This window comes from Bacteroides celer (assembly GCF_002632415.2).
Classification (GTDB): Bacteria; Bacteroidota; Bacteroidia; order Bacteroidales; family Bacteroidaceae; genus Bacteroides.
Genome location: NZ_CP178209.1, coordinates 3,460,290 through 3,575,632, shown reverse-complemented (window position 1 = coordinate 3,575,632; position 115,343 = coordinate 3,460,290). Strand labels below are relative to the sequence as shown.

The following is a 115,343-nucleotide window of genomic DNA, read 5'->3' as shown; positions in this document are numbered from 1 at the left end:
GGTGTCATATCTGCTCATTATTGGTTAGCCTATATAGCTCAGAAAGAACCCAATCTGTTTTATCATTGGCAAGTAGGATATGTACCCTATGCACGTCAAAAGAAATGATTTGAATGCGAAGAGCCGTATGAAGGGAGACTTTCACGTACGGTTCCGAGAGAGGCTGAGGGTGAAATTCCCTTGGTCTACTCGACATGGTAACGAAACCAGTGGCAATACCTCTTCCGATAACGTGCCTGAACAGAACAGCAAACCTTCAAGAAGAAAGGAAACCGCCCCACGTGCAGAAAAGAGCAGGCTGAAGGTGGATAAGGTAGTTGTTCATGAAATAGAAGACTATTACCAACTCCCGGATGGTGCAAGGTTTATGAACCGTAACGGTATGCCTGATGTTTGGGAATACAGGGTCATAGAACATGTAAGGGCTCATAACGTGGAGCATGTTTACAAGGTGGCAAGGGTAAAGCTTACAGACGGCACTTTCACAAGCACCATGGAGCATCCGCTGAAAAATCTTGGAGGTATCTTCTCTCCTGAACTGCTTGCCCGCCTGCTCTGCCTAAAATATGACTTCAGCATGCCAGAAAACAGAGAGATAAGACTGCTTGCAAGAGAGGGCATCCACATAAGCAATACCACGCTGAACAGCTATATACATAACGGAATCGCCAAGCTAAAGGAGTTCATAGAAGATGTATTCAAGGAGTTTGTACAGAGAGCTAAATACCTTATGGTTGATGAGACCACCGAACTCGTAGGAGTGGAGACAAAGGAAGGGAAGGCTTACAGGAGAAAGTACTTATGGGCTTTCTTTGCCAAGCATATTAAGATGGTCTATTATCACTATAATAACGGCAGCAGGTCATCCGATGCGGCAAAGTCATTCCTGGAATATTTTATGGGAACCATATCCACTGACGGATATACGGTTTACAGGATGTACGATGGTGAAGACTCAAAGGTGCTTCATATAGGATGCTGGACGCACTGTAGAAGGTTGTGGGTTGATGCCCTGCCTTCAGACAGAACAGCGATGGACATAATAGATCCTATTGGTGAGATGTTCAGAAATGAAGACCTGTTCCGTATGATGAAACTCAGCGGTGAGCAGATTAAGGAAAGAAGGCTTAAGCTTACAGGACCGATTCTTGAACGTATCCATCATAAGGTGGTCATTATGATGCAGGATGCGAAGATTATGGCTAACGAACTGATGAGAAAGGCCGTGAACTATACGATACACCAGTGGAAATCCTTGAGAAATATCCTCAAGGACGGTTCAGCGGAAATCTCGAACAACCTCTGTGAGCAAAGGATGAAACCTGTAAAGCTGCTGCTCAAGAACTGTATGAACATAGGCAGTGAGGATGCGGCAGAAAACTCAGCATTCATCTTCTCTTTGATAGAGAGTTGTAAGTTAAATGACATAGCCCCTCAGGACTACCTGAAACACTTGTTTGAATGTATTCTTTATGGTAAGGACTGCGACAAGAAGGCGCTTCTGCCATGTTTCTATAAACCGGAATGTTAAAACAAAAATATTTTCTTACGGGCATTTTTATTTTATCGGCTGAAAGACAGCCGATAAAATTGTCGTGGCGGAAAATAGTATGGTTACAGGAGCAAACTGTAGAATAGACAGAGTGCCAATCCTACCAATAAATACTGCAAGGCATGAATACGGGTCTTATTCATAATTTCGGTGAAGAAAATCACTCCGAAAGTCAGTAAGATAATCAGAATTGCATATTTTGCAGAACGCATGGACTGTTGGTACTGTTCCACCGGGATTTTGAAGTTAACACCGAAACTGGAGTTCTCAATGTCCTTGATGTTCGAGTTATTGTAGTCAACCATCACCTGTGAGTAATTCCGGTTCAAATTTAAAACCTGCCATTGTGCAGAGAATTCTTTCTCTGTAATGTTGCGGTTATTGGGCAGATAGTTACCGGTGAAGCTAGGCGTATTCCAGTTGGCTTTCAGATCTACACGGGTTGTTTTACCCAATGGAATAAAGTTGAGTGACTGCGAACCTTTCAGTTTGATTTTTATTTCATAAGGTAGTTTTTTATTCTGTTTCAACTCCGATAAGTTTGCGATTGCATGAACTCCGGTGTTATCTATTCCTCTGTTGTCCATACCCGGTTCGAATATATAAACAGAATCTCCCAAAGTGATGCTAATTTGCTCGCTGATACCCCGCATGTCGGTCAGATTCAGGCAAATAGCCGCCCTGTCAAACTGCAACTGTTCCATATCTATTCTGCTCTTTTTCAATTCTTCCGAACTGAATGATCCTTTCAATGTCAGTTCCGATTGATATACATTGACCTCGTAGATACTTCTTTTCAGAATTTCAGTCTTTAGTTGCCCGCTGACCATAAGCTCATCGGGAAAAAGTATCAGGTCTTTGATAGAAACCTTCTTCTCGCCGTTATTTTCAATGACGACCGGATACTGGAGATTCAGGTAGGGGCCCGTGATGGTCTGTGCCAGACTCCATTTTTCACTAACCTCGTCGATAGCTTCTTCCTGGGTTCGTCCCCGTTCGGAAATAAGATTTTCAATCATGAACATCGGTATCATCAGGAGAAGAATTAATAACCCGATGATGACAACCTTGATTGTTTTGGAGAAACGGTGGAGACATCCCATAGGTTGCTGCGCCTGTTGCTCATTTGAATTTTCATTGAAACCGTCCATAAGCCAGTAGTGTTTTGATGAATTATTTATTTTGATTTTAGAAATTTCTCTAAGGCTTCAATATGAGATTTGAAAGCTTCTCTGCCTTGCGGGGTTGCTTGAAAAACAGTTCGTGGTTTTCGTCCGACAAAACTTTTGTTGCATACGATATATCCCAGTTCTTCTAGGGCACGGGTATGGCTGGCAAGATTGCCGTCTGTCAGAGAGAGCTGCTCTTTCAGAAAATTGAAGTCGGCTTCCTCATTTACCATCAGAATAGCCATGATACCGAGCCGGACCTTGCTTTCGAATGCTTTATTAATATATTGGAATGCTTCTATCATTTATGATCTCTTTCTTTCGTAGTGTAAATAGAACAATATGCCATAAAGAATATGGAAACCGCCGAAACCGATGGTCCAGAACAGCAGTGAATGACCTTCCCAAAAACAATCTACGACTCCCAGGCAAATGAAAGCATATCCTAACCATACGATACTGGAGTAAGTGAACTTGGATACGTTGACCAGTGCCAGTCCGTAAAATAAAAGCATGACGGAAGCCAGGATGTCATAATACTCATGCATCATGATGGAGATGCATAAAACACCTCCGGTCAGCATCGGAAGAGAAAAGTTCCACAATGCCCGGTAGGTGAGGCGGCTGAAAAATTTCTGTCCTGTCTTCTTGGATTTATAATAGGACAGGATGCAGGCGGTGACCGCAGCTGCTACCAATACGAGCGAAGCTATAATAGCCATTAGTTCGAGAGCAACAATTAAATGTGTGCCCGGGGTAATAACTTGTGTGGCGATGTATGCGCCAGCTAATGCGTAAATGCCCGCCATGATTGCAGCGAGACCACTTAGAGAGATAAACTTGGACGACTTTTCCATCAACTCTTTTATCTCATTTACCGATTCTAATGCTTTATCTTTATTCATATAAAAAGTACTTTGTAATGCAAAGTAAAATAAAAGATTTCAGATGAACAAACTTTTTGCCTGAATATTTTAATGGTAAATATTTGAATGGTATGATAAGGTGTTAATATACAGTTGTTTAATGAGTGAATGAACGAATAGTCAGAAATTATGTAAAGAGGGTTTGAAAATGAAATTAGTCAAACGTTTGACTAATTCGGAGGAAATACCTAACTTTGCCGCCGAAACGAAACAGGTAAAAAGAGTATAGAAAATGAGAGAAGGAGCAGAGTTTAGAGAACTCATGTTGCAGATTGTTCGTACCCGTATGGCTTTCCGCCGGTCTATGCAACGGACATTGAGAAAAAATAATGCGGGTATTACGTTTGAGATGCTTCAGGTATTAAGTAGTTTATGGCATGAGCAGGGAATTAGTCAGCAGATATTGGCGGAACGCATTGCAAAAGATAAGGCATGTCTCACCAATTTGATGAATAATCTGGAAAAGAAAGGGTATGTTCACCGGAAAGAAGATCCTGCCGACCGTCGTAATAAACTGGTGTTCCTGACTCCCGAAGGGGAAGAATTTAAAGAACAGATTCGTCCGATTCTCGATCAGGTCTATGTATACGCAGAAAAGATTGTTGGTATAGAGAGCATTGAAACTATGTTGTCTGAATTAAAGAGTGTATACGATGTACTTGAAAATGTATAAGAAGTATGGGGCGGTTTTATCTAGCCTGTTTTTGGCTGCTCAATCCATAAATGCACAAACAGATTCTTTGTTTCTCACTATCGATCAGCTTTTTGAACGGGGAGTACAGCATAGTCTGCAACTTCAGGCGGATGTAATGAAAGAATCTATGGCGCAGGAGCGGATACGGACCGCACGGTCTGCACAGTTACCGGAACTGCAGATCGGACTGAAAGGGGGATTTGTAGGGCAGCCTGTTGTTTGGGAACGGGGATTATCCGATCCTTCATACCCGGAAGCGCCGGACTGGTCACAAAATTATGCGATTGATCTGGCACAGCCTCTCTATCAGGGTGGTAAAATCCGAAGTGCCATTCATAAAGCGGATATAGAAAAGCAAGTTGCCGAACTACAAACGTTGACCGATGAGGCGGAAATAAAGTTACGGTTACTCAATCAGTATATGAACTTGTTTAGTCTGTTTAAGCAACATGAGATCCTGACACGGAATATTGAAGAGTCGGAACTCCGGTTACGCGATATCCGGCGAATGAAAAAAGAGGGGCTGATTACCAATAATGATGTATTGCGGAGCGAAATGCAGCTGACTAATGACCGACTGTCTTTGGAGGAAGCGGAAAATAGCATTGCGCTTGTATCGCAGCAACTCAATATCTTGTTGGGGCAGGATGAGAACTTGTTATTACAACCGGATACAACCATTCTCTATCAGGCAGTTGCTTTGCAGTCCTATGATGACTATATTGTTCAGGCGTATGAAAATGATCCGGCGATGAGGCTGCTTCGCGCACAGACAGAATTGGCAAGGAATGAAATCCGTTCTGCCCAATCCTTATCTCTTCCCAGTGTGTCGCTATATGCATCGAATACATTGGCACGTCCCGTTTCACGTACATTGGCGGATATGTATAACAATAACTGGAATGTGGGAGTATCGGTTTCCTATCCTTTATCTTCACTGTACAAGAACAATCATAAAGTAAAAGAGAGCAAACTGATGGTGTCTTTGCGGAAGAATGAAGAAGAACAGAAAATGCAGGGAATCCGCATGGATGTGCGTTCGGCATTTTTACGCCACAGGGAAGCGTTGCAGAGGGTAGAGGCTCTAAAACTGTCTGTCCGGCAAGCGGAAGAAAATTACCGTATTATGCAGAATCGTTATCTGAATCAACTGGCTATCCTGACTGATTTACTTGATGCGAATTCCGTCCGTTTGAATGTGGAATTGCAGTTGGTCACTGCACGCACTCGTGTGATTTATACTTATTATCAACTTCAGAAGGCTTGTGGACGTCTTTAATAAACAGAACAGATATGGCAATTGAATGGAAAGAAAAACAGAAGAAACTGAAAAAAGTAAGAGTTCGTAATATTGTTTTAAATTTATTATGTGTCTGTTTGGCTGTCTCCGGACTTTGGTGGACTGCTAATTACTTCTGGCGTTATGTGAATTACGAAGTGACTAATGATGCTTTTGTAGATCAATATGTAGCTCCTTTGAATGTCCGGGCTTCGGGTTATATCAAGGAGGTTCGTTTTAAGGAACATCAATATGTCCATCAGGGAGATACTCTGCTGGTGCTTGACAATCGTGAATATCAGATTAAGGTAAAAGAAGCGGAAGCTGCATTGTTGGATGCACATGGCTCGCAGGATGTTCTTCATTCGGGTATTGAAACTTCCCATACGAATATTGCCGTACAGGATGCCAACATCGCTGAAGCGAAAGCGAAACTCTGGCAATTGGAACAGGATTATCATCGTTTTGAACGTTTGTTGAATGAAGAATCTGTTCCGGAACAACAGTATGAGCAAGCGAAAGCTGCTTATGAGGCAGCAAAGGCACGTTATCAGGCATTAGTTGCACAGAAACAGGCGGCATTATCACAATATGCGGAGACAAGTAAGAAAACAACCGGTACGGAGGCTGCCATTTTGCGTAAAGAAGCAGACCTGGATTTGGCTAAGCTGAATCTGTCTTATACGGTTCTCACTGCCCCTTATGATGGATATATGGGTAGGCGTACGCTTGAACCCGGTCAATATGTGCAGACCGGACAGACTATTTCTTATTTGGTGCGTAACAAGGACAAGTGGATTACCGCTAATTATAAAGAAACGCAGATTGCTAATATCTATATTGGCCAGCAGGTGCGTATTAAAGTAGACGCAGTGCCCGGGAAGATTTTCCACGGGGAAGTCACTGCAATTTCCGAAGCAACCGGGTCTAAATATTCCTTGGTTCCTACAGATAATTCTGCCGGCAATTTTGTAAAGGTACAGCAGCGAATCCCTGTGCGTATCGACTTGGAAGATGTTTCTCCGGAAGAAATGGCACAATTGAGAGCCGGGATGATGGTGGAAACAGAAGCTTTACGCAAATGATTACCATGAAGGAATTGGAGGCACCTGTTCGTCAATGGGTGCCCGATTGGCTTGGGCTTATCAGCATTTTCATCGTGATTCTTCCGGTCACTATGCTCAATGGCTCGTATACAGGCAGTATGCTGGAAGTGTCGAACACGCTGGGTACTAATTCGGAAGATATTACGATGGGGTATTACGCTGCTTCGGCGGGTATGGCTATCGCATACCCGATTATTCCTAAGGTGTTGGCAGCCTTTTCCGTGAAATCTCTGTTATTGATTGATTTAGTATTGCAATTCTTCTTGAGTTGGGTTTGTGCGCGTACGCAAAACGCAGATATTTTGATTGTCTGTAGTTTTGCTGTCGGTTTCTTGAAAGGGTTTCTTATGTTGTGGTTTATTCGTTATGCCCAGAAGATTTTCAGTCCGAAGAATGTGCGTAGCGAGTTCTATTCTTATTTTTATCCGTTGGTTTACGGTGGGGGACAAGCTTCAATGCTGGTAACGGCTTTACTGGCGTATCATTATAACTGGAAGTATATGTACTACTTTATGATGGTATTGATCTTGATTTCCATTCTGTTTGTTATCATCTGTTTCCGGCATAACCGTCCCATAAAAGCTGTCGCATGGTCTGAACTGCATATCCGTGAGATGTTTGTTATTTCAGCCGGGTTGCTGATGTTGATGTACGTTATCAATTATGGCAAAGTGCTCGATTGGATGGCTTCCGGCAAGATATGTATTTATATTGTAATAGCACCTATGCTGATTGCACTGTTCATCTGGTATCAGAGCCGTTCGGAGAATCCTTATGTAAGTCTGGCTCCTTTATTCCAACCCAAAGCAATTGTGGGCTATTTTTATATGATGCTCGTGATGTTTTTCAGTACATCAACCACTTTGCTGACTAACTATCTGACTGTTATTCTGAAAGTAGATACTACGCATACCTATTCTCTTTATATTTATTTGCTTCCGGGATATGTAGTCGGCGCCTTTATTTGTTTTTGGTGGTTTCGCTGGCAACGGTGGCGTTTCCGTTTTCTGATAGCGGGAGGAATGAGTTGCTTTGTGATTTTCTTTGCCATTTTGTATTTTGGCATTTCTCCGGATAGTACGTATGAGATGCTCTACCTGCCTATCTTCTTTCGTGGTTTGGGTATGTTGACTTTGATTATTGCTTTTGCCCTGTTTGCCGTGGAAGACTTGAATCCGAAATACTTATTGTCGAATGCTTTCTTCCTGATTATTTTCCGTTCCGTGTTGGCACCTATCATGGCGACTTCTTTTTATAGTAATGTACTGTACCGACTGCAACAAAAATATATGTATTCTTTGTCGGAGACTATAACTGCTGCTGATCCATTGTCGTCAGCACGCTATAGCCAGTCGCTGAACAATGCGATGACACAGGGACATCCGTATGATGAGGCTGCGCAGTTGGCAACCAACTCCTTATATAATACGCTACAACAACAAAGCCTGTTGCTGGCACTGAAAGAGATTCTGGGTTATTTGTTGGTTATATCTGTTGTCATAGCTGTGATTTCTCGTTTTATTCCTTTCCATAAAACAATCCGCGTTACGTTTAAGAAAACAGGCGATGATATGGTATAACAAAAAAAGAGTTGCTATCCTTCACTCAATGATAAGTTGAACGGGATAGCAACTCTATTGTTTTAACAATGTATCTTTTATCTTCGATATATTTGTTGTATCAGATAGCGACCTGTTTACAAGGTTACCCCTGTTTTAAAGATAGCAATTTCGCGATAGCCTTTCTTTTCGTTGTTTACGAATTCACCGCTTGCCACTTTGATGATATAATCAATGAAGCGTTCACAAGTCTTTTCCATCGGTTCGTTTTCTACGATCACACCGGCGTTGAAGTCAATCCATCCCGGTTTGTTTTTAGCCAGGGTTGAATTGGTGGAAATCTTCATGGTCGGAACAAAAGTGCCGAAAGGAGTACCGCGTCCGGTGGTGAAAAGTACCATGTGACATCCACTTGCTGCAAGAGTAGTGGCTGCAACCAGGTCATTGCCCGGAGCAGAAAGCAGGTTGAGTCCTTTTTTCTGTAAACGTTCGCCGTAAGGCATTACGCCGGATACATAACTCTTTCCACATTTCTGGGTACATCCCAGTGCTTTTTCTTCCAGAGTAGAGATACCACCGGCTTTGTTGCCCGGAGAAGGATTTTCACCTACAGGCTCTCCATGTGACAGGAAGTATTCTTTGAAGTCATTAATCAGATGGACAGTCTGTTCAAACAGCTCTTCGTTCTTACAACGGTTCATCAGGATCGTTTCTGCGCCGAACATTTCCGGAACTTCAGTCAATACGCTTGTACCTCCCTGTGCAATCAGGAAATCGGAGAACATGCCCAACAATGGGTTGGCTGTAATGCCGGAGAAACCGTCAGAACCACCGCATTTTAATCCCACACGAAGTTCGGACAAAGGTACATCGGTACGTTCGTCTTTAGAGGCTTTTGCATATAAATCACGCAGGATTTCCATTCCTTCTTCATATTCGTCACCTACCTTTTGGGTAACCATAAATTTGACGCGGTCTTCATCGAACTCGCCCAGGAATTCACGGAATATATCCGGCTGGTTATTCTCACATCCCAAGCCTACTACCAATACAGCACCTGCATTGGGATGGAGCACCATGTCACGAAGAATCTTTTTCGTATTCTCGTGGTCGTCACCAAGTTGCGAGCAACCGTAGTTGTGTGGGAAAGCGACGATGGCGTCCACTCCCTTACCTTCGGTTTCGCGACGCAGTCCCTCGGCCAGTTGTCCGATGATACCGTTTACGCAACCTACAGTCGGGATAATCCATATCTCGTTTCTTACACCTACATCACCGTTTTTGCGACGGTAACCTTTGAAAGTAAGATCTTTATGAGGAATATCTAAAGAAACCTGAATCGGGTTGTACGTGTAGTCCAACAATCCGGCAAGGTTGGTTTTGATGTTCGTTTCGTTCATCCAGTCACCCTGTTTCTTTGCCATTCGTGCATGTCCGATCGGGTAACCGTACTTGATTACATTTTCACCTTCCGCAAAATTCTTTAGTGCGAATTTATGTCCGGCAGGAATATCCTCGTTCAATGTAATCTCAATGCCATCTATAGAAAGATGCTCTCCTGCCGGGAGGTTAACAATGGCAACGGCAACGTTGTCGGCAGGATTAATTTTTAAATACTTTGTTTCCATGTAATGTACTTGTAAAGTTGTACTTTGTTGTTATTTGCTATGGTAATAGTCTATTGTCTCTACTGTTAACAGATCAATGGGCATATAGTTGATACGAGTCACTTCTTTCTTGAAAATAAGATGATCGCATAGAGCTTTGATGCCATTGGCTCCTTGCAGTTCCGGCTGCTGGGCGATGAGGAAGGAGATACTTCCTTCTTTCAGGCAGGTGACATTCCGTTCCAGAAGGTCATAGCCTATCAGATTGAAGTCTTTCTTTCCACGGCTTTGCAGGTACTCGCCAACGATGTAGGCTTTAGAGTTGAAAGTGATTCCGTTCTTAACCATCGGATAAGTGCGGAAGAATTCGTCTAGCATCTCGTTATCTTCGTCGTTGCGTTCGGCATGCAAGTCAAGTTCCAGTATAGTACAAGACGGATGATGTTCTTTCATGTACTGCCTAAAACCGATTTCTCTGTTCTCCTGCTGATTAGATCCTACAATTCCTTCATGTATTTTGCGGAAAATCACAATTTCCTTTTCCTCCCGTGCCAGTAACATCATCATTCGAGCAGCGAAATATCCGCTTTGACGTGAGTTCTGACCAAAGAAGGCGAGGGGAGGAACCTCTTTAATATTGGAGTCTATATATATATAAGGTATATTCAGTGCCTGCAACTGATCGGTGAATCCTTTCGTATATTGCGGAGCGGTAGGAGCTACCATCACTCCGTCCGGCTGCAGGGCCAGGATGGCTTCGCTGGCGTTGACGAATGAATGATAATCGTATGGATCGTAATAGTTGATTTTCACCGAAGTATTGAAATCCGAATAGGTCGCGATAGCTTCATGAATACCGATTTCTACAGCCGTCCAGTATTCGCCTTCCAGATGCTCCGGCAAAAGGCAGATAAACGTATACTTCTTGTTGGAAGCCAGAGCGCTGGCGTACATATTGGGCTGGTAGTCAAGCTGCTTCAGAATTTCTTCTACGCGTTTCTTACTGGCCTCCGATACTCCGCTACGTCCGTGAATAACGCGGTCTACTGTTCCCACTGATACATCTGCTAGACGGGCGATGTCTTTGATTCTGATCCTTTCGGGCAATTTATTCATACGATAACCTTTATTTATATAGGTTTTTGTGCTCGCACACAATAATAATCTTAATATTTTCGATACAAATATATAACAATTTTTGTAATTACGAAAATTGTTGTATCTTTGTGCCCGCACACGAAAGGTATGTGATGTTAGTTATCTTATAGATTAACGGTCATATAATCAATGTGTTAACCCCTAAAATAGGGCTGAAATGATAAATTGAAAGTTCATAATATTAATAACTTAGAATTTAAAACATAAGATTATGGGAAAGAAAGTCGTTACATTAGGCGAAATCATGCTTAGATTATCAACTCCGGGTAATACTCGTTTTGTTCAATCTGATTCTTTTGATGTAGTATATGGTGGTGGTGAAGCTAACGTTGCAGTAAGCTGTGCCAACTACGGACATGACGCTTATTTCGTAACCAAATTACCGAAACACGAAATTGGACAGTCTGCTGTTAACGCATTGCGTAAATATGGCGTAAAGACAGACTTTATTGCTCGTGGTGGCGACCGTGTAGGTATCTACTACTTGGAAACAGGTGCTTCTATGCGTCCTAGCAAGGTTATTTATGACCGTGCTCACTCTGCTATTGCTGAAGCTGACGCTGCTGATTTCGACTTTGATGCAATCATGGAAGGTGCTGACTGGTTCCACTGGTCTGGTATCACTCCGGCTATTTCTGACAAGGCTGCCGAGTTGACTCGTCTGGCTTGTGAAGCTGCAAAACGTCACGGTGTAACTGTTTCTGTTGACTTGAATTTCCGTAAGAAACTGTGGACTAAAGAAAAAGCACAGTCTATTATGAAACCGTTGATGCAGTTTGTAGACGTATGTATCGGTAACGAAGAAGATGCAGAACTTTGTCTGGGCTTCAAACCGGATGCTGACGTTGAAGCTGGTCACACAGATGCTGAAGGTTACAAAGGTATCTTCCAGCAAATGATGAAAGAATTCGGATTCAAATATGTAGTTTCTACTTTGCGCGAATCTTTCTCTGCTACTCACAACGGCTGGAAAGCTATGATCTACAACGGTGAAGAATTCTATACTTCAAAACGTTATGATATCGATCCGATCATCGACCGTGTAGGTGGTGGTGACTCTTTCTCCGGTGGTATTATCCATGGTTTGATGACTAAACCTAATCAGGGTGCTGCCCTTGAATTTGCAGTTGCTGCATCTGCTTTGAAACATACTATCAATGGTGACTTCAACCTTGTTTCTGTAGAAGAAGTAGAAGCATTGGCTGGTGGTGACGCAAGCGGTCGCGTACAGAGATAAATAGGTAATAGAGAGTTGAAAGTTTATAAAGTCAATTCATTTTAAAATAGTAAATAATAAGATGGCAAAATTCGATAAAATAGCCGTATTAAATAAGATCGGCTCTACAGGAATGGTTCCTGTATTCTATCACAAAGATGCAGAAGTTGCAAAGAAAGTAGTAAAGGCTTGTTATGACGGTGGTGTTCGTGCTTTCGAATTCACAAACCGTGGTGACTTTGCACAGGAAGTATTTGCTGAAATCGTTAAGTTCGCAGCAAAAGAATGTCCTGAAATGGCAATTGGTATCGGTTCTATCGTTGATCCGGCTACTGCTGCTATGTACTTGCAACTGGGTGCTAACTTCGTAGTAGGTCCGTTGTTCAACCCTGAAATAGCTAAGGTATGTAATCGTCGTTCGGTTGCTTACACTCCGGGATGCGGTTCTGTATCGGAAGTTGGTTTTGCACAGGAAGTAGGTTGCGATCTTTGCAAAGTATTCCCGGGTGATGTTTACGGAACTAACTTCGTGAAAGGTTTGATGGCTCCGATGCCATGGTCTAAGCTGATGGTAACAGGTGGAGTAGAACCTACTAAAGAAAACCTGACTGCATGGATTAAAGCCGGTGTATTCTGCGTAGGTATGGGCTCTAAACTGTTCCCGAAAGATAAGGTAGCAGCAGAAGACTGGGCTTATGTAACTGCAAAATGTGAAGAAGCTCTCGGCTATATTGCTGAAGCTCGTAAATAAGATTAGAGAGCGAAAGCTATCTATAATAAAAAGAGGTTGATGCGACAGTCTCTTTTAAAATATGCCTCGAGGGTTAGTTAGTTTAGTTAGTATATGAGGCATATTTTCATTTTGTTTAAAGGTGTTTAAAGGGGATAGGCCATCGGAATGAGTGACTCATTTCGGTGGCTTGTTTTTTTATTTCCTTTTTATATGTTGTCGATGTTCGAATATATAAATGGGCAGGAATATTAACAAGAAGCAGAGAATACTGATGAGGAGCAGATAACGGTTGTAGAGATACTCTCCCTCCTGGGGAGGAGCACTTAACAGGCATCTTAAGCAATCGCAGTCCATATCCTGACTGTCGTGCTGGCAAAGCAAAAAGCAGAAAGTAAAGAGGACAATACCTAATAACAGGCAGATGATTAGTAGATTTCTGCGATAATGTGTGTGTCTTTTGTCGGGTTTTGATAAAGAAGAAACCATGTTTTGTTCTGATAGTTATCAATGTAAAATGAAAGAAATAAAGGGCAGACAATGCCTGAATAGGATTGTCCTGCCCGATACTATTGATTATTGGTAGGAAATATACTTTTAATGGTTATTCCGGAACATAAATAATCTCACCGTTATCCAGTTCGTAGGCTATCCCTACTTTTCTTCCTCTTTTCCCTGAATCCTCCTCTTTCTGACCGGAAGGCTTGTAAGTGTTTATTTTCTTTCCTTCCTTGGAGATGATTTCCATATTTTCTTTACCAGGATTCTTCACGATGGTGAAATCTTCCTGTCCGAAAACTTCCGTCATATTCATGTGCATCACCATTGCTACCATCAATGCCACGGCAAATACCATCGCTACGTCGAACAAGTTTACTACTACACTTAGCGGGTCGGTATCCTCTTCTTTGAGGAATTTGCTGACTCTTCTATTTCTTTTCATTATTGGACTCTCCGGTTGTTTCGTTTAATACTCTTGATACATAATCGAGGTTGTTGACATCTTTGGCATACCAACGTTGTTTGAACTGCATGGATATCAGTCCCACAGCACTAATAACCAGACCCACAACGGTCGTTGCAAATACTACCTGCATATTATATGCCATTCCGGATATGTCTCCTGTAGAAAGTCCAACAAGTGCCGGACTCATGGAAATCAATGTTCCTATCAATCCGAGAACCGGACCTATCTTAGCCAACATTTTAGAAAGAGACACATCTTTCTCTGCTTCATTCTCGAATTTTGTTATCAGGAAGTCTGAATAATCTGCACTGGCCGGATGGTAGAGCAGATCGCGGAGATAACCCATATATAGTGAATTGTCTTTGTCGGGTAAAGCTGCTTTCAGATCGTCTATCCGTGCATCTTTAATGAGTTGGTCCAGTGCTTTGTCATTTTTACGTTTGGTCATGTACATGTTGTAGGTGCCTCCGATCAAAATAAGTGAGCGAACGAACAGGCACAGCAAAATAATGATATCGGGTATAAGTAAACTGTTTGCTACCCAGAATAATAATTTAGAAATGAGTTCCATATATATATTTTATTGATTGATTTTACTTCTTTTTTTTAATTCTCTACGTTGTAATAAAGGCCATTTCAGCTTGTTCCAGGCGAATCCGATAAGAAACAGGACAACGAACAGACCGATGGACAAGATAATAGCTTTCCAGTTGAGCGCCTCTTCGGTGGCAGCATAGGTCGTTTTCCCATTGACAGTGGTCAGTAGTCCGAGGATACAGATGAATAAGCTGACAAGGAAATGAACTTCCAACCGGAGATCGTCTTCGGGTACAAGATACTTCATCAGCCGGCTTAATAATGGGATGGCGATAACCACTATCCCTGCAAGTGACCAGGCTGTCACTGAAAAGTCTACGCCAGGTAACCGGAAGATAGCTTCTGTGAGATAGTAGAATAATACGGGGAAGAGCAACAAGCTGGGATACCAGCGAAGTAATTCCGCCCACCATAAATTCTTCTTACCATAAAGTCCGCGCAGGAAAGCCACGCAATAGCCGAAGCAGAGTGCTGACTCAAGCGTTATGATAATAGCCATGTTTTGCAATGCTTCCGTGTTCTGCAGATAATCAGCAATCTGTGTCTTTGACTGGAGAATAGCATACTGCCAGGTGCCGGCCACAAAAAGACCGGCAATCAGGCTGTATATTACGGTTTGCCAAAGTTTCCAGAAACTGAGTTTGAAACTGCAGTTAATCACGATAAACAGCATTAATATGTGAATGATTAACTCCATATTACATTACTTTTTCCGTTTCTTTTTAAGTATTAGCAGCATGACAACAAATGCTACCAGAACAATACCTGCGATAAGGCCTCCATTCAAAGAGTTTTGCTCTTCCTGTGCTCCTTGTACGGCATCGCTCGATTGTTTCTTCAATACCATGCCTCCTTTGGTCGCTTCTCCGTCCAGGGTGGCTTGTTTCATTTGTTTCAGTTCCTTGTTGTAGTTGGCTGCGGTTTGCGCATCTACTTGAGAGGCGATGAACTGCTGTAATTTGGCATTGTCTCCGGTAAATCCGCTGCCCGAAGGACCGAACTGTCTGACAAGGTCTGTATGCAGCTTGGCAATATTGGAGAGTTGCTCCGGAGAGGCTTTCCAATATCCTTTGCGGGCAGTTTCCATCATAACGGCGGTCACTTCCTGTAAAGCTGCGGGATTCTGTTTTTCAAAGAAGTCTTTTACATTCAGTTTGTATTTGTCTTTGACATATACATCATATATGTTATCCCAAAGTTCCTTGTCGATAGCAGTAGGTTTCATCACATTCCAGCCATACGTATTCGTTACAGTCTGGGCAACCTCGCTTGCAGCAGAAGAACCGCCTTTCATTTTCTCTTTGATATAGGTAGGATTCAGAATCGTTGTACGGCTTTCTACACCGACTGCTTCTTTAAGTTCCTGCATTTTCATGTTGTTGCGGTTCCGGTAGTCGCTAAGATAAGCGTCCGGGTCTTTACCGGTAACATTGCGTACGGCAAGATTCATACCTCCCATAAATTCATATACGTGGTCGAGGCTTAATGCTCCCCAAGTGTTGCTTTGGCGGGGCTGAACGACCACATCAGTACTGTTCAATGCTGCTTCAAAAGCAAATTTCTGAAAGACTTCCCAGTGTTTTTCGTCACCGTAGAAGGCTCCCATATTGTTGAGGTAAGTATCTGCAATTTCCGATTCACTTTCCCAGCGGTCGCCGGATTCCACCATTCCCTGAATTCCTGTACCATACATGCCATTAGCACCTCCGAATACTCGGAAAGAAGCCATTTCGCGTGCATCTTTCGGACTGACACCTTTTTCGGTCAACACTCTTTCAGCTTCTACCACACTGGCGGCTACCTGATTTTCAAACTTGTCGTCTTTCGCTGCCGCAGCCATTTCTACTGCACGGTTAATCAGGAAGAGGCGGGAAGCGGCGATATCACGGAGTTGTCCGGAAGTCTGGACTACTACGTCGATACGCGGACGTCCCAGTTCGGCTGAAGGAATCAGTTTTAGATCACTGACACGACCGAATGCGTCACGAACAGGTTCTACTCCCAGCATATACAGTACTTGAGCAATAGTAGCCCCACCGGTTTCTATAAATTCGGAAGACCAGAGAGTATAACTCACTTTACGTGGAATTGAATCATTGTGACGTTGCTTGTAAGTATCAATCGTTTGTTTGGCTAAAGCGATACCTTTTTCCCAAGCGGATTCTGTAGGAGTTGCTTCGGCATTGATAGCATACATATTACGTCCGGTTGGTAAAGCATTCGGATTAGCAATCGGATCACCTCCGGGAGTAGGAGCGGTGTATCCACCTTCCAATGCATTCATCAGACTGCTTAACTCTTTTTCGGGACTTGTCAGAAGTGCGTTCTTGTAGTTGCCTACATTCTTGATTGTACGTTCTACTTCAGCGATGGCAAGTGCCAGCTCGATTTCTTCTTTATTGTATTCTTTCGGAGCTTTTCCCATAGCGGCCATCATGGCAGCCATACCTTGAGGTTTTTCTTTATTAGCTTTCATTCCGGCTTCCATTTTCTTCAATGCTTCCGGACTTGCTCCCATAGACTTAGCCATTTTCATAGCTTTTTCAGGATCCATGTTGGCGCCCATTTTCTTCATAGCCTCTTTCATGCTTTCGGGCATTTGACCATGAGGAGAACCCTCTTTAGAGACAGATGCCGGATGTCCTTTACCAGCTTTCTTTTCATCGGATTGTTCACTCTTTGCCGATGCAGCCATCATCATTGCCATCATACCTTTCGGAGCATTGCGGTCTGCTTCTATTTGACGAGCCTTGGCTAGTTCCTGTGCGGTGATACCGGCAGTACGACAAATCAGTTCATCTGTGGCTAGTGCAGGATTAGCGAGTAACTTTTCTACCAGATGGCGAGCAGGAGTCAAGTACTGTTGTGTAAAGAGGCTGCGGTGCTTGCTAACGGCATCTGTCGCTTTACCACGTTGCTTGTCAAGAGCCAGCAGACTGTATGCGATAGGTTCTGTAGCCATTGCATAGACGGAAGAAGTGATCCGTTCCGCTTCATAAGGAACTCCCATTGTGTAGAGTTGTCCGGTGATTTTCTCGGTAGCCAGTTCTTCTGCGAAGTTTTCTACACGGGCGATTTCATCTTCCGTATATGGTTTGTTGGCAATGCTGTCCAAACCTAAATCACGGTGAATTCCCATTTTCACAGTCAGCGTTTTGACAGCTAATGATTCCTGATCTTTATTCTCTTTGTGAGAGTTATTGTAAATCTTGATTTTTTCCATCAGCTCCCGATAAATACCACGCACACTGCTTTCAAGGAAAGGAGGAGTGAGGTACGACTGTATGGTGGCATACGAACGGCGTTTAGCCATCATTCCTTCACCAACATTACCAATAGAGTAGATATAGAAGTGCGGAACTGCTCCAACCAGGCGATCCGGCCAGTCGTTGCTGCACAATGCCACTTGTTTTCTGGGAGTAAATTCAAGACTTCCATGTGTACCGAAATGGATCAGTGCGTCAGCCTTGAAACCATGTTGCATCCATAGATAGGAAGCAATATAAGTATGAGGAGGAGCCATATTAGTGCCATGAATCACTTGGAAGGAGTTGTCCCCGCTTCCGGCAGCATTTTGTGGCATTAAGACTACATTCCCGAATTGCAGACGGGCAATACCCAATTTACCGTCGTTAGTCGCCATATAGTTGCCGGGGAATTCGCCGAAAGCATCCACCACTTCCTGATATTTTTCAGGGCGGAGTGACTCTTTCACCCAACTTTCATATTGATCTTTGGTGATAAGTTCGGGATGTCCTTTTTGCATAAAGTCATTAAAGGCTCCCTCTGCGTAAGAGTTGAACACAGCGCCTTGAGCCTGTATCATTTTACCCAGTTCTTCAGCATTTGCAGGCAGACCGGATATGTTGTATCCTTCCTGTTTCATGCGGACCAGAAGATTGTATAGGGAAGGAACCACCTCCATACCGGCAGCGGTCAATGCATTTTGCCCCGGACCTTTATAATAGTAGATAGCTACCTTCTTCTCGCTGTTCGGCTTAGTATTCAGATTCAAATAATTATTGATTGTGGATACGAAAGTCTTCAAGCGTTCGGGTACTGCATACGAATGGCGCAATCCTTCTTCATCCTCATATTGTGCAAAGAGAGCGAAAGGACGGATGGCACCGTCGATTTCCGGAGTCACGATACTTTGTGACATAAATCCTCCTGTCATTCCCATCGGATCTTTCTCCCATTCGTCTACCAGACTGTTGATGGTGAGCGGAGCAAACAAGAGGATATTCTTAGCTTTCAGATAATCCACCATTTTGTCTCCCATGCGTCCGTGTGCCATGTTGATGATTGCGTCTGGCTGCACTTCGTCAATAAATGACATGAATTTCGTCATTGACTGAACCGGATAAACATTGTAACCTTCTTTTTCAAGAGCCTCAATAAGTCCGGTGGCATCAGCCATTTGTCCGGTTATCATGATTTTACGTGCTCCTTCTTTATAAAGACGGTTGTCCTTCATGAATTTCTCATAATCTGCCACGGTGAGGAACTCCAGTTCATCATCCGGGTTGGTGAGTCCGGCGTGATAGAGCATGTCACTGGGTCTTTCTGCCGGGTCTTCCACTTCCGGTATGGAAGAGATTTTACCGTCAATAGCTTTACGGATATAATTCAGCATATTCCGGTAGTTGGTTTTTCCTCCGTTGGTCAGATAACCTCGTATCAGATTCTGTTGTACGCTGTCCAGATTACAAATGTTGTTGGCCGGGTTGGTAGCCATGGAAGTATATACAGGAATACCTTTGTCGGCAGCCTGTTGTATCTGTTGACGTTGTTCCTCGACGATACGCAGACCCATTCCGTTGATGAATACCATGTCGTAACCGGTCAGACGGTCGAGGTTGTCGAGCGATACTTCACTGAGTTTGATGGATGAATTGTCGTTGGCTTTCGATATACTTCCCTGCTGTATGGTCTGGAAGTTGATGAAAGCAATCTTTGTAGGACTGAACCAGATATTCCATACGGACATCCCTATCAGAGCTGCAGCAACGGTGCATACACCTAAGATGATTTTACTTTTCTTTTTCATTTCTCTTATTTTTAGCTTTGTATGTAGTTTTATCTTTTCTATTTTCTGAAGAACCTGTCTACGTCTAATGCAAGTCCGATGGAGAAGTTGGTTCCCTGGGTATAAGGAGAGTTTGCGTCATAATAGCTTGGAACATAATTAAATATGTTGTTGACGGCCATATTCAGGCTGACTCCTTTCCAGATCCCTTGTGTCAACGTCAGGTTCCACATCGTATATCCCGGATAAGTCACTCCGGTAGTCCCTTCATCCGGATTATTGCCCACATATTTATTGGTTTCTACTTTGGATAACGCACGTCCGTTCAGGGAAAGATTGAATTGATAATTATCCCATGATTTGCCGTATTCGATACGTGCGGTCGCTGAATGTGGGCGGGTACTGGAGAATTTCATTTGTCCGTCGCACATAAACTCGTGGAGGTATCCGTAAGAAACACGTATTCCCAGACCACAAGGATATTTGGCGGAGGCGTTGATATCCACACCGGCGATGTCTACTTTCTCTGTATTGATATATAGCTGTGCCCATCTTCCGTCAGTGTCGCGGAATGAAGTCAGGTCGATCCGGTCATTGACAAGGTTGTAATATCCTGAAACGGTAAAATTGTAACGGTTCTTGGTATATTCCGCCGAGAGCGAGAAGTTGTGGCTCGTCTCCGATTTCAGGTCGGGATTACCATAAATCATCATGGCATTTGCCATGTCGAAGTTCATATACATTTCTTTGAGGGTAGGAGAGCGGAATCCCTGTGAGTATGAGCCACGGAGAGAGCAGTTGGCTATTTTGTACATCAGTCCGATGTGCGGAGATATATGACGTACGTTAGATTGTGAGAAATAGTCGAAACGTACCCCGCTGATTACGTTGAAATGTTCGGTCGGGTTCCAGTCGAACTGTCCGAATGCATCTGCCGAGTGCATGGTATAACTTCCATTGTTGGTAAATTGATAAGACAATAGATAGTCACGCATATAATCTCCTCCTACGGTCAGAATGTTTTTATCGTTGAAGGTGTAATTGTAGAGTGCGCGTACGCTATGTTGCACATTGCTGTAATCGCGGACATCGTATTTGTATGAGGTCAGATAATCACTTTTATCATATTGGTCGAATGTATAGGCAACTTCCAGATTACTCATGATGTTGAAATCATAGTTGGCTTTCAGACCTCCGCTGAAATCACGATAACGGTCTTTGCTATCGCCGGTCTTATCCCGTTCGCGGAAATAATAACCTCTGCGTGCAGTCAGTTTCAACTGTTCAATCGGTCTGTAAACAAGACGTTCTTTCACATTCCATGTGCGGTTTCCGAAGATGGTTGTCACATCTCCTTCCGGTACGTCGTAAGAATCGGACATTGTATGTTGCACATTCGTCTGGCTGTTGAATTTACCGGCTTTGAAACTGAAAGTTCCGCCATATCGTTGGTCGTTATGTTCACCGAAGCGGCTGTTTACATTTAAATTCCATGGGTCCTCGGAATCACGGGTGATGATGTTGATTACGCCACCTACTGCACTGGAACCATAGAGAGTAGAGGCAGCCCCTTTTACAATTTCTACCCGTTCCACGTTATCGAGGTTCAATCGGTTGTAGTCGACGTTGTTTAAAGTTTCTCCTGCCAGGCGTTCGCCATCTACCAGGAAGAGTACAGAGTTTCCTCCGAATCCCTGCATATTGATAGAAACCTGCTGATCCATTGAATAGGAAAATTCAATGCCCGGCAGTTCCGATTGTAATAATTGTCCTACGTTGGTTGCATCTACCTTCTTAATATCGTCTGCTGTGATTACACGAGTGATGATAGGAGCATCTTTCAGTAATTTGGGAGTACGTGTACCTGTGACAACCACTGTTCCCAGGTCAAACTGATCTTCCGATAAGCGGAAACTTAGTCTTTTCTCTTTCCCTACAGTCAGTCTTTTTTCTTGTGGCTGATAGCCTACATACGAGGCGGTGATGAGGTATGTACCGGTTCCGGGGAGTTGTAATGTATATGTGCCGTCGACGGATGTGACGGCTCCGGTTCCTTTACCTTTGATGGAAATCGTTGCACCAGGGAGAGGTTCCCCTTCTGTATCAGTTACACGTCCGCTGATGTGATAAGTTGAGTGTTGTGCTAATGTGGTGCAAGTTGCTATAAATGAAAAAAGCAATAATGATATTATAAATGTAGGTTTCATTCTTGTTGATTGGTTTCATTGTTGTTGTCCTCGAACTCAAGCGGATACTGGAAATCGAAGTCAATATATCCTTTTAGACCTCTGGCATTCATGTAGTTGGTAAAACGGATCGCTGCGTATGTATTGTCTTTCAAACGTATCAAAAAAACTTGGTTTGACATGGTGTATACCGGAGGCATTGTTGCAGTATTAACGTCCAGCCAACTGGAAAGAACAGCATTACGGTAAGACTCTGTGTAGATAATGTTTCCGTCCATCATGCCCGACATGTCAATGGCTATTTTATCGGTTGTCCATTCATCTTCTACAAAATCTTCCGCTTTAGGCAGTTTACCTGTTGCTTTAAACTCGTCGATACTTGTGTAAGTTGTTTTGTAGGCAGCACCCTCGTTGGTTTTTATATCATAACGATGAATAGCGAAATCCCACTTATCAGGAATTTGACTCTCATATTCCTCTCCGATTTTAACGGTGGTAACCGTACGTTCCGAAAGGTTAATGTAGGCCCATTCTGTATATTCAACAGTCTTGACTTGTGAAAAGCTATTCTCCTTGATTTCCATCTCCGTTTCGATGGGGGCATCATAAATATTTTCAAATATTCCATTACAAGCAGAGAGCGACATTGCCGCTCCCACTACTATAGTATATTTGAAAATAGCGTTCCTGCTTCTTTTCATTGCTTATTTAATCGTTTATTGTGCGCTGTTAGTATTGCTTCCAGTAAAGTCTGTTGTAATATCCCATGGCATACTTCCTGGTTTAAAAACTACAGTAATAGTAGTTGTTCCGTCTGACTTAACTGTACCACTTAAACTCGTACCGGTGATTGCCAGAATTTCTCCTGTAGTCTTTTGGGTGTCTGCTTCAAAGCTACCGATATTGAGTGAGTAACTACCGTCGTTTGCTTTAGTAACATTTACTCCCTTTACGGTGAACTTTTCAAAATAATTCATAGAACCACTTGTGTTATTGAAGCCGCTAATTGTAACATCTACTGTACTGCCTGTTGGATTTTCGATGATAACTTTGCAATCTTCAGTAGATTCAGTGGTATTCCCTTCTGGAGTAGTGACTGAAAGAGATAAATGAGTTTGGTATTTATAAGTATCTTTTATATAATAACCAACAGGTGTTTCTCCCTGTATGAAATCAATCTCCATTTTTCCCATAGGTACAGGAATATCAACATTGGCTTTCAAGCTTAACACTTTAGAACCATCTACACTACCTTCTAATGTGTAGTCGTAGCTACCGCCTGTGCTGCCGCTCATAGACATGGCAACTTCACCGGAACCGCTGAAAGATTTATTAGAAGAAGGTTTTAAATTATTCAGAGTGAAATCTCCAGATCCGGATTTATATACCAAATTGATGGTACCATCTTCGTTGGCAGTGATTGTTGCTGTGGATTCATCACCCAACAAATAATCAGAGAACATATTGCATGCGCCGACTGAATAACCTTTATAAGCTCCTGCTATTTCTTTGGCAAGGTTAGGTTCATCGTCGTCGTTGTCGCTACAAGAAACGAAAGTAGAAGAAAGAGATAGTGCCATAAGGGCAACCATCCAAAAGTTTAAGATTTTCATACTTAATTTTGATAGATAATGATTAATTAAATTTCCAGATGCAAAGTTACGGGGATATATATACGGGGGAAATACCTAAAAGAAATGAAAAAATGAGAGGCTTTAATTATATGTAGGTATTGGGAGGAGTGGATTAACTCGTTATTTTTGCAGTCTTTTACTGAATTGATGATTAAAAAATTAAAATGAGAAGAAAATGAAAGGCGGCTACAGTAGAAAAAGTGTATTGACAGGGATTACTTCTTTCCTGATTGTATTGTTTACTATGCCGTTGGGGCATGCATTAATGATTTTTATGGAGCATGTGCTCTCATCCACAGCTCTTCACTATGCGGCTTTCACGATGGGAGCAGTAGGTCTGGTGATGGTGATTATTGGAGTGTTTGCAAAGGGAGATACACGACAGACGTTATGGGGATTATTCGGAGGACTACTCTTCTGGACCGGATGGGTAGAGTTTATCTACGTATATTATGCACATCGTTATGAAGTGCAACCATTGCTGAACGCTGCCGGTGAAGTCGTGACAAAACCGGAATACTTAATCATGCCTTCTTCCTTCGGTTTTTGGGTGATGTTTATGTTGATTTACATTTTCAGTATAAAAAGCGGATGCGACTTCTTTACCTATCTTCAAAAAGTCTTTTTCCGTAAGAGTACCACCACGATTGTAGTACGGCCGATGACACGTCATACATCAATTGTTACTTTTATGGAGTTAAATCTCATCATGTGGACGAGCTATCTCGTGTTGCTCTTCTGTTATGATGAGAATTTTGTCGGCGAGCATAGCCCTGTTACTGCTATAGTTGCTTTCGGCTGTCTGGCAGGTTCATTTTTTATGTTTAAACGCCTGTTGAAAATCACTCAATGGGGATATGCCATGCGCTTTTCTATTGCTACGGTAGTAGTGTTCTGGACTTTTGTAGAAGTATTGGGACGCTGGAATATCTTTCATGAAATATGGGTAGAACCAATGGCATATACAACAGAGATGATTACGATACTTTTGGCTTTCTTAGCTCTGTTGGCCTTTCTATTTTATCAGTCTGCTAAAAAGAAGAATAGTCATAACTAAAATTTAGAATCAGAAATTATGTTAGAAAAAGGATTGCAATTAACAAAGGAAGTAGTGGTTAAACCGGAAAATCTGGCAATGGCAATGGGATCGGGGGATCTCCCTGTCCTTGCTACTCCCGCTATGGTAGCATTCATAGAAAATGCAGCTTTGTCTGCTGTTGAAAATCAATTACCGGAAGGCAGTACAACGGTAGGAGCAATGATTCAGACTACACATCTTAAACCCACTGCATTGGGAGATACGGTTCTTGTAACAGCCACACTTCTTGAGGTAGAAGGACGAAAGTTGACATTTTCTGTAGTAGCCTCTGATTCACAGGGTAAAATTGGTGAAGGAACACATATACGCTATGTGGTAGACCGGAATAAGTTTATGGAAAAACTTGCCAGTCGTTAATACTGCTAAAAGTGGAAAGGGATGAACTAATCTTCGGGTAAGATGTTTTTTGTATATTAGATATAATAACAATATATAATATGGAACCTCATCATCACCACGAACATAGTCATCGGTTGACATCGCTCAATAAAGCTTTTATCATAGGCATCGCTCTGAATATAACTTTTGTCATAGTAGAATTCGGAGTAGGGTTTTATTATAATTCTTTGGGGTTACTTTCCGATGCCGGGCATAATTTGGGTGATGTAGCCAGTCTGGTACTTGCCATGTTGGCCTTCCGGTTGGAGAAAGTTCACCCTAATAGTCGTTACACGTATGGATATAAGAAGAGTACGATACTTGTTTCTTTATTAAATGCAGTTATACTGTTGGTTGCTGTTGGCATTATTATTGCCGAGAGCATAGACAAATTATTTCATCCGGTTTCGGTTGATGGTTCCGCTATCGCATGGACAGCTGGGGTGGGAGTGGTCATCAATGCGCTTACTGCATGGCTTTTCATGAAAGATAAAGATAAGGATCTGAATGTGAAGGGAGCCTACTTGCACATGGCAGCAGATACACTGGTATCTGTCGGTGTAGTTGCTTCCGGTATTATTATTACGTATACAGGGTGGAGCATCATTGACCCGATTATCGGACTTGGCATTGCTGTTATTATTATTGTCTCTACTTGGGGATTGCTTCACGATAGCCTTCGGTTGTCATTGGATGGAGTGCCGGTGGGGATAGATGCTCAAAAAATACAGCAACTTATCATGGAACAGCCCGGTGTGGAGAATTGCCATCATCTACATATCTGGGCATTGAGCACAACGGAAACTGCCCTGACAGCCCATGTTGTCATTGATGACGTAGAGAGAATGGAAGAGATAAAATGTTCAATTAAAAATAAGTTGGAAGAAGCGGATATTCATCATGTGACACTCGAATTTGAAGATAAAAGTATCTCTTGTGAAACTAAAAATAACTGTTATTAGGTATTACTAAGAAATAATATAGCAATTTGTTGCGATTGTCCGGGCTGCGTTAAGTATTTAATTTTGCGGTCCGGATAATTGTTTATAACAAAACGCTAAAATGAGAGCATTTATTATTTCTTTTTTTGTAGTTATTTTCATTTCTGCCATTAGTTTTCAAGCTACCTATGCCCAACAAAAAGACATTGTGCTGACCGGTATGGTCACAGATCATCAGGGAGAACCGCTTCCTGGCGCTACGGTTCGTATTGGAAATACTCAATTTGGTACGGTGACTGATGCTAACGGACGCTATCAGTTGCGTGGAAGATGGAAAAAAGGAGACATGATTATCTTCTCCTTTATCGGAATGAAAGATGTCCGTGAAAAGTATACGGGACAGAATGTACAGGATGCAGCTATGCAGCAGGATACCAAATCATTGGATGAGGTGGTCGTGGTGGCACGGCAGAATATCAATGAGTTGGATATTCGTGCAAAATCCGGTGTAGTGCAGAATGTAGATATGGGACGTCTGAATAGCAAACCTATGATTGATATGTCGTTAGCATTGCAAGGAAGTGTTCCCGGACTGATTGTTACCAATACAGGTGATTTGGGCTCGAAGCCGGAAATTCGTATTCGTGGAAACTCATCTTTCCGTGAAGGGGATGCTGCAAATGAACCACTATATGTAATGGACGGACAGGTAATTTCATCCGATGCCTTTATGACCCTTAACCCGGCGGACATTAAAGAAATTAAGGTGTTGAAAGATGCTGTGGCATGTGCCTTGTATGGTATCAAAGCCGCCAATGGAGTAATAGAAATCACTTCTTTGCGCGGGAATCCCGATGGACGTACAACTACCAGTTACAGTTTCAATATGGGTATTACTACTCGTGGACGCAGGGGAGTCGAGATGATGGATACGGACGAGAAACTGGAACTGGAGCGCCGATTACAAAATCGTTCTACTCCCGGTTATCGGTACAGCGAGGATTACTACAGGAAGTATTTCGCCAATGATCCGAATTTGAACCAAATGATAGCCGAAGGGCAGGAAATACTCGATTCTTTGCGCACCATTCATACTGATTGGTTCGACGAACTGATTCATTTAAATACCTATCAACGTCATAATCTGAGTGTCAGAGGCGGATCGGAAAAAACGTCTTATTATGTATCTGCCAATTATGCCCAGCAAGGAGGACGTGTGCCGGGGAATGATACACATCGTTTTACTGCCACTATGAGCCTTGACCAGCAACTGGGTAGGGTGGGATATTTATCATTAAGTGCCAATGCGGGATATTCTGAAACAGATACGCCGAATGGAAGTTCATATTCTCCTACCGATTTGATCTATCAACTCAATCCTTATGAAACAAAGACGGGAAAATTAGTTTCTTTTTCTAATGAAACTTCAGATTACACTTATAATGATTTGTTAAGTCAGTACAACAGTAAATCGACAGATAAACGCGGTGGAGTGAGTGGAAGTTTGAATTTGGAGCCTCTGAAAGGATTGAGTATCGATGCTGTAACAGGTATTGATATGCTTTTGAATGAAGGTATGACGCTGGTGCCTTCTACTTCTATCAGTGAACGAAACAGCGGGGTGGATGAAGCAGAGCGTGGAAAGCTCTCCAAAGAGAAAAACGTGACAACGAATGTTTCATCGAATGTCCGCATCACTTATAATAAGATATTTGCCGAGAAACATGATTTTACTATTGGCGGGAATATGGATTATTATATGACGGATGCGGATAATGTTTCTATTACAGGATATGGAGTGGGTATGCAAATGTCACCATCCGCTATCAACCAGTCTATTTCCGGTAACAGAAAACCAGTGGTTGGTTCTTATAAGGAAAAGACTGCCCAACTGGGGTTGGGGCTGGTGATGGGATATAGTTTTGATAATACTTACGATCTTTTCGCGACCTACAAAGCAGACGCTTCTTCTATCCTTCCTGAATCCAAACGTTGGAATGCCGCATGGGCTATCGGTTTGGGATGGACAATCAGCCAGTATCCTTTTCTGAAAGATAATGATGTAATCTCCCGCTTGAACTTGAAGGCTTCTTACGGGCGAATGGCTAATCTGGCGGGAGTGTCTGCTTCATCAACGATTGGTACTTTTTCTTATTCGACTGATTATTATGGAAATGCACGTCTCCTGCAGTTGCTTGCACTTTATAATACCGATCTGAAAGCGGAGCAGACGGCATCTACGGATATTAGTTTGTCGGTTGAACTATTCAAACGTCTGACTTTGGACGCCAACATTTACCGGCGTGAGACAAGCGATGCTTTGCTTGATGTTCCGGTTCCGTTGTCTAATGGATTCAGCACGATGAAACGCAATATTGGCGTGCTGCGCAATGAAGGCTACGAATTGAGCGCTTCTCTGAAAGTACTTGATACTTCTGATTGGCGTCTTTCGCTACGCGGATCACTGGCATACAATCGTAATAAGGTAGTCGATTTGTATTATGCCGATCGCTTATATGCAAGTGAAGAAGCTATTATTCCTGATTATGAGGTAGGAAAATCGTATGATATGATTTATGGATTGAAGTCGTTGGGTATCAACCCGATTACAGGCCTTCCCGTATTTCAGGGAGCAGACGGGCGCGAAATACCAGCCACGGAAAATCCGTCGAAAGAGAACATTGTAGCTTTGGGTCATGCAACCCCTCCTTACAGTGGTATATTCAATTTAAGTTTTTCTTATCGTGATTTTGATTTGGATATGGATTTCTATTATGTATTTGGCGGAGTTAAATCTTATAGTTATTCATACGTCCGCTCTTCCGATGACGCTAATAAAAATGCCATAAAAGGGCAATTGCAGAATATGTGGTTTGAGAAAGGAGATGAAGGGAAGACGTACCATTCTCCTTTCTACAGTTCTTCGGCTATCGCCTCACTGGATTATCCGAATACGGAAACTGTTGGAAAGAGTGATTATCTGAAACTGTCAATGGTGTCATTGCGCTATCGTGTTCCGCACACATTTCTGGAGAAGAACTGTAATTTCATTAAATATGCCAACGTTGCTTTCCAGGCATCCAATCTGTTTATGATTACTCCTTATAAGGAATCTGATCCGGAAACAGGTTCGTTGGCGGGTACGATGCAGCCAGTGTTAACCATTAATTTGAGTTTGACTTTCTAAACATGGATGGATATGATGATTGTAAAAATGATAAATAAAAGTCGGATCAAAACTGTGATAGGCAGTCTTTTCCTGACACTTTGTTTCACTGCCTGCTCATTGAATATTCCGTATGAAAATCAGTTTTCGGATCCGGATGCCATAACAACGCCGAATACTGCCCGTGAGTTGGAGGCTGTGTCAGCGTTTTGACACAACCTCATGTGTGTGTATATACCTGGGTATGCGCAATCTGCTCCGATTTCCCTTCCAAAAGGAACTGTAGAGGGGTATTTGCCTAACGGACTGCATTATTTAATATTAAAAAACGCAGTTCCTGCTTCAAGGGTAGAGTTTCGTTTGATTATGCGTGTCGGTTCTGTTCAGGAAACGGAAAATCAGAAAGGATGTGCTCATTTCCTCGAACACATGGCATTTGGTGGAACCAGGCATTTTCCCAAACGTTCATTGGTGAGTTATCTGGAATCTAAGGGAGTGAAATACGGAATTGATATCAATGCTTTCACAGGTTACGATCGTACTATCTATATGTTTGCTGTCCCCACAGATCATGGGCAGGAGGCTGTTGTTGACAGTTCGTTGTTGATTATACGCGACTGGCTCGACGGAATATCTTTTCTTCCGGAGAAAGTGGAAAATGAGAAAGGAATCATTCTGGAGGAATTGAGAAGTTATGATCTCAATGATGATTTCTATCAGTTGAAGATTGGACAGGGTGTTTTTGGAAACCATATACCTTTGGGTACTGCCGATGATATTCGTAAAGTGACCCCTCAAGTACTCAAAGAATATTACAATAAATGGTATATTCCTTCACTGGCTACATTAGTGGTAGTGGGAGATATTTTTCCCAATGAGATAGAGGCTAAGATAAAAGCAGGTTTCTCTTCATTAAAGAAACGGGTGGCTAAAGATTTCCGCATTTATCCGTTGGAGTATGCGAAAGGTATTCAAATATCGGAAGTAAGAGATTCGTTGCGTAACCATACGAAAGTGGAGTTGATGATTCCTCATCCTTGTGTGGTTGAACGCACTATAAACGATGCTGTCAAGAAAGAAACCGGACGTTTACTGCTTCGGGCAATAACACAGCGCTTTCGGGGGCGTCACATCAAAGCGGATCTATCTGATTCCTGGTATTTGAGCGATAAGAATCATTTGGTATTGGCAGTAGAGGGAAATGACAGGAGCGAAATACTAAGTACTATAACTACTGCCGTAGCCGAACTAAACTGTTTGATTCGCGAAGGATGGGACAAGGAGGAACTGGCAGATGTCCGTACACAATTCTGCAATCAGCTAGCTGAAGGCAATCCTGACGATGCGCGTTCTTCTATTTATTTCTGCGATGATTTTACTGATTATGTGATATCAGGTGATCGTTATATGACTGCCCCGGCGGAGCGGAAGCAATTGAAAGAAGCCATGTTGCATGTGCAAAATAACGATTTGCAATTACTGCTAAAAGAATGGCTTACTTATCAGAAGCAAGCTATGCTTGTTGCCTGTAATTCTCATCCGGGTTTGGGAATGCCATTGACAAAACAGGAAATAGCTGAAGCGTGGGCAGAAGGTGAGCGGGCAGAATGTACACCTTATACTTATGTTCCCCAGGAAGAGAAAGAGGAAGTGCCGGTAGAAACACCCGCTTGTTTGGCTATTCGCCCTCCTTTTGATGCTACGATGATTGCTCATATCAATGTCTATAATGAAATGGGGGTTAGAGAAGTAAAGCTGAAAAATGGCATTCGTTTAATAATGAAGCCTACACAGGATTCTGACAGCACCTTGTATCTGACCTCTTTCGCTCCACTCGGCACTTCTTCCTTGTCCGACGAAGAATATCCTTTGTTAGAAGGTGTTGGAGGATATATCGATATGGGAGGTCTTGCGAAAGTAGATGGTCAAATTTTTTTCGAATATCTTTTTCAGAAAGAAATGTCAATCACTGTAGCTATGGAAAATCATTGGCATGGTTTTATGGGAATGTCTTCCACTGCTAATGCACCGGAATTTTTCAACTTGATTTATGAGAAGATTTTTGATCCTGAACTGAAATACGAAGATTTTGAAGAGATACGTCAGGGATTGATGCAGAATGAAGGAAAAGAAACCATGTTGGAGAAAATGCTGAAAAGAGATTCAGGGCGTCAGTTGTCTGCCCGTATCAATGAATTGATGGGAGCATCTATTAAGCGTCCATCTATTCGCTCTTTTGCAGAACGGTTGAACCTCGATTCCATAGCCGGATTTTATAAGAAATTGTATACACGTCCCGAAGGAACTACGTATGTTGTATGTGGTAGTTTCAATCCGGATTCGCTCATGCGCCAGTTTGTGTCTGTATTCGGAAGAATTCCGGTTTCAGAAAACACGGTGCAATACTCTTATCCTAGTTTTGAACTACCGGATAAAACCCTTATAGAGGGATTTCCTAATGATAACGAGACACAGACCTTGTTTGATTATTTACTTTACGGTCATTACCAGCCTTGCCAAAAGAACACACTCATGTTGAAATTGATGCGAGATGTAATTCGTAACCGCCTGATTTCAGTCTTGCGTGAGCGGGAGTCATTGGTCTATTCTCCTTATATTTCATTGTTTTATGAAGGAATCCCGTGGGGTACATTCTACTTTGACATAAATGCTTCTGCCGATAACCGGAATATGGGACAGATAGACCGTTTGTTGAAAGAAATTCTTCAGAGGCTAAAGGAAGAAGAAGTAGATATACAGGAATTACAAACCATCAAGCGTTCTTTCCTCTTGGCAAAACGTGAAGCATTGAATGAAAAATCACCGGCAGCATGGCGTACCACGCTAGTCGGATTACTTAAAAATGGGGAATCATTAGCTGATTTTGAACAATACGAACAATGTCTTGATGAGATAACTCCGGTTGAGTTGCGTAAAGCTTTCAAAGAATGGATTGACTTGGATAATTATGTGCTATTATATTTGAGTAATAATAAATTAAAGAATGAAACAACAAATGATTAAGCGTTTATTAGTTATATTTTTAGGGTGTTTTTGCCTGCAAATGATTACCTGTGCACAGGTAGGAGTGGACAAACCTGCCTACGTGTTATATGATAATGCGGGGAAAGCAATTACTTACAGCCAGTTGATAAAGCAACTGGAGAAGTATGATGTCGTTTTCTTAGGAGAGATGCATAATTGTCCTATCACTCACTGGCTGGAGTTTGAAATAACCCGTTCCCTTTACCATATCCATAAGGACAAACTGATGTTGGGAGAAGAAATGATGGAGAGCGATAACCAACTGATCCTGAATGAATATTTGCAGCGTAAAATTTCTTACGATCGTTTTGAAGAAGAGGCGCGTTTGTGGCCTAATTATAGTACGGATTATTCTCCGGTAGTCTATTTTGCTAAAGAGAATAAGATTCCGTTTATTGCCACAAATGTACCCCGCCGTTATGCCAATGCAGTGAAAAACGGAGGACTTGAAGTGCTGGATTCACTGTCAGATGAGGCTAAAAGATACATTGCCCCTTTGCCCATCTCTTTCAATTATGATGAAAAGGAGAGTGAGGCAGCTTTTAGCATGATGAATATGATGGGAGGACAAAAATCCGGAGATAATTATAAGTTGGCACAGGCACAGGCTGTAAAGGATGCTACAATGGGGTGGTTTATAGCTCACAATATGAAAGATAAATTTCTGCATATTAATGGAAGCTATCATTCCGACTGGAAAGGTGGGATTATTCCCTACCTACTTCAATATCGTCCCGGAACAAGCGTTGTGACAGTTACTTCCGTACGTCAGGAAAACACGGATAAACTGGATGAAGAAAATAAAGGTCGTGCGGATTTCTATATCTGTGTACCAGAAGATATGGTAACCAGTTATTAAGAAAGTAAAGGAATCAGGTTAGTAAAACTCATAAAAGTCTCCATGATGCTGTGCGTCTGGAGACTTTTTTGTACCTTCGCGCCCTTAAACTAACTAACCTTTATTTTTATGTTTACTGACTTATTGCATTCCTCTTATTTTTCCCTTTTCCTGATTGTCGCATTAGGGTTTATGCTGGGAAGAATAAAAATCAGAGGATTATCTCTCGATGTGTCGGCAGTTATTTTCATTGCCCTTCTTTTCGGGCATTTTGGTGTTATCATTCCTAAAGAATTAGGAAACTTCGGTTTGGTGCTCTTCATTTTTACTATCGGTATTCAGGCAGGGCCCGGATTCTTCGATTCTTTCCGCAGTAAAGGAAAGACGCTCATTCTCATTACTATGCTTATAATTTGTTCCGCCTGCCTGACCGCAGTCGGGTTGAAGTACGCATTTGATATTGATACACCGAGTATTGTCGGTCTGATTGCCGGTGCGTTGACCAGTACGCCGGGTCTGGCGGTTGCTATTGACAGTACCAATTCTCCTTTGGCATCCATTGCTTACGGTATCGCATATCCGTTTGGAGTAATCGGCGTGATTCTGTTTGTCAAACTGTTACCTAAAATTATGCGGGTAGATTTGGATAAAGAAGCCCGTCGCCTGGAGATAGAACGTCGCGGACAATTCCCAGAACTGACTACTTGCATCTACCGTGTCACCAATTCGCATGTGTTCGACCGTAACCTGATGCAAATTAATGCACGCGGTATGACGGGCGCTGTTATTTCCCGTCTGAAACACAATGATGAAATATCTATTCCTACAGCCCATACAGTGCTGCGTGAAGGAGACTATATACAAGCCGTAGGTAGTGAAGAATCATTGAATCAGCTTGCTGTGTTGATCGGTAAGAGAGAAGAAGGCGAACTGCCTTTGGATAAAACGCAGGAAATAGAATCTTTACTGTTGACCAAAAAGGACATGATAAATAAACAACTGGGTGATTTGAACTTACAGAAAAACTTTGGTTGTACAGTGACCCGTGTCCGTCGAAGCGGTATTGATTTGTCTCCATCTCCCGATCTTGCTTTGAAGTTTGGCGATAAATTGATGGTTGTCGGTGAGAAAGAAGGACTTAAAGGAGTAGCCCGCCTGTTGGGTAACAATGCGAAGAAACTGTCTGATACGGATTTCTTCCCCATTGCAATGGGTATTGTACTGGGAGTGCTGTTCGGCAAAATAAATATATCTTTCTCTGATAGTCTGTCATTCTCTCCGGGACTGACCGGCGGAGTATTGATGGTAGCCCTTGTGTTGAGTGCGATTGGTAAGACAGGCCCCATCATCTGGTCTATGTCCGGACCTGCCAATCAGTTGTTGCGCCAGTTAGGTCTGCTTCTTTTTCTAGCCGAAGTGGGAACTTCTGCCGGTAAGAATCTGGTAGCCACTTTCCAGGAAAGCGGATTGCTGATGTTCGGAGTAGGAGCTGCCATCACATTGGTACCGATGCTTGTTGCCGCTATTGTCGGACGTCTGGTATTTAAAATCAGTCTGCTCGATTTGCTGGGAACGATAACGGGAGGTATGACGAGTACTCCGGGACTTGCTGCTGCCGATTCAATGGTGGACAGTAACATACCGAGCGTAGCTTACGCAACTGTTTATCCGATTGCCATGGTATTCCTGATTCTATTTATTCAAATCATAGCTTCGGCGGTATATTAACAGAATTTTGTAGATTCATTGATTGTTAAGTAAATAGTTCGTATCTTTGCCGCCTCAAAGAAAAAACGAGGTGAAACGATTGTTATTGAATATTACACGCTACTTCTTACCGATACTGTTTGTGTCGTATCTGGTAAGCTTCACATTCTTTGCCCACGTGCATGTGGTCAATGGCGTGACAATCGTCCATTCACACCCGTTTAAGAAAGGGGCGGCACATAAACACTCTACAGTCGAACTGTTGCTGATTCATTTTCTGTCTCATTTAACGGCAGACGGTGCAGCCGTAGTTTTTGCTCTTTCCCTTTTTATTCCTTTCTTATTGTATTTGTTGCTCGGCCGTTCGCCGTATGCTCACTATCACTGTCCGTATCATGGGGTAGTGGGACTTAGAGCACCTCCGGCTATTCGTTTCTCCATTCTTTGAATGATGATACCGTACCTTGCATGAGGTAGAGTATTATCTGTCTATCCATGTGAATACTTATCGAAAACGAATAACAAACGAAAAATGAAGAAATACATCTTTTCGCTTGTCTGCCTGTGCTGCACATTGTTGCCTGCCCTTGAAGGACAAGCTCATGAATATCCTAATCATCCTGAATTACGTAAGTCAGACGCCAATATCGTTGGCCATATTCTTGATAAAAACACTAAGGAACACTTGCCCTATATAACAGTCGCCTTGAAAGGTACGACCATCGGAACGGTAACCGATGCTACCGGGCATTATTTTTTGAAAAATCTTCCCGAAGGCAATTTTGTGCTCGAAGTTAGTTCGGTGGGGTATAAAACCGTCAGACGGAATGTGACGCTGAAGAAAGGGCGCACATTGGAAGAAGATTTCGAGATAGAAGAAGATGCAGTTGCCTTGGATGGCGTAGTAGTATCTGCCAATCGTAACGAGACTATCCGTCGCCTGGCTCCGACACTGGTGAATGTGGTGGACTTGAAAATTTTTGAGAATACCAATTCTACGACTTTGGCACAAGGATTGAGCTTTCAGCCGGGTGTCCGTGTAGAGTCTAATTGTCAGAATTGCGGCTTCCAGCAAGTGCGCATCAATGGATTGGATGGTCCTTATACGCAAATCCTGCTCGATTCCCGTCCCATTTTTAGTGCACTGTCCGGTGTGTATGGCATCGAGCAGATTCCTGCCAGTATGATAGAACGTGTGGAAGTGATGCGTGGAGGCGGATCGGCTTTGTTCGGCTCGTCTGCTATTGCCGGAACAATCAATATCATTACCAAAGAACCGATGCGCAATTCCGGTATGTTGTCGCATACCATTACAGGTATTGGTGATGGCGATGCTTTTGACAACAGTACAGCACTGAATGCATCACTTGTGACGGATGACCAGCGTGCCGGTTTGTATATCTTCGGTCAGAATCGCCATCGTTCTGCGTATGACCATGATGATGACGGATATTCTGAAATCCCCAAGATACACGGCCAGACCATCGGTTTCCGTTCATTCCTGAAAACAACGACATATTCGAAACTAACTTTTGAATATCATCACATGGAAGAATTCCGTAGGGGAGGAGACTTGTTGAACCGTCCGCCTCACGAAGCGAATGTGGCGGAACAGACCGAACACTCGATCAATGGTGGAGGACTGAAATTTGACTATTTCTCACCTAACGAGAAACATCGTTTCAATGTGTTTGCATCAGCGCAGCATATCAATCGTGACAGCTATTATGGTGGCGGCCAAGATCCGAATGCTTACGGAAACACCACCGACTTAAACTGGATGGCAGGATCGCAATATGTCTATAGTTTCGGAAAATGTATCTTCATGCCTGCTGACCTGACTGCCGGAATAGAATTCAATCAGGATAAACTGGAAGACAATATGTGGGGATACCACCGTACAGTAGACCAGAAAGTGAATATCGGTAGTGCTTTCTTTCAGAATGAATGGAAGAATGAGCATTGGGGATTTCTGATTGGCGGTCGTTTGGATAAACATAACCTGATTGACCATGTGATATTCAGTCCGCGTGCCAATCTGCGGTATAACCCGACAGAAAACATCAATCTTCGTTTCAGTTACTCATCCGGTTTCCGTGCTCCGCAGGCTTTCGACGAAGATTTGCATGTGGAGAATGTGGGCGGTAATGTGGCGATGGTTGAACTGGCCGATAATCTGAAAGAAGAAAGATCACAGAGCTTGAGTGCCTCGGCAGATATTTATCATCGTTTTGGTGCGTTTCAGGTTAACTTCTTGGTAGAAGGATTTTATACAAAATTATCAGATGTATTTGCCCTTACCGACGGAGAGGTAGTGGATGGAATCCTGACACGTACACGCTACAATGCACCGGGAGCCCGTGTGATGGGACTGACTTTGGAAGGAAAGATGGCATATCTGACTAAATTCCAGCTTCAGGCAGGAGTCACTTTGCAGCAGAGCCATTACAGCGAACCGCACGTATGGAACCCAGACGCTCCGGCTGTGAAGAAAATGATGCGTACACCGAATACTTACGGTTATTTTACAGCAACCTATACCCCGATAAAACCATTATCTATCGCTCTTTCCGGTACATATACCGGTTCGATGCTGGTTCCCCACGAACCAGTTCCGGGATTCCTTGAAAAACCGATAACGGTGAATACGAAGGACTTCTTCGATATCGGTTTGAAGGCTGCCTATGATTTCAAACTTTACAAGTCGATGAACTTGCAGGTGAATGCCGGCGTACAGAATATTTTCAATGCCTACCAAAACGACTTCGACAAAGGGGCTGACCGTGATTCCGGTTATATCTATGGTCCGTCATTGCCAAGAAGTTTCTTTGCCGGAGTGAAGATAAGTTATTAAAATTCGATTAAGATTTAAAATCGTCATAAATAGGGATTGTTTTGCATGGAGACAATCCTTATCTTTGCAAAAAAACAAACTAAACCTTGACTTAGGTGCACAGAATAAATGTGCAAGATGACCGAATGAAACAATTGTACCTACATATAATGAAGTGGTTTCTGCCTGTACTGTTTATCTCGTACATGGCAGGAATCACTTTGTTTACTCACTCCCATGTGGTCAACGGGGTTACAATTGTCCATTCACATCCATTTAAAAAAGGCAGCGAACATAGCCATACGACGGTTGAATTCCAACTAATTCATCTCTTGAGTCATGTGCTGGTGACCGACAGCGGTTTGATACCAACATTCTCTGTTGCTGCTTTATCTCTATTATGCATCCTGTTTGTCCGCCCGCAAATAGAGCAATTTCACCGTTCTTGTCCGGGCGTAATATCTCTTAGAGCACCTCCTGTCGCTTAGTCTATCTTTTTTGGGGAACAGTATTTAGGATCAACGATTAACGATCGCTGCTTCCCTTTCCCTTTATTATTATTTTTCGAATTAAAATATTAAAAGACTAACGACAATGAAGAAATATCTTTTAGTCCTGGTCGGCCTGTGCTGTGTCTTGTCATACGCATTGGCTGAACGTCCGGACTACCCTGAACTGAAGAAATCCGATGCGAATATAATAGGTCATGTACTGGATAAAAAAACGAAAGAACACCTTCCGTACATCACCATTGCACTGAAAGGAACGACGATAGGAACCGTGACCGATGCTACCGGGCATTATTTTTTGAAGAATTTGCCGGAAGGAAATTTTATACTGGAAGTTAGTTCAGTAGGTTACAAGACAGTGACCCGCAACGTAACTCTGAAAAAAGGAAAGACACTGGAAGAAGATTTTGAAATAGAAGAGGATGCAATTGCTCTTGACGGAGTAGTAGTTTCCGCCAACCGGAGTGAAACGACACGTCGTATGGCTCCTACTTTGGTGAATGTCGTCGACCTGAAACTTTTTGAAACAACCAACTCTTCCACTTTATCACAAGGACTGAACTTCCAGCCCGGAGTGCGTGTGGAGACAAATTGCCAGAATTGTGGTTTCCAGCAAGTCCGTATCAATGGTCTGGACGGACCATATACGCAAATTCTGATAGATTCGCGTCCCGTATTCAGTGCCCTTTCCGGAGTGTATGGACTGGAACAGATTCCTGCCAGCATGATTGAACGTGTAGAAGTGATGCGTGGGGGAGGCTCTGCCTTGTTCGGCTCTTCGGCTATTGCAGGAACCATTAATATAATCACCAAAGAGCCTTTGCGCAATTCCGGTCAGCTGTCGCACACCATAACTTCTTTAGGAGGAAGCTCCTCATTCGATAACAACACCTCACTGAATGCTTCATTGGTGACGGACGATCATCGTGCCGGATTGTATATCTTTGGTCAGAACCGTTATCGGTCGGGATATGATTATGACGGAGACGGATTTACCGAACTGCCCAAATTGAAGAATCAGACAGTGGGTTTCCGCTCTTATCTGAAAACAAGTACTTATTCCAAACTGACCTTTGAATATCACCACATGCAGGAATTTCGTCGTGGAGGGGATATGTTGAACCGTCCTCCTCACGAAGTGCATATTGCGGAGCAGTTGCAACATTCTATTGATGGTGGAAGTTTGAAATTCGATTATTTCTCTCCGGATGAAAAGAACCGTCTAAGTGTCTTTGCATCGGCTGCCAATACAGACCGGGACAGTTATTACGGACCGGGTAACGATCCTCTGAAAGCCTATGGAAAGACAACGGATTTAACCGCTATGGGTGGCGCACAATACGTACATACGTTTGACAAGTGCTTTTTTATGCCTTCTGATCTCACGGCAGGGCTTGAATATAACCGTGACCGCCTAAAAGATAACATGTGGGGATATAACCGTCACACGGATCAGACGGTGAATATTTACAGTGCTTTTCTGCAGAACGAATGGAAGAACGACCGTTGGGGGATTCTGATTGGTGGTCGTCTGGATAAGCATAATATGGTGGATAATGTGATCTTTAGTCCCCGTGCCAACTTGCGTTTTAATCCTACCCAGAATATTAACCTGCGTTTAAGCTATTCTTCCGGATTTCGTGCTCCGCAGGCTTTTGATGAGGATATGCATATTGAAAATGTGGGTGGAACAGTGGCTATGATCGAGCGTGCAAAGGATTTGAAAGAAGAGAAATCCCAAAGTTTCAGTGCCTCGGCAGATATGTATCATCGTTTCGGAGCATTCCAGACGAATTTGTTGATTGAGGGTTTTTATACAAGACTGACCGATGTTTTTGTATTGGGCGAACCTTACGACCGTGGTGATGGTATATTAGTGAAAACACGTAGCAATGGCCCCGGTGCTAAAGTGATGGGATTGACACTGGAAGGTAAAGTGGCTTATCTTTCTATCCTGCAAATACAAGCGGGATTAACTTTACAACGTAGCCGGTACGATGAACCGCATAAGTGGCATGACGATGCACCGGCAGAAAAGAAGATTTTCCGTACTCCCGATACATACGGTTATTTCACTGCCACTTATACCCCCATCAAACCTTTATCTATCGCTCTGTCAGGAACCTATACCGGCAGGATGTTGGTGCAACGTATGGATATCACCGCCGAGAATGCCGAACTGGGTGAAATGCCTGAAAGAAAAGCGGAAGCAATCAGAACACCTCGTTTTTTTGATTTGGGAGTGAAACTGGCTTATGACTTCAAGTTATACAAAACGGTTGATTTGCAATTAAACGGCGGAGTTCAGAATATTTTTGAGTCTTATCAGAAGGACTTTGACAGAGGAGCTAACCGGGATTCCGGTTATATTTACGGCCCTTCTTTGCCGAGAAGTTTCTTTGCCGGAGTAAAGATCAGCTATTAATCGGTCATAAAAATAGTTTCCCGGCACGGTACTTTTTGTTTCCTGCGTTGAAACACTTTGTTTCAAATGGTGAAACGATTTGTTTCACACCGGGAAACACTTTGTTCCAAGCCTTGAAACTAATATGTCGTATAGAGACCTGTTCTTTTCTCCTTGTTAATCATTGATTGATCGGGCGGTGATAGGTGATAGATGCGGTGATAGGTTGCAAACAACCTGTCACCACCCCTGAAATCCCCATGAATAAGAGCTTTTGGAAGTGTCGGTGATAGGTGATAGAGGAAAGTGAAAAAAACTCTGTGTAGAGATGGATCAAACCATATCTTTATCGACCCCGAATTTTTCTCCTGTCTGACATTTACCGGCAGGTTCCACATGTACCAGAATGTCATATACATTATCTACCGAATTAATGATGCTCTTCTCCACTGCATCGGCAATCTCATGGGCTTGCGTGATCGTGATTTGTGGATTCACTTCTATATCAAGGGTAATCATATAGAGATTCCCTATCATTCGTGACCGGACGCGATGCGGATTACTGGCACCGGGCACTTTCTCTACAGCCTCGAATATCTTATTATATACATTGACATCTTTCACCCCGTCCATTAGCTCCACATTGGAATCAATGAAGATGCTGATGGAAGATTTGATGATAAAGAGACTGATTATCAATCCTGTTATCGAATCGAGTATCGGCAATTTGAAGATAAAAGTAAATATCAATCCTAACAAAACACTGGTTGAAATGACAACATCATTACGCATATTGATAGCGTTTGCCGTGAGCATGGAACTGTTGATCTTCTTTCCCTGTTTGTACTGGTATGAAGCCAGTAAGAGTTTACCGATAATAGAAAATATAGTGACATAGATGGCGATAGCCGATGGTATCTCTTTCACTTCATCTGAAAAGATGTTTTTAGTGGATGATAGCAACATTTGTACACCGGCATAAAATATCACGAGTGATAGAATCTTTGTTGCGATCCCTTCCGCTTTCTCATATCCGAATACATATTTCTTTGAAGGAGGGCGGTTGATGAGGCGTGCCGTAAAAATCATAACGATAGAGATAACGACGTCGGTTGCCGAGTCGATACCGTCGCCGACTACGGCTAAACTACCGGCAAATAAACCGATTATGATTTTGGATACGGACAAGATTGCATTGCCAATTGTGCTGATCCACGAGGTTGTGATTAGTATTTTCTCTCTTGACATTGAAGTGACTCTTTATAATTGTTTGTAATGGGATTGGGGAGCAAAGATAAACATTAATAGGAGTCTGTGATATGAAGTCGCAAAAAACTTTTTCTGCCTTTTTAGTAGTTTATACGTTTTAGTTGTATTATATATAGATGGTCAATTAAAAACAGGACAATTAATTTATTAAATAGTTAACCGCATGTTCAAAAAACTAAGTAGCTTTTTTCTCATTGTGTCAGCTTGTATTTTTTCTTCTTGCACGCCTACCGTCAAGCAAGAGATTGCAATCTTACCTACCCCCGTTAGTCTGACCGAGCAGTCTGGCTCGTTTGTTTTAAAAGATGGAATGAAGATTGGGGTTTCCGATCAGTCCTTGTTTCCGGCTGTCGGGTATCTGCAGGAGATTCTTCGGAATGTCATATCGTCTTCTGTTGAAGTCACTACCGATAAGAGTCAGGTAGATATGTATTTTCAGTTGAAGGATACTGTTGGAAAGCCCGGCTCTTATAAACTTGAGTCTACGCCGGAGTATATTCGGGTAGAGGCAACTGACTATTCAGGTATTATTTCTGCTATTACTACTATTCGCCAGTTGCTTCCTGCAACGATAGAAGTGCAGGGAGAGAAACAGAATTATTCTATCCCTGTCGTGCAAATAGAAGATGCGCCACGGTTTGAATGGCGTGGATTTATGTTGGATGCTTCCCGCCATTTCTGGAATAAAAAAGAAGTGAAGCATGTATTAGATCTGATGTCTTTGTATAAACTTAATAAATTCCACTGGCATCTGTCTGACGATCAGGGTTGGCGTATAGAGATCGAGAAGTACCCGTTGCTTACAGAAAAAGGGGCCTGGCGTAAATTCAATACGCAGGATCGTACCTGTATGGCACGTGCGAAAGAAGAAGATAATACCGATTTCCTGATTCCGGAAGATAAGATACGCATTGTGGAAGGAGATACGCTGTATGGAGGTTATTACACTCATGATGATATAAAAGAAATAGTAGCCTATGCTACGCAAAGAGGCATTGATGTCATTCCCGAGATTGATATGCCGGGACATTTCCTGGCAGCTATCGGTCAATATCCGGAATTGGCGTGCGACGGATTAATCGGGTGGGGGGAAACTTTCTCTTCTCCTATCTGTCCGGGCAAAGATACAACGCTGGAGTTCTGTCAGAATGTGTTCAAAGAAGTTTTTGAACTTTTCTCTTATGAATATGTGCACATGGGTGGTGATGAAGTGGAAAAAGCCAACTGGAAGAAATGTCCTCTTTGTCAGAAACGGATTCGTACGGAGAAACTGGGTTCGGTAGAAGAACTTCAGGCATGGTTTGTACGTGACATGGAGAAATTCTTCCTTGCCAATGGAAAGAAACTCATAGGCTGGGATGAAGTGGTATCCGACGGATTATCTTCCGATGCTGCCATTACATGGTGGAGAAGTTGGGCGAAAGATGCATTGCCTACGGCAACTGCACAAAAGCAGAAAGTGATTGCTTGTCCGAATGAATATTTCTATTTCGATTATGCGCAGGATCAGAATTCAGTAAAGAAAATACTTGCGTATGATCCGTGTGCAGACGAGCGGTTATCACCGGAACAGAAGAAATATATCTGGGGTGTGCAGGCGAATCTCTGGGCTGAATGGATTCCGACAATGAAGCGCATTGAATATTTGATTGTTCCCCGTATGATAGCGTTGAGTGAAATAGCTTGGGCGGAGCCGACAGCTAAACCGGGTCTCGAAGAATTTTATCGTCAGCTTGTTCCGCAATTTAAGCGGATGGATGTGATGAGGGTAAATTATAGGGTGCCTGACTTGCAGGGATTCTATAAAGTGAATGCATTTATTGATGAAACAACTGTGGAGTTGACTTGCCCGTTACCCGGTACTGAAATACGGTATACGACAGACGGCAGTATGCCTACCAAAGAATCAGCTCTTTATAACGGTGCTTTGGAAGTTGGGAAGACTACGGATTTCGCTTTCCGCACTTTCCGTCCGGATGGTTCTCCTTCGGATGTGGTGCGTACCAAGTATGTAAAGGCTCCTTATGCGGAGGCGGTGACTGCTCCGGCCGCTTTGCAGCCCGGCTTGAAAGCAGTATGGCACGATTTCCGTGGTAATCTTTGTGCGGATATTGATGCAGCTCCTGTCAAAGGGGAGTATGTGGTGGAATCGGTATCCATTCCCGAAGAGGTGAAAGGAAATATCGGTCTGGTATTGACCGGCTATCTGGAAGTTCCTGCCGATGGTATCTATACATTTGCCCTTCTCTCGGACGACGGTAGCACGTTAATGCTTGACGGTGAATTGTTGGGAGATAATGATGGAGCACATTCGCCGGTAGAGATTATTGTGCAGAAGGCTTTGAAAGCCGGGCTTCATCCGATAGAGGTGCGTTACTTCGATTGTAACGGAGGCGTATTGCAGATGGAACTGGTGAATGAAAAAGGTGAAAAAGAAGTATTGCCAAGTGCATGGCTGAAACATGAATAACTATTCTGTTGTTTCAATCATTACTTATTCGTTATAGTCTGAATAGCAAATTTCATTATTTTTAGGTATTGTCCGTCTTGCCGACGAGCCGTACCTTTGCAGAAAATAATTGAAAACTTATGCGAATCAGTGAGAGACGAGTCGAGATTAATCATATATCAAAGGTGCACATGCACCGGATTGAATGGGATGAAGAGAGCTTATAGAAATATAAGCTCTCTTTTTTTTGAACGATTTCGAATATTGTTCTTTTTTGAAAACAAGCGATAAGTTAAATGATTGTCGAACTTAATATAGATTGAACGTACGTTATGAGTACATTGAAAAAACTTCAGAACTACATGGGTAAACGGAAAGTGCTTTTGCCTGCGGCAATGCTGCTGTCTGCCCTAAGTGCCCTGGCGGGCATGTTGCCTTATATCCTTATTTGGCTGATTGTGAGAGAACTGCTTGAACACGGAGAGATAACCTCTTCCGGTAATGTGGTGACGTATGCCTGGTGGGCGGCAGGCATGGCCGTGGCGAGCATCGTCCTTTATTTTGCCGCATTGATGTCTTCGCATCTTGCAGCTTTTCGGGTTGAATCGAATTTGCGCAAAGAAGCCATGCGCCAGATAGTGCGTATGCCTCTCGGCTTCTTTGACATTAATACGAGTGGACGTATTCGCAAGATTATAGATGACAATGCAGGGGTTACCCATAGTTTTCTGGCACATCAGTTGCCTGATCTTGCGGCTACTTTTCTAGTGCCGTTGGTAGCTGCCATACTGATTTTTGTGTTCGATTGGATACTCGGTCTGGCATGTATCGTCCCTGTAATTATTGCCATGCTGGTTATGGGTTTTATGATGAATGCGGAGGGACGGCAGTTTATGAAAAGCTACATGACCTCTCTGGAGGAAATGAATACCGAAGCTGTAGAGTATGTGAGAGGAATTCCCGTAGTGAAGGTTTTCCAGCAGACTATTTATTCTTTCAAGAACTTTCACCGCTGTATCATGAATTATAATAAAATGGTATTCGGCTATACACGAATGTGGGAGAAGCCGATGTCGCTCTATACCGTAATAATCAATGGTTTTGTGTTTTTCCTTGCTCCGTTGGCTATTTTGCTGATTGGTTATTCAGGTAATTATGCATCGGTATTACTTAATTTCTTCCTGTTTGTTCTCATTACTCCTGTATTCTCCCAAAGTATCATGAAGAGTATGTATCTCAATCAGGCTTTGGGGCAGGCGAGTGAAGCTATCGGACGTCTTGAGAATCTGGTTGCTTATGAGCACCTGACTGTTGTAGAGCATCCACAACCGGTAAAGGAATTCAGTATTCAGTTCGAAAAAGTTTCCTTCAGCTATCCGGGAGCTAATCAAAAGGCGGTGGATGATGTTAGTTTCACTATTCCGCAAGGAAACACAGTAGCTCTTGTCGGAGCTTCGGGCGGAGGGAAAACAACGATTGCCCGTCTAGTTCCCCGTTTCTGGGAGGCAACGGAAGGGAAAGTTTTAATAGGTGGCATCAATGTAAGAGAAATCGCTCCCGAAGAACTGATGAAATATATTTCTTTCGTGTTCCAGAATACAAAGCTGTTCAAGACTTCTCTGCTCGAAAATATCAAATATGGTAATCCCGACGCGACAATGGAGGAAGTGGAACGGGCAGTAGATATGGCACAATGCCGGGAAATTATCAATAAACTTCCGTTCGGACTGAATACGAAGATTGGTACGGAGGGAACATATCTCTCTGGCGGGGAACAGCAACGGATCGTACTGGCACGTGCAATCCTGAAAAATGCTCCCATCATTGTACTGGATGAGGCGACTGCTTTTGCCGACCCCGAAAATGAGCATCTCATCCAGCAAGCCTTGAAAGAACTGACAAAAGGAAAAACCGTATTGATGATTGCTCATCGTCTTTCAAGCATCACTGATGCCGACAATATCCTCGTCATTGACAAGGGGAAGATTGCGGAACAAGGTACACATGCCAACCTGCTTGGAAAACAAGGCATCTATTATCATATGTGGAATGAATACCAGCAATCTGTTCGCTGGACAATAGGAAAGGAGGTTTCTAATGATTGAAGTAATAAAAAGACGTTTTGCCCTTTCAACTAAAGGAGCGAAAGATTTCTGTAAAGGTGTGTTTTTCACTACACTGCTCGATATTGTATTGATGTTGCCGGCGGTATTTGTTTTTCTTTTTCTTGAGGAATATCTTCGTCCTGTGTTTCAGCCTTCGGCTTCGGTGACGCATGGTATTCTCTATTATAGCATACTCGGTATTGTCTTTATGATAGTCATGTATATATTTGCGGTATTGCAATATCGTAGTACCTATACCACCGTTTATGATGAGAGTGCAAACCGGCGTATCTCATTGGCGGAAAAACTTCGCAAGTTGCCTCTGGCTTTCTTTGGCGAAAAGAATCTTTCCGACCTCACCGCCACGATTATGGATGACTGCACTGATCTCGAGCATACTTTCTCGCATGCGGTTCCCCAGTTGTTTGCTTCCATTATCAGTATTCTGCTTATTACCGTCGGCATGGCATTTTATAACTGGCAGTTGACGATTACTTTGTTCTGGGTAGTGCCGCTTGCTGCCGCAATCCTTCTTTTCTCGAAGAAGGAAATACAGAAAAGCAATGAAAGTAATTATCTGAACAAGCGGATGGTGACCGAGCATATCCAGGAAGGACTCGATACCATTCAGGAGATAAAATCCTACAATCAGGAGAGAGACTATCTGGAAAAACTGGATGCGAGCATTGATACCTATGAAAAGGTATTGACTCGTAATGAACTGGTGCTCGGCATGTTGGTAAACGGTTCCCAGAGTGTATTGAAACTCGGACTGGCAAGCGTTATTATCGTTGGTGCCAATCTCTTGGCTTCGGGTACGGTTGATTTGTTTACCTATCTTATATTTATGGTTATCGGGTCGCGTGTGTATGCTCCGGTCAGTGAGGTGATGAATAATATTGCCGCTTTGTTCTATTTGGATGTGCGTATCAATAGAATGAATGAGATGGAAGCATTGCCGGTACAAAACGGGACTACCGAATTCACTCCTCAAGGTTATGATATCGAATTCAGACAGGTAGACTTTGCTTATGAGCAGGGAAAACAAATTCTGAATAACTTGTCTTTTATTGCCCGGCAAGGTGAAAAAACGGCTTTGGTTGGTCCTTCGGGTAGTGGCAAGAGTACGGCGGCCAGGTTGGCGGCACGTTTCTGGGATATCCAGTCGGGAAAGATTACCCTCGGCGGGCAGGATATCAGTCGGATTGATCCTGAAACTTTGTTGAAAAACTATTCCGTTGTCTTTCAGGATGTAGTTCTTTTCAATGCTTCCATTATGGATAATATCCGTATTGGCAAACGGGATGCTACGGATGAGGAAGTCCGGAGAGTTGCCCGCTTGGCACAATGTGATGAGTTTGTCACTAAAATGCCGCAGGGATACCAGACGATTATCGGTGAGAATGGAGAAACATTATCCGGCGGTGAGCGTCAGCGTATTTCCATTGCCCGCGCTTTGTTGAAGGATGCTCCGATTGTTCTGTTGGATGAGGCTACGGCTTCGCTTGATGTTGAGAATGAAACCAAGATACAGGCGGGTATATCTGAATTGGTACGTAACAAAACGGTGCTGATTATTGCGCACCGTATGCGAACCGTTGCCAATGCCGACAAAATTGTAGTATTGGAGAATGGAAGTGTTGCTGAAATGGGAACACCGGAGGAATTGAAAAAGAAAAATGGTATATTTGCCCGGATGGTGAACAGACAGGTTACAAATATGAATTGATAAATAGCAACGATACTATGCAATTTTTGAAAGGAGATATACAAGAGGGAATCTTGAAGGCAGCCGAAGAAGTGTTTCTGGAAAAGGGATACAAGGATGCCTCTATGCGTGAAATAGCTTCGAGGGCAGGGGTGACGGTGAGTAATATCTATCATTATTTCACCAATAAGGATGAGATATTCCGTACGATTCTGAAACCGGTATTGAATGATCTGTATGCTATGATTTATAATCACGATGCAGATCAGATGACGATAGACGTCTTTATGGATTCGGATTATCAGAAAATGTCTGTACGGGAATATATCAGATTGGTCTCTGAACATCGTGACCGTTTGCGGTTGCTGCTTTTTCAGGCACAAGGTTCTGTTTTGGAGAACTTCCGTTCTGAATATACAGATTTGATGACGCGTACGATTTCTGTTTTTTTTCAAGGGATGAAGCAGAAATATCCGCATATCAATATAGCAATAACTAACTTCTTTATTCACCTGAATACGGTATGGTTGTTTGCCCTGCTCGAAGAGCTGGTGTTGCATCCTGTGAAGAAAGAAGAGATGGAGAAGTTTATAGCGGAGTATATCGCTTTTGAAACGGCTGGTTGGAAAGAGCTCATGAATGCATGAGCTCTCTCACTTTATTCTCTTACTGATATAAAAAAACGTCCGGCTTTCACAAGCCGGACGTCCTTGCCTCTTTTAGAATATGTCATCTATTCATATTCCAAAATGAATACATTATATGGTTTTTTCAACTTAACAACCAAATAAAAGAAATGCGGGTGAATCACTTCGGCCGATTTCTATGTATTTTTAATGTGGCTACGTAATATAATTATGACTAATTAATTTAATTCTGATACTGCAAAGATAGGGGCTTTCCGCTTTTCCCGCAATCCCCTAAAATGGGTATTCTTCTATCAATTACTAGCTATATATAGTGGTTCAGGCGTTTGCATAACTATGCATCCCTCCAAGAACATAATTTACCCCGAAATAGGTCATTAAGACGGTCAGGAAAGCAAGAATCATATAGATATGGAAGAATAGAGGCTTGCGGAAAATGCGCAGGCTTTGTGAATGGAAGGCTACTCCATATACCAGAAAAGTAATCAGTGCCCATACTTCTTTCGGGTCCCACGCCCAGTATCGTCCCCAGGAAACGTTTGCCCAAACTGCTCCCAGAAAGATGCCTGCTCCTAAAAAGAAGGTGGCAGGGTAGAGCAGCAAGCGGCTGACTAGCGTCAACTGTTCTATCCGGTTGTCTTGTATAGCGTCGTTTCCGGAGACATTGTTTTCCGATTCTTTTTTCCGGAGGCATAATGCCAGTATTCCGTTTAGCATGATGAATGCCAATAGGGCATAAGACATCATAATCAATGAAACATGAATACTTAGCCATGGAGAGACGAGCACCGGCATTAATGGGGTTATCTGGGGATTCATTTGTCCCAGATAGGAGACCAACAAAGCAAAGCCGGAGAGGAGGAATCCGAATGGAAGTATAAATGAGAATCTTCGATGGAGCAGACAGGCTATCAAAAGAATACAAAGAGCCATAAACTGCATGGTTTCGTAACCGTTGCTAAGTGGAATACGACCGCCAATGTACCAGCGCAGGCAATATCCTGCTAAATGGAATATGAAAGCAAGATAGAGTGCAACAGAAAAGAAAGTTCCTGCTGTGCGGGAAATCGTTTTGGCTTTGGGCGAGAGGATATTTCTTTGCAGGCTGTTATGAAGTAGAAGCAGGAAAGACAACACTCCCAATGACAGATTTATCATAAAAAGAATCTTGCTGAACGGAATCCGGTTGTAGAGTAATTCTGCTTTCACTTCCAGTTCGGAGAGAGGTTGCACGCTGCCATCAGTGGGTAATGGATGGATGAATGTTCCTTTTTCCAACATCAGGATCAGGCCTACTTTTTCATCTGTTTCCTGGATTGCTTTGGCGAGTTTGTTTTGTTGTCCTTGTTCACGTTGCCAATGTTCACGGAGACGGTAAACAGAACCGTCAAATAAATCAGTTAATCGAGCATAAGGTGTTTGTAAGTTTAATAAATGCTGTAATTCTGTATTTTTGATGTATATCAATGGCTCATTTCTCCACACTTCCGGATAAAGTAACCAGCCACCTATCACTTGTTCAGGTGTCAATCCTTTATATGAAGCTTCTCCTGTCAGTTTCTGAATGAAATCACGGGCTAATGTGTTGAAAGGTACTACCCGGTCGTGATAAATAACCTGTTCCTGTGCTAAACTGTCCGCTTGTGTTCGTTTCAATGCAGGAAGGAGTTTTTTTTGTGCTTGCATGTTACCTGCAAGGCAGAAAATAAACAGTATAAATACACCTCCTTTTTTAAGTAGCGGGTGGTTTAGCAGGCGTCGGAAATCACTACTGCGGGAAAATAGTAGCCAAATCATGGAGAGACCGAGCAGGATATATCCTGCATAAGTCACTCCTGTTCCCCATGGATCATAATTGACAGTCAGCCAGCTCCCTTTTCCGTCATCATCGAAAGATGACTGATAGAAACGGAAACCTTGTGATGTAAATATACGATTCATTGAAATCTGTTCGTGTAATAGAACATTTTTCTGTCCGGGAAGAGAGTAGGTGATATAGCTGATGTAGTCTGCCGGTGCTTCTGTTCCGGGATAGTATGCTATACGGAAACTATCTAGTTGTATTGTGAATGGCAGATCAGCTTTTCTGCCGCTTTCCGATTCCAGGAAACTGTCTATCGTTGCCCCCGGAAGCAAGTGTACGTATCCTTTTTTGCTTCCGATAAACGTAATCATGGCCCCCACCAAGATAACGAGGAGAGAGCCGTGAAACAACAATATGGGGAACCGTCGCCATAAAGCGCGTCGGATGAGAGCAACAAGTGCAATGGTGGCAATTGTTCCCCACAAACAACAAAACCAACATGTATGATATATATTTCTTTCTACAAAATCTGTCCCATACGCTTGTTCTACGAAAGTAGTCACAGCGAGTAGTCCCACCAGACAGATATATAAGATAATAAGTAACCTTTTCAACTGTATAATCTTTTATGATATTAAAATGGAGCGTATTCCTTGTTCTTACATTCTTTCACTCCCATACATTCCATCTCAATCAACCATCCGGGACGGCATACCGGAGCATGAACAAATACTTTAGGAGTATGTGGGAAACGTTTGTCATACATTGCTTTAACAACTGTATAGTCGGCTATGTCACGCAGATATACAATCATTTGTCCCAAATCTTCAAATGTGCAGTCCGCTTCTTTCAACAGGGTTTCCACATTCTCCCACATTCGTTCTGTCTGTTTGCGGATGTTGCCGGGATATACCACATCGCCTTTGTTGTTGATACTTGCCGTTCCTGAAATAAATACCTGTCGGCGGTCTCCATAATCTACATACGTGCCACGTTCAAAGCTTACTCCATATTCATAAGTTGGGTTCAGATGGGTAGGAGCATAGAGGAAATGAATCTGTTCCGGTTGCATTCCTGCTACAGCGTAAGTATCCATTTGTACCAGTACTTTCGGGTCGGCATGCCGGCCGTCGATGCCTGTGCTGGAAATATAATGTGTTTTTTCTGTCAGGTTTTGGGTGACGAAAACTTCATTACGTGCTTTCACTACTCCGGCATAATTCACATCTACATTTTGCACGAAAAACCATGTACGGATACAATTGTCTGCCAGTTTACAACCTTGTTCCATGAGTTGCATCACATAGTCGTTCAATAATAGACGGGTCTGGTATTCCGAATTGGCGGCACGATTGAATGCACTACCGCCCCAGAAGTGGCGATAGGCACTGTGTTTCACCTCAAAAAGCCCGTTATGTAAGACTTGTGTCTGTACGTCTGTCAACAGGTAAACCCATAAGGCAATTTTTGTTCCGTCCAGCGGGGGCTGTTCCACAATGGAAAGTGCGCAGTCCGAACCTTCGGTTGTCAATGCCAGTAGTGTATCTGCCTGATTGGCAGCGTCACTAAGGAAATAACGTTTGAGGATGGCAACTGCTCCTTTCAATTCTTGGGTAAGTAAATAATCGTAGGTGTTTAATACTGCATTCAGCTGTTCTTCGTATGTATCTTCCGGTTTAGTAGAATGAATGATAATATGATACTCTGAAGCTTCTCCTCCTGCATTATATTTAAAAATCTCTGTTAGCGTCTTTTCAGACTGAATATTCTGTTGTTTTTTGTTGTTCATATCAGTTGGGTAAATAACTATTTATTCTTGCGCACCGTTATTGATCCAGTCGTCAATAAGGGTCAAAATCGGGGATGATACTATTTCTTTTGAGTGATCGTATCCCCAGGTTGAACTAATAGTGGTATTTAATAATGTGTGCAATACGCTTTCTTGCGCACTGCCCGGCTTGACGAGTAACATGCCATCTACTTTCTTCGACGGGCGGTTGACCAGTGCCTCGTAACTTTTGCCTTCTGTCAGATACAGGTTGGCTGCTGCCGAACTACCTCCACCATGACAGTGTGCGCATGTCGTATTAAATACTTTTTCTTGAATGCCATGGTACATACCTACATTTACAGTTCCCACATCCATAAGGATGGTGTCGTCAACTGCTGTAAGGTCGTCCATTGACTGAAAACTGATAACTCGTTTTCTCAATTTATTAATAACGCACAATTCAATAGTGGTTACTTTATCACTGACTCCTGTCATCGTAACCTGGATCTCATCATCTTCGACCGCCGGAATTGTTTTGGTGACAACGGCATACTCGCTCTCATCACTGAAGCCTGCCACTACAACATTATAACCATCGGGCCATTTACTGATACCATTGATCTTACCGCTCATCTTCAGCGTGCGTCCTTCTTCTGATAGGGTCTCTGTCTTTTCGTAAATACGTCCGTCATCGCATGATGTGATGTATGCCAATAACAGTAGATAACCCCCGAAAAGAATGTATTTTTTCATAAACAAATCCTTTCTTGTGCTATTTAGAATGTATACTGAAGTAGAATACTGGCCGAATGTACTGCCAAACCTAAATCGTCGTTATCCCGATCAAGTTGGGTATCATGACCTTTACGGGCAATATACTGGTACATCGCTTGTAACTTCAGATTACAGTTCTTGAAAAAATAGTTCATACCCACGGCTGGCATATTTAGAAAACCATTGGTGTCCATTCCGTTACGGTTGAAGAAATCATAGCGTGCAGCTGCTTGCAGACGGGGGGCAACGAAGTAACCACCTTGTACATAGCCACCCAGGTAATTATATGACTCGGAAATCTTTTGTCTTTTTGTGAAGCCAACATTCATATAATAGACTTCAGCACCCAGGTAAAGTTTGTTCTTTAGCATTGCAAACTCCAATCCGGCACGATAATCATTGGTACTTTCATTTTCACTTTCTACATTGATAGAGGTAGAAATACCAAACATGATTTTGTCTTCATTCAGCCTGTTCGGATTTCCCTGTGTAGCGGGCATCACTCCTTTAGGCATATAGGTGAAACGTCCGGCGTACAGTAAAGACGGAATGTGCCAGTCATCACTAAATGTTTTTGTTGCTGTATTTACTGCTGCACCCGTACCGTTGAATAAACCGATTTCATACCCGAATTTATCAGCTACCAAACCGTGAATCTCTACACCTAAATCGAATCCGGTGCCAATATTGGGTGTTACCGCATTCAAAGAATAGGGGAGGATAACGGGAGCAGTCAGTGATACTGGCAAACTAGGTAACAATGTTTCTCCCAGTGTTGTCAGGTAGGCATGTGAAAACGGAGTTTTGAATTTACCGACCCGGATGGCAAACTGCTTTTTCAGTTGAACATCAAACCAGGCTTGTTGAAGTAATGCACCTCCGCTGGCTGCCGCATTTATGGAAAGGTTGAAAGATACTTTATCGAAAGCCTTTCCGGTGAATCCGAGTACGGCGTAAGGAACTGAAAATCCGGAGTTGGCTATGTTATCTTGATTGTATGCTTTATCCAGTCCTTCATCGTCGTACCAATTGAAGTTTGCACTGGTCTGTACGAGCAGATAGGGTTTGAATACAAAATCTCCTTTCTTGGTTTCGATAGTGAATCCTTCTCTTCCAGCTAATGATACTACACCATTTTCTGTATCTTCTTCATGTTGTGCCATAGCGGCCAAAGGCATTATGGCAGTCAGCATGGCAATGATTATAAATCTCTTCATAATTACTTTATATATACTACTTTTAGTTTAAAGTGAATTTAAAAATGCAATCAGCGCATCCCGGTCTTCCTTACTCATATTCTTAAATAAGTTCTTTGATGCTTCTCCTTCTCCGCCATGCCACATGATGGCTTCTGTCAGATTGCGGGCACGTCCGTCATGCAAGAAATAAGTATGTCCGTTGACCTTTTCTTGTAAGCCGATTCCCCAAAGAGGGGTAGTACGCCATTCGTTTCCACGTGCCAGCCCGCTTACATAGTTGTCGTTCAGTCCGACTCCCATAATTTCAGAACCCATATCATGTAATAGATAATCAGAATAAGGGTGAATCGTTTGACCGCCTAACCACGGGAGTTGAGTATTATTTAATAAAACACTACCACGTGTCTTAGTGTGTAAAGTGGTCACATGACAGAGATGACATTTGGCTTTATAGAAGTTCTGTTCCCCTTTGATTACTTGCGGATCGTTTACATTACGCCGGGCGGGAACACCAAGACTTTGCATATAGAGATCTACGTTTTCCATCTCTTCTGTGCTGACATCCAGTTGGTCGTAAGAAAGCCCCATCATGCTGCCTTGGTTTACTTGTATTTGTCCTTCACAGATTTCTTCCGGATAGCGGCTGTTGGTAACGCCCATATCACTGGAGAATCCCAATTCTACAGTTAAATCGGCATGTTGAGCTTTGTTGCCGGACAATCCCAGACTTCTCACTCCGCGTTCGGTGATGTAATTACATCGTCCGCTGATTCCATATTCGGGATAATTACTTTTTGCTGCAAGTGCTTCAATTTCAACAGGATCTAGTGCCATCATTTGCCCCATGCCTACATGGCGTAATGGAATACGTACGGTACAAAACAAATCTTCCGGTTTGATTTCTTCGGCATACCATTCGGATATAGTATAATTGGGTTTGCAAAGCGTGTAGGCTTCTCCATCAGGGAAAGAAAATGTCTCGTAAGTGTATTCCACAGACAGTTTGCCTTCCGGTTGCACTCCATAGATTGCCTGGTCATGAAGCACACGTCCATAATCTTGAAAGAAAGCTCCGTTTTTACGGGATATGTAGACTAGCATGGAAGAGAATCCATAGCTGCCCGATCCACCCTCTGTCCATAAAGAGGGTTTAGTACGTCCCGCATTCCGGTGGCAACTGCCGCACGAATAACCGGCATAAACGGGGCCAAGTCCGCCGCCATGCCCGTTGTTGCTTGTACGTACATCGTCATATAGCCTGTCGCCTCGGGTGAAACGTACATCGTATGCTCCTGTTATCCAATCTGCAGGCGTGTCATAAGCAACAGACGAATTCAAGAAAATAGTTGATGTTCCGGCTGATAGAGCATAGCCCTCCGGAATCTCGATATCCAATATGTCAATTCCGTCATCATCACAGGCAGAGCATGCCAACAGGCAAAAGAAAGAGAATGAATATTTTAGAAAGTGATTCATTGTTTATTGACTTTGTTTCAATAATATGTTTTAAACATACCAAAGAAGTAAAGGTGGATCATTGAATTCCAACCTTTACTTCTCAATAATATCTTAGCTAAGATAAAGCTTTATTGTACTTTACGTGGTTCACCGTTTTTGTAGAGAAGGAATTCCAATGTGTGGAAACCGCGTACATTTTGTGCCGATTCGACAGCAGCTTCATCATCACCTTCACTCCATTCGAGATCACTCCAACTTTGAGAATTCAGTATTTGTACAATAGCATTCTGATCCAAAGGCCAGCTGTCCATGTTAGGATCAAGTCCCATTTCGTCTACCGGACCGAATAAGAAAGCTTCGCTCTTTTCCCATGGTTCACGGGCAGTGATCCAAGCATCACAAGCTGTTTCAAAAGCACTATTTGACGGATTGTCTGCAAGGGCTATTACTGCATTGTAGAGAGCGTCATTTTTTTCTTTCAAACTTTTGTAGGTAGGCACTACTACTGCATCTACATATTGTGTTACTACAGGATTAAGTACTGCGTCCGTATTGATATTGTTGCTATTATTTGCAATATAGGATTTTAAGTCATTCTTCAGTATACTTTCCAGCTCTGCACAAGCATCCATAGCTGCTACCGTTTCGTTACTGGGAATATGATTACGGAAAGGTTGCGGAATATCCTGAATGGCTTTTGCCGCTTTTTGGATAGCATTCTTTATCTTGGTATCTAATGATGAATTAGCACCGGCGATAACAGTAGATAAAGAATTAGCATTTATATTACCGTCTAAAGAACCGTAATATGCATTCCGGATGGAATAAATGTTATTGGTATAGTCATCACGAGAATGCCAGCTGTACCAGGATTCCACAGCATATAATGCTTCTTCAGTATTTCCGGCTTTATACAAGTTGTATGGGTCACCAATTTTGGCAGTACCGACTTCATTGGCAATTTCCGCGCATTTATCCACGATTTCTTCCACACAGCTCAAGGCGCTTGCGTAAGGAGAGCCACTATGAGCCTTGAACAGGGAAGCATAGCTTTCACCTCCTTTATAGCTTGAATTCCATGCGTTGTAGAGATTGGTTGCATCTGTTTTTAGAAGTGCTGCTACATTTCTCATGTAGTTATGCCAGCTTGATGCGTTTTCAGGAGTGTAATCAATATTGGCAGGATCTACTGTTGGGTTGTCATCATCACTGCTGCAAGAAGTTGTTGTGAATGCTAATCCCAATATTAGGGCTGCGACATAAAAGAATTTTGTTTTCATCATATAAAAATTAAATAATTGATTATTTGTTATTTCTTAATAAACCATCCTATATAGGCAATTCCAATAGAAAATTCGTTTTCACTGTTGTATGACTTTGATACGCCAAAAACTTTATTTGTACCAATCTGGCGGGTTGCATAGTCTGCTTTTATCACTAAGTTTGGCAAAGCGTACCAATTTAATCCCGCTGTCCACATACTTACTTGGCAACGTTTTTCCATCGTTTGCCCTTTTTCCCCTTTCTCTTGTGGGTTGTAGTATTCATAGCGGGCAAATGGATAGATTACCGGAATCTTTTTATTGCCTCCGAAGACCGAGCGGATATTAATACCGGCTTCTGCTGCATAACTTACGGCATTCTTCGCTACCGGAGCCAGACGGCTGTAAGGCGATTTATTGGATAATTTGACATTTGCCTGACTTACTCCTAATGAATTTCCCAAATTTCCATATAAGATATTACCGCGTGCCGTTACATATTTATTGCGATACTGTGCATCTGCGGTGAAGATTCTTATCGGAATTTTTCCATAGCTTGCATAAGTCTGTTCTTTATCAGAGTTGGCTCCTGCATCTGCACAATAATAAAATGATGCACCTACACGTAAATTGGGAACTCCTTTATAATCTAAACGAAATACATACGCGGGAGAAGTGAAGTTGTCTTCCTCAAAGATTCCCTGTTTGCCACTACCTACCCATGTGTTACGATCGAATCCATTAGGATTCAGGCCTGCTACCACCATAGCTTGATAATCGAAGCTTGCATACCCTTTTCCGAAAGAACCAAAGATTTCCAGACCATTTTCATGCCAGGTAGAAGGCAAAAGGCTTGTTTCACCTTCCGGGCGTGAAGTTCCGAAGAAATTGATCGGTTCATGGTGTGCGTTAGTCAATCCTACCGGAACAATAATATGTCCGGCACGTACATTGAGGGAGCGGTGAATTAAACGTGTGATGTGAAATTGTTCGATAGCTACTTCACCTCCTTTTTCAACTTCTGTTTCGTATTCACCGTTTTCGGTGTTTTCTAATTCGAAAGCTGTACCTGTTCCACCAGATTCGAACTCAATCTCTGCACCGAGTATCCATTTGGAATTGAACTTATAATCAAAAGCTAAAACGAAACGGGGAATTGAAATGGTATTCCTGTTTTTCTTTGGATTACCATCGTTTCCTCCATAGAAACGGTTGATGCCATAATCTTTAAAATTAGCGACCATTTCACCGTATCCTCCAAAACGGAATTTTGTATATTCTTCTGTAGAAGAAGAATTACTACTTTTGGAAATTTCTTTTGTCTCCTGTGCTCGAATTGTAAGAGAAGGTAGGAGACTAAGAATAACGATTGCTGTTATTTTTCTCATCTTTTTAATAATTTTATCGGCTGCAAAGTTAGATGAGGTTAAAAAATGTGGCAATACCTAATATTAGTCATAGTTGTTTCTTAAATTCAGTATATGTAGGTAATTTTAATCTAAAGAGTAAAAAAAATATAGTAGTAGATGAAATAAAACAGACAAAGGTGTATTTCAGTATGATAATTTTTACTGATATACACCTTTGTCTGTTGTTAGTGTGTAGAGTTGTCTTTATTATTTCATAGCGTCACCGATTTTGTTTGTAATTGAGCGAATCGTTTCTTCTACAACCAGTTTCCTTGAGTATATCTACCATCAGGAAACTACCTTTTCAGAAACGATTCAACTCAGACAAACTACATACAAACAAAGCTAAACTTATGCTAAGGTTATCGCTTAAACTGCCATCTTTATACCTTCTTTTTTACTGCAATATCGTTTGCATTGCTGGCAAAGGTCATATCCCAGCATGGCTCCTAAAATAAAATCTTCTTCGGCAGTCAGTTGGTTTAAAGGACGGATGATGATGTGCCGCATGGCTTCCATACATTCTGCCTTTCCAAAAAACAGGTTAATTTTATTGGTACCTACTTCCTGTATCATATAACTGATCTTTTGATTTTTCAATCGGCGGATGGCAAATTCTTCGTGCTCTTTACTCATTGTGTAAAGTACCATGTTGCGTACGCCTTTCTTAAACTCATAAATATGATTAAGAAAAATTCGGATTTCGCCGGGGATGATTCTTTCAGTTGCCATGATGCAAAGTATTCTTTTTATGTTAAGGTAAAATTAGCTAATTTCTTGTTTCACTTGTTCAGCCCATGCGCTGATACGTTCGTCTGTTTTGCTATCTTCGTTGACTTCGTCAAGTGGAAGACCTACAAACTTACCGTCTACGACGGCAATGGAAGAATCGAAGGTATAGCCTGCAGTATCTGTTGCTCCACAGAATTTACAGTGGGTATCTTTTAGGTCTTCATAAAGAATACCTATTGCGTCACAGAATGTGTCGCTATATGAGTCAGAGTCGCCGCAACCGAATAGGGCTACAGATTTGTGGGATAAATCACACTTCTTTAAAACTTTGACTCCATCGTACCAGTCGTCTTGGAGTTCGCCTGCTCCCCATGTGGAAGAACCGAGCACCAATACGTCATATTCATTGACTAATGCCTCTGTTAGCTTGGATACATCAAATACATCTGCCGATGGTACATCTAATTTCTCTGCTATTCGACGGGCAAGGTCTTCTGTTGTTCCGGTTGTGGAACCATAAAATACACCAATTTTATTCATCTTTGATTCGTTTTTAAATGTAACGCTGCAAAGATAGAGGGTCTTAAAGAAATAGGAAATCCCCATTTATAATGGAAGATTTGTCTCCTTCTCATTATAAATGGGGATATATGGAATAAAAAATGGTCGATCTTTTTAATGGTGGAACAAGCGGATGCCTGTAAATGCCATTGCCATATTGAATTTGTCGCAAGTTCCAATCACATGATCGTCACGTACTGATCCGCCCGGTTGTGCAATATAGCTGACGCCACTCTTGTGTGCGCGTTCTATATTATCTCCGAATGGGAAGAATGCATCCGATCCTAAAGCTACGCCTGTCATCGTATCCAACCATGCCCGTTTTTCTTCGCGTGTCAGTATTTCCGGCTTTTCGGTGAAGAACTGTTGCCAGATGCCGTCTGCCAGTACATCGTCATAATCTTCCGAGATGTAAACGTCAATTGTATTGTCACGGTCTGCACGACGGATTTTCTCAATCCATGGCAAGTTCATCACTTTCGGGTGTTGGCGTAAATACCAGATATCTGCTTTATTTCCTGCCAAGCGCGTACAGTGGATACGTGACTGTTGGCCTGCGCCAATACCGATTGCCTGTCCGTCTTTGGCATAACATACAGAATTGGATTGTGTATATTTTAAAGTGATTAAGGCAATGATTAAGTCGCGTTTTGCATCAGCCGGGATTTTCTTGTTCTGCGTAGGCATCTCTTTCAAAAGACTTTCATCGATCTTCAATTCGTTTCTTCCTTGTTCGAAAGTTACTCCGAATACATCTTTATGTTCGATAGGAGCCGGGCGATATGCGGGATCTATCTTTATTACATTATAGGTTCCTTTTCTTTTATTCTTTAGAATCTCCAGTGCTTCGGGAGTATAGTCAGGAGCAATGACGCCGTCGGATACTTCACGGTTGATGATGCGTGCTGTTTCTTCGTCGCAAGTGTCGGACAATGCGATAAAGTCTCCGTAAGACGACATACGGTCTGCTCCACGTGCACGGGCGTATGCTGTAGCCAATGGAGATAGTTTCATGTCATCGACAAAATAAATCTTCTTCAGCGTGTCACTCATTTCTACCGCAACAGCAGCACCTGCAGGGCTGACATGTTTAAAAGAAGCGGCAGCCGGCAGTCCGGTAGCTTCTTTCAGTTCTTTCACTAGTTGCCAACTGTTGAATGCATCCAATAGATTGATATAACCGGGACGTCCATTCAATACTTCGATGGGGAGTTCGCCTTCTTTCATGAAGATACGGGCAGGCTTTTGATTAGGGTTGCAGCCGTATTTCAGTTCGAGTTCGTTTGCCATTTTATTAATTACAAATTACGAGTTACTAATTACAAATTGATAGCGACAAAATTACTAAAAAAAGACTAGCTTGCCTAAAGTTACGCTACAAAATAGTAGCATATAATTAGTATTTGGCTATTTCCGGTGAATTAAAATACCTATAAATGATGATTGTATTTCAGCAAAATATTCCGTTCCTTTGCAGTCTCTAATATAAATAGGTATGATGGATAATTTACAAAAATATAAGCCAACTGATAAGATGATTGATCTCATCAGCGATAATTATTCTTTGTTGCAAGTGATGAGTCGTTTTGGGCTTTCGTTGGGGTTCGGTGACAAGACAGTCAAGGAGGTGTGTGAACTGAATGGAGTAGACTGCCGGACCTTTCTGATTGTAGTCAATTTTATGGCTGAAGGCTTTTCCCGGCTCGATGGAGATAAAGATGATATTTCCATACCTGCATTGATTGATTATCTGCGGCAGGCACATATTTATTTTCTGGATTTTTCTCTTCCCGCTATTCGTCGTAAATTGATCGAGGCAATCGACTGTTCGCAAGACGATGTTGCTTTTCTCATCCTTAAGTTTTTCGATGAATATACACGAGAGGTGCGTAAGCACATGGATTATGAAGAGAAAACCGTATTTAAGTATGTCGATTCATTGATTAAAGGAGTTGCTCCCAAAAACTATCAGATCAGTACGTTTTCCAAGCATCACGATCAGGTAGGGGAGAAATTGACAGAACTGAAAAATATCATTATTAAATATTGCCCTGCCAAAACAAATGAAAATCTTTTGAACGCGGCTCTTTTCGACATATATGCTTGCGAAGCCGGACTGGAATCTCATTGCAAGGTTGAGGACTATATTTTTGTTCCTGCTATTCTGAATTTGGAAAGGAGGATTAGGGAAAATGAAAAATAACGAAGTAGTTCGAATAGCTATTGCAGAGACCTCTGTAATTATTCGTGGTGGGTTGACTGCTGCATTGAAGCGTCTTTCTAACGTAAAAGTACAACCAATAGAATTACTGTCTGTTGAAGCTTTGCACGATTGTGTCCGAACGCAATGTCCCGAGATGTTGATTGTCAATCCTACTTTTGGTGATTACTTTGATGTAGCTAAGTTTCGAGAAGAAATATCCGGTAAAAGGATACGTTTAATAGCGTTGGTCACTTCTTTTGTAGATACTTCATTATTGGGTAAGTATGATGAGTCTATTTCAATATTCGATGATTTGGAAACTCTTTCTAAGAAAATTGCGGGTTTGCTGAATGTGGTTTCCGAAGAAGAAGGGATGGATAATCAGGATACGCTTAGCCAGCGGGAAAAGGAGATCGTCATCTGTGTGGTGAAGGGAATGACAAATAAGGAAATAGCGGAAAAGCTTTTTTTGTCGATTCATACGGTGATTACACATCGGAGAAATATTAGCAAAAAATTGCAAATACATAGTGCTGCCGGTTTGACAATCTATGCTATTGTAAATAAGCTGGTTGCATTGAGCGATGTGAAAGATTTATAGCCTGCGGAAGTGTTATAAAATATAAAACCGTTTGCGTACACGAAAAATATTCGTACCTTTGCAAAGCAGTTGAGAAATTGCTGTTAGTTTATAAGGTAAAAGAAAATATTAAATAAGGTATTAGATTAGACAGTTTAAGGTATTAAAAGTTTTTTAGTTTAGTTCAATAGGATAAGTTTTTAGTAGAAGGTAAAAGGATAACAATAGGTAAGACGTTTTTAGGTAAAAAGAAGATTAGTTTTCAGGAAATTTGAGGTACTATGGAAAAGCCTTTAGGCTTTTCTGATGCAGTGGCGAGTGGTTCTATAAAAAGAATTAGCTCGTTTTTTTATGTATACAGCTTTAAGTATGTTGCAACATAAAAACAAAATCCCGACGAAATCGCTTCGGCAGGACTCTATTCATTTTTACTTAAATGTGGCTACGTAATAAAATTATGACTAATTAATTCAATTCTGATACTGCAAAGATAATGCGTTTCAGAATGTGTCACAATCACCATTATGAGGTATATTATGTAGTAGTTCTCACTATTTATGGTTAGTGGCAGGTGTTTTCTCTACTTTCTTCCACTCTTTAGTCTCGAAATCGTATGCTTTTATGATTCTGGCAGGACATCCGGCGTATATTGAATGAGGTGGAACGGAATGACTGACTACACTTCCGGCAGCCACTACGCAATGTCTCCCTAAGGTTACTCCCGGTAGAATGACCGAATTGGCGCCTACCCATACATCATCTTCAATAATAACAGGCAGTGTGCTGACTCCTTGTTCATCAATCATCTTTTCCACATCTTGGTAATTGTGGTTGAGTCCTGTGACTGTTACATTCTGTGCCAGGTTGACGTGGTTGCCGATATGAACCGGACCTATGATTGTATTTCTTAATCCGATTCGTGTATAATCTCCGATTGTTAGGTCGCCAACTGCATTGTTCAGACAGGAGAAGTCTTCGACAACTGAATGTTTGCCTAAAGAGAACCGGTTGAAGGGAGGGAGGTCTTTGCGGACACTCCGGTAGATGACAGACCCCTTTCCGCGTTTCAGGTATATGAAATCGAAGAGCCGTATCCACCAATTAGGGCGAGTTTTAACGGGATGCATGATAAAACGATGCACAGCCTGTTTTAAACCGGGGTTTTCTTTAATTCGCTGTTTAAGTGTTTTTTTCTCCATATTGAATGTTTTTTCTTCTTTTTGTCTTCTACCAGATAATCAGGAATTGCCAGGCTGTAAGTGATTAATAGACCGAAGAGTGCAATCCACCATCCGAATGATAAGGTCCAATTATATACGGTAATCAACGAAGTCCAGATACTTACGAAGATACATAATTTAAGCGGAGAAGGCGTTAATTGTTGTACGATCCGGTTGCAGAAACTCCAGTTTCCTTCAAATATGGAAGGGAGTAAGTAGGAAGTTGTTTTCCGGATACGTCTCCGATAAGGGCAGACCGGAGCGGATTGGCAGTACACAATTACGTCCGGCAGGTAATCAATGTATATATTCTGCCGGAATAACTTCCGCTCAATATTGGTTTTAGAGCTTTTCATATTCTTTTGTAGCCATTTCAGGTCGATTGCCATGTTGGTCCCAAGCAAATGGGAGGATAGTCCGAGTTGTGTATTACCGGCTCTGTAAAGGCTGTTTTTTATTTCTTCATGTATGGCACGGAAGCGATTATGGAAGCTTTTACGGTTTTCTATCACCGTATGTAGTTGGATGGCTTGTACGCCGGCATCGTATGCATTGTATATCTTGTCCGGAAATTGCGGAGATAAAGCGGAGGCTGTATGGGATAGAAAGATAACCAAGTTGTAGTGCTCTTGGTCTAAACTGTTGATTGTCTGATACAGATCGCTGTATGTGATGAACTCGTATGATTCTTCTTTATAAATATCCGGAAGAAGGCTTCCTTCCGGAACGAGAATAGCGCAACGAACTGTTTTTTGAGCTTTAGGATAAGTGATATGTTTGAAATGTGAAGCTACGGCCATCACAAAGAGGTATAGCAGCAAAAGCCCTGTACAGAAGAATACCAGATCATCTATTATGTAGATATAAGAGTCTATCATCTGGAAGGAGATTATACGTTCTCTTTTTGGATGAATGCGGTAACTGTTTTCAGAATAATCTTTATATCCAACCAGAACGAGAATGTCTTTGCGTATGTGATATCCAGTTGTTTGCGTTCTTCCGCAGAGAGTTTACCGGCTTCGCCTCTTTTCTCTACCTGCCACAGACCGGTCAATCCGGCCGGACCCATGAAGCGGTCGATATGCTCATCGCTTGTCAGCAATTCGGCTTCATAGAGCGGGAGAGGACGGTTGCCTACTATTGACATATCTCCTTTTAGGATATTGATAAGTTGAGGTAATTCATCGATACTGTATTTACGGATGATGCGTCCCACTCTGGTGATTCGCGGGTCATTCTCAAGTTTGACGAAAGCGTTGCTCTTTTCTTTTGATTTCTTGTTGATATAGTCATCTTCGGAAATCATGAAATCATCCGAAATCAAAAGTATCCCATCCTCGTTTTCGCTTAGTCCATCTTCGCTGATATCCGGTTCTTCTCCCCAAATATCCATGTCTGCCGCGTCTTCTTCCTCCTGCTGATACTGGTTAAGGGCGTTGAAATCTTTAAGATGCTTGTCTGCATCGGTGTACATGGAGCGGAATTTTAAGAAATCAAATATCTGATAATTGCTCCCTACTCGTTTGGACTTGTAAATAATCGGTCCTTTGCTTTCCATTCGGATAGCTGCCGCTGTAAGCAGCAACAAGGGAGAGAGGCATAGCAATGCTATTCCGGAAAAGAAAATATCGAATACTCTTTTCCATAAGGGCAAATGGAAAACGGTGATGTTTTGCGCTTTTAGCTGGAGATCTTTTATTTTCTGATCCTTCCGGCGTTCAAGGAAAGAGGACAAATCTGTGAACGATTCTTTTTCCGCCTCATACTTAACGGTGTTGTTGATTCCGGCTTTGAGGTATTCTGACGCTTCTTCCTTGGTGATGGAATCAATGACAAGCACCATATAGACTCCCGGGTATTTTTTGCGCATATAGCGAATGTCTGCAATATCTTTAGTCAACTCTACTTGTTCAAAAAACAGGGTTACGTCATATTTCTCACGTATATTGTCCAGTATGCTAAAAGACTTGTTGTATTTGGATACAGCATAAAAGACTCCCGTGGTCAGCTTTGAAAACCGCTCTATTGTTGTATTGTCTTTTCCTATATAAATAAAGTATTGCATGCCGCAGATTCGTGTATTAGTCGATAATCTTTTTGATTCTGATTTTAAGTTCTAACGGATTGAATGGCTTTAATATATAGTCTTCGGCTCCTTCTTCCAGGAGTCTTATTCGTTCTGTTGTACTTTCCTCGCTGGATAACATGACAATGGGGATTGACTTGAACAATTCATTGTTCTTCATGTATCTCAAAAATTCGTCTCCTGTCATGAGTGGCATGCGGATATCCGAAATGATAAGATCGGGGACATTGCCGTTGTTCAGCCATTCAATGGCTTTAATCGGATCTTCCAAATAGGTGAAGTCATACTCTTTTCCTAGGTATATTCCTGCAACTTTTCCAATGGTTGCCTTGTCATCGACTAATAGGATTTTTTTCTTCATAATAAGAATTTTTTATACTGCTCGTCTTGCAAACTAATTAGTAGATTGTGGTTATAATTGCATTTACTTATGTTACGTGCAAATATATAAATAATCTTCTAATAAAGGATGGGAAATTAAAAAAAAGAATACGGATTTCGTAGTCTTCACAAAATCCGTATTCTTAAAAGCTTCGCTTGTTAGTTTTTATTCGTTTGGTAGACCCTGTTCACGTCAAAGTCATTCCACCAATTCTTGTTATCTTCTCCTCCGCTTGTCACCCATTGGGTAAATTGAGGATATACATTTTTGATGTTCGCGTATTCCAACGGCCATTTGAAGTTGGCCGGAACCATAATTCCCCATGCCAGATTGTCTTTGCTTATATAATATTTCCGGGCGGACAGCGAACTTTTGTCGTTGTTGTTGCCAAACATGCTGGTATCTGCCTTTTTGGTAGGCTGGAATCCCGCAATGTGGATTTCTTTACGTTTGTTGCTGTTGTTCTCTCCTACAATGATGAAGATATTCATTTTGCTGATGTTGAACGCTTCCGGTGACAATGTCGGGTTGTCGAATTTAATGGAAAAGTTTATATTCTTCACATCTTTCTTATTTCCTTCATAATTGGAAATGGTATTGATGGGTACGTATCTGTTGCTTTCCAATGCGCTGTGCATATTGTCAACCAATGGTATGATAACATTGTCTTGCCCGTTTTCGATGTTTTTGTTGTTCAAATCGAAAGAAACCGGTGCATCGTCCAGTTCTACGCTTCCATTGAATTCATTGACTGATATGTCGTCAAACATGATGGCGGCACTGATTCTATTCGTTGCGCCCACTGCTGCGAGGTCAATTTCAAATTTGAACTCTTTTACCTTATTCTGCTTGTTTGTAGATACATGTCTTTTTCGGACAATCATGACAGCATCATTCATATCATAGTCTCCGTAGACAGGCCACTGGTCTTCGAACAGATAGGCGTAATTATTATAGTCTTCTATAATAGGGAATTCAGGATCTTTGGGAGCTTCTCCCGGATTACCTTCATTTTTCTCACCTGTGCAGACTTCAATCGTAACGTCAGACTGACCTATATTTGTGATATATGCGCCATTTCTTACAACGAAATTGTCCCACCATTGCTCCTTCTTTACATGCTCGTCACATTCGATTGCCAAATTGCCATCGTAGGTGAAAGCTCCTCCTTCATAGATTGTTTTCGTAGATTTGATCATGGAAGCATTTTCACCGGTTCCATAAAATTTGGTTCCTCCGATGGTATTGGTTTGGGTTGTTTCCAGCATGGAACCGTTGGACAGGTTGACTGTGCCGTTCACAAACGTCATATTAAGAGCCTTGAGATAACCTTGGCTGAAGTTGAAGGTAGCCCCGTTCTCATAGAAAGAGTTGGTAGCTTCCATGCTGCAAGAGTTGTTGATGGTAACGTTGGTGAAGCTCATCTCTTCAAATACCATTGTAGCGGTGTTGGTGATAACGGAACCGGAATTGGTTGTTATCTTTTTCCCGGAAAGTTCTCCATTATTCTCCAGATTGAAACCGGAGGGAAGATCTAAATCTCCTTCTATCTCAATCCTATTGTCATTTACAATGTTAGAATTAGAATTGATAGAGACATTCTTGCTTGTGATGATCCCTTTGTTGTAGAGCGATGCACCGGAAGACAGCGTGAGTTCTTCTTTTATTTCCAATGTTCCCCAGTTTCTTAATCCTGCGGGGCTGCCATTAGAGAATGTGATGTTGTTGGCTTCCACTTTGCCACCCTCCATAATAGTTAGTATGGAATTGTTGACGAACTTCATATTCGCATCGGAAGAGATTTCTCCACCATCCATGACGATGATCTCGATGCCGTTCTGGAAAGTGAAGTCGGAGGGAATCTCCCATTCGGCGGCAACGTAGACTCTGGTTGTTATCTCACCGTCGTTGCTCCAAAAAGTGAATGTACCTTTATAGTCAGAGGTGATTTTGTAAGAGGAATTTGCTTTCAAATTATCATTTCCCATATCCTTGATTTCCGTAGCGTCAGCGGGTATGGAAGTGTAGTCGGGCTTTTCAAAAGAAGAATCGCTTCTTGTGGTTGCGGCACGACTCGTCACGGCTCTGCTTTGCGGGGCGGATTCCGTATAAAAAAGTTTGCAGGTGATATCGTTGTTGTCTGCGGGCACTTCAAATGGATATACTTTGATACGGTTTCTGGGGTCAGTCTGCCTGATATAGATACCCTCTTGGGTAGGAAGCAGATCGATCGTAGCCGTGACCTTGAAATTGTTTTCCTGGTTGGCGCTTCTTGCAGCGATGGGGGATGGGTTCTCGCTATTCAAGGGATCTTCCGTGAATATCTCGACCAAGTAAGCATACAATCCTCCTTCTTCGTCTTTTACTTCAATAGAGACATTCTTGGAGGTCATCGTTTTCCAACTGAATCCATCAGGAGCGGCAAAATCGTCTCCCATGGGGTTTGGCATTTCATAAGACGAATCGTATAAATCCTTGTCGGAATCTACACAACCAAAGAGAAACCCTGTTGTTGCCATTGCAACTATCGGCATCAGGCGAATTGTTTTCTTTATCATAAATACTATATTGTTTGAAATTGTTCATAAACCGCTACAAAGATAGGCGTTTTTTTTATATAATGCGTGCATTTTGCTTTTTTTATTTACCTATGACTTAGTGATTTCCCCTATCAGGCAGGAATTCATCTCATACCGGATTTCTTTATTGGACAATCCGTGTCCTAGCAGGAACATGAGTTTAGTGACGGCACATTCGGGGGTACTGTCATATCCGCTGATTACGCCCGCTTCCAGAAGGTGCATACCCGTCTCGTAGCGTCCCATTTCCACGGCTCCCGAAGCGCATTGGGTGATGTTGACGATGATGATTCCCCGTTCGGTGGCTTCCTTCAGCTGGCGGATAAACCATTCCTTTTGCGGGGCGTTTCCCGATCCGAAAGTTTTCATGACAACCGCCTTCAGTCCGGGGACATGCAGGAGGGAAGTCAGGATGCCTTCCTGAATGCCGGGGAAGAGCGTCAGTATGACCACATTGGTGTCAAACAGATAATGTGGCTTTAGCTTTTTGGTCGGGTCTGGTTTTCGGATGAGGTTGGGCTCGTATTTGATGTGGATGCCCGCCCGTGCCAGTGGCGGATAATTGAAGGAGCGGAAAGCATTGAAATTCTCCGCGTTGATTTTGGTGGTGCGGTTTCCGCGCATCAGTTCATTCTCAAAGAAAATGCAGACTTCGGGGATGACGGCCGTACCATCCGGGTTTTTGGCGGCTGCGATTTCAATGGCTGTGATGAGATTCTCCTTGCCGTCTGTGCGTAATGTCCCGATGGGCAGCTGCGAACCGGTGAGGATGACGGGCTTGCTTAGGTTTTCGAGCATAAAGCTTAATGCGGATGCTGTGTAAGCCATCGTGTCCGTTCCGTGAAGGATGACGAAACCGTCAAAAAAATCATAATTGTAGCTGATGATTTTTACCAGTTTTGCCCAGTAAGCAGGTTCCATGTCCGAGGAGTCGATGGGTGGGTCGAACTGATAGGAAGAGATGCGGTAGTTGAATCTTTTTAGTTCGGGTACATGCTTGAGCAAATGGTCGAAGTTGAAGTTTTCTAAGGCGCCTGTTTCCGGATTTTCTATCATTCCGATAGTTCCACCCGTGTAGATTAACAAAACGGAAGGGGTCTTTGCTTTCATAATTGTTGATTCTCTGTTGAAATGATGGCAAAGATACGGATTTAATGTGAATAATGAGCGGTAAATATCGAATTATATGAAGCTGGAAGGCAAAGTTAAAAAAAATGCCAGATGTCTCATTTTTGAGACATAGGGTATGAAAAAAAAAGCTCACCTTTGAGGTGCGTTAGACAAAGTGTCCGACTCTAAAAAAAACAATGAAATGAAGAAGAAAATGACGAGGAAAAACCTGCCAAAAAAGGTGCTGAAAAATGTGATGAAAAAAAGCTCTGAAACACCGATGAATAAAGGGCGAAAACCGAATAAAACCCAAGAGAGGAAAAGAGAAGAGAAGAGAAATATTACTTCTGTTGTAAACAACAGCAGCAATATTGGCAAAAAAAAGAGTGCTTCTGTTGTTGCTTATGCTGGTTTTCGAACGTTGGATGCTGTGTATGGTCGGGGCTATTCATACGACGTCCAACTTCTCGTTTCTGTTTTGCCCAAGGCTTCTCTTTGTTCAGCCCACGTCTCGCCTCTGCCCGTCCCACGGGTGAGCTACCGTTTCCCCACGTCTTACGGCAACCAACCCGCGGGCTGCGGAAACAACACCGCGGGCTGTGGAGGTTTTCGTCCGGGGCTTTTACTTCAGGGCTTCTTTCAGCCGGACAATCGCTTTTTCAGGATCTTTCTCTTCTTCGAGCAGCGAGACAAATTTGCTGCCAATGATAGCTCCTGAAGCGTGTTCGCAAGCAGCCTGGAAAGTTGCCTTGTTGGAGATTCCGAATCCCACCATCAACGGGTTGGTCAGGTGCATATCCTCGATTTTTTTGAAGTATGCCCGTTTTTGTTCGTTGAAGTCTTGTTGGGCTCCGGTGGTTGCGGCCGATGAAACCATGTAGATGAATCCGTCAGTATGCGCGTCTATTTCGCGTATTCGCTCTTCGCTTGTTTCGGGGGTGATGAGCATAATCACTTTGATACTGTAGCGTTCGGCAATGATGCGATAGTGTTCCTGGTAATCACGGAAAGGAAGATCGGGGATAATGACACCATCGATGCCACATTCTACGCAGTTGCGGCAGAAGCGTTCGAATCCGAATTGCATGATGGGGTTGAGGTAACCCATCAGAACGAGGGGGATGTGTACGTGCTGGCGGATGTCGCGCAACTGCTGGAAAAGGAGTTTCAGAGACATACCGTTGCGGATTGCCTGGGTAGCGGCATTTTGGATGACAACACCGTCTGCCATGGGATCGCTGAACGGGATTCCGATTTCAATCATACCGACTCCGTGTCTCTCGAGCGTGCGGATTACTTCGGCCGTACCGTCCAGGGTGGGAGTGCCGGCGCAGAAATAAATGGAAAGGATGTCTTTTTGGTTGCTGGTGAAAAGCTTATTAATTTTATTCATGATGTTGAAATTTTAAAAGGATGATGCTAATTGGTTTAAAAATGCCTGGATGCGTTCCGGGTCTTTTTCTCCGGGTTTGATTTCAAAACGGCTGTTGAGGTCGTAGCCGGCAAGCCGGGGATGCCGGAATTCGTTTAAGGCGTTGACGCTGTATTGGTTGATACCACCGCTCAAAAGGAAGGGCGTTTGTCCGTCGTACGTATGCAGCATGCTCCAGTCAAACAGATTTCCCGAACCACCGTATTGCTTGCAGGGGGTGTCGAACAGGAAAAGAGCGCAGGCTTCTTCGTAGTCGTGCACCTTTGTCAAGTCTTGGGGACGGCTTACTGAAAAGGCTTTGATGATTTTCAATCCTGTAGCGTGTAAAGACTGGCAGTATTCCGGTGATTCATTGCCGTGGAGTTGCACATAGTCCAGTCCGAAACGATCGGCATACATGCTGACCGCTTGCTTGTCTTCATTCACGAAGACTCCGACACGCCGGGCATGAACGGGCAGGTAAGCCGGAAGCTCGCAGACGCATCGGGGAGATTTAGGATAGAAGATGAATCCCAGCATATCTATGCCTTCGATGGCCTCTACGTCCTGTATGTTTTCGGTTTCTCGCATCCCGCATACTTTGATGATTTTTCCGTTAATCATAGGGCTGTCTGTTTTGAATCATTGGTTTATTGAATGGCTTGCAGGAAATTCCGTAAGGTTTCTTCCGGTTGCTGCGTTTTCATAAATGTCTCGCCGATCAGGAATCCCCGGAATCCGGCTGCCCGGAGGCGTTTTACTATTTCCGAGTCGGAGATACCGCTTTCAGATACCAATACAGCATCTTGAGGAAGTTGTCCGGCCAGGCGGAAAGAGTTTTCTACATCGGTAAAGAAAGTACCCAGATTACGGTTGTTGATACCTACCATATCTATTTCTTTGTTGATGTATGCCAATTCCTCGGAACTATGAATCTCTAACAGGACCTCCAGACCTAATCTATGGGCTTTCTCTGCAAGTTCATGGCATTTTTCCTGTTCCAGTGCGGCTGCGATAAGAAGTACGGCATCTGCACCGACAATTTTAGCTTGATAAAGCTGATATTCGTCGATGATGAAGTCTTTTCTAAGAATGGGAATTTCCACCAAAGGGCGTGCGGTGCGGATATCTTTCAGGCTTCCTCCGAAAAACTTCTCGTCAGTAAGGATGGAAAGGGCGGAGGCGCCTGCTGCCGCATAGGAGGGAACAATCTCTTCCGGGCACGCTTCTTCCTTTATCCAGCCTTTGGAAGGAGAGCGTCGCTTGAACTCGGCAATAATTCCCGATGCGGAAGAGGCTAATGCCTGCTTCATGGAGCGGGAGGCCGGAGCTTCACTGATACCTTCCTGTAATTGTTCGATAGAGATAGCCTGCTTTTGCAGGTCTACTTCAAATCGCTTGTTTGCAATAATCTCGGATAATATATCTTTCATACTTTAATTGATATTCATGATGATTTAGGCACGGATTACGCGGATTACACGGATTTTACGGCTTCGGATTAACAAGAAACCGTGTCATCCGCGTAATCCGTGCCTAATTTTACATTTAACTATTTAACTATTTAACTCAATGAATTTCTTCAAAGTTGCTAATGCTCGTCCGCTTTCCAATGACTCTTTGGCGAGGGCGATACATTCTTCAATTGTCTTTACCGGACGAATCACATGGATAGCGAAAGCGGAGTTGACTATCACTACATTTTTTTGAGCTTCCGTAGCTGTATTATTCATGATACGGTCGAAAATCTTGGCTGCATCTTCCGGTGTTTGTCCGCCATCCAGGTCAGTTTCTTTATAGCGGGAGAAGCCGAGACTCTCGGGAGTATAAATCTTTTCATGATCGCCGGTTGCCACTTTAAACTCATTGGTCAGAGAAATCTCATCATATCCGTCAAGGCTATGAACAACGGCAAATTTCGTTTTACTTTCCTGATAAGTATAGGTGTAAAGGCGAAGTAACGGGAGATTGTAAACTCCTAACAGTTGATAAGCCGGTAATACCGGATTTACCAATGGACCGAGCATGTTGAAGAATGTGCGAACTGCCAATCCTTTACGAACCGGAGCTACTGCTTTTAATGCCGGATTGAATAAAGGAGCATGCAGATAAGCAAGATTGCATTTTTCCATGCTACGACGTAGTTGATCGACGTCACTGGTGAACTTTACACCGTGTTGCTCCATTACATTACTGGCGCCACTGACCGATGTTGCTCCATAATTACCATGTTTCACAACCGGAAAGCCGGCTCCGGCAACAGTGAAACAAGAAGCTGTGGAAATATTAAATGTATTTTTTCCGTCACCTCCGGTTCCTACGATATCTATCGGAGCAAATTCACTCAAATCAACCGGAATACGCATTTCAAGCAATGCGTCGCGGAAACCGCATAATTCTTCCACAGAGATATTACGCATCAGAAAGACGGTAATTAAAGAGGCTACCTGTACATCATTATATTTTCCTTGTGCGATGTTCTGTAAAATGGTGCGAGCTTCATCGCGTCCCAGATATTGATGTTCGAAAAGTTTGTATAGAATCTGTTTCATAAGTTTAATCGTTTAAGAAGTTTTTGATAATTTCTTTTCCTTGCGGAGTTAATACTGATTCGGGATGGAACTGAATTCCATGTACATTATACGTTTTATGGCGGATTGCCATGATTTGTCCTTCCTGACTTTCTGCCGTTATTTCCAGGCAGTCGGGAAAGCCTTCCCTGCTGACTACCCAGGAATGGTATCTTCCGACAGGGATTTCTTTTCCTAGTCCTTCAAAAAGTAGATCCTGACGAATGATGCTAACCGGGGTTTGTACTCCATGATATACTTCTTTGAGGTTTTCCAGGCGTGCTCCGAAGGCTTCGCCGATAGCTTGATGACCCAGGCAGACCCCCAAAATGCTTTTGGTCGGAGCATATCTTTTAATAATAGGTAATAGCAGCCCGGCCTCTTCGGGTATGCCCGGTCCGGGAGACAGGATGATTTTATCAAAACGATCTACTTCATCAAGCTCTATCTGGTCGTTGCGGACTACTTCTACATCTGTAGCCCCTAATTCTTTCACTACATGTAGCAGGTTATAAGTGAAAGAGTCGTAGTTATCTAAAAGTAATATTTTCATTTTTAATTTTAATTAGTTTGTTTACCAATTTTATGCAGCCATCGTGCATAACTCTATGCAGCCATCGTGTATAGCTTGGGAGTGATTTATCCGTTATCACTATATTCGGTTAGTTCTTTAATTTTACGGCTAAATCAATCGCTTTTTTCAGTGCTCCCAATTTGTTGTTTACCTCTTGCAGTTCATATTCATCCTGGCTGCGTGCTACAATACCTCCTCCGGCTTGGAACCAGAGTTCGTTGTTGCGGCTTACAAAAGTGCGGATAGTGATAGCCTGATTTAATTCGCCATTTAATCCGATAAAACCGATACAACCACCGTATGCTCCACGATTATGTGGCTCGATTTCACTGATCAACTGCATAGCGCGTACTTTGGGGGCGCCGCTTAATGTGCCGGCTGGGAACGTATCAATAAACGTTTTTATTTTGTCCGCGCCTTCATTCAGCATACCACTGACACGGCTTACCAGGTGAATGACATGGCTATAATATTGCGGCTCTTTGTAGAACACCACTCGTACGTCATGGCAATTACGTGAAAGGTCGTTTCTGGCAAGATCAACCAGCATGACATGTTCTGCATTTTCTTTAGGATCAGCCAGTAAAGCTTCTGTCAGTTCCCGGTCTTTTACTGTATCTCCGGTACGGCGGGTAGTTCCGGCAATCGGATCGATGTAAGCACGACCATCTTCGATTTTGCAATGTGTTTCCGGTGAAGAGCCGAAGATGCGGTATCCTCCGAAATCGAAGTAGAAAAGATAAGGAGAAGGATTGATGCTGCGGAGTGCGCGGTAAACTTTGAAATCATCTCCGGCGTATGGTTGGATAAATCTTCTGGAAAGCACGATTTGAAAAACATCTCCGCGCATACAGTGTGCGATTCCTTTGCGAACATTGGCTTTATGCTCTTCGTCAGTAATGGAGCTGGTTACAGGACCTGTTACAGAGAAATTGTAGGAAGCATAATTTCGGTTCTCGATGGCTGCTTCCAGTTCCGGCAAGCCGCTTTCTTCTCCTTCGGACAACATTTCAACCAGTGTCAATTCATTTTTGAAATGATTGAAAACAATGACATACTTATATAATATGTATAGCAAATCCGGAGCATCATTCTGCTCATCGTGACTTTCTTTCACCGGGATATGCTCGAAGTACTTCACGGCATTAAACGTCGTGTATCCGTAAAGTCCGCATACATTCTTGTCATCTCCGGTCACCTGGAATTGATTGATAAACCGGTTCATGGCCTTTTCTACATGGAAGGTTTTTGTCAGCGGTTCTTCCGTGCGGCTGTTATCGGGATAGTTGGCAGTGACAATGCCGCCGTTTATGCCGATACTTGCCAAGGGGCAGAGGGCTATAAATGACAAGGAATTTTCTCCGGCATGATAATCGGAACTTTCCATTAATGCGGATTGCGGATACATGTCGCGCACTTTCAGGTAAATGCTGACGGGAGTATGCATATCTCCGAGCACTTGTTTGCTATGAGTTGTATAATTAAATGTTTTCATTTTTATAATTGCTTGATTATTGATTACGAATGATGGTTTACTAATTACTTATTGCTGTTCATTAAACGACAAATAGGTTTCAATATCTTTGTCTCCTCGTCCTGAAACAGTCAATACAACGATATCTTCCGGTTTGAACTTCAATTTTTTTAACGCTCCTAATGCATGGGCAGATTCCAGTGCAGGGATAATACCTTCGAGTTTAGTCAGTTCGTAAGCGGCTTCTATTGCTTCGTCGTCATTGATTGCCAAAACGTTGGCACGTCTTTGTGCGGCAAGATTGGCGTGTATCGGACCAATGCCCGGATAATCCAGTCCGGCGGAAATCGAGTAAGGCTCTTCAATCTGTCCGTCTTCGTTTTGGATGACGTAAGTACGCGCTCCGTGGATAATTCCCATTTTACCGAGTTGGATGGTGGCGGCGGTCATTCCGGTTTCTATTCCTTTACCTCCGGCTTCCGCCAGAATGATGCCTACCCGTTCATCATTGATATAATGATAAATCGTTCCGGCAGCATTACTTCCTCCTCCAACGCAGGCTATCAGATAATCCGGATAGTCACGTCCTTCTTTTTCTTGCAGTTGTTTTTTTATTTCTTCGCTGATAACAGATTGCAGGCGTGCCACCATATCAGGATAAGGATGAGGGCCTACGGTAGAGCCGATAATATAATAAGTGTCGGCAGGATGGCAACACCAGTCGCGGATCGCTTCGTTGGTTGCGTCTTTCAAGGTCATGTTTCCGGAAGTAACGGGAATAACGGTAGCTCCCAGCATTTTCATTTTCTCCACATTGATATGTTGGCGTTCTACATCCGTCTTTCCCATATAAACGATACATTCCATATCCATCAACGCACATACGGTAGCTGTTGCTACTCCATGTTGTCCGGCTCCGGTTTCGGCGATGATGCGTTTCTTTCCCATGCGGCGTGCCAGCAAGATTTGTCCGATGGTGTTGTTGATTTTGTGTGCACCGGTATGATTCAGGTCTTCCCGTTTCAGATACAACTTGCAACCATACTTTTCGGAAAGGCGTTTTGCCAGATAGAGTGGGGAAGGACGTCCTACGTAGTCGCGTAATAACTGCTCAAATTCCTTTTTAAATTCTTCGCTTTCAATCACTTCGAGGTACTTGCTCGTCAGTTCCTCAACACATTTGTGGAGGATTTCCGGTACATAAGCACCACCGAATTCTCCGTAATAGCCATCCTGGTCAACTAAAAAACTTTTCATAATCCTATCTATTTTTTATGTTATTATCTAAATCTGTTCGAAAATGGGCAAATAAAAAGAGCCCTGCCGCAAGTTGCGACAGGGCTCTTTCAAATCTGTTATATCTTTAATGAGGTATATACATACGAGCACTGCTCCCTTACGACTGTCGGAGTTGTAACGGGTGCCACCACCAATATGTATTTACTAACATTGTTCTCATTGTCTTTTGTAATTTTATGGGGGCAAATATAGACACTTTGTTTGAAACAGCAAACAAAAAATGACTTTTTTTCTCTTTTGCCTTCATTTTTCTGATATAGAACAATTTTCAACCTGAACTGTTCTTATAAATATTGAATATTTAAACAAAAACAATTATGAAACAGAGAAAAGTTTTAGTAGGTATCGCTATTGCCATTTTCATTATATTATTATTGTATTGGTTATTGGTAGCAGAGGATATGAAACCCTGGTTGTCGGCTATGGTTCCTTCCGTGGCACAACAATTCTTCGCTTGATTCTGACAGGGTTCGGATAAATCATATATCTTTGCAAGGATAGTGACTAATAACCAAAATAATAACAATAGACTAAGATATGGAAAATTTTATTTTTCAAAATCCCGTGAAACTGATAATGGGAAAAGGGATGATTGCTCGGTTGGCTAAAGAAATACCGTCCGACAAGCGTATTATGATTACTTTTGGCGGTGGAAGCGTGAAGAAAAACGGAGTGTACGATCAGGTAAAGGAAGCATTGAAGAATCATTTTACAGTAGAATTCTGGGGAATCGAACCCAATCCTGCCATTGAAACTCTCCGTAAAGCTATTGCTTTGGGAAAAGAAGAGAAAGTAGATTATCTGCTGGCTGTTGGTGGTGGTTCCGTTATTGACGGTACGAAATTGATTTCCGCAGGAATCCTGTATGATGGTGATGCCTGGGATTTAGTACTTGCCGGACGTCCAGTCACTCATACTGTACCTCTTGCCACTGTATTGACTTTGCCCGCTACCGGTTCGGAGATGAATAACGGGGCAGTTATTTCCCGTCGTGAAACAAAAGAGAAATATCCTTTTTATGCTAACTATCCAATCTTCTCTATTCTTGACCCGGAAGTAACCTTTACCTTGCCTCCTCATCAGGTGGCCTGTGGTTTGGCTGATACCTTTGTTCATGTGATGGAGCAATATATGACTACTCCCGGGCAGAGCCGTATTATGGATCGTTGGGCGGAAGGCATTTTACAAACTTTGGTAGAAATAGCTCCGAAAATCCGTGAAAACCAGCATGATTATCAACTGATGGCTGATTTTATGCTTTCGGCTACAATGGCATTGAATGGATTTATTGCTATGGGAGTGTCGCAAGACTGGGCAACTCACATGATTGGCCATGAAATTACTGCTTTGCACGGATTGACACATGGTCATACGTTAGCCATTGTTCTTCCTGCCACTTTACAGGTGCTTCATGAAGAAAAAGGAGATAAACTTTTGCAGTATGGTGAAAGAGTCTGGGGAATTACTTCCGGTACGCGAGAAGAACGGATTGATGAAGCGATTTGTCATACCGAAGAGTTCTTCCGTTCACTTGGGCTGACTACACGTTTGCATGAGGAGAACATCGGACAGGATACTATTCTGGAAATCGAACGCCGATTCAATGAACGTGGTGCTAAATATGGAGAGAATGGAAATGTAACGGGTGCTGTTGCCCGCAGGATATTAGAGACTGCACTTTAAGCATACTCTTACATTAAGAATATAGGATAAAGAGGATATTGGAACATACTTTTCACCATATCCTCTTTTCTTTTTATTATTTCTCAATTTTCTCTGACCTTGGAATTCTGGACCAGAAGCGAGAGCCTTCTCCTTCTTTAGATTCCACTCCGATAACCCCGCCCAGTCTTTCTACTATGACACGGCAGATGGCTAGTCCGAGTCCTGTCCCTTTAATAAAGGAGTTCAGTTTGACGAAGCGTTCAAACACTTTATCTATCTTGTCAGCAGGAATTCCGATACCTGTATCTTTTACATAAAAGTATATTTCATCTTTGGCTTCTTCAATCCGGTATCCCATTTCGATAGAACCTTTAGGGGTGAATTTCAAAGCATTATTTGTAAAGTTGATGATAACCTGTGATAGACGTATGCGGTCGGTATACATCATGCATTGATCTGCTTTCTCTGTGAATAAGATTTGAACGTCTGGGGAAGAATTCTTTTCTTGCATTTGTCTGCAAATACCTTCCATCAATTCGTTGATATCAGTCTGTGCAAATGTGAATTCCATAGTACCGGCTTCAATTTTAGAAAGATCGAGGATGTCGTCTATTAGTTGCAATAATAAGATATTGTTGCTGGAGATGATTTTTACAAATTCTTTTCTCTCTTCCTCTTCCTCCGTTTGGCAAACCATTTCGGAGAATCCTACAATCGCATTTAGCGGGGTTCGTATTTCATGGCTCATATTAGCGAGAAAGGCAGATTTGAGCCGATTGGATTCTTCGGCTTTTTCCTTTGCTTCCTGCAGCATTTTGTCCATCTTTAATTTTTCAGTGATGTTTTCAAAACGAAGTAATCCTCCAATAATTTCAGTTTCCTTTTCATCGCCGAATACAGGTGTTGCGGTCACTTCAAAATCTACATTGTCTACTCTGATGGTATGCCGGATAATTTTGCCCTGTTCGATAGCTTTCTTGAAAGCACATTGTCCACACGGTTCATTACGAAGTGCACTGGTCTGATAGCAAATTTTTCCCGGTATGTATCGTCTGCCTTTTACCAGGCTGGCTATTTGTCTTGTTTCCTCCCATTGTACCCGGTAATTTTTATCAATATAGATAAGGCCGAAGTCGATACTTTTTAGAGCTAGTTTTTGCTTCTTCAATGCTTTTTCCAGTTCTTCCTTGGCGGCAACTAATTCTCTTTCATAATTCTTGAGTTGTGTGATATCCCACCGGGTTGCCAACAGCCATTTCTTTTCTCCTTCCCATGAAATAATAGATTTAACGGCAATAGTATCATGGGTGATTCCATCGGGAGTGGTGTATTTCTCTTCTTTGCGATATACTTTGCCTGCTTGTATGAGTTCTTTGTCGATATGCCGGTATTTTTCACCTCTTTCTTCTCCATAAATTTCATAATCAGTATGTCCGATGGCTTCTTCACTGCTAATGCCGGATTGAGCGGCTGATTCTTTATTCCAGTAATAGTATCGGAAATCGTTTGTTATATCTTTTACAAAGATGGGGAAAGGAAGGTTATCGAGAATATCAAAGGAGAAACGGTAGGAATGATTGGCCTTTTTAATCGTTTTTTGTAATTTACGGATTCTATATAGTAAGATGCTGATGACAAGGAGCAAAATAACTACTAGTAAATAATTATAACCCCAATGAACTTTGTTAATCCAATAATTTAACAAAATATTGTTTGCCATAAAATGTTTGATATAAATGAGGTGTAAAGATATGAATTGTTCTTTAACTTTCAAAAAATAATACATAAATATATTGTCTTTCAACATTATATTGTGAGACTGTAATTATATGCGATGAAGAAATAGTGGAGGTATGGTGTCTTGTAGTTCTTGTATGGTATCATATTTTGCTTGATTTCGAGTCTTTTTTTAGAGAGAAAATGTATTAAAATATTAAATGATGTCTCATGAACTAAAATCATTTCTAGTTTGTTTTAATAACGCTGGAGTATTTTCTATTTTTGTTCACCTAAATAAGTTTTGATAGAGTCAAAATAAAACAATCATTTAATTACGTATGCTAATAACCATTATTATTCTCGTTCTTTCGGCTGTCTTTTTCGTGAACGGCAAGGTTCGTTCGGATATTGTGGCACTGTGTGCACTGATAGCCTTACTTATTTTTCAGATATTAACTCCTGATGAAGCACTTTCCGGTTTTTCTAATTCGGTAGTCATTATGATGATCGGATTGTTTGTAGTGGGAGGGGCTATCTTTCAAACGGGATTGGCAAAGATGATTAGTTCCCGTATTCTTAAACTTGCGGGAACCAGTGAGATCCGGTTATTTCTGTTGGTGATGTTGGTGACTTCGGCCATTGGTGCGTTTGTCAGTAACACAGGAACGGTGGCACTGATGCTTCCTATTGTTGTCAGTCTGGCAATGAGTGCCGGTATGAATCCGAGCAGGCTGTTGATGCCGTTGGCTTTTGCAAGTAGTATGGGAGGTATGATGACTTTAATCGGTACTCCGCCGAACCTTGTGATACAAAATACGTTGACTTCTGCCGGACTTGAACCGCTTTCCTTCTTCTCTTTCCTGCCTGTCGGCATTGTCTGTGTGATTGTCGGTACGCTGGTATTGATGCCACTTAGCAAATGGTTTCTTTCTAAAAAAGGCCAGAAAGATGATAATAAACGTTCGGGTAAGTCACTGAAACAGTTGGTAAATGAATATGGGCTTTCTAGCAATCTGTTTCGTTTGCAGGTAATAAAAGATTCCCGGCTTTTGGGCAAGACGATTATTGACTTGGATATTCGTCGCAAATATGGTTTGAATATCATGGAAGTGCGTCGTGGTGATGCATCGCAACATCGTTTTCTGAAAACGATTACCCAGAAGTTTGCTGCACCGGACACGATGTTGCAAGCCGAGGATATTTTGTATGTGACAGGAGAATTTGATAAGGTACAGCTTTTTGCAGAAGATTTCCTGCTAGAGATTTTAGGTGACCATGCAACGGAAGAAACTCAAAGCGCAACTAACTCTCTGGATTTTTATGACATCGGTATTGCTGAAATAGTGTTGATGCCAGCTTCTAATTTGATAAACCAAACAATTAAGGAAGCCGGTTTTCGTGATAAGTTTAATGTGAACGTATTAGGAATCCGTCGTAAAAAGGAATACTTGTTGCAGGATTTGGGAAATGAGCGGATTCATAGTGGTGATGTGCTTCTGGTTCAGGGAACGTGGAATAATATAGCTCGTCTTAGCAAGGAAGATTCTGATTGGGTTGTTTTGGGACAACCTTTGGCGGAAGCGGCTAAAGTTACATTAGATTATAAAGCTCCGGTAGCGGCTGCTATTATGGTATTAATGGTAGTAATGATGGTATTCGATTTTATTCCGGTTGCTCCGGTTACGGCTGTTATGATAGCGGGTATATTGATGGTATTAACCGGATGTTTCCGTAATGTAGAAGCAGCTTATAAAACGATCAACTGGGAGAGTATTGTATTGATTGCAGCTATGCTTCCTATGTCTCTGGCATTGGAGAAAACGGGAGCTTCGGAATACATTTCCAATACGCTGGTTAACGGCTTGGGATCATACGGACCTGTTGCGTTGATGGCAGGTATTTACTTTACGACTTCGTTGATGACGATGTTTATCAGCAATACAGCTACGGCTGTCTTACTCGCACCGATTGCTCTGCAAAGTGCCATACAGATCGGAGTAAGTCCGGTTCCCTTCTTGTTTGCTGTGACGGTAGGTGCAAGTATGTGTTTCGCTTCTCCATTCTCTACACCGCCTAACGCCCTGGTGATGCCTGCCGGTCAATATACTTTTATGGATTATGTAAAAGTAGGATTGCCGTTGCAGATTATTATGGGGATTGTGATGATTTTTGTTTTGCCTCTGATTTTCCCCTTTTAATTTTTAGTTTTTATCCTTTCAATAGGGAAATGAAAGAACTCGGGATTTTGTAGTGCTCTGTAGTACTGAATCTTTGTCGTTTAATTGAGAGTTGCATAGAATATGCAACTCTTTGTTTTTTGCTGCATACTGCAATGTTTATACTTCTAAGCTTTTAATATTCAATGATGTAGCCACCTATCTTTCAATAGAAATAATTAGATTTCCATCTTTTAAAAGATGTTAACTATGTACCGAAAAATACAACTTTAACTGTCTTTTATCTATAAATACAACTATCTTTGTGTGTTCATTACTGATTGTTGATTAGTGGTGATTTATATTTTGTGCAAATAAAGCAAACTTAAGCATTCAAAGATTATGAAACAGAACATTGCAAAAGTCTTCACTTTTTCGTTGTTGGCGTCCTCCATCAGCTTTACTAGTTGCGTTGATAATGAGAAAACTCTGTTTAATGCAGATCAACTGAAGCAAACTTACGAAGAAACCTTTCCTGTAAAGAACATCGATCCTAATGGAGATTGGACCATGTCGCATAAAGTGACGGCACATGTGTCGGTTAATGGAGATTTGGGCACAGATTATAAGATACAGATATTCGATGCTGACCCATTAAGCTCGGAAAGTACAGCAAAAATCTTAGCGGAAGGAACTGCCAATCAAAGTACAACTTTGAATGTCGTGATGGACTGTGCAACAGCTCTCAATAAAGTGTTTGTTGCACGTATAGACAATCATGGACATTATATGGTGCAGCCCGTAGCTATTGAAAATGGAGAAGTAACCGCACAACTTGGACATGAAAAGGATGTGCCTACACGCTCTATGTCACGAGCTGTAACGACGACAGGTATACCGGCTATGGCAGCTCCTTATACGGCTGATGATATTAGTAGTAAAAAAGCAATAGCTACTGATGTCCAAGCTGATTGGGATTTGGGTGCAGGTTTCGGATGGTTTGAATATGCTAAATTACCTGTATTCAAAGAAAAAGAACGTTGGTTTAAAATTCAGAGTGGTACTTTTAATAAAGGATTTACTACTACTGGAACCAGTGGTGGAGCCCAGGCTGTGAAAGTAATCGTTCCTCAAGGAAGTACATGGATTATTGAAAGTAGTTATCAATTTAGCGATATTACAGAAATTATAGTTGAGAATGGTGGGAAAGTAGAGATAGCTAAAAATGCGAGCTTGGTGTTGACAAATAAGTCTTATTTAACAGTAATGCCGGGCGGAAGTATCACGGGTAAGGGAACTATCCAAATAACAAATGGTTCTAGTGGATTTAAAAACTATAATGCGGGCACTATTAATTGCTCTGTATTAGATTTCAACGGTGGTGTGGGAGTCTTTTATAATTATGGATTACTTCAGTTGGAACGCTATGAAGCTTCAACAAATGGAATGGAACTGGTGAATCATGGTACTATGGAGGCTGAAAGTATCAATGGTAACAATAATACCAATATTAAAAATGGTTGTTATTTGAAAACCGGTAAATTCCAATTTGGCACACTTGTTATGGGGAATACTTCCGAAGCTATTTGCGAGGAGCTTGGTTATAATGGTAATGACAACGACATTGTAATGGAGGCGCAATCCATGTTGACTTGTACAGGTAAGGCTAGCTTATATAGAACTGTTACCGGTCCAACTGTGGGTACTGCTTTATTGAGAATTAATGAGATTGCTAATCTTAGTGGTTTGGCTCAATCTAATTCTAAAGTAACAAATAATATCATTTGTGAAATAACAGATCAGACATATAAAGGTGAAGCGCACTATGAATGGTCTCCTTTTGCATGGCTAGTAAATAAAGGATTGCAGCAAGACGCTACCTATTGTAATCCGGGTAAGGCTGATTTTATACTTCCTGCTGACGGTGAATGTATCAAAGAAGGATACAATTCAGATGAAAATCCGGATGATGTAGAGATTCGAAATGCAGTTTATTCCTATGCCTTTGAAGACAATTATCCGCAAGCGGGAGACTATGATTTCAATGATATTGTGTTGAATGTCAATTTGCCTGCTGCTGGTAATGATGTGAAAGAATTGAAATATATAGTCGACCTGCGTGCGGTTGGTGCCATAAAGCAATTAGGTGCTGGATTAAGAATACGAGGAATCGATAAAAGTAATGTGGAAGAGGTAAGTTTTGGTGCAGGTGCTACCCAACGTACCAATTCATTAAATTCTGGTATATTTGAAAATGCATCTTATGAAACGAACGGTAATGAACTTGTGATTCCTTTATTTGGAGATGCACATTATGTGTATGGATATACTGGATCACAACGTCCTATGTTGAATACGGGGAATGCTAGTACTCCTCTTACAGACATATATACTCTTGAAGTGAACATAAAACTCAAGAATGCAATAACCATCCCTAGTGTGACAGATGGCTTAGACTTCTTTATTGCATATAAGGGGGGAGCCCAAAAGAGAACAGAAATTCATCAGAATCAATTTAATTCGGCTACAGCGAATGGCCAATTAGCTGATAAGGAGGTGCTTGAGGTAATCAAGGCTGTTAATAATACATGGGCTCTTTGTGTACCTGAAAAGTTTGCTTATCCTACAGAGACAACAGTGATAACGAATGCATATTCTAAATTCGCCGACTGGGCGCACGATCAAAGTACAAATACTGACTGGTATAATACTGTAAACAGTAATAAGGTAATGAAGTATTAAGTCATTGATTTTATAAAAGATCAGTTGCTATAATAAATTCTACTGAATATAGAAAGACGATTAATATGAAGGATTTTCCCGATATTAATCGTCTTTTTTACATCATATACATCATATAAACTGTACATAGAACGGACATGAAATATTACCCTCCTAAGAAAAAGCCACTAAACTATTTTGAACGTCAACAGAAAAAGTTGCATCCAAAGAAGTATCATTATTACTTCTTCGATTATATGTATTATTGTGGCGAGAAATGGAGTGAGAAAGGAAAAGGATCAAGAACGAGCGGAATGATTGTACTCTTTTCATATTGGAGCTTTTGCATTATCCTGCCATTGTGTATGTACCTTTCTTCGGTTTCAATAGTATCACGTACAGATGGTTGGTATATCATTGGCCTGTTCTTTCTCTGTATCCCACCGGTCGTATTTTACATGTTACGTTATCGAACCAGACGCCGTTCTGCCCTTATGATTCATTATCGCCGTAGTGAATGGTGTAAATGAATCCCAGTGTGGCTGGCATGTTCAATGTGGTTTCCGCTTTGTATATTGGAACTCTGGGTATTGATCGGAATGGGATGGCTTTCAACATAAAGTTACTAAAAAAATGATTATCCTGATATTTGTATATGTAATTGAGGAATTCACTATCTCGTATGTTTTATTATTTTCCTCTGTTAGTAAGAAAATACCCTTGAATTACTGAAAAACTATGCTTGTTTTGTACAAAAATACCGCATATTTGCATAAAAAGCACCGTTATATTTGTGAAAAACATAAGGATAAAGTAAGCAAAAGCTGCGGATAGTGTAACTAAAAGCTATGGATAAAGTAAGTAAACTATTAGGATAGTGTCGCTATGCTATAAAAAATGTTGGTATTTTCTACTTTCCTTCCTTTGATTTCTCTATTTCTATCTTTGGTAATAGCAAATAGAAAAGAATAAAAAGAGGTCTCATGGATGCAAATGATGATGATTTGGTTGTATAAAGACTAAATAATATATCATAATGTTGATATGTTATGCTTGATCCTGAAATAATGACTTGGGGAAATACCTCTGTGGTGACAGAAAAACATTCTTTCCAAATGAAGGGTGGAAAGAAACGATTCCTGATATAGTAAGAATTACAAAGTGTCAGTAGTGACTTTTTGTAAAAAAGGAAAGGAGTTCTCCAATTATTTAAAAGGAAATAATAGTGAAATAGTCGTCAGTTACTAATATTTTGTATATTTGTAAAGGTGAGGGATTAACTATGCAGAGTGATTTCGCCATGCGATGGAGGCTTATTTTTAAATGTCTAATATTATGAAAAGACTTTTGTTATTAGTATTAATTAGTTATCCGGTATTGCTATTCGCTAATTTAATGACTAGTAATCAGTATTATTTTCGTTCATGGAACATCAACGATGGTTTATCGCAAAATAGTATATATGCTATTCTGCAAGATCATCTTGGCTTTATGTGGTTTGGTACTAAGGACGGATTGAATCGCTTTGATGGCACTTCTTTTCAAATATATTGCAAGGCTAACGGTATGCTGGGGAATAATTGTGTTACTGCACTCTATGAAGATAAGGAGGGATCTATTTGGATAGGTACCGATACCGGAGTTTATATCTACCCGTTGGCGGAATTAAATAAATAACCGTATGAGTATTAAAAAGTTGTACATATCACTGATATTTAGTAAATTAGTAGTGACCAAACTATTAATTACAATCAATTCCATGCACAACTTATATGCAATATTCGTAAGATTTCTCGACATCTGCAAGCAATTGGCCGATAATTTGGTGAATGAGTCCGGCAATATCCCAAGATGTGGAGTGGTTCCCAGGTTTTCGGACTTGGAGATAATAGCCCTAAGCCTGACATCAGAAGCGATCGGTATTGACAGTGAATCTTTTCTGTTTTCCAAGCTACAGGAATATAGGACGGAAATCCCGAATCTGGTCTCCCGTCGACAATATAATGACAGACGGAAATACACGTCTTCACTCTGTAAGGTCATTCGTGAGAGGATGGTTCAACGTCTGGATGGATGCGAAGAATACTTTTGCATAGATTCCAAACCGATAGAGGTTTGTCGCTTAGCTCGTGCAAGACGATGCAAGATGGGGAAGAATAATTATGAAAAATCTCCTGCAATCGGCTATTGCGCCTCCCAAGGTGTATATTACTATGGTTATAAATTACATGCTCTCTGCGGATTGAACGGGGTTGTACATTCATTTGACCTGACAAAGGCCAATGTACACGACATTCATTATTTGAAGGATATAAGGACAGAATATAACAATTGCACTCTCATCGGTGATAAGGGATATATCAGCACAGAGATACAATTGGATTTGTTTGAAACAGTAAATATTAGTCTTGAAGTGCCATATCGGTCAAATCAGAAGGACTGGAAACCCACATTCGCTCCATTTGCGAAGTTCAGAAAGAGAATTGAGACACTTTTTTCACAGCTTTGTGATCAATTTATGATTGTTCGGAACTATGCAAAGGATATAGAAGGATTGTTCACCCGCATTATCGGGAAAATTAGCGCATTGACAATCCTACAATATATTAACAAACTAAATGGAAGACCCATTGGAAGAATTAAATATGCGCTGATTTAATTCCGCCAACGGGTATATCTATTCTATTTCCCGGGAAAACTCATATTTTTTTGATGTAAAAACCGCTGATGGTTTAGGTATCAACCGTTCTGTATATATGATTGGTGAGAATAAAGGGTGTATTTATATATCTTCTGCCGATGGATTTTTTTGCTTTCATCCACAACAACAAAAAATGGTACAGTTGAAAATACCATGGGCCGGTATGAAAAACTTCTTGTTCGATCAAGGGACTTGTTGGGGAGCTTTTTATGCGGACAATCTATATTTTACTCTTGATGATTTCAACACGGTATATCCTTTTGCTGCTCAAGATGGTACCCAGCCCTTTAAGAATGAAGTAGTCAATAAAATAATTAAAGGGGAAGAAAATCTGTTATATGTCGGTTTGACTAAAGGATTGAAAGAGATTAACTTGGCAACCCGGCAAGTCCGCACTTTACTATCTGTAGATGATAAAGGAGATGATATTTATGTACGGGAAATAGCACTTTACTCTGAAAACGAGTTATGGATCGGTACAGAATCCGGTATTTATACTTATAATATCAAGAATGGTGCTATAACCCATATCCAAAGTTTGGCGGGAACTTCCTATGCATTATCAGATAATGTTGTCTATTCTTTATATAAAGATAAAGAAGGAGGAATGTGGATTGGGTCTTATTTTGGAGGAATAAACTATTATCCTAAACAATATACGTTCTTTGAGAAAATATACCCTCATAGAGGGATGGAAGAATTAGGTGAACGTGTTCGTGAAATCGTGGAAGATGAAAAAGGAAATTTATGGATCGGTACGGAGGATAAGGGCTTGTTTCATTATAATCCCGTGACGAAGGAATTGAAACCATTCCATCATCAGTCTATTTACCATAATGTCCATGGATTATGTCTGGAGAATGGCTTTTTATGGGTAGGTACGTTTTCAGGAGGACTTAATCGAATCAATTTGCAGACAAATACAGTGAAAACTTACCGGAAAAAAGATTCCTGCGGATTGAGTTCCAATGATATTTTTGTGATTCGACGTACGGCGTCCGGCAAAATATATTTGGGAACTGCTGACGGACTATTTGAATATCATAATGAGAATGACCGCTTTTCGCGAGTTGAATCAGTTCCACCGACTTTGATCTATGATTTGCATGAAGATTTAAAAGGACACCTTTGGCTGGCAACTTTTAATGGTGTGTATAAGTTGGAAACAGAGAAACGAAAGTGTATTCATTTCTATCATAAGGAAAATGACTCATTGAGTTTACCTTATGATAAAGTTTTGAGTATATTCGAGGATAGCCGTCACCAGTTATGGTTTACTACCGAAGGTGGGGGATTCTGCCGGTTAGTTTCAGATTCCGGGACTTTCGAACACTATGATTCGAATTCTATCGGATTACCAAGTGATGTTGTTCATCAGATTGTAGAAGATAAGCGGGGCATTTTCTGGCTGACTACTAATAAAGGGTTGGTTCGTTTTCAGCCGGAAACAAAAGTCATTAAAAACTTTACTATTGCCGATGGACTATTGAGCAATCAATTTAATTATCGTTCAAGTCATCAAACGGTGGATGGAAGAATCTATTTTGGTTGTATTGCAGGGCTTATATCTTTTGATCCATCTACTTTTATTGATAATGATTATGTATCTCCTCTGGTGATTACGGATTTTATGATATTCAATAAAGAAGTAGTGCCGAATACCAAAGATTCACCTTTGAAACAGAGTATAACGGTGTCAGATTCTATAGAACTGACCGCATCTCAAAATTCCTTCTCATTTCGCTTTGCAACACTGGGATATTCTACTTTGGATCAGAACAAACTATTATATAAGTTGGAAGGATTTGATAAAGAGTGGTATGAAGCAAGAGGGTCATTAATCAGTTATTCTAATTTGCCCTATGGTTCGTATACCCTTTATGCGAAAGGAGTGAATAGTGATGGAATCTGGAATGATGCACCTTTAAAATTACATATTTATATTCGTCCGCCATTTTATTTGACGGGATGGGCTTGCGCTGTTTATGTTCTTTTATCATTGTGCATTTTTTATTTTATTATACGATATTCCAGACGTCGTATGGCTCGCAAGCACATGAGGCAGATGGAGAAGTTTGAACAAAGGAAAGAACGTGAACTTTATTCTGCCAAGATAAACTTTTTTACGAATGTAGCACATGAAATACGAACTCCGCTGACGTTAATCAAAGGTCCTTTGGAGTGTATTTTGAAAGATAAGCCTCTGGCGGATGACGTACGGGAGGATCTAGTTATTATGAGGCAAAATTCGGATCGCTTATTGAATCTTATCAATCAATTACTCGACTTCCGCAAAACGGCCAATAATAGTTTCACACTAATTTTATCAGAGTGTAATATTCAGGAAATAGTATCTGGAGTCTATATTCGTTTTACATCTCTGGCGCGACAGAAAAATATAAAGCTTTCTATTGATCTGCCGGAGGAAGATATTTCTGCAGCCGTCGATCGCGAAGCATTGATTAAAATTATAAGTAATTTGTTGAGTAATGCAGTAAAATATGCAGCTACCTATATAACTATAACAGTAAAATATAATGAGGCAACAGGCAGCTTTATAATAAAAGTATGTAATGACGGGTCTGTTATTCCTGTTAATATGAGGGAGGAAATCTTTCAACCTTTTGTTCAGGTTCAGAATAACGAAGAATATGCTTCCGGTACAGGCCTTGGCCTTGCCTTGGCACGTTCTTTGGCAGAGTTGCATCATGGAACCGTGTATCTTGAGGATATGCAAGGAGTCAATTGTTTTGTACTGGAAATTCCGGTCACTCATGTAGAGGAGGTGCAAGAACTGCAAGAAAATGTATCAGAAAAGGAAGATAAGATATCAGGCATTGAAAATCCGATGGCGGAAGAGCAGGAAAAAGGAACTCATCTCCCTGTTATTCTGGTGGTAGAAGACAATCAGGATATGTTGACATTCATAGCCAAACAATTATCTTCGGCTTATAGTGTTCTGAAAGCAAAAGATGGGGTGGAGGCTCTTGAAATATTGGAAGATGCAAATATTGATTTATTAATCAGTGATGTTATGATGCCTCGGATGGACGGGATGGAATTATGTCATCGATTGAAGACAGACCTTACATATAGTCATATCCCTATAGTGCTGTTGACGGCTAAAACAAATCTTGAATCAAAGATTGAGGGATTGAAACTGGCGGCAGATGCATATATTGAGAAGCCCTTCTCGGTAGAATATTTGATAGCTACCATTGAAAGTTTACTTTGTAACCGAGAGAAGCTAAGGCAGGCATTCTGTCATTCTCCTTTTGTATTTACTGCAACGATGGCACAGACGAACGCCGATAAGATTTTTCTGGAAGAACTGAATAAGATTGTTTATGATAATTTGCAAGATCCGGATTTTAATCTGGATAGTATGGCACAGTTGCTGAATATGAGCCGTTCGAGTTTGAACCGGAAAATTAGAGGAATACTTGATATGACTCCCAATGATTATATCCGGGTAGAGCGCCTAAAGAAGGCGGCTGTACTTCTCAAAGATAAATCTTATAAGATAAATGAAGTCTGCTATGCTGTTGGTTTTAGTACTCCTTCTTATTTTGCAAAGTGCTTCCAAAAACAATTTGGAGTACTTCCAAAGGATTTTGTAGAGATGTAACCAACCTTTCACTGCAATTATCTTTTCTACATAGGCAATTATCGAATCAAAATCTTCATTTGATTCGATTGTTATATGAATAGCTTCAATAATTCTACTGAATTTAGAGGGTAGTGGCTACTTTTGGATACGTGAACAAAGTATCAAATCTATTATTAACTTTAAACGAAGCAATTTATGAAGAACTTCATCCGGCCTATTTTTTTATTCTTATTTATATTGATTTTTAATGTTGCGGCATTTGCGCAATGGTCGCCGGCTGGCGATAAAATAAAAACTCAATGGGGAGAGCAGATAGACCCGAATAATGTATTACCGGAATATCCGCGTCCCATCATGGAGCGTACCCAATGGATGAACCTGAACGGTTGTTGGGATTATGCTATTGTTCCTAAAGGAATGGAAGCTCCTGCTGTATACGATGGTAAGATATTAGTCCCTTTTGCCGTTGAATCCTCGCTGTCCGGAGTAGGGAAAAGAGTGGGAGGTGAAAAGGAAGTATGGTATAACCGTGTATTTAATGTACCCGAGAAATGGAATGGTATGAATGTTCTTCTTCATTTTGGAGCTGTAGATTGGAAAACCGATGTGTGGGTAAATGACATGAAAGTAGGAGAACATACAGGTGGATACACTCCTTTCTCATTTAATATATCTTCCGCCTTGAAAAAGGGAGGAAATAAACTGACTGTTCGTGTCTGGGATCCGACAGATAAAGGAGTACAACCACGTGGAAAGCAAGTAGAACGTCCGGAAGGTGTTTGGTACACTCCAGTTACAGGTATTTGGCAGACTGTTTGGTTGGAGCCTGTGCCTGTATGTCACATCACAAACGTGCGTACTACGCCTGATATTGATCTACGCCGGATCAATGTGACCGTTACTACTAGTGAGAACTTTACCGACCGGGTAAGAGTGAAAGTTTTTGATGGTGAACAACTGGTTACCGAAGGGCTGGCCGTAAACAAACAGGCAATAGAACTGCCAATGCCCGAAAATGCTAAACTATGGTCACCTCAATCTCCTTTTCTTTATAAAACAGAGGTGACTTTGGAGAACAATGGCAAGATGGTGGATAAAGTGAATGGCTACGTTGCCATGCGGAAATATTCAACCCGACGGGATAAGGATGGCATAGTACGGTTGCAGCTGAATAATCAGGATTTATTTCAATTTGGTCCTTTGGATCAGGGGTGGTGGCCTGACGGACTCTATACAGCTCCCAGTGATGCGGCTTTGCGTTATGATGTTCAAAAGACAAAAGACTTTGGCTTTAACATGATTCGTAAACACATCAAAGTGGAACCGGCCCGATGGTATACACATTGCGACCAGTTAGGGATTGTTGTATGGCAGGATATGCCAAGTGGTGATCGTAATTATGAATGGCAGAACCGGACTTATTTTGATGGTATTGATTTTAAACGTTCTCCAGAATCGGAAGCGGTTTATCGTAAGGAATGGAAAGAAGTCATTGATTACTTATATTCTTATCCTTGTATTGGTGTCTGGGTTCCGTTTAATGAGGCTTGGGGACAGTTTAAAACACCGGAGATTGCAGCTTGGACCAAACAATATGATCCGTCTCGTTTAGTAAATCCGGCAAGTGGCGGCAACCATTATACATGTGGGGATATGCTTGACTTACATAATTATCCGGCTCCTGAAATGTATCTTTATGATGCCCAAAGAGCAAATGTTTTAGGAGAGTTCGGTGGAATTGGTATGATCTGTAAAGAACATCTGTGGGAACCGGATAAGAATTGGGGATACGTCCAATTCAATTCTTCTCAAGAGGCTACAGACGAATATCAGAAATATGCGGATATGCTGTATAAGCTTATTCCGAGAGGTTTTTCCGCTGCTGTTTACACACAAACCTCTGATGTTGAGATTGAAATAAATGGCTTACTGACTTATGACCGTAAGGTTGTAAAGCTTGATGAAGAACGCTTACGGAAAATTAATGAGAAGATATGTAATGCATTACGTTAGTGATAGAATAGAATAACTCTTATAAATTTAATACGATATGAAAAAATTAAGATTTTTAATGGCTTGTGCCTTGCTGGCTTTTCTTTGGTCTGAAGGAAGTTATGCAAATACTACTCTGGAAAACACGGGTAGTTCCCAGCAACAGCAATATTGGAAGATTAAAGGAAAAGTCTCTGATGAGAAAGGAGAGGCACTGATAGGGGCGACTGTGAAAATTAAGAATGCGACACATGGTACGGTAACCGATGTTAATGGTAATTTTGAGATCGTGCTGCCTCCCGGTAGTGTTCTCATTATAAGTTATATCGGCTATAGAGAACAAGAACTGAAAATCAATTCACAGCGTACCTATGATATTGTATTGAAAGAGGAAACTGCCGGACTTGATGAAGTGGTAGTGACTGCTTTAGGTATTAAACGTGACAGGAAAGCTTTGGGATATGCCGTCAGTGACGTGAAAGGAAAAGAACTCGAAAAAGCGAAAGAGACCAATGTTATAAACGCATTGGCCGGTAAGATTCCGGGATTGGTCATTTCTCAAACGGCTGGTGGTCCTGCCGGAAGTACGAGAGTAATTATTAGAGGTAATACTTCTTTAACTGGTAGCAACCAACCTCTTTATGTAGTAGATGGCGTACCGTTGGATAATTCTAATTTCGGTTCGGCCGGTGCTTATGGAGGATATGATTTGGGAGATGGAATCTCGTCCATCAATCCCGATGATATTGAATCCATGTCTGTGTTGAAAGGTCCTGCTGCTTCTGCTTTGTACGGTAGTCGTGCTGCACATGGAGTTATTCTTATAACGACCAAGAAGGCACAAAAGAATCAGAATCGCAGGGCGATAGGAGTGGAGGTAAACTCAACCGTTACTTTTGAAAAGCAACTTACAGAATATGATGATGTTCAGACAGAATTTGGCCAGGGATGGGATGGAAGAATTAATCTGAATGATGATGATGCAAAATCGGCTTGTGCCAGTTGGGGACCCAGATACGATGAAGGAATTGCTTTTAAGTATTTCGACGGAGTGACTCGTCCTTTTATATACAGGAAAGACAATATAAAGGGATTCTTTAACACAGGTGTTACAGCCACAAATTCTTTGATTCTAAGTTCTGCCAAAGAGAACAATAGCATAAGATTGTCGTATACGAATCTGACTAATAAGGATATTATGCCTAATGCCAAGATAAGCAGGAATACGATTGATTTAAGAACATTCTTTAAGCTTGCAGAGAAACTGGAAGTTGATTTCAAAGTCAATTACGTAAATGAATATGTAAAGAACCGTCCGGCATTAGCAGACTCAAGAACGAATGTAGCTAACAATCTGATGAACCTGGCAGGAAACTTTGATCAGGTATGGTTGAAGGATAATTATATGCATTCGGATGGAACCTACTACGACTGGAACCGAGGAGATGTCTGGAATATCAACCCCTATTGGGTGCAATATGCAATGAAGAATACGACACAGAAAGACCAGTATTTTGCAGTCGCTTCATTTAAATATAGTGTAAATAAGAATCTGTATTTCAAATTGACCGGTGGTGGTGAGAACGTGAACTTCTCATTTATGGATTATATTCCATATTCTACCCCTAGTACTTTATTGGGACAATTACAAAAAAGTACTTTTGAAAATAAGTCTTATAATGTGGAGTTTATAGCTAATTATCAAAATAGCTTCAAACGCTTCAATTATGGAATTACATTAGGAGGGAATGTGTATCACGTAGATAATAAGTCGCATACCATAACAGCTAAAAATATGTCAATGCATGAGACGGTGGCTCTGCAAAGTTTCCTGCAAAAAGAGATTACTGAAGGTAGCTGGCGTAAAGAGATTAATTCGTTATTTGGAATGGTAAACCTTTCCTGGAAAGATTTATTGTATGCAGATGTGACATTAAGGCGGGATCAGTCGTCCACACTGCCGGTAAACAATAACGTTTATTTTTATCCTTCAGTTGGTGGAAGCTTCTTGTTTTCAGAATTGATTAAGCCGAATCCGATTCTTTCATTTGGTAAATTAAGAGCTTCCTGGGCGCAAGTCGGTAGTGATGCAGACCCTTTCATGTTGGATTTGAACTACATTATGACGGATAAAACCTTTGGTAATTATTCAACGGGATATATTAGTACGGGTACTATTCCTAATAAAGATTTGAAACCATCCAAAACCAATTCTTTTGAGATTGGAGTGGATTTGAAGTTTCTGAATAACCGGATCGGACTGGATTTTACTTACTATAAACAAAACAGTAATAACCAGATAATGAATGTTGCCACATCAGTAACATCAGGTTATAGTACCAAACTGATAAATGCAGGGGAAATAGAAAATTCGGGAGTAGAGATTGCATTGAATACGACACCGGTTCAAACGAAAGATTTTTCTTGGGATTTTAATTTTAACTTTTCGAAGAATAGTAACAAAGTGAAGTCCTTATCAACAGGAATCGAGAGTTTGGAATTGGCAGCTGCCCGTTGGCTGGGAGTAAAAGTACTGGCTGTTCCGGGAGAAGAATACGGAGTAATTATGGGACAGGACTTCTTGAGAAATGAACAGGGAGACGTGATTATCAATGCTGATTCCGGTTTGCCTGAAATAACCAGTGATATGAAAAAGTTAGGGAAAGCAACCTGGGACTGGACAGGGGGACTAACGACTACTTTCAGATATAAGCAATTTACTTTATCGGCAATTTTTGATATTAAAGTAGGAGCAGATATTTATTCTATGACAGCGCGTGGCTTGGCCAAATCAGGTAAAGCAGCATATACTGTAAGGGGACGTGACGAATGGCATAAATCGGAAGAACAGCGTTTGGAAGCTGGAGTTGCTGAAGGAAACTGGCAATCTACCGGTGGGTATGTTGCAGAAGGAGTTGTTAAGCAAGTGGATGCCGCAGGCAATGTATCTTGGGTGAAAAATACCAAAGCGATTGCTCCATACGATTATTGGGGATATATCTGTGATAAGACAGCTTCGCCTTTTATCTATGATAATAGTTACGTCAAGATGCGTGAGTTAACGTTCGGATACACCTTTCCCAAAAAAATGATAGAGCGTTATGTTGAGTCGTTAAGTGTTTCATTTGTTGCGCGAAATCCTTTTATTATCTATAAGAATGTACCGAATATTGATCCGGACTCAAATTATAATACTTCTGCTATAGGTTTGGAATATGGTTCGTTACCTTCCAGAAGAAGTTTTGGATTGAATGTGAATATTAAATTTTAAATTGTCCGACTATGAAAAGAATATTGAATATAAAGTGGATGCACTCTTTGCTGTTAAGTGTCCTTTTGATGGGATTTAGTAGTTGCATAGACTATGAGGATTTTAATAAAAATCCAGTAGTGGCTACGACTATCGATCCGAACTCACAGTTATCCTACATACAATTATGTATGGGTGGTGATTGGCTGATGGAACAACCGTTTGCCTATTATTATTCAGGTTTTGTTCAACAACTGCAAGGTGACTGGTCGGCAACGCATTTTGGTGGCGAATACCTGATTGATGATGCACAGTTTCAACAACCATGGGAGCGTATTTATACTTGTCATCTGAAAAATCTGGCGGATATTCTTTGGAGAACGGAGGCAGATGTTGAACAGAAAAATATAAATGCGGTGGCCAGGATTCTGAAATGCTACTTTTTTCTTATCCTGACTGATATGTATGGTGATATTCCATATTTTGAGGCAGAGCAGGGGTATATAACAGGAAATGTTACCCCAAAGTTTGATGAGCAGGAACTGATTTATAAAGATATGCATAAAGAACTTCTGGAAGCGGAGGAGCAACTGGATGAAAAAGCTGATAAACTGACCGGTGATATAATTTATAGTGGTGATCTAAAGAAGTGGAGAAAATTTGCCAATACTTTAAACTTTCGTATTGCCATGAGATTGGTTAAAGTAGCTCCGGAGCTTGCAGAAGAATGGATGACTGCTATTTGTAATATTGAATCGGGTCTTTTGGGAGTTGGAGATGATGCATTAATTCATTATATGGATTTATTGGATTGGGACGAAACGGAGTTCAGGCGTAATGGCTTGGCGCAGTTGTGGCGTAGCCGGGAGAATGCTCCTATGTGTTATTTCTGTACTACGATGTGGGATAAGTTAAAAACGACCAATGATCCCCGTCTGTTGATTTTAGGAAGATGTTATGCCGAAGATTCAACAGATCCATTTTTAAGAACAGATTTGACGGACTTTATTATAGAGAAGGCTCCGAAGCAACTGGAATCAATAGAAGCAATAAAACCGGGATTCTACTGGTGGGATAATTGGCCTGCTGGATTTATGGATGGAGATACGTATTACGGAAAGGAATGTCGTCCACAACTGAACAAGGGATTTATAAAGGGAGATTCTCCGGCCATCTTTATGAGTTATGCAGAAACTGAACTTTTACTGGCAGAAGCAAAACTACGCTGGCCGGCCATCAATGACAGTAAAACAGTAGAGACTCATTATTCAAATGGAGTAAAGGCGGCCATGGGATTACTGAAAAACTTTGATCTGGGAGAAGAAGTCTCCAATACGGAAATGGCCAGTTATCTGTCCCGGAATCCGCTACCATCAGATAAAGATGGACAATTACAGTTTATCAATGAGCAATTATGGATTTTACATTTGATTAATCCGTCAGAAGCTTATTCTAACTGGAGACGTTCGGGATATCCTGTATTGAAACCTTCAACAGAATATGGCGCAGCAGTCAAAGACTCCCGTACTATTCCCAGAAGATTGAAGTACCCGTTATTTGAGCAGACTTATAATCCGACCGGATATTATGAAGCAGTCGGAAGAATGGGAGGAGAAGATAACTGGAATTGTAGAATTTGGTGGGACAAAGAATAAAATACTATGATTATGAAAACATGGAATATTATAAAATCAATTTTCTTTATTAGTATTTATGTACTAATAGCCGCGTGCAATGATGATGCGGCAGAAGAATCTATTTCGGCAGATAATTATCCTCGCATCATTGCGACAAGCCCTACATTACCGATGAAAGGTGAAAATGGGGAATTGGGAAAGCTCAATGTAAAGCAGGGGGAGACAATTACGATAAAGGCTATTTATACTCCTTTTGAATATGCAGAAGCTGTATGGTATGTGGATGGAGTACAAGAGGGAACCGGAGATGAATTTAAATACAGTAATGAGACTCCGGGAATTTATCATTTGAAGTTGGTTGTAAGTACTACCAGCTATGAAACCACTCGGGAAGTGAATCTTAATGTATATTCAACGGGTACTGGCGGAGAGTTTTCTGGTTTTGAAATTCACAAAGGAGTGAATATTGGTAATTGGCTCTCACAAAGTAGTGCAAGAGGAGAAGAAAGGAAGAATAAGTTTAAGGAAACCGATGCTATATTTTTAAGTCAACAGGGATTTGACCATTTGCGGTTACCGGTGGATGAAGAGCAGTTGTTTACAGAATCAGGTGAAGTCGATGAAGAAACTTTGAATCTGATATATAAAACTGCAGATTGGTGCCAATTGTATAATATGAGATTAATTTTTGATTTTCATATACTGCGGTCTCATAATTATGAAGCGGATAATAAACCTCTATGGACTAGTAAGGAAGAGCAGGATAAGTTTGTACGGATGTGGAAAACAATTCATGACAAGCTTCAACAATATCCTGATGATATGTTAGCGTATGAGTTACTGAATGAACCTGTAGCTCCCAGCAGTGATATTTGGAATACGTTAGTGAATCGCCTGATAACAGAATTGCGTGAAGTTGCCCCGGCAAGAATGTTGATAATTGGTTCTAACTTGTGGAATAGCGTGTCTACAATAAGTGATTTGCAGATACCAAGTGAAGATAAAAATATAATGTTGACTTTCCATTATTATGAGCCTTACTTGTTGACTCACTATCATGCTAGTTGGACAGACTTTGCCAATCTTAATTTACCGTTGAATTATCCGGGACTTTTGGTCAGAGATGAAGATTTCAATAATCTTCCTGCCGATCAACAGGAGATTGTGCGTCCCTATAAACAGGAATATACCCGTGAATCTATTTTGAATAACATCAATGTGGCTGTTACGGCTGCTCGGGCAAAGGGAGTGAAATTGTATTGTGGTGAATTTGGTTGCCTGCCTTATTCTAATCTGACTTCACGTTATGCGTGGTATCGTGATTTAGTTTCTATTTTTAATGAAACCGAGATTTCGTATGGTGCATGGGAATACAATGCGATCTTTGGTTTCTGTACTCCTGACGGAGGATTGAAGGATGCCACTTTAGTCGATATATTGTTAGGGAGAGAAGGAGCGGAACTGACTACCATCTATACTGTTGAGGCAGAGGATTGTGAAAAAGGCGGAGGCACTATGATTATAGAAGACAACGCTGCGGCTTCAGGAGGAAAACATGTGAATCATTTTTGGGGAAATTCTAATTTAAAATTTGATGTGACTGTTGAAGAGGCGGGAGTTTATTATTTGAAGATTCGTTATGTTTGTGGTACTGACGTGTGGATTTACTCCCAAGTGAATGGCGGAGTGAAGCAAATGATACCTTGTCCGAACTCCGGAGGTTGGTGGAGTGAATTTACAGATGCAAAGACTGTCGTAAATCTTTCGGCTGGTAAAAACACAATATCTTTCACTCCGGAACCAACGGGAAGTCCTATCCTTGATAAATTTGAGGTTTGTAAAATAAAGAAGTAAGTAGGTATATGGCAAAATATATATTTCTGTTTTTTCTATGGATAGCTGGCTTCGCTTATGGGTGTGGAGATTCGGAGACATCTGTTAATGATGATATCCCTGTGAGTAAGGCTCCTACTTCAATAAAGTTGCCTCATTTGATTAGTGATAACATGGTATTGCAGCAAAACTCAAAAGTAATTTTGTGGGGAGAAGCTACACCTAAATGTACAGTTACAATATCAGCTTCTTGGATAAAGCAGGATATAGTAGTGAATGTTGATGGTAAAGGGCAATGGCAGGCGTCTATTATGACGCCTGCCGGTGGTCCTGAAACGCAGACTCTTTCGTTTGATGATGGTGCTTCCGCCCCATTAATTGTACGGAATATATTGATCGGGGAAGTTTGGATATGTTCCGGACAGTCGAATATGGAGATGCCTTTAGGAGGCTGGGAGGGATGTCCTGTAGATAATATGGAAGAGGCTGTGACAAATGCTGATAAACATTCGGAAATTCGTATGTTGACGGTTGAACGTAACAGTGCAACTGTGTCCCAAAATGAATTGAAAGGAGACTGGCTGGTTGCTTCTTCCGGACAAGTAAAAAGATTTAGTGCTGTTGCTTATTATTTTGCATTGGAGCTACAGGAGAAGTTGAATGTTCCTGTTGGACTGGTGGTTGCTGCCTGGGGTGGTTCTGATATAGAATCATGGCTACCCGGTGGAGATAAATATAATGGTATGCTTTATCCATGCCATAAGTATGCAGCTAAAGGATTTCTGTGGTATCAAGGAGAATCGAATGTCTGGAAATGGTATGAATATCAGAAGAATATGAAAGAGTTGGTAAAATCGTGGCGTTCATTGTGGGAAGGCTCTTTGGGGACGGGTGAAAATATGCCTTTTTATTATGCCGAGATAGCACCGTATGCTTTGCCGGAAGATAATGGAGCCACAGGAATTGTTTCTGCTCTTTTGCGTGAGGTCCAATATGAAGTTCAGAAAGAGATTATGCCGGCTGGTATGGTTTGTACAAATGATTTGGTTGCATTATCAGAGGAGAATCAGATACATCCGGCAAATAAAAAAGGAGTAGGTATGCGTCTGGCACATTTGGCTTTGAACCAAACTTATGAGCATGGTGAAATAATCTCCGCCAGTCCTTCTTTTGAGGGAATGTGTATGGAGGATGGTAGAGTTCTACTAACTTTTAAAAATGTAGGTGGTGGCTGGATGGACATTGATAAGAATAGTGTGCTTCAAAATTTCGAGCTGTCAGATGGAAAAACACTGGTCAATGGATGTTATGTTTTCTATCCGGCATCGGATATATCATTTGGGGATGGTGATGTAGTCACAGTCTCTTCAGATAAGGTTGCTGCTCCTAAGTATATCCGTTATTGTTTCCGTAATTTTATGTTGGGATATATGCGAAACAAGGCGGGGTTACCCTTGATTCCTTTTAGGGGTGAGAGCAATATCGGAGGGACTTATATGGTTGAGGTCGAAAGTGGAACTTCAAGTGGCACATCAGTGGCTTTGAGCGATAATCCGTATGCTTCAGGCGAGCGACTTCTTACTAATTTTTATGGAGATGCACGTTTGAACTTGAATTTAGTGGTAGAAGAGGAAGGCTTATATGAATTGAGTGTCTACTATATGAGTGAGGTGGATGCTGCCGTCCGGATTCAAGTAAATGGAGGAGTACAACAGAATCTGAATTGTTCTGCATCCGGTAGTTGGTGGAATAAGTTACAATGTGCAGGAATGACAGTGACACTATTAAAAGGGGAAAATACTATCGTGATAACTCCGGAAGCCAATGGAGGACCTAACCTGGATAAAGTAAATGTTGTAAAGATAGAAAGAAAATGATGAATCAGATTGTTCGAATGAGAGTTACAGTATTATTAATTATAGTTGCGGTGATGTGGACTAACCATACAATATGGGGAAATGTCCGGATGGAGAGTCTACAGTCAAATTTCGAAATTACGAGGGGAGTGAATATTAGCCACTGGCTTTCTCAAAGTAAAGATAGGGGTGAGTTGCGGAAAAGTAAGTTTGGCAGGGACGAAGTAGCTTTTCTTAAAAAGATGGGATTTGATCATTTACGTTTGCCGGTTGATGAAGAACAGTTATTTACTCCTTCAGGGGATATAGATACAGAAACGATGGGATTGATACATCAGGCAATTAGTTGGTGCCGTGAGTTTCAAATGCGGATAATTGTTGATTTTCATATTCTTCGTTCTCATCATTTTGGCAACAATGAGAGACCTCTATGGACAGATCCCATTGAACAGGACAAGTTTATTCATTTGTGGAAACTTATAAATAGGGAATTGGAAAAGTATCCGGAGAGTTTACTGGCATATGAATTATTGAATGAGCCGGTAGCTCCGGAAAATGGGGTTTGGAATGAACTGGCAAAGCGCCTGATAAAGGAGTTACGGGAAGTAGCATCCAAGCGTATGCTTATATTAGGATCTAATTCTTATAATAGTGTTAATACGATAAAAGATTTGCAGATACCTAAGGGTGATCGTAATATCATGTTGACATTCCATTGTTATGAGCCTTATCTATTGACCCATTATCGTGCGTCGTGGACAGACTTTGCCAAACTTGATATGGCATTGACATATCCGGGTGATTTAATTAATGAAAAGGATTTTGAGAAATTGTCTGATGAAGAGAAAAAGATTGTTGCTCCTTATAGAAGAATGTATAGTAAAAGGACCATTGCCCATGAAATAGAACAGGCATTAAAAGTGGCTAAAGATAATGGAGTAAGATTATATTGTGGAGAATTCGGCTGTCTACCGTTTGGAAACCATGCTTCACGTTATAATTGGTATAGAGATTTAATCTCCATATTTCAGAAAAAGAAAGTTGCTTATGCATGCTGGGATTACAAATCTATTTTTGGTTTTTGTAACACGGATAAAACCATAAAAGATAGTGTTCTTCTCGCTATTCTGCAAGGTAAGGATATTAGGGATTGGGAACAAAAAAGTTTGATTGAGGCAGAGAAATGCGAAATGATTGGAAGCTCTCTTTCTATTATAGCCAACCCTTATGCTTCAAATGGTGAGGTGGTGAAGGATTTCTTTGGTAATTGTAGTTTGATCTTTAATGTCGTTACTGAAAATGCTGGTGAGTACTTATTTAAGATACGCTATACGAGCGGAGAAGATGTGGGTCTTAATTTGCAAATAGGGAATTCACGTCAGGTCATCCGTTGTCCGAATACAGGTGGTTGGTATGATAAATTTGAAGAAACAGAAATCTATATCAATTTACCCAAAGGACAAAGTGTCTTGTGTATTACTCCGGGAATGAATGGAGGACCTATTTTGGATAAATTTGAACTGTTTAAAGAAGTCACTGATTAGAAGTAAGGTAATTAATTAAAGAATTCATGTCAATGATGAGAAGAATGAAAAGATGTTGTCTTTTAGTTATATATGCGAATCAGCAGTTGATAAACATCAGCCTTTTCGCTTGTTAAAATGTTATTATTCAGTTAATTATCTCATAAATTAATTTTCTAATCTCCTTGAAAATCAGTATATTAGAAGAATAAAACCACTCATTGTTCTAATTATGATTCCCAAGGAGAAAGAATTAAAACTTATAAAAATATATATGTATATCTGCGATGTTTACGAGTCTTCACTCAAGTTCTACTGCCAGAGGTTCAGTAATAACAATCATCCAATCTTTACCGATCAGGAACTGCTTACTGTATATCTGTTCTGTGGAGCTTATCAACAATACTTTAAAATCAAAGACATACATACCTTTACCAAGGAATACCTGCTTTCATGGTTCCCTGACTTGCCTTCTTACCAAACATTCAATTATAGATTGAATTTGATGCCGGAAGCAATCAGCGAACTGGTCAGGCAGTTAATCCATTCATTCAAACCTCAAGATTGTGACAGTATGAAATCATTAGTTGACTCGATGCCTATCATTACTTGCGCAGGAAAGAACAAAGTAGGAAAGGTCGCCACTGAGATTACTTCCAAAGGATATTGTTCGACAAAGAACATGTATTATTTCGGAATAAAACTCCATGCAGTGGCTTTCCGTAGAAAAGGAACTATACCTTTTCCTGAAATGCTCATACTTTCCGCTGCTGATGAAAATGACTCCACTGTATTCAAAAGAGAATGTGTGGGAAATCTGAACAATAGAGAAATATATGCCGATAAAATATATTCGGATATACCATTCTATAAAGAGACGAAAGAATGCAAAAAACTCGAGCTATTTACTCCTGTAAAAGCTATCAAAGGAGAATCACCTGAAATAACAAAAAGGGAGAAAGCGGCAAGAGACTTGTTTTCAACGGCAGTCTCAAAAGTCAGACAACCCATTGAAGCATTATTCAACTGGTTGAATGAAAAAACAAATATTCAAAGAGCGATGAAGGTCAGATCTACATCTGGACTTCTGGTACATACGATGGAAAAAATTGCCATCGCATTAATTACTCTAATTTTTAACTAAGGAATCAAATACTGATTCGCATTATATATAATATATTATTAATACCGACTCTGTTATCACAGAATCATTACGAGAATGAAATGGACTGTTTCATTACCGACTTAATGGAGCGGATGACTCTCCGTGAGAAACTCGGACAACTGAACCTGCCTTCGGGCGGTGATCTCGTGACAGGTTCGGTGATGAACGGTGAACTTAGCGATATGATTCGCAAACAGGAAATAGGCGGCTTCTTCAATGTCAAGGGGATCCAGAAAATTAATGCCCTGCAACACCTTGCGGTAGAAGAAAGCCGGTTGAAAATACCTCTACTTGTAGGTGCAGACGTTATCCACGGTTACGAAACTATTTTCCCGATCCCATTGGCGCTTTCTTGCAGTTGGGACACTCTGGCCGTCGAACGTATGGCACGCATCTCTGCCATTGAAGCCAGCGCAGACGGTATTAACTGGACATTCAGCCCGATGGTCGATATTTGTCGTGACGCCCGCTGGGGACGTATCGCAGAAGGGAGTGGGGAAGATCCTTACCTGGGTTCTTTAATGGCTAAAGCGTATGTGCGTGGTTATCAGGGAAACAATATGCAGGGCAACGATGAAATACTTGCCTGTGTGAAACATTTTGCACTTTATGGAGCGTCTGAATCAGGACGTGATTATAATGTGGTGGATATGAGCCGCCTGCGTATGTATAACGAATATCTGGCTCCTTATAAAGCTGCCGTTGATGCCGGTGTAGGTAGTGTCATGAGTTCTTTTAATATCGTCGACGGTATTCCTGCCACGGCCAATAAATGGTTACTGACCGATCTGCTTCGGGATGAATGGGGTTTCGGGGGACTATTGGTGACAGATTATAATTCGATAGCCGAAATGTCCTCCCACGGTGTCGCCCCTCTGAAAGAAGCTTCCATACGTGCTTTGCAGGCAGGGACAGATATGGATATGGTTTCCTGTGGTTTTCTGAACACATTGGAAGAATCCCTGAAAGAAGGAAAAGTGACGGAAGAACAGATAAATACGGCCTGTCGTCGTGTTCTGGAAGCCAAATATAAATTGGGGTTATTCTCCGATCCGTATAAATATTGTGATACTCTGCGTACCCGGGAAAAACTTTATACGGCCGAACATCGTTCTTCCGCCCGTACGATTGCAACTGAAACTTTTGTTCTGTTGAAGAACGATCGTCATCTGCTTCCTTTGGACATAAAAGGAAAGATTGCCCTGATCGGCCCGATGGCAGATGCACGTAATAATATGTGTGGAATGTGGAGTATGACATGTACTCCTTCCCGGCACGGAACGTTACTGGAAGGAATCCGTTCGGCAGCGGGTGATAAGGCTGAAATACTGTATGCGAAAGGCAGTAATATATATTATGATGCAGAAACGGAAAAAGCTGCTACGGGTATTCGGCTGCTTGAACGTGGAGACAACCGGCAATTATTGGATGAGGCTTTACGTATAGCTGCCCGTGCTGATGTGATTGTAGCTGCTTTGGGTGAGTGTGCGGAAATGAGTGGTGAATCGGTTTCACGTACCAATCTGGAGATACCCGATGCTCAACAAGGCTTATTAAAAGCTCTGGTGAAGACGGGCAAACCTGTCGTACTTCTTTTGTTCACGGGTCGTCCTTTGGTTTTGAACTGGGAGGCTACAAATGTACATTCCATCTTGAATGTCTGGTTTGGTGGTAGTGAAACGGGGAATGCGGTTGCTGACGTATTGTTTGGTAAAGTTTCTCCAAGCGGTAAACTGACAACTACCTTCCCGCGTTCGGTGGGACAGTTGCCATTGTTCTACAATCATCTGAATACCGGTCGTCCTGATCCTGACAATCGTATATTCAATCGTTATGCCAGCAATTATCTGGATGAGAGTAATGAGCCTCTGTATCCGTTCGGATATGGTTTGAGTTATACGGACTTTGTTTATAGTGATCTTCATATTAGCTCGGAAACCTTACCTAAAAACGGTGAGTTAACGGTTTCTGTGACTGTTACCAATAAAGGAAACTACGACGGCTACGAGACAGTACAGCTATATCTTCGTGATATATATGCAGAGATTGCCCGTCCGGTGAAGGAGTTGAAAGGCTTTGAACGTATTTTCCTGAAGAGTGGTGAAAGTCGTGACATTAACTTCGTTATCACGGAAAATGATCTGAAATTCTATAATTCCGGCTTGGAATATATCTACGAACCAGGAGAATTTGATGTCATGGTAGGATCGAACTCCCGTGATGTACAAACCAAGCGGTTTAAGGTTGAATGACCTTAAATCGCTTTTCTTCTCATTACTACCAGCTGCTCAAATCGTTTTTGTGACGGAGTGCCAACCTCAATTTCTTTTGGAGGAAATTGTTTGTCGAACTCATTAGCAGCAGATCTATCAATCTGATATATTTCATCTTCTATATAACGGCCTTTTGCATTGGCTAAAGCATTATCATATAATTCATAAACATGAAGAGCAGTAGCATACATATTATCTTCAGTGCGAATCCCTAATGTTTCGGCAGGAATGAATCCTTGTCGGAGATAATAATCCGGGTCACCACAAAGTAAAATAGCACGAAATCCCATTTCGGAAGCTAATTTTTTGGTAAGTGCAATCATTTTTCCTCCGATACCCTGCTGTTGGTATTCGGGGAGAACAGAAATGGGACCCAGGCTCAAAACCTCATATTGGTTACCGTCATCTGCCATGATAAATGATTTGAGGCAGACAACATTACCGACAATCTTGTTATTATGTTCTGCAACAATATCGAGCTCCGGCACAAACTTAGGATGGTTACGCATAATATGAAGGAGGTAATGTTCGTTACATCCCGGAGAATAATGATTCCAGAATGCTTCCCGTGTAATGTTTTCGGTTTCATGATAATCCGAAGATTGCTCAATTCTAAGTTTTATATCCATATTGTTTCAAATATATAGTTGCACAAATATAAAGAACAAAATCCGAATACCTAACTCTTTTAAAGATGAATCTATACATTATAGCAAGATGAGACAAAAACTCCCGATACTAAGTCTGGATATATTGGTATCAGGAGTTTTTTTATATATTCATTCATCAAGATTGCGGAGAATCAGACCTGTTCATGTTCTGCGTGTATAAGCTATCTATAATACCGTCAGACAGTCCGATGGTAGGTACAATAATTCCGGTAGCTTTTACATGAGTAGCTATCTCGAGAAATATTTCTGCAGCAGGAACAATAACATCGGCCCGGTCCGGTTTCAACTTATATTGTTTAATACGTTGTTCGGTAGAGAGGGCTTTCAATGTTTCATATATATCTTGCAGTGATTCGATGGGTAGGAGAGACGCTTTTTTATCTTTCTTGTCCGCTAAACGAAATAACTTATTAATATTTCCTCCCGAACCGATGATACTGATAGGGGCATATTCTGTGGCAAGCCCTATCAGATCAGTGCGCAAAGCTTCCTTTTCTTCTTCCTTTACCATGCCGCTAAGCATACGTACCGTACCTATATTATATGAACGGGAATTTTTCAGTTCGCCGTTGCTGATAAGATTGATTTCCGTACTACCACCTCCCACATCTGCATACAGGTAATTTTGCCCTGAAGCAAATAACTGTTCGATATGATTGTCGTAAACAATATGCGCTTCTTCCTGCCCGTCGATGATTTCTACACGGATACCCGTCTTTTTGACGATCTGCTGAACGATATCCTTACCATTACGTGCATCACGCATGGCAGAGGTGGCACACGCACGATAGTCTACCACATCATATATCTTCATTAATTGTTTGTAGGCTTTCATCAGCCGAATCAGTTTCTTCTCTTTTTCTGCGGAGATAACCCCCACAGTAAAGGCGTCTTCTCCCAACCGTAACGGAATACGGATGAGCTGCACCTTACTCATTAATTCGGGCGCATTCTCCTCGTTTACACATTTTATCAGCAGTCGTACCGCATTAGAGCCTATATCTATTGCTGCATAATTAACTTTTTTCATACTTATCATAATGTATTCTTGTATTCGTTATATAATTCTTCTTGTGAGCGGAATGGGACACTGTTTTCTTCCCGTTCTTTTTCCCGGTTCTCACCTGTACCATCTACAATTCTTCCTTTTGCCGTATCCCGGAATCCGTAGCAGACAATTCGTTTTAAATCTGCCTGGATTTCTTTATCATAGACCGGTGCCGCCACCTCAATACGATTATCCAGGTTGCGAGGCATCCAGTCGGCAGAACCAATGTAGTATTTTTCTTCTCCACCATTGGCGAAGATGAAAATGCGCGAATGTTCGAGATAACGGTCGATAATGCCATTGATGTGTATATTCTCGCTGATACCCGGAACACCTGTCACTAAAGAACAGTTACCGCGTACTACCAGCTCCACTTGAACACCTGCTGTTGAGGCTTCGTATAGCTTTTCAACAAGTGCACGGTCAGTAATATGATTTACTTTAGCTAGGATATAAGCCTCTTTTCCCTGTTCCTTATTTTTTATCTCTTTGTTGATCAGGGCAATGAACCGTTTACGCATATCATTGGGAGAGACGAGCAACTCTTTGAAATCGACAGGAGTATAAGGCTTTTCGATAAAATCGAATACGGCATTGACTTCCCGGACAATGGGACGGTGAGCAGTCATAATGGTATAGTCAGTATACATACGTGCATTTCCTTCATGGAAATTTCCTGTACTGATGCAGGCGATATCACCGTGCCGAGTACCGATATGCAGCAATTTAGAATGGATTTTCAAACCCTCTACTCCGAAAATAACATGAATCCCCGCATCCTGCATTTTCTTGCTCCAGTTGATATTAGACGCTTCATCAAAACGTGCCAACAGTTCGATAACTACTGTGACTTTTTTCCCGTTTCTGGCTGCACAGATTAAAGCTTTTATCACTTTGGACTCTTTAGCCAAGCGATAAAGCGTCATCTTGATGCTTTTTACTTCTTTACTGATAGCGGCTTCGCGCAACACACGGATAAAAGTATCGAAGCTATGATAAGGATAATGTAAAGAACGATCTTTCCGACGAATCAAAGTGAGCAGACTTTCCATGCCATTCAGTTCAGGCTTGAAAATAGGTTCCCAAACTGGATATTTCAGTTCATGATGACCGCAAACCGGAAATTTCATTAAATCCTTGAAATTGTGATAGCGTCCTCCGGCTACACGCGTGTCATTCTTATCCACGTTCAGGCGGCCGGTCAACTTTTTCAGCAAGTCTTTAGGAATTTGTTCGTCATAGACGAAACGGATCGGTTCCCCTTTCTTCCGGCTTTTCACACCTTTGGAAATCTTCTGAAGTACCCCTGTCCGCAGATCACTGTCAATTTCCATTTCGGCGTCTTTAGTGAATTTGAAAGTGTACGCCTCATAATCTGTATACTTCATACCGACGAAAATCATCGGCAAACAGTAACGGATCACGTCGTCAAGAAACATGAGATATGTTTTTCCATCCGAATCAGGCAATTGAATAAAACGGCCGAAGTCTTCGGTCGGCAGTTCAATCACTGCATAGTCTTTCTCCTTTATCTTTCCCGTTTCATCTTTGCGCAGCAGACGGATGGCAAGGTAAATATCCTCATCTGTCTGATCGTCCAGCGGGCGGGTTCCATTGAGGAAAAGCGGGTTGGTAGAACCATTCAGTTTGTTGCGATAGAAAGAAGTGACGAATGCTTTCTGTTCGTCTGTCATTTCCGTATCTTTGATAACGTAGATATTCTCTTTCTTCAATTCCTCCATAATGGAAGCGAATGTTTCCTCAAACTGCTTGTAGTAACGATTGTGCAGCTTCCCTATTTGTTTCAGAGTGCAGGCGGCAGTTTCTTGTTCTGCCTGTATGTTTTTATCAGCATATTCAATAATCCGGTTCAGAGTAGCTACACGGACACGAAAGAACTCATCCAGGTTATTTGAATAAATCCCAAGAAAAGTGAGCCGTTCCAATAGTGGCACTTCGGAGCGGGCAGCTTCCAGCAGAATACGTTGGTTGAAGTACATCCAACTGATGTCACGCTCTACATAAGGGTATTTCTTTTTTATTTCGCTTTGTTTCATTGTGAAAAAGGAACTGTTTAAAATTTCTGCAAAAATATCAATGTGAGATGTAATCGTCATAACGATATTATTACGAACTTATTACAATGTTTATTTGTTATTTTTATATATCAGTAGAAACACTTATATTCGCAAAAGTATTGGAACAGACTCGGTTAAAAAATATAGAATTTATGAAAACAATGAATTATTCCCTTATTCGCATTCTCTTCGCACTTGTGATTGGATTGGTACTCGTGATTTGGCCCAATGCGGCTGCCAGCTATATTGTCATTACGGTAGGTGTTGCCTTCTTGATTCCCGGTGTTATCAGCCTTTTTGGCTATTTCGGCCGGAAAAGACCGGAAGGTGAAGCTGCTCCCCGTTTTCCGATAGAAGGAATCGGTAGCTTATTATTCGGACTTTGGCTGATTGTGATGCCTGAATTCTTTGCAGACGTTTTGATGTTTTTATTGGGATTTATCCTGATTATGGGAGGAGTGCAACAGATTGCTTCTTTGTCGATGGCTCGTCGGTGGATGCCCGTTCCGGGAGCTTTTTATCTGATTCCTTCGCTGATTCTTATTGCGGGTATCATCGCTTTGTTCAATCCGACAGGAGCGCGTAATACTGCATTTATAATTATTGGTATCAGCAGTTTGGTTTATTCTCTTTCCGAATTGATAAACTGGTTCAAGTTTGCCCGTCGCCGCCCGAAGGCTCCGGTTATGCATGACGATGATGATATTGAAGACGCAAAGATTATCGAATAAAAAAAAGAAGAGGACTGCTTCACAGCACTCCTCCCCGCAAACTTAAAACAACCAACAAAAGAAATAGATAATTTTTTTTCTATCTCACAAATAACAGTTCCCTGTATTTTGGAAGCGTCCACATCTGATTGTCAACAATCAGTTCCAACTTGTCGATGTGATAACGGATTTCTTCCAGTGCCGGGACAATCGTGTCGTGGTAGGCAATGGCTTTTTCCCGTTCGCTTTCTATCTTGTTTGCAACCTTACGAGCCTCAATCATTGTATCTACATGCTCCTTGATGAAAGCTGTACGGTCGGCAATCTCTTCAATAAGCTCCAGGTTCTTAGCAGACAATTTCGCTGCCTTTTCTGCCGGGAAAAGAGATTGCATCTTATAGACATTATTAATTAAGTCCGTCTGGTATTGAGTGGCAACCGGAATGATATGATTCATTGCCAAGTCACCCAATACACGTGCCTCAATCTGAATCTTCTTCGTATAAGTTTCCCATTTCACTTCGTTACGGGCTTCCAGTTCTTTCTTGGTCATTACACCGGTAGCTTCGAACATGGCAATTGTTTCCGGTTTCAGGTAATTGTCGAAGATAACAGGAACACTGGTTTCGCAATCCAGTCCACGACGGGCAGCTTCTTTCTTCCATTCGTCACTGTAACCGTTACCGTCGAAATGAATGGCTTTACATTCTTTGATATATCCGCGGATGATTTCAAGAATGGCGGAAACTTTGGGTTCTCCCTTTTCAATCAACGCATCCACGTCCTTTTTAAACTTCACCAATTGATTTGCTACGGCCGAGTTCAATGCAATCATGGCAGAAGCACAGTTTGCTTCGGAACCTACGGCACGGAACTCAAAGCGGTTGCCTGTGAAAGCAAATGGAGAAGTACGGTTACGGTCTGTATTATCGATCAGTAATTCAGGAATCTGCGGAATATCCAACTTCATTCCCTGTTTACCGCTAAGGCTGATTAAATCATCTTTCGTACTGTTTTCGATATGATCCAATACCTGCGACAACTGTTTTCCAAGGAAAGAGGAGATAATTGCAGGAGGTGCCTCATTCGCTCCCAGACGGTGGGCGTTGGTAGCACTGGAGATAGAAGCTTTCAGTAGTCCGTTATGATGATAAACTGCCATCAATGTATTGACAACGAATGTAACAAAACGCAGATTGTCTTCCGGAGTCTTGCCCGGTCCCATCAATAAGATACCTGTATCAGTGCCCAAAGACCAGTTGTTGTGTTTACCCGAACCATTGACACCTTTGAACGGCTTTTCATGAAGCAGTACACGGAAACCATGACGGCGGCTTACCTTACGCATTAATGACATAATCAGTAAGTTATGGTCATTAGCAAGGTTACACTCTTCAAAGATAGGAGCCAACTCGAACTGGTTCGGGGCAACCTCGTTGTGACGGGTCTTAACAGGAATACCTAATTTTAACGCTTCAATTTCAAGGTCCTTCATGAAAGCGGCTACGCGGGTGGGGATAGCACCGAAGTAGTGATCCTCCAACTGTTGGTTTTTGGCACTGTCATGTCCCATCAAAGTACGACCGGTCATTAGTAAGTCCGGACGTGCGGCATACAATCCTTCGTCTACCAGGAAGTATTCCTGTTCCCATCCTAAGTAAGCAACTACTTTTTTCACTTCCGGATTAAAATACTGACATACGGCTACGGCTGCTTTATCTACAGCACGCAATGCCTTCAGTAAGGGAGCTTTATAGTCAAGAGCTTCACCGGTATATGCGATAAATACAGTCGGGATGCAAAGTGTATCATCCACGATGAAAGCAGGTGACGAGGGGTCCCATGCGCTGTATCCGCGAGCTTCGAATGTATTACGGATACCGCCATTCGGGAAAGAAGAAGCATCCGGCTCCTGCTGTACGAGCAGTTTACCTGTAAATTCTTCCATCATACCACCTTTGCCGTCATGTTCAACGAAGGCATCGTGCTTTTCTGCCGTACCCTCGGTCAGCGGTGCAAACCAGTGCGTGTAATGAGTGACACCCATTTCGATAGCCCATTTTTTCATGCCGGCAGCTACCTCGTCGGCAATGCTGCGATCTAGCGGAGCACCGTTGTCAATTGCATCAATCAGTGCATTGTATACCTTACTGGGAAGGTATTTGAACATCTTTTCCTTGTTGAATACATACTTGCCGAAGTATTCCGAAGGACGTTCGGCAGGTGTTGCTACCTCAACAGCCTTTTTCTTGAAAGCTGTCTCTACTACTCTGAATCTAAGTTTTGACATAATACCTAATTTGATTTGTTGTTAAATATGTTAGAGCAAATAATTTTCTCTGTGTGGTTCCCGGGAAGGCGGTCAGGCCCGCCCGGGATAAATCTTTTTAATCTATATAGCCTAATTCACTTACTGATGAGTAGACTTACTTTTAATTATAAGTAACTTAGTTGTAAGCAGATTCACCGTGTTCGTAAATGTCAAGACCTTCTTCTTCGACACGTGCCGGAACGCGAAGTCCGTGAATCTTATCAAGCGTTTTGAAAATGATGAATCCCATGCCTGCTGCCCATGCACTTACTACCAATGCTCCGAATAGTTGTGCACCGAGGAATCCGAAACCGTATCCATAGAATAAACCTTCACTGGTAGAGAACAAACCTGTGAGAATCGTTCCTAAAAAACCACACACACCATGTACGGAAGATGCACCTACCGGATCGTCTATCTTTAAAACCTTGTCAATGAAGTCAACGGAGAATATCATTACGACACCACATATCGCACCTATCAAGGCTGCTCCTGCGGGAGATACTGCGTCACATCCTGCTGTGATACCTACCAGACCTGCCAAGATACCATTCAGTGTCAATGACAGGGATGGTTTTCCATATTTCATCCAGCTCACCAACAGAGCAAAGAAACCACCGGCACAAGCAGCCAGGTTCGTTGTCAGGAATACGTGGGAAATAGCGATTGCGTCGGCTTCGGTTGCTGCTGCCAATTGAGAACCGGGGTTGAATCCGAACCATCCGAACCAAAGAATGAATACCCCCAGTGCAGCAATAGTCAGGCTATGGCCTGGGATAGCTTTTGATTTGCCGTCTTTACCATATTTACCGATACGGGGACCAAGAATGGCAGCACCTACCAAAGCAATCCATCCACCTACAGAGTGAACGACTGTAGAACCGGCAAAGTCATGGAATGTAGTGCCGAAGTGACTCATCATGAAAGAACCTTCTTCACCGTTCATCAGCCAGCCTCCGCCCCATGTCCAGTGACCGGATATCGGATAAATCAGTACACTGATAAAGATGGTGTAGACGATATACATGGAGAATTTTGTTCGTTCTGCCATGGCTCCTGATACAATTGTAGCTGCTGTCGCACAGAATACGGTTTGGAATATGAGGAATCCTTCGGTTGGCAAACCATTATTAATGAAAGAAAGGTCGCAGAAGTGAGGCATTCCGATGAATCCGCCTGCGCCGAACATCAATCCGAAACCGATAAACCAGTATAGTAAAGAGCCGAACATGAAGTCTACAAAGTTCTTCATCAGAATGTTGGCAGTATTTTTCACTCTGGTAAAACCTGCTTCTACTAATGCAAATCCCGGCTGCATGAAGAATACGAGCATTGCTGCAAGCAACATCCATACAGTATTTAATCCAAGAGCTAATTCACCAACCGTATCGGGAGCTGCTGATGCTTCTTCGGCAGGAGCTGCAACGACTTCGGTAATTGTTTCTGTAACTGCTGCAAC

84 protein-coding genes and 3 pseudogenes (2 of these 87 cut by a window edge) are annotated in these 115,343 nt (G+C 41.7%); 45 read left to right on the top strand and 42 right to left on the bottom strand.

Annotated elements, in window-relative coordinates; genetic code table 11:
- Together ltrA and tnpC are read left to right on the top strand one after the other, a co-directional pair.
- Nucleotides 1-108, top strand: the final stretch of a protein-coding gene (ltrA, locus tag CJF29_RS14550; protein ID WP_099147667.1) for a group II intron reverse transcriptase/maturase. The gene continues 1,158 nt to the left of window position 1, outside the view; only the last 108 of its 1,266 coding nucleotides appear in the window; its start codon lies beyond the left edge, outside the window; it ends in the stop codon at nt 106-108.
- A complete protein-coding gene (gene tnpC / locus CJF29_RS14545; RefSeq protein WP_413544492.1) occupies nt 89-1,531 on the top strand; it encodes an IS66 family transposase in 1,443 nt (480 codons plus the stop codon). Before ltrA ends, tnpC begins: the two co-directional genes overlap by 20 nt.
- 86 nt (nt 1,532-1,617) lie before the next feature.
- Here tnpC and creD read toward each other — a convergent pair.
- The 3 genes and pseudogenes from creD to CJF29_RS14530 form a co-directional block, all read right to left on the bottom strand.
- Nucleotides 1,618-2,703 (bottom strand): annotated as a pseudogene (gene creD / locus CJF29_RS14540) (cell envelope integrity protein CreD); the annotation flags it as partial.
- 26 nt (nt 2,704-2,729) lie between these two features.
- Nucleotides 2,730-3,026 (bottom strand): winged helix-turn-helix domain-containing protein, encoded by a 297-nt coding sequence (locus CJF29_RS14535; RefSeq protein WP_004313179.1) that lies wholly within the window; start codon nt 3,024-3,026, stop codon nt 2,730-2,732.
- Nucleotides 3,027-3,626 (bottom strand): hypothetical protein, encoded by a 600-nt coding sequence (locus CJF29_RS14530; protein ID WP_074638475.1) that lies wholly within the window; start codon nt 3,624-3,626, stop codon nt 3,027-3,029.
- Between the two features lie 253 nt (nt 3,627-3,879).
- Here CJF29_RS14530 and CJF29_RS14525 point away from each other — a divergent pair, with 253 nt between their 5' ends.
- The 4 genes from CJF29_RS14525 to CJF29_RS14510 are packed head-to-tail and all read left to right on the top strand — an operon-like array spanning nt 3,880 to nt 8,306.
- Nucleotides 3,880-4,320 carry a MarR family winged helix-turn-helix transcriptional regulator gene (locus CJF29_RS14525; protein WP_074638476.1) on the top strand — a complete coding sequence of 147 codons (441 nt, stop codon included), beginning with the start codon at nt 3,880-3,882 and terminating at the stop codon, nt 4,318-4,320.
- Nucleotides 4,301-5,620: a TolC family protein gene (locus CJF29_RS14520; protein WP_004300159.1), complete on the top strand. Its 1,320-nt coding sequence runs from the start codon at nt 4,301-4,303 to the stop codon at nt 5,618-5,620. Before CJF29_RS14525 ends, CJF29_RS14520 begins: the two co-directional genes overlap by 20 nt.
- Nucleotides 5,621-5,634: 14 nt before the next feature.
- A complete protein-coding gene (locus CJF29_RS14515; protein ID WP_074638478.1) occupies nt 5,635-6,705 on the top strand; it encodes an HlyD family secretion protein in 1,071 nt (356 codons plus the stop codon).
- On the top strand, nt 6,702-8,306 hold the full coding sequence (locus CJF29_RS14510; protein WP_074638480.1) for an MFS transporter: 1,605 nt from the start codon (nt 6,702-6,704) through the stop codon (nt 8,304-8,306). The genes CJF29_RS14515 and CJF29_RS14510 overlap by 4 nt, the downstream gene beginning before the upstream one ends.
- 116 nt (nt 8,307-8,422) lie before the next feature.
- Here the strand turns inward: CJF29_RS14510 and CJF29_RS14505 are convergent, their stop codons facing one another.
- Together CJF29_RS14505 and CJF29_RS14500 are read right to left on the bottom strand one after the other, a co-directional pair.
- Nucleotides 8,423-9,913 (bottom strand): UxaA family hydrolase, encoded by a 1,491-nt coding sequence (locus CJF29_RS14505; protein WP_074638481.1) that lies wholly within the window; start codon nt 9,911-9,913, stop codon nt 8,423-8,425.
- A gap of 30 nt (nt 9,914-9,943) precedes the next feature.
- The gene (locus tag CJF29_RS14500) at nt 9,944-11,008 is read right to left on the bottom strand and encodes a LacI family DNA-binding transcriptional regulator (protein WP_074638491.1); all 1,065 of its coding nucleotides are present in this window, start codon (nt 11,006-11,008) and stop codon (nt 9,944-9,946) included.
- Between the two features lie 253 nt (nt 11,009-11,261).
- Between CJF29_RS14500 and CJF29_RS14495 the strand changes: the two genes are divergently transcribed.
- Both CJF29_RS14495 and CJF29_RS14490 read left to right on the top strand, forming a co-directional pair.
- The gene (locus CJF29_RS14495; protein ID WP_007752090.1) at nt 11,262-12,287 is read left to right on the top strand and encodes a sugar kinase; all 1,026 of its coding nucleotides are present in this window, start codon (nt 11,262-11,264) and stop codon (nt 12,285-12,287) included.
- Between the two features lie 61 nt (nt 12,288-12,348).
- A complete protein-coding gene (locus tag CJF29_RS14490) occupies nt 12,349-13,017 on the top strand; it encodes a bifunctional 4-hydroxy-2-oxoglutarate aldolase/2-dehydro-3-deoxy-phosphogluconate aldolase (protein WP_004300153.1) in 669 nt (222 codons plus the stop codon).
- Between the two features lie 583 nt (nt 13,018-13,600).
- Here the strand turns inward: CJF29_RS14490 and CJF29_RS14485 are convergent.
- The 7 genes from CJF29_RS14485 to CJF29_RS14455 are packed head-to-tail and all read right to left on the bottom strand — an operon-like array spanning nt 13,601 to nt 23,388.
- The gene (locus tag CJF29_RS14485; protein WP_004300151.1) at nt 13,601-13,939 is read right to left on the bottom strand and encodes a DUF2149 domain-containing protein; all 339 of its coding nucleotides are present in this window, start codon (nt 13,937-13,939) and stop codon (nt 13,601-13,603) included.
- Nucleotides 13,926-14,534 (bottom strand): MotA/TolQ/ExbB proton channel family protein, encoded by a 609-nt coding sequence (locus CJF29_RS14480; RefSeq protein ID WP_004300150.1) that lies wholly within the window; start codon nt 14,532-14,534, stop codon nt 13,926-13,928. The genes CJF29_RS14485 and CJF29_RS14480 overlap by 14 nt, the downstream gene beginning before the upstream one ends.
- 9 nt (nt 14,535-14,543) lie before the next feature.
- Nucleotides 14,544-15,257 (bottom strand): hypothetical protein, encoded by a 714-nt coding sequence (locus CJF29_RS14475; protein WP_074560311.1) that lies wholly within the window; start codon nt 15,255-15,257, stop codon nt 14,544-14,546.
- A gap of 6 nt (nt 15,258-15,263) precedes the next feature.
- Nucleotides 15,264-19,610, bottom strand: coding sequence for a cobaltochelatase subunit CobN (locus CJF29_RS14470; protein WP_099146495.1), 4,347 nt, complete (start codon nt 19,608-19,610; stop codon nt 15,264-15,266).
- 38 nt (nt 19,611-19,648) lie between these two features.
- Nucleotides 19,649-21,796 carry a TonB-dependent receptor gene (locus CJF29_RS14465; RefSeq protein WP_099146496.1) on the bottom strand — a complete coding sequence of 716 codons (2,148 nt, stop codon included), beginning with the start codon at nt 21,794-21,796 and terminating at the stop codon, nt 19,649-19,651.
- A complete protein-coding gene (locus tag CJF29_RS14460) occupies nt 21,793-22,476 on the bottom strand; it encodes an HmuY family protein (RefSeq protein WP_099146497.1) in 684 nt (227 codons plus the stop codon). Before CJF29_RS14460 ends, CJF29_RS14465 begins: the two co-directional genes overlap by 4 nt.
- A gap of 15 nt (nt 22,477-22,491) precedes the next feature.
- Nucleotides 22,492-23,388 (bottom strand): calycin-like domain-containing protein, encoded by an 897-nt coding sequence (locus tag CJF29_RS14455; protein ID WP_099146498.1) that lies wholly within the window; start codon nt 23,386-23,388, stop codon nt 22,492-22,494.
- Between the two features lie 196 nt (nt 23,389-23,584).
- On the opposite strand from CJF29_RS14455, the gene CJF29_RS14450 reads away from it, so the two are divergent.
- The 12 genes and pseudogenes from CJF29_RS14450 (at nt 23,585) to CJF29_RS14395 (ending at nt 40,350) form a co-directional block, all read left to right on the top strand.
- Complete coding sequence (locus CJF29_RS14450) at nt 23,585-24,466, top strand: hypothetical protein (protein ID WP_004308057.1); 882 nt, start codon at nt 23,585-23,587, stop codon at nt 24,464-24,466.
- Nucleotides 24,467-24,484: 18 nt separating this feature from the next.
- A complete protein-coding gene (locus tag CJF29_RS14445; protein ID WP_099146499.1) occupies nt 24,485-24,865 on the top strand; it encodes a thioesterase family protein in 381 nt (126 codons plus the stop codon).
- An 80-nt stretch (nt 24,866-24,945) separates the two neighbouring features.
- Nucleotides 24,946-25,848: a cation diffusion facilitator family transporter gene (locus CJF29_RS14440; protein WP_099146500.1), complete on the top strand. Its 903-nt coding sequence runs from the start codon at nt 24,946-24,948 to the stop codon at nt 25,846-25,848.
- Nucleotides 25,849-25,948: 100 nt separating this feature from the next.
- On the top strand, nt 25,949-29,014 hold the full coding sequence (locus CJF29_RS14435; RefSeq protein WP_099146501.1) for a SusC/RagA family TonB-linked outer membrane protein: 3,066 nt from the start codon (nt 25,949-25,951) through the stop codon (nt 29,012-29,014).
- A gap of 27 nt (nt 29,015-29,041) precedes the next feature.
- A pseudogene (locus tag CJF29_RS14430) lies at nt 29,042-29,191 on the top strand (RagB/SusD family nutrient uptake outer membrane protein); the annotation flags it as partial.
- Between the two features lie 24 nt (nt 29,192-29,215).
- Complete coding sequence (locus CJF29_RS14425) at nt 29,216-32,017, top strand: M16 family metallopeptidase (protein ID WP_099146502.1); 2,802 nt, start codon at nt 29,216-29,218, stop codon at nt 32,015-32,017.
- On the top strand, nt 31,998-32,897 hold the full coding sequence (locus tag CJF29_RS14420; protein ID WP_099146503.1) for a ChaN family lipoprotein: 900 nt from the start codon (nt 31,998-32,000) through the stop codon (nt 32,895-32,897). Before CJF29_RS14425 ends, CJF29_RS14420 begins: the two co-directional genes overlap by 20 nt.
- A gap of 108 nt (nt 32,898-33,005) precedes the next feature.
- On the top strand, nt 33,006-34,604 hold the full coding sequence (locus CJF29_RS14415) for an aspartate:alanine exchanger family transporter (protein ID WP_074559947.1): 1,599 nt from the start codon (nt 33,006-33,008) through the stop codon (nt 34,602-34,604).
- A 46-nt stretch (nt 34,605-34,650) separates the two neighbouring features.
- On the top strand, nt 34,651-35,031 hold the full coding sequence (locus tag CJF29_RS14410; RefSeq protein WP_004317845.1) for a hypothetical protein: 381 nt from the start codon (nt 34,651-34,653) through the stop codon (nt 35,029-35,031).
- Between the two features lie 84 nt (nt 35,032-35,115).
- Complete coding sequence (locus tag CJF29_RS14405; RefSeq protein WP_099146504.1) at nt 35,116-37,437, top strand: TonB-dependent receptor; 2,322 nt, start codon at nt 35,116-35,118, stop codon at nt 37,435-37,437.
- A 125-nt stretch (nt 37,438-37,562) separates the two neighbouring features.
- A complete protein-coding gene (locus tag CJF29_RS14400; protein WP_074559951.1) occupies nt 37,563-37,904 on the top strand; it encodes a hypothetical protein in 342 nt (113 codons plus the stop codon).
- A gap of 106 nt (nt 37,905-38,010) precedes the next feature.
- Nucleotides 38,011-40,350 (top strand): TonB-dependent receptor, encoded by a 2,340-nt coding sequence (locus CJF29_RS14395; protein ID WP_074559953.1) that lies wholly within the window; start codon nt 38,011-38,013, stop codon nt 40,348-40,350.
- A 312-nt stretch (nt 40,351-40,662) separates the two neighbouring features.
- On the opposite strand, the gene CJF29_RS14390 is transcribed toward CJF29_RS14395, so the two are convergent.
- The gene (locus tag CJF29_RS14390; protein WP_004300135.1) at nt 40,663-41,577 is read right to left on the bottom strand and encodes a cation diffusion facilitator family transporter; all 915 of its coding nucleotides are present in this window, start codon (nt 41,575-41,577) and stop codon (nt 40,663-40,665) included.
- 184 nt (nt 41,578-41,761) lie between these two features.
- On the opposite strand from CJF29_RS14390, the gene CJF29_RS14385 reads away from it, so the two are divergent.
- The 4 genes from CJF29_RS14385 (at nt 41,762) to CJF29_RS14370 (ending at nt 48,507) form a co-directional block, all read left to right on the top strand.
- Complete coding sequence (locus CJF29_RS14385) at nt 41,762-44,068, top strand: family 20 glycosylhydrolase (RefSeq protein ID WP_099146505.1); 2,307 nt, start codon at nt 41,762-41,764, stop codon at nt 44,066-44,068.
- A 311-nt stretch (nt 44,069-44,379) separates the two neighbouring features.
- Complete coding sequence (locus CJF29_RS14380; protein WP_099146506.1) at nt 44,380-46,152, top strand: ABC transporter ATP-binding protein; 1,773 nt, start codon at nt 44,380-44,382, stop codon at nt 46,150-46,152.
- Nucleotides 46,145-47,881, top strand: a complete 1,737-nt coding sequence (locus CJF29_RS14375) for an ABC transporter ATP-binding protein (RefSeq protein WP_099146507.1) — start codon at nt 46,145-46,147, stop codon at nt 47,879-47,881. The genes CJF29_RS14380 and CJF29_RS14375 overlap by 8 nt, the downstream gene beginning before the upstream one ends.
- 17 nt (nt 47,882-47,898) lie before the next feature.
- The gene (locus CJF29_RS14370; protein ID WP_004300131.1) at nt 47,899-48,507 is read left to right on the top strand and encodes a TetR/AcrR family transcriptional regulator; all 609 of its coding nucleotides are present in this window, start codon (nt 47,899-47,901) and stop codon (nt 48,505-48,507) included.
- 318 nt (nt 48,508-48,825) lie between these two features.
- Here CJF29_RS14370 and ccsA read toward each other — a convergent pair whose 3' ends face one another.
- The 10 genes from ccsA to CJF29_RS14320 form a co-directional block, all read right to left on the bottom strand.
- On the bottom strand, nt 48,826-50,925 hold the full coding sequence (gene ccsA / locus CJF29_RS14365; RefSeq protein ID WP_074559651.1) for a cytochrome c biogenesis protein CcsA: 2,100 nt from the start codon (nt 50,923-50,925) through the stop codon (nt 48,826-48,828).
- A 20-nt stretch (nt 50,926-50,945) separates the two neighbouring features.
- Nucleotides 50,946-52,100, bottom strand: a complete 1,155-nt coding sequence (locus tag CJF29_RS14360) for a Rid family hydrolase (RefSeq protein WP_004311876.1) — start codon at nt 52,098-52,100, stop codon at nt 50,946-50,948.
- A 21-nt stretch (nt 52,101-52,121) separates the two neighbouring features.
- On the bottom strand, nt 52,122-52,835 hold the full coding sequence (locus CJF29_RS14355; RefSeq protein WP_074559653.1) for a hypothetical protein: 714 nt from the start codon (nt 52,833-52,835) through the stop codon (nt 52,122-52,124).
- Nucleotides 52,836-52,858: 23 nt separating this feature from the next.
- Complete coding sequence (locus tag CJF29_RS14350; protein ID WP_004303732.1) at nt 52,859-54,073, bottom strand: porin; 1,215 nt, start codon at nt 54,071-54,073, stop codon at nt 52,859-52,861.
- A gap of 27 nt (nt 54,074-54,100) precedes the next feature.
- On the bottom strand, nt 54,101-55,531 hold the full coding sequence (locus CJF29_RS14345) for a di-heme oxidoredictase family protein (RefSeq protein WP_004303731.1): 1,431 nt from the start codon (nt 55,529-55,531) through the stop codon (nt 54,101-54,103).
- A gap of 110 nt (nt 55,532-55,641) precedes the next feature.
- The gene (locus CJF29_RS14340; protein WP_008776579.1) at nt 55,642-56,796 is read right to left on the bottom strand and encodes an imelysin family protein; all 1,155 of its coding nucleotides are present in this window, start codon (nt 56,794-56,796) and stop codon (nt 55,642-55,644) included.
- A gap of 26 nt (nt 56,797-56,822) precedes the next feature.
- A complete protein-coding gene (locus CJF29_RS14335) occupies nt 56,823-58,163 on the bottom strand; it encodes a hypothetical protein (protein WP_008999703.1) in 1,341 nt (446 codons plus the stop codon).
- Between the two features lie 390 nt (nt 58,164-58,553).
- Nucleotides 58,554-58,916 (bottom strand): DUF2023 family protein, encoded by a 363-nt coding sequence (locus CJF29_RS14330; RefSeq protein WP_004300123.1) that lies wholly within the window; start codon nt 58,914-58,916, stop codon nt 58,554-58,556.
- A gap of 33 nt (nt 58,917-58,949) precedes the next feature.
- Nucleotides 58,950-59,456, bottom strand: a complete 507-nt coding sequence (gene fldA, locus CJF29_RS14325; RefSeq protein ID WP_004311873.1) for a flavodoxin FldA — start codon at nt 59,454-59,456, stop codon at nt 58,950-58,952.
- 135 nt (nt 59,457-59,591) lie between these two features.
- On the bottom strand, nt 59,592-60,767 hold the full coding sequence (locus tag CJF29_RS14320) for a phosphoribosylaminoimidazolecarboxamide formyltransferase (protein WP_074559657.1): 1,176 nt from the start codon (nt 60,765-60,767) through the stop codon (nt 59,592-59,594).
- Between the two features lie 208 nt (nt 60,768-60,975).
- Here CJF29_RS14320 and CJF29_RS14315 point away from each other — a divergent pair, with 208 nt between their 5' ends.
- Both CJF29_RS14315 and CJF29_RS14310 read left to right on the top strand, forming a co-directional pair.
- Nucleotides 60,976-61,680 carry a hemerythrin domain-containing protein gene (locus CJF29_RS14315; RefSeq protein WP_004311871.1) on the top strand — a complete coding sequence of 235 codons (705 nt, stop codon included), beginning with the start codon at nt 60,976-60,978 and terminating at the stop codon, nt 61,678-61,680.
- Nucleotides 61,670-62,281, top strand: a complete 612-nt coding sequence (locus CJF29_RS14310; RefSeq protein WP_099146508.1) for a response regulator transcription factor — start codon at nt 61,670-61,672, stop codon at nt 62,279-62,281. The genes CJF29_RS14315 and CJF29_RS14310 overlap by 11 nt, the downstream gene beginning before the upstream one ends.
- Before the next feature lie 530 nt (nt 62,282-62,811).
- Here the strand turns inward: CJF29_RS14310 and CJF29_RS14305 are convergent.
- From CJF29_RS14305 to CJF29_RS14280, 6 genes are all read right to left on the bottom strand, one after another.
- On the bottom strand, nt 62,812-63,459 hold the full coding sequence (locus tag CJF29_RS14305; RefSeq protein WP_099146509.1) for an acyltransferase: 648 nt from the start codon (nt 63,457-63,459) through the stop codon (nt 62,812-62,814).
- Nucleotides 63,411-64,358, bottom strand: coding sequence for a glycosyltransferase family 2 protein (locus CJF29_RS14300; protein WP_099146510.1), 948 nt, complete (start codon nt 64,356-64,358; stop codon nt 63,411-63,413). The genes CJF29_RS14305 and CJF29_RS14300 overlap by 49 nt, the downstream gene beginning before the upstream one ends.
- A gap of 11 nt (nt 64,359-64,369) precedes the next feature.
- The gene (locus CJF29_RS14295; protein WP_099146511.1) at nt 64,370-65,545 is read right to left on the bottom strand and encodes a sugar transferase; all 1,176 of its coding nucleotides are present in this window, start codon (nt 65,543-65,545) and stop codon (nt 64,370-64,372) included.
- A 16-nt stretch (nt 65,546-65,561) separates the two neighbouring features.
- Entirely contained in the window at nt 65,562-65,927 is a 366-nt protein-coding gene (locus CJF29_RS14290) for a response regulator (protein WP_099146512.1), read from the bottom strand.
- 179 nt (nt 65,928-66,106) lie between these two features.
- The gene (locus CJF29_RS14285) at nt 66,107-68,506 is read right to left on the bottom strand and encodes an LruC domain-containing protein (protein WP_099146513.1); all 2,400 of its coding nucleotides are present in this window, start codon (nt 68,504-68,506) and stop codon (nt 66,107-66,109) included.
- Between the two features lie 90 nt (nt 68,507-68,596).
- Nucleotides 68,597-69,637, bottom strand: coding sequence for an asparaginase (locus tag CJF29_RS14280; RefSeq protein WP_099146514.1), 1,041 nt, complete (start codon nt 69,635-69,637; stop codon nt 68,597-68,599).
- 202 nt (nt 69,638-69,839) lie between these two features.
- Here CJF29_RS14280 and CJF29_RS14275 point away from each other — a divergent pair, with 202 nt between their 5' ends.
- Nucleotides 69,840-70,355 carry a hypothetical protein gene (locus CJF29_RS14275; protein WP_099146515.1) on the top strand — a complete coding sequence of 172 codons (516 nt, stop codon included), beginning with the start codon at nt 69,840-69,842 and terminating at the stop codon, nt 70,353-70,355.
- Here the strand turns inward: CJF29_RS14275 and trpA are convergent.
- The 7 genes from trpA to trpB all read right to left on the bottom strand — a co-directional run bounded on the left by trpA (nt 70,260) and on the right by trpB (nt 76,923).
- Nucleotides 70,260-71,030 (bottom strand): tryptophan synthase subunit alpha, encoded by a 771-nt coding sequence (gene trpA / locus CJF29_RS14270; protein ID WP_099146516.1) that lies wholly within the window; start codon nt 71,028-71,030, stop codon nt 70,260-70,262. The genes CJF29_RS14275 and trpA overlap by 96 nt on opposite strands.
- Before the next feature lie 12 nt (nt 71,031-71,042).
- Nucleotides 71,043-71,672, bottom strand: coding sequence for a phosphoribosylanthranilate isomerase (locus CJF29_RS14265; RefSeq protein ID WP_099146517.1), 630 nt, complete (start codon nt 71,670-71,672; stop codon nt 71,043-71,045).
- Between the two features lie 26 nt (nt 71,673-71,698).
- Complete coding sequence (gene trpC, locus CJF29_RS14260; protein ID WP_099146518.1) at nt 71,699-72,481, bottom strand: indole-3-glycerol phosphate synthase TrpC; 783 nt, start codon at nt 72,479-72,481, stop codon at nt 71,699-71,701.
- Between the two features lie 123 nt (nt 72,482-72,604).
- Nucleotides 72,605-73,600, bottom strand: coding sequence for an anthranilate phosphoribosyltransferase (gene trpD / locus CJF29_RS14255; RefSeq protein ID WP_099146519.1), 996 nt, complete (start codon nt 73,598-73,600; stop codon nt 72,605-72,607).
- 4 nt (nt 73,601-73,604) lie between these two features.
- Nucleotides 73,605-74,171 carry an anthranilate synthase component II gene (locus CJF29_RS14250; RefSeq protein WP_085929820.1) on the bottom strand — a complete coding sequence of 189 codons (567 nt, stop codon included), beginning with the start codon at nt 74,169-74,171 and terminating at the stop codon, nt 73,605-73,607.
- A 109-nt stretch (nt 74,172-74,280) separates the two neighbouring features.
- A complete protein-coding gene (locus tag CJF29_RS14245; protein ID WP_099146520.1) occupies nt 74,281-75,687 on the bottom strand; it encodes an anthranilate synthase component I family protein in 1,407 nt (468 codons plus the stop codon).
- Between the two features lie 48 nt (nt 75,688-75,735).
- The gene (gene trpB / locus CJF29_RS14240; protein WP_099146521.1) at nt 75,736-76,923 is read right to left on the bottom strand and encodes a tryptophan synthase subunit beta; all 1,188 of its coding nucleotides are present in this window, start codon (nt 76,921-76,923) and stop codon (nt 75,736-75,738) included.
- A 359-nt stretch (nt 76,924-77,282) separates the two neighbouring features.
- Between trpB and CJF29_RS14235 the strand changes: the two genes are divergently transcribed.
- Entirely contained in the window at nt 77,283-77,423 is a 141-nt protein-coding gene (locus CJF29_RS14235; RefSeq protein ID WP_004300101.1) for a hypothetical protein, read from the top strand.
- A gap of 79 nt (nt 77,424-77,502) precedes the next feature.
- A complete protein-coding gene (locus CJF29_RS14230; RefSeq protein WP_004300100.1) occupies nt 77,503-78,648 on the top strand; it encodes an iron-containing alcohol dehydrogenase in 1,146 nt (381 codons plus the stop codon).
- Between the two features lie 76 nt (nt 78,649-78,724).
- Here the strand turns inward: CJF29_RS14230 and CJF29_RS14225 are convergent, their stop codons facing one another.
- On the bottom strand, nt 78,725-80,350 hold the full coding sequence (locus CJF29_RS14225; RefSeq protein WP_099146524.1) for an ATP-binding protein: 1,626 nt from the start codon (nt 80,348-80,350) through the stop codon (nt 78,725-78,727).
- Nucleotides 80,351-80,500: 150 nt separating this feature from the next.
- Here CJF29_RS14225 and CJF29_RS14220 point away from each other — a divergent pair, with 150 nt between their 5' ends.
- From CJF29_RS14220 to bglX, 15 genes and pseudogenes are all read left to right on the top strand, one after another.
- Nucleotides 80,501-80,581 carry a hypothetical protein gene (locus tag CJF29_RS14220; protein ID WP_350472325.1) on the top strand — a complete coding sequence of 27 codons (81 nt, stop codon included), beginning with the start codon at nt 80,501-80,503 and terminating at the stop codon, nt 80,579-80,581.
- 106 nt (nt 80,582-80,687) lie between these two features.
- Complete coding sequence (locus CJF29_RS14215) at nt 80,688-82,547, top strand: SLC13 family permease (protein ID WP_004300098.1); 1,860 nt, start codon at nt 80,688-80,690, stop codon at nt 82,545-82,547.
- 360 nt (nt 82,548-82,907) lie between these two features.
- A complete protein-coding gene (locus CJF29_RS14210; protein ID WP_099146522.1) occupies nt 82,908-85,247 on the top strand; it encodes an LruC domain-containing protein in 2,340 nt (779 codons plus the stop codon).
- A 137-nt stretch (nt 85,248-85,384) separates the two neighbouring features.
- The gene (locus CJF29_RS14205) at nt 85,385-85,756 is read left to right on the top strand and encodes a hypothetical protein (RefSeq protein WP_255299352.1); all 372 of its coding nucleotides are present in this window, start codon (nt 85,385-85,387) and stop codon (nt 85,754-85,756) included.
- A gap of 865 nt (nt 85,757-86,621) precedes the next feature.
- A pseudogene (locus tag CJF29_RS14200) lies at nt 86,622-86,891 on the top strand (two-component regulator propeller domain-containing protein); the annotation flags it as partial.
- Between the two features lie 16 nt (nt 86,892-86,907).
- Nucleotides 86,908-87,885, top strand: a complete 978-nt coding sequence (locus CJF29_RS14195; protein WP_070752807.1) for an IS982 family transposase — start codon at nt 86,908-86,910, stop codon at nt 87,883-87,885.
- A gap of 205 nt (nt 87,886-88,090) precedes the next feature.
- Nucleotides 88,091-91,555, top strand: coding sequence for a two-component regulator propeller domain-containing protein (locus CJF29_RS14190; protein ID WP_413544491.1), 3,465 nt, complete (start codon nt 88,091-88,093; stop codon nt 91,553-91,555).
- A 177-nt stretch (nt 91,556-91,732) separates the two neighbouring features.
- Nucleotides 91,733-93,550, top strand: a complete 1,818-nt coding sequence (locus CJF29_RS14185) for a glycoside hydrolase family 2 protein (RefSeq protein WP_099147538.1) — start codon at nt 91,733-91,735, stop codon at nt 93,548-93,550.
- 37 nt (nt 93,551-93,587) lie between these two features.
- Entirely contained in the window at nt 93,588-96,800 is a 3,213-nt protein-coding gene (locus CJF29_RS14180; protein WP_099147537.1) for a SusC/RagA family TonB-linked outer membrane protein, read from the top strand.
- A gap of 11 nt (nt 96,801-96,811) precedes the next feature.
- Nucleotides 96,812-98,434: a SusD/RagB family nutrient-binding outer membrane lipoprotein gene (locus CJF29_RS14175; protein WP_099147536.1), complete on the top strand. Its 1,623-nt coding sequence runs from the start codon at nt 96,812-96,814 to the stop codon at nt 98,432-98,434.
- Nucleotides 98,435-98,446: 12 nt separating this feature from the next.
- Entirely contained in the window at nt 98,447-100,270 is a 1,824-nt protein-coding gene (locus CJF29_RS14170; protein ID WP_099147539.1) for a cellulase family glycosylhydrolase, read from the top strand.
- An 8-nt stretch (nt 100,271-100,278) separates the two neighbouring features.
- Nucleotides 100,279-102,126, top strand: coding sequence for a sialate O-acetylesterase (locus CJF29_RS14165; protein ID WP_099147535.1), 1,848 nt, complete (start codon nt 100,279-100,281; stop codon nt 102,124-102,126).
- Nucleotides 102,123-103,649 (top strand): cellulase family glycosylhydrolase, encoded by a 1,527-nt coding sequence (locus CJF29_RS14160; protein ID WP_099147534.1) that lies wholly within the window; start codon nt 102,123-102,125, stop codon nt 103,647-103,649. Before CJF29_RS14165 ends, CJF29_RS14160 begins: the two co-directional genes overlap by 4 nt.
- 253 nt (nt 103,650-103,902) lie before the next feature.
- The gene (locus tag CJF29_RS14155; RefSeq protein ID WP_413544548.1) at nt 103,903-104,772 is read left to right on the top strand and encodes a transposase; all 870 of its coding nucleotides are present in this window, start codon (nt 103,903-103,905) and stop codon (nt 104,770-104,772) included.
- A 20-nt stretch (nt 104,773-104,792) separates the two neighbouring features.
- Nucleotides 104,793-107,045, top strand: a complete 2,253-nt coding sequence (bglX, locus tag CJF29_RS14150; RefSeq protein ID WP_413544547.1) for a beta-glucosidase BglX — start codon at nt 104,793-104,795, stop codon at nt 107,043-107,045.
- A 2-nt stretch (nt 107,046-107,047) separates the two neighbouring features.
- Here bglX and CJF29_RS14145 read toward each other — a convergent pair whose 3' ends face one another.
- The 3 genes from CJF29_RS14145 to CJF29_RS14135 all read right to left on the bottom strand — a co-directional run bounded on the left by CJF29_RS14145 (nt 107,048) and on the right by CJF29_RS14135 (nt 110,842).
- Complete coding sequence (locus tag CJF29_RS14145) at nt 107,048-107,695, bottom strand: GNAT family N-acetyltransferase (protein WP_099147570.1); 648 nt, start codon at nt 107,693-107,695, stop codon at nt 107,048-107,050.
- Between the two features lie 157 nt (nt 107,696-107,852).
- Nucleotides 107,853-108,776, bottom strand: coding sequence for an exopolyphosphatase (locus CJF29_RS14140; protein WP_004300094.1), 924 nt, complete (start codon nt 108,774-108,776; stop codon nt 107,853-107,855).
- Nucleotides 108,773-110,842, bottom strand: a complete 2,070-nt coding sequence (locus CJF29_RS14135; RefSeq protein ID WP_099147571.1) for an RNA degradosome polyphosphate kinase — start codon at nt 110,840-110,842, stop codon at nt 108,773-108,775. Before CJF29_RS14135 ends, CJF29_RS14140 begins: the two co-directional genes overlap by 4 nt.
- 173 nt (nt 110,843-111,015) lie before the next feature.
- Between CJF29_RS14135 and CJF29_RS14130 the strand changes: the two genes are divergently transcribed.
- Nucleotides 111,016-111,594, top strand: a complete 579-nt coding sequence (locus CJF29_RS14130; RefSeq protein WP_004303713.1) for an HdeD family acid-resistance protein — start codon at nt 111,016-111,018, stop codon at nt 111,592-111,594.
- Nucleotides 111,595-111,673: 79 nt separating this feature from the next.
- Here CJF29_RS14130 and CJF29_RS14125 read toward each other — a convergent pair whose 3' ends face one another.
- Both CJF29_RS14125 and CJF29_RS14120 read right to left on the bottom strand, forming a co-directional pair.
- Nucleotides 111,674-113,863 carry a glutamine synthetase III gene (locus CJF29_RS14125; RefSeq protein WP_099147569.1) on the bottom strand — a complete coding sequence of 730 codons (2,190 nt, stop codon included), beginning with the start codon at nt 113,861-113,863 and terminating at the stop codon, nt 111,674-111,676.
- Between the two features lie 157 nt (nt 113,864-114,020).
- Nucleotides 114,021-115,343, bottom strand: the 3' portion of a protein-coding gene (locus CJF29_RS14120) for an ammonium transporter (RefSeq protein ID WP_061447584.1). Its footprint extends 117 nt past the window's final position; 1,323 of the gene's 1,440 nt are visible here — the last part of the coding sequence; its start codon lies off the right edge, out of view — the gene reads right to left on this strand; the stop codon is at nt 114,021-114,023.

Coding starts and splice junctions, on each gene's coding strand:
- CJF29_RS14465 (WP_099146496.1), bottom strand. CDS start 21,796: ATGAAACCTACATTTATAATATCATTATTGCTTTTTTCATTTATAGCA.
- CJF29_RS14440 (WP_099146500.1), top strand. CDS start 24,946: ATGGAACCTCATCATCACCACGAACATAGTCATCGGTTGACATCGCTC.
- CJF29_RS14275 (WP_099146515.1), top strand. CDS start 69,840: ATGAAGAAGAAAATGACGAGGAAAAACCTGCCAAAAAAGGTGCTGAAA.
- CJF29_RS14415 (WP_074559947.1), top strand. CDS start 33,006: ATGTTTACTGACTTATTGCATTCCTCTTATTTTTCCCTTTTCCTGATT.
- CJF29_RS14420 (WP_099146503.1), top strand. CDS start 31,998: ATGAAACAACAAATGATTAAGCGTTTATTAGTTATATTTTTAGGGTGT.
- CJF29_RS14530 (WP_074638475.1), bottom strand. CDS start 3,626: ATGAATAAAGATAAAGCATTAGAATCGGTAAATGAGATAAAAGAGTTG.
- CJF29_RS14215 (WP_004300098.1), top strand. CDS start 80,688: ATGCTAATAACCATTATTATTCTCGTTCTTTCGGCTGTCTTTTTCGTG.
- CJF29_RS14190 (WP_413544491.1), top strand. CDS start 88,091: ATGAAAAACTTCTTGTTCGATCAAGGGACTTGTTGGGGAGCTTTTTAT.
- CJF29_RS14295 (WP_099146511.1), bottom strand. CDS start 65,545: ATGCAATACTTTATTTATATAGGAAAAGACAATACAACAATAGAGCGG.
- CJF29_RS14425 (WP_099146502.1), top strand. CDS start 29,216: ATGTGTGTGTATATACCTGGGTATGCGCAATCTGCTCCGATTTCCCTT.
- CJF29_RS14210 (WP_099146522.1), top strand. CDS start 82,908: ATGAAACAGAACATTGCAAAAGTCTTCACTTTTTCGTTGTTGGCGTCC.
- CJF29_RS14180 (WP_099147537.1), top strand. CDS start 93,588: ATGAAAAAATTAAGATTTTTAATGGCTTGTGCCTTGCTGGCTTTTCTT.
- CJF29_RS14160 (WP_099147534.1), top strand. CDS start 102,123: ATGATGAATCAGATTGTTCGAATGAGAGTTACAGTATTATTAATTATA.
- trpC (WP_099146518.1), bottom strand. CDS start 72,481: ATGAAAGATATATTATCCGAGATTATTGCAAACAAGCGATTTGAAGTA.
- CJF29_RS14390 (WP_004300135.1), bottom strand. CDS start 41,577: ATGTCAAGAGAGAAAATACTAATCACAACCTCGTGGATCAGCACAATT.
- CJF29_RS14495 (WP_007752090.1), top strand. CDS start 11,262: ATGGGAAAGAAAGTCGTTACATTAGGCGAAATCATGCTTAGATTATCA.
- CJF29_RS14360 (WP_004311876.1), bottom strand. CDS start 52,100: ATGAACAACAAAAAACAACAGAATATTCAGTCTGAAAAGACGCTAACA.
- CJF29_RS14245 (WP_099146520.1), bottom strand. CDS start 75,687: ATGAAAACATTTAATTATACAACTCATAGCAAACAAGTGCTCGGAGAT.
- tnpC (WP_413544492.1), top strand. CDS start 89: ATGCACGTCAAAAGAAATGATTTGAATGCGAAGAGCCGTATGAAGGGA.
- fldA (WP_004311873.1), bottom strand. CDS start 59,456: ATGAATAAAATTGGTGTATTTTATGGTTCCACAACCGGAACAACAGAA.
- CJF29_RS14370 (WP_004300131.1), top strand. CDS start 47,899: ATGCAATTTTTGAAAGGAGATATACAAGAGGGAATCTTGAAGGCAGCC.
- CJF29_RS14345 (WP_004303731.1), bottom strand. CDS start 55,531: ATGAATCACTTTCTAAAATATTCATTCTCTTTCTTTTGCCTGTTGGCA.
- CJF29_RS14340 (WP_008776579.1), bottom strand. CDS start 56,796: ATGATGAAAACAAAATTCTTTTATGTCGCAGCCCTAATATTGGGATTA.
- CJF29_RS14400 (WP_074559951.1), top strand. CDS start 37,563: ATGAAACAATTGTACCTACATATAATGAAGTGGTTTCTGCCTGTACTG.
- CJF29_RS14455 (WP_099146498.1), bottom strand. CDS start 23,388: ATGAAAATCTTAAACTTTTGGATGGTTGCCCTTATGGCACTATCTCTT.
- CJF29_RS14460 (WP_099146497.1), bottom strand. CDS start 22,476: ATGAAAAGAAGCAGGAACGCTATTTTCAAATATACTATAGTAGTGGGA.
- CJF29_RS14125 (WP_099147569.1), bottom strand. CDS start 113,863: ATGTCAAAACTTAGATTCAGAGTAGTAGAGACAGCTTTCAAGAAAAAG.
- CJF29_RS14135 (WP_099147571.1), bottom strand. CDS start 110,842: ATGAAACAAAGCGAAATAAAAAAGAAATACCCTTATGTAGAGCGTGAC.
- CJF29_RS14170 (WP_099147539.1), top strand. CDS start 98,447: ATGAAAACATGGAATATTATAAAATCAATTTTCTTTATTAGTATTTAT.
- CJF29_RS14165 (WP_099147535.1), top strand. CDS start 100,279: ATGGCAAAATATATATTTCTGTTTTTTCTATGGATAGCTGGCTTCGCT.
- CJF29_RS14225 (WP_099146524.1), bottom strand. CDS start 80,350: ATGGCAAACAATATTTTGTTAAATTATTGGATTAACAAAGTTCATTGG.
- trpA (WP_099146516.1), bottom strand. CDS start 71,030: ATGAATAAAATTAATAAGCTTTTCACCAGCAACCAAAAAGACATCCTT.
- CJF29_RS14450 (WP_004308057.1), top strand. CDS start 23,585: ATGAAAGGCGGCTACAGTAGAAAAAGTGTATTGACAGGGATTACTTCT.
- CJF29_RS14435 (WP_099146501.1), top strand. CDS start 25,949: ATGAGAGCATTTATTATTTCTTTTTTTGTAGTTATTTTCATTTCTGCC.
- CJF29_RS14515 (WP_074638478.1), top strand. CDS start 5,635: ATGGCAATTGAATGGAAAGAAAAACAGAAGAAACTGAAAAAAGTAAGA.
- CJF29_RS14285 (WP_099146513.1), bottom strand. CDS start 68,506: ATGATAAAGAAAACAATTCGCCTGATGCCGATAGTTGCAATGGCAACA.
- CJF29_RS14380 (WP_099146506.1), top strand. CDS start 44,380: ATGAGTACATTGAAAAAACTTCAGAACTACATGGGTAAACGGAAAGTG.
- CJF29_RS14480 (WP_004300150.1), bottom strand. CDS start 14,534: ATGGAACTCATTTCTAAATTATTATTCTGGGTAGCAAACAGTTTACTT.
- CJF29_RS14320 (WP_074559657.1), bottom strand. CDS start 60,767: ATGGCAAACGAACTCGAACTGAAATACGGCTGCAACCCTAATCAAAAG.
- CJF29_RS14315 (WP_004311871.1), top strand. CDS start 60,976: ATGGATAATTTACAAAAATATAAGCCAACTGATAAGATGATTGATCTC.
- CJF29_RS14140 (WP_004300094.1), bottom strand. CDS start 108,776: ATGATAAGTATGAAAAAAGTTAATTATGCAGCAATAGATATAGGCTCT.
- CJF29_RS14155 (WP_413544548.1), top strand. CDS start 103,903: ATGTATATCTGCGATGTTTACGAGTCTTCACTCAAGTTCTACTGCCAG.
- CJF29_RS14475 (WP_074560311.1), bottom strand. CDS start 15,257: ATGGAGTTAATCATTCACATATTAATGCTGTTTATCGTGATTAACTGC.
- CJF29_RS14250 (WP_085929820.1), bottom strand. CDS start 74,171: ATGAAAATATTACTTTTAGATAACTACGACTCTTTCACTTATAACCTG.
- CJF29_RS14230 (WP_004300100.1), top strand. CDS start 77,503: ATGGAAAATTTTATTTTTCAAAATCCCGTGAAACTGATAATGGGAAAA.
- CJF29_RS14395 (WP_074559953.1), top strand. CDS start 38,011: ATGAAGAAATATCTTTTAGTCCTGGTCGGCCTGTGCTGTGTCTTGTCA.
- CJF29_RS14185 (WP_099147538.1), top strand. CDS start 91,733: ATGAAGAACTTCATCCGGCCTATTTTTTTATTCTTATTTATATTGATT.
- CJF29_RS14500 (WP_074638491.1), bottom strand. CDS start 11,008: ATGAATAAATTGCCCGAAAGGATCAGAATCAAAGACATCGCCCGTCTA.
- CJF29_RS14265 (WP_099146517.1), bottom strand. CDS start 71,672: ATGATTAACGGAAAAATCATCAAAGTATGCGGGATGCGAGAAACCGAA.
- CJF29_RS14445 (WP_099146499.1), top strand. CDS start 24,485: ATGTTAGAAAAAGGATTGCAATTAACAAAGGAAGTAGTGGTTAAACCG.
- CJF29_RS14335 (WP_008999703.1), bottom strand. CDS start 58,163: ATGAGAAAAATAACAGCAATCGTTATTCTTAGTCTCCTACCTTCTCTT.
- CJF29_RS14470 (WP_099146495.1), bottom strand. CDS start 19,610: ATGAAAAAGAAAAGTAAAATCATCTTAGGTGTATGCACCGTTGCTGCA.
- CJF29_RS14130 (WP_004303713.1), top strand. CDS start 111,016: ATGAAAACAATGAATTATTCCCTTATTCGCATTCTCTTCGCACTTGTG.
- CJF29_RS14520 (WP_004300159.1), top strand. CDS start 4,301: ATGTACTTGAAAATGTATAAGAAGTATGGGGCGGTTTTATCTAGCCTG.
- CJF29_RS14485 (WP_004300151.1), bottom strand. CDS start 13,939: ATGAAAAGAAATAGAAGAGTCAGCAAATTCCTCAAAGAAGAGGATACC.
- CJF29_RS14310 (WP_099146508.1), top strand. CDS start 61,670: ATGAAAAATAACGAAGTAGTTCGAATAGCTATTGCAGAGACCTCTGTA.
- CJF29_RS14510 (WP_074638480.1), top strand. CDS start 6,702: ATGATTACCATGAAGGAATTGGAGGCACCTGTTCGTCAATGGGTGCCC.
- CJF29_RS14505 (WP_074638481.1), bottom strand. CDS start 9,913: ATGGAAACAAAGTATTTAAAAATTAATCCTGCCGACAACGTTGCCGTT.
- CJF29_RS14300 (WP_099146510.1), bottom strand. CDS start 64,358: ATGATAGACTCTTATATCTACATAATAGATGATCTGGTATTCTTCTGT.
- CJF29_RS14290 (WP_099146512.1), bottom strand. CDS start 65,927: ATGAAGAAAAAAATCCTATTAGTCGATGACAAGGCAACCATTGGAAAA.
- CJF29_RS14525 (WP_074638476.1), top strand. CDS start 3,880: ATGAGAGAAGGAGCAGAGTTTAGAGAACTCATGTTGCAGATTGTTCGT.
- CJF29_RS14145 (WP_099147570.1), bottom strand. CDS start 107,695: ATGGATATAAAACTTAGAATTGAGCAATCTTCGGATTATCATGAAACC.
- CJF29_RS14385 (WP_099146505.1), top strand. CDS start 41,762: ATGTTCAAAAAACTAAGTAGCTTTTTTCTCATTGTGTCAGCTTGTATT.
- CJF29_RS14535 (WP_004313179.1), bottom strand. CDS start 3,026: ATGATAGAAGCATTCCAATATATTAATAAAGCATTCGAAAGCAAGGTC.
- CJF29_RS14405 (WP_099146504.1), top strand. CDS start 35,116: ATGAAGAAATACATCTTTTCGCTTGTCTGCCTGTGCTGCACATTGTTG.
- trpB (WP_099146521.1), bottom strand. CDS start 76,923: ATGAAAAGTTTTTTAGTTGACCAGGATGGCTATTACGGAGAATTCGGT.
- CJF29_RS14350 (WP_004303732.1), bottom strand. CDS start 54,073: ATGAAGAGATTTATAATCATTGCCATGCTGACTGCCATAATGCCTTTG.
- CJF29_RS14305 (WP_099146509.1), bottom strand. CDS start 63,459: ATGGAGAAAAAAACACTTAAACAGCGAATTAAAGAAAACCCCGGTTTA.
- CJF29_RS14175 (WP_099147536.1), top strand. CDS start 96,812: ATGAAAAGAATATTGAATATAAAGTGGATGCACTCTTTGCTGTTAAGT.
- CJF29_RS14355 (WP_074559653.1), bottom strand. CDS start 52,835: ATGAAAAAATACATTCTTTTCGGGGGTTATCTACTGTTATTGGCATAC.
- CJF29_RS14375 (WP_099146507.1), top strand. CDS start 46,145: ATGATTGAAGTAATAAAAAGACGTTTTGCCCTTTCAACTAAAGGAGCG.
- CJF29_RS14205 (WP_255299352.1), top strand. CDS start 85,385: ATGAAATATTACCCTCCTAAGAAAAAGCCACTAAACTATTTTGAACGT.
- CJF29_RS14330 (WP_004300123.1), bottom strand. CDS start 58,916: ATGGCAACTGAAAGAATCATCCCCGGCGAAATCCGAATTTTTCTTAAT.
- CJF29_RS14195 (WP_070752807.1), top strand. CDS start 86,908: ATGAGTATTAAAAAGTTGTACATATCACTGATATTTAGTAAATTAGTA.
- CJF29_RS14490 (WP_004300153.1), top strand. CDS start 12,349: ATGGCAAAATTCGATAAAATAGCCGTATTAAATAAGATCGGCTCTACA.
- CJF29_RS14235 (WP_004300101.1), top strand. CDS start 77,283: ATGAAACAGAGAAAAGTTTTAGTAGGTATCGCTATTGCCATTTTCATT.
- trpD (WP_099146519.1), bottom strand. CDS start 73,600: ATGAAACAGATTCTATACAAACTTTTCGAACATCAATATCTGGGACGC.
- CJF29_RS14280 (WP_099146514.1), bottom strand. CDS start 69,637: ATGAAAGCAAAGACCCCTTCCGTTTTGTTAATCTACACGGGTGGAACT.